A 115,343-nucleotide genomic window follows, 5' to 3' on the forward strand; every position below is an offset into this window, starting at 1 on the left:
TATTTGCTGAAAATGCATCAAATTTATTGACAGGGATTCTACATAGATGTGGAATTGAAAGAACTTTTGAAACAGTGATGAATGTATACGAAAGTCAAGCATTGGATCCACATGTAAATAGAGAAAGGTTTAGAGAAGAATGGTTTGAATGAAAGTTGTAGATTGGAAAAACAGTAACGTAAGAAGGAAAATGAATCTTAACCGATGACGAATGAATTTAAATATACTTTCTGGAAAAGCCGGTCGTCTTCGACGACCGGTGAGAGTGACGGTACCTGAAAAGCAGATTGAAAAAAGGTTTTTAGGGATAGCTGAAAAGGTGAATTACAGCTGTCCTGTCTGGATTAGCAGGGTTCAATTCGTTTCATGTAGTTGTGATTTCGGTTGAATATTCGGCTCTGCAGAAATTCTCTTTGATAAAAATCCTATTAATTTGAACCGGGTGGGCTAAACTGAGTGATCCAAACTGAGTGATCCAAACTGAGTGACCCAAACTGAGTGACCCAAACTGAGTGGACCAATCAGTACTTTTACATCTTTATTTAAGCCTCTTACAGATGATTAAGAGAGGTTTTCTACAAAGCCCAACATATCATTTCTTTTCAATCACTCATTTTCTTAGTGGAAATTTCATATTCTTGCTAGAAATTTGTATAACCTGAATACATTTTTTATAACCTGAATTCATTTCTGGACCATTGTTACTACACTCAAATACCAATTTATTCCTGAAACAGGTATTTTTAAGGGTTTTTTACCGTGGAAAGGCGAAAAAACACCCCTTTAGAAATAAAAGCCGTTTGAAAGCAGCTATACAGAGTTCAAAACAAGTATTTTAATATGAAACAATTTTTATAGAAATTAACCTATATATATTGACAAGTATAATACGCTGAAATCAGGCCTTGCCTGGGGGACAGCAGGCCGGAAATGAATGAGGGGGGAACAAACTCGACATGGCAGAAACTTCGGACCTGTTGATATTCTGGGCTGTGGTTATGGCCCGCTTCTTAATACCGCTTACTATTCCGCGCTACCCTCTCCCGGGTGTGCTGGCTTCCCTGATTCTTGATATGGTCGACCAGACGATATTCCAGCTGTTTACAAACCTGCCCCTGGAAGGTTACCAGGGATATGATAAGGCCCTTGACATTTATTACCTGAGTATCACCTACCTTTCGACGCTCCGCAACTGGTCGAACCTCTACGCCTTTAAGTTGGACCGCTTCCTCTTCTACTACCGGCTGGTAGGCGTAGCTATTTTCGAAATGGTACACCTGCGCTACCTGCTGCTTATTTTCCCCAACACCTTCGAGTACTTCTTCATCTTCTACGAAGCCGTCCGCCTGAAATGGGACCCGAAGGTTTTGACAAAAAGAAAGTTGATCGCTGCAGCAGCCCTTATCTGGGTTTTCGTCAAGATACCCCAGGAATACTGGATCCACGTCGCCCAGCTGGACACCACTGACTGGATCAAAGCCAACCCCTCAAACGCCCTCATCCTGGTTGCCTATGCAGCATTCCTGCTCGGCCTGGCCTGGTGGCTGCTCCGGGACCTGCCTCCTGCCCGGAAGGGCCTGAAATTCGAAGCCCTCCCTGTAGCAGCCGCCCCGGTTGTCCCCCCCATACCAAAAACGGTGAAGGAGCAGCGGGAACGCCTCATAAACAAGCAGGTAATCGAGAAAATCGTGCTGATCTCCCTCCTGACCATAATCTTCGCCCAGATACTTCCGGGCGTTCGGGCAAACAACATCCAGATATCCATTGCCGTGGCTTTCATCATCATAGTAAACACGGCCCTGAGTCACTGGCTGGCCCGGCGCGGAAGGCACTGGAGTTCCATTGTAAGGGAATTTATCGTGATGTCACTGGTAAATACCGGCCTCATCCTCCTCTTAAACTTCCTCAGCCCCAGGTACGAAGGCTCAATCAACCTCGAGAACACGCTCTTCTTCGTCCTGCTCCTGACCCTGATCGTCACCCTCTACGACCGCTACTGGCAGCTCCATGCCAATAACAATGCCAACAGCCATTCTGTCGGAGAGGGAAAAAAGGAGTGAAAAACAGGGGAGATCCGCTGGCATTTTTCACGATACGGAATGCACTTCAACTGCTTGATTATGCCACTTGATTACGCCACTTGATTACGCCACTTGATTACGTCACTTGATTACGCCACTTGATTATCCCGCTTAATTATCCCGCTTAATTATCCCGCTTAATTATCCCGCCTGATTCTCCCGCTCGATTATGTACGACCTTAACAACCAACCGCGGGATCAAAGACAAAATAAAAGAGAACAGTTTTAAATCCGGAGGTATTAAATTATAATGGTGTTGGTTGGTGTTTAATCTAGAAGAGATACATAAAAAGAGTGAAAGTAGTGATCCCTATGAACGCAGAGAATCTGTCTGTCAGTTAAGAAGAGAGTTCAGCTCCTTGCCTGACAAACAAAAAGCATGGGAAGAGCTGATAAAATTCACAGCTGATGAAGACAGTGTTGTGCGGCACTGGGCAGTCCAGGAGCTGGGAAAAACGTTCCAGCAAATCCCGGAAAAACAAAAAGCATGGGAAGACCTGCACAGACTGACCCTTGACGAAGACAGCTTTTTGCGGCATTGGGCAGCAGAAGCTTTGGGAAAAGCGTTCCAGCAAATCCCGGAAAAACAAAAAGCATGGGAAGACCTGCACAGGCTGGCAGCGGATGAATACGGTGTTGTGCGGCTCTGGGCAGCGGAAGCCCTGGGAGAAGCGTTCCAGCAAATCCCGGAAAAACAAAAAGCATGGGAAGACCTTATAAAACTCACGGATGACGAATACAGCGGTGTGCGGTTCTGGGCAGCCCATGCACTTGAAAACGCATTCCAGCAAACCCCGGGAAAACAAAAAGCATGGGAAGACCTCCAGAGACTGACCCTTGACGAAGACGACGAAGTGAGAGGGAAAGCCAGAGAGGCAGTTGAAAAAGAATCACAAATTCCCGTGTAAACGGGAAGGGAAATTGAAGCATTTTTAGCCCTCTTTACAGGAATTATTTTTTTGGATTTAGCTCGCCGTTTGACACCGGTTCCCCTCTGGCCTTGATCTGAAGATCCTGGACGCATGAAACCTGAACAAATATTTCATCTCATACACCTGCAGATCCGTCTCCTCACTTAATTCCCGGATTGTCGCCTGCATGCTTCCTTCTTTCAGTTTACCCGGGAAAACGATAGAAACCTCCTCTCTACTCACGAACACTTTTTTACACCTCAAAACCATCTCCACACCCACGGCAACTTTCTTGCCCCAACCCAATTCCCGAGCACAGGGCAGGAACTTTCATTGTGAAAAAGGTTCAAAGGTGGTCAAAATTTTAATGAAGAAAATTTTCTGAAAAAGTACCTTTCCTGAGATTGTCAGATTAACAATAATCAACTTAAGGACAGGGCAAATAATATCTCTTAGAAGCCAATTGAAAAAAGAATCTATGAATTGATGGAAAGAAAAATACGGGCGAAACAAAATTTAAATATTGAGACAGATATTAATGCTGGCTATGAAAAGAAAGTTTCAAAGAGATCTGGTGTCAGCCTTTGGCTGGTTCCTCATCTGGCTGGTCGTCAAAAGCTATGTGGAAACTTATCACACTTGATTCCCACAGGGGCAGCAGAAAAATCAGGCCTGTCCCATAAACCTTTTTTTACGAATTCAAGAATGTTTCTCGCGAAAGAGTTTCGCGAAAGAGAAAAACCAGCTTCTTTATTTTTCAACTAAAAAAATAACATACTTCACAAACAATTTTTTATATATCAAAACCAGATTTACCTCCATGGATGCCTTCTGGTCCCGCTCCAGTACTCTCGGCGCAAAACAGAAAGCCTTTTCCTGGCGGATAGACACCCGGGGAAATATTTTCATAAAAAGGAAGTTCAGGCACGCCCGCTTCCCAAGAATCGATAAGATTAGCTGCACCCACCTGAACAAACTGGACGGGTTCATGCAGGACCGGGAGTGGAAAGACCTGGCAAATAACGTTGCAAAACTGCACCGGAGAAACGAAAAGGAAGGGATCGGAAATTTCCTTTACAGGCTCAGGCCTGATGTGTCTTATGCCCAGCTCTCAAGTCAGTTGGGGGCTATTTTTTACCGGTCCGGGGTCTGGGAGTGGAATGAACAGAAAAGGGGGATGCAGTTCCAGCTGCTTCCGGGAGACTGGAGGGAAAAAACGGTTGGGTATTACCGGAGTTCGCTTGAGAAAGAACACGGGTCCATTTTAGGGGAAAGATATCCGGAAGCAGGGGAAAAAGGCGAAGGATGCCAGAAAGCTGAACAGACCAGGCTTTCGGCTTTTTTCAGCTCTTGAGTGAAAAAATGACAAAAGGTAAACAGGCAAAAGGTAAACAGGCAAAAGGTAAACGGGCAAAAGGTAAACGGGCAAAAGGTAAGCGGATAAAAGAATAAAAGAATAAAAAAGTTAAAAAGTTTTATTCTTAGAATATATTGCGTTTTCAGTTGCCTTCCAGTTGTTCCTGAGAATTTTCACAGAAGCCGCTGAAATAACGGCCAGGAACCCGTAAAGAAATATCATGAAAATTATGGGAGAGGCGTCCGTGAATCTGGAAGCTGAAACAGTGCCTGCTTGAAGGTCATTTAAGTTAATGACTTCCAGGAGGTTAAGGACCTCTTTGAGCAGCATGGAAATAAAAAGGGCCAGGATTGAGTAAAAAGACAGTATTATTATATTTAGTTTCACACCGTCCCTTATCCTCTTCTTTCCATATAGTTGTTTCTACACTCCGGAATTTCCATGTAAAGGGTCTTAAATTAGCTCTGAAAATCGATGTTCTAATTTGAGAATCACTTCTCAAAGTAAGACTGCCCTATCAAAAATTTCATTTTTTGTATCTATTAAGCATACCAAAAATCAGTCGATTGATGCTGATTTTGAGGTTTCAAAAACATGGAATTACCAACTTACGTAAAACAGAAAAACACAATCAATAGCCGACAATTATATAAAATAAGGCAAGATGATCTTGCCCGTTTTACATTTAGGAGGATGTCTATTGATGTTGTTTTTCATACGCTGAATAGTTACCCAAAAACTAATATTGTGTTGAAATTATAAATATAAACTTATGTCCTTCAATGAAATCGATGATGTTCCATGGAATCCATAGAACCTTATTTCCCCCCAAAAACCACATCTTTTAAGACCTCATGCCGATCTAAGGAGTTAATGAACGTAATTTTGCAGGCCAGGTCGTGAGCTCCCCAACAGATTTTGAATCATAACTTTGTAGCTATGATTGAAACCAGATTAAAGTAGTTTCCACCTTCAGCTTCCATCATTCCTATATCCCTGCGAGCATAGTCGTTATCACACAAAAGCCAATCCTGCCAGGATTCTTTTAAGCAATTTAATTCTTTGCATTCTTTAATACTTACCAAATCAGAGTTTTTCCATAAATTACACCACCAATCAAATGAGTGTAGAGTTAAAGTCATATCATCACACCAGTATGGCACTAATTCTGCTGGAACTCCATTTGTAAATTCCTGCTTCAAGCCCGGAACTGCAACTGCTATTTGCCCTCCTTTTTTTACAAGTGGAGCAAAATACTTTGTCAAATAATCTTTTTCAACCCCGAAATAGTGATAGGCATCTATACTGATAGCAGCATCAAAAAATTCATTTGCAAACGGCAAATCGTGGGCTTCCGCGTGTATTGGTATTATTTTATCTTCCAGTCCCATTGACTTGATTCTCTCATAGTTATCTGTTGCACTTATCCAGAGATCAGTTGCAAAAACCGTAACATCATATTCTTTTGCCAGGAATATTGAGGTCAGCCCTCTCCCACAGCCGAGATCAAGTATTCTCATGCCTTTCTCAAGCTTCAAAGATTCGGACACTTCCTCAAGAACCTTCATTGCGTTTGGTCCCATCATGTTTTCTTTAACAAAATCAAAATCGTATCTGTTACTTTTTGTAAACGTCATCTTGACCACTTTTAGTTAATCTATTCCATATTATTTCATGGAGTTTGTTCCTTAGAATTCTTCTACAGGTTCAGTGTAACCTTTGCCACATATCGTTCTTTTATTTGAATGAATGTATTCGGTCAGCATAGCCCTTAACTTAACAACTTCACTTTCATATGCTTGAACAGTAGTCTTAATATCGTTCGGAAAGATAACCGTTTTACTCTACAATAAACTGAAAAGTAGTGAAAAGATGGATGAAAAATTACTTGCAAAAATCGGATTAAACAGGTATGAGAGTTCGGTTTACCTGACACTTCTAAAACAGGATTCTATGGAAGCAAGCAAATTATCAAATGCATCGAAAGTCCCTATAGGAAAGATCTACGAGGTTCTAAAAGCCCTCAAAAACTATGAGCTTGTCGAAATCCAGCCGTCAAGGCCACAAAGATACCGGGTGGTTGATCCTGAAAGAGCATTTAAACTCATGTACAAAAGAAAAGAGGAAGAAGCACTCAATGAGCTCAAAATGCTTAAAGAAACATTTGATGAAATCGAAAGGGAACTTTGCAACGACAATTCACCACAAAATGTTGAAACTGTCTTCTGGCCTGACAGGTTCCGTAATAATGAACTGAATGAAATGGTGGCTTCGGCTTTTGAGAAAATCGAGCATGAAATATGTGTTGTAATCCATAGTAAGTACAGACCTGGAAGATCGGAACTATATGATTCCGCGGTATCCACCTTCAGCAAAGCTTATTTGAGTTTAGTACAGCGCGGCGTAAAAGTTAAAATGTTGGACCCGGGATCACAATTACTGCCATCTTTTAAAGAGCTTATTGATTTGATAGAAGACCTGTCATTTAAACGCAATATTAAGGACCTGATGGAAATAAGAATTTTAGAAACCGAATACAATTTTGTAATCATTGATTCCAGGATAACCCTGCTCGATATTGAAGACCAGTTCAATACGGGTAGAAACCTCGGTATGACAAGAATATATGATGAATCATATGCAAAGCGATTTAAGGCAAAATTTGATGAACTCTGGGCAAAGGGTGAATTGTTTCTCTGACATTTATTCCATAGGATCCGCTAAACCTTGAAGAAAACCGGGAGTAGATACAGAAAATCGAAGATTTTTTTCTCTTCAGGCTGTTCAGCTGGTCAACTACCCCTCCCTGTCTCCTTCGGAGCCGAGAAAGGGGCTTGAATGTCCCTGAATTCTCTCAGATCATTTCATTCGTTTGGATGGTTGACAAGCACCCCTGGTACTCCACGCTATATATCGGTATCGGCATTTTTCCAACCAATCCGATATTGAGGATTTTCCCGGTTTAATGAAAACATACTTTTTTGGCACCGACACCAGCGAAGGGTCGTGCAATTTAATTGTACGGTCCGGAAGTTTTGCCTGGATCGTCTGAGTATCGGTATCGGGAAAATTTTGAGTAATCCGACATATGACATATTTTATGGCCTGAAAGGTTTGTTCATTTTGCTTCACTTTCCTGAGCAGCCTTTGAACAATCGGCTTTCAGGTCCCTGGGCTCTCACCGGTCGAGCCTGCGAGACCGGTTTTTCCAAAAAAGTTAATGGACAAAGGCGTTTTAGACAAAGAAATTCGAGTTGGATATTGCCAGCTTTGAGCTTTCTGTCCTGGTATTCAAACATGCTCAATTTCAGAAAGATCTATTCAATCGGTACGTCAACATATATTTACAGTTAAAGCCCATGTCAGAAATTTGAGCCATTTCAATTAATCAGTCCCCAGGATCCATTTCCATAGGGGGACATAACTGATCCCTGATTCTTCTTTTTCGAGGTTCTTAGTTAGCAGGACCAGCCCGGAAACCCTGTCCCCGAAATGCTCCTTGAATTCCAGCAGGGCATTGATTTCTCCTGCCCTTATGCGGTCCGTATAGCTGCAGTTTATACCTGTGAGCATCTGATCCCTGCCTTTTATGACAAAATCCACTTCTCTTTTTTGCTTCCAGTAAAAGAATTCCGCTTTTCTTCGCTTCAATTCTATAAATGTAAGGTTTTCCGCAAGCCTCCCTTCATCGGCAGAAAAGGTGAATGCTACTGAATTCCGGAGCCCGTTGTCTATGCAGTAGACTTTCCTGGGCATTTTGATTGAGATCGAATCTTTAACAGAGTAGGAAAAGAAATTCAGCTGGTAGATGAGGTAGGCCTGTTCCAGGTAAAGCAGGTATTCTTTGAGGCTGTTTACGGAGAGTCCCGTAGCGTTTGAAATTTTCGAATAGCTCAGGAGGGTGGAGACGTTCGCCAGGGAATAGTTTGCAAGTTCGATAAGTTTTGCACTTTCCCGGATCTTCCGGCCCACAACTATGTCCCGGAGGAGGATGCTGTTGAAGTATTCGGTTAGCCGAAGGTGGTTGATGTCCGAATCTTCCTCCAGGACAACTTCGGGAAAACCTCCTTTGAAGAGGTATCTGTTGAAATGGTGCAGAACCACATTTTTCTGGACGTCGGGGTCTTTCAGTTCAAAACCCACGAAATCCAGGTACTCCCCAAAGGAGATGGGGAAGATGTGCTGCGTGATCATCCTCCCGGTCAGGAGGGTTGCAAGCCGGTCAGAGAGCATGGTACTGTTCGAACCGGTGAGCACGAATTTGATTTCTTCCCCGTGGAGGTCGTAAAACTTCTTGACCCACTGCTCCCAGCCTTCGATGTTCTGGATTTCATCCAGGAAGATGTATTTTCTCCCTTCAGGTGCATGCAGCTCGATATATTCGGCGAAGATGCGGTCGAGTATCCCTATGCTTTTGTCCTCGAAAGGTTCGTCAAGGTTGAAGTAGAGGATATTTTCAGGTTCCACCCCCTGCCCGACCAGGTAGTCTATCGCCTGGTACATCAAAGTCGATTTCCCGCACCTCCTGACCCCGGTAATGCAGACGACTTCCCTTATGCCCATAAGTTTCAGGATCCTTTCAAGGGTCCGGGGACGGGAGATCCTCTTTTTGGATTCAGGGACTTTGCCCTCTGTCCACCAGGGGTTCCAAATCTTCATGAGCTGCTTCATAAAGAAGTATTTGAGCACCGAATATTTATATCTTTCATTATAATGATGATTTTAGCTGAAAATATTGTTATTATAATGACTATTATTACTTAAAATATCGTCATTGTAATGAAGATTATTTAGGTGAAAGTGGATTTTTGAGGAATCGGAGTAGAGATGAAATGAAAATGCATTATTAAGTCCTGGTGTACTGGAAAAAACCCTGCAGGATGCTCTGCAAGCAAGAGCGAATTTGAAACTCTTCTACCCTCAGGAATTTAAGCAAAAAGGCTTATAGCTGATATTATGAGGTTCAAAATTATCCTTGAGGAAGACGAAGAAACCGGGGGATTCATTGCCAGCTTTCCCGGCTTTCCCGGCTGTTTTTCGCAGGGGGATACAGCTGAAGAAGCTATTGAGAATATTAAAGAAGCAATTCAGGCCTGCCTGGAATCACTTATAGAAGACGGACTGCAGGCCTGCCTGGGAAAGCCCTCCTGCAGAGTGGTCGATGTTATTGCTTGAATGTCCGGAACCTTGATGCATAAGGGTGCATAATGGAGTTTTAAAAAGGTTTACGGGGCACACAAATGCATTTAAGATTTGAGTGGCAAAATGGTAATCAGGTGCTAACTATTGGACGACTCAATGCGGCTTTTGCATGACAGGGCCGAACAAAAAATGGATTACTACGGCAAAATGATTGCAGAAATGGAACAGAAATACGGTATGGACTTTTCCGCTTTTGAAAAAAGAATCCATTCGAGAGTCGGGGAAGAAGATTTCGAAGAGTGGGATGATTTCATACTCTGGAAAAGCTACGTTAAAGCGTCCCGGTACCGGGAACAGTTCCGTTGATTGAAATCTCAACCTGCCGGTAATTATGCCATATCATCATCCACACCCATATTTTTCACCAGCTGGAGAATTGACCATGTACCTTTTCCCTGTCGTGATCGAAAAAGCAAACAACAATTATTCAGCGTATTCCCCTGACCTTCCAGGCTGTGTAGCTACCGGCTCCACCAGGGCTGAGGTAGAGAAAAATATCCATGAAGCTATTGAAATGCATGTGCAGGGACTGCTGGAAGACAATTTACCTATTCCTGAATCAGAATCCTTTGCTGAGTACGTGGCTATTGCTGAAAAACCCTCCACAGGTTCGGAAGCTGTGTAAATTGATAATTTTGATGCTAAATCCTTTTCTTTTTACATCAGACAAAATATATTTCTTCGGTGGGCGGGCGCTTCAATCACTCCCTAACGAACCTCTGTCCAGCTTTGAGATGTTAAAAGCCCGCGCCCCTCCGCATCCTGATCCTCAGCAGTTCCCACCCCCCCATTTTTTCTCTCCCTCCCCTCGCCCGACTCCCTCGGGGCTGCTTTCGGATCAGCAGTACGACCTTTTGCGTGGGGTGTTTTCCAAATTAAAGGGGCATGTCGATCACATAGCAGCTAAAATATATTTCGCCGGTGGGCGGGCGCTTCAATCTAACCCCCGGAAAACCTTTTGTCCAGCTTTGAGATGTTAAAAGCCCGCGCCCCTCCGCATCCCGATCCTCAGCAGTTCCCACCCCGCCCATTTTTTTTCTCTCCCTCTCCTCGCCCGACTCCCTCGGGGCTGCTTTCAGATCAGCAGTACGACCTTTTGCGTGGGGTGTTTCTTAGAAATTGGCGGGGGTTTTGCGATCCCACATCAGTTAAAATATATTTTTCTGCCGGCGGTTGTTTAAATCTTCCACGAACACGTTTGTTAAGAATGAGAAGTAAAATACCCGTGAGCATTTAATTCTTTTTTCGTTTGAGTTTCCCGATTCTTGACGATTTCCTTTCCACCTCTTCCAGATCATTCAATCGTTTTTGTGCTAAATCACCCCATTCAGGATTTGAAGCATTAGCAAAGGCAATCTCTATAGCCTTTGAAATCGTATTAGAAAAGCTGAAAGGAGCATCCATAGGATAACGCTCGGTATAAATTTTCTCCAAGTAAGCAACCCTTAGAAGATCCTCTTCAGTTAATGAGATGGACTTACGAGGAGGGGCATTATCCCGAATCCTTTTTGGATTAATTATTGAATCAGCCATATGTATACTGTGATGCTTTATTATTTATAAGACTTTTAAATCGCTAATTCTAGAAGAGTTAAGACATTCGAAAAGTCAAAAAATATACAATAGATAATAACATTTTTTGCGGGATTCTAAGTTATTTTTTGTTTAGGAGGGCCATTGAAGTTTTTTTGACTCATTTCAGTTCATTTTAAATATATTTATCATGCCGGCGGTCTGCTTAAATCTCCCCCGAATACGTTTGTTAAGATAAAGTTAAGAAAAGTGAAATTAAAAACTCGTGATTTTTACATCTTTATAAGGGGCACGTTTGTCCTTTCTATCCCGTGTCACTAAAATATATTTCTTCGGTGGGCGGGCGCTTCAATCGAACCCCCGGAATCCTCTCGTTCGGACGAGGGAGATTAAAAGCCCGCGCCCCTCCGCATCCCGATCCTCAGCAGTTCCCACCCCCGCCCTTTTTTTTCTCTCCCTCTCCTCGCCCGACTCCCTCGGGGCTGCTTTCAGATCAGCAGTACGACCTTTTGCGTGGGGTGTTTTCTGAATTCCAGGGGCATGTTTTTCTTCCCGACCCCATAGCAGCTAAAATATATTTTGTTGGTGAGCGGGCGCTTCAATCTGACCCCCGGAAACCACTTGTTAATAATTTAGAGATCGAAAGCATGTAGCTGTTTCGAATTACGGTGGAAGTTTCTCAAACTAGTCTTAGTTTTGAACGAAACTGATAAAACGAAATCGTGATCTATTTGGTGTATAATGCCTGAAACAATGCCTGTTCACAATTTCTTAAACTTGTTTTAACGCATAATTGTTTGTTCCCTTATACTCGGTCTTATATATTTGAGTGCCACTAAAAAAATTGTATTTTCCAGTTTGCCCATCTTTTTTATAGGTTGCTTGTATAGTTAACTGTATCACGCTTTTAATATACTTAGTTTGAAGTTTTCGGAAGGTGTTGGGATAACTGTAAATGAGGCAAATAATAGTGATCCGAGGTTCAAAATAAAGCATTTATTGCTTTTATTTTTCCTGGCGGCAATTATTCTTCCTGATTTTGTCATTTCACTTTTAATAGTATTTTTACTTTCACTTGTTATTCTTAATAGAAATTATTTGATATGTTATTCGGGCTATGTATACAAAATTTTAAGATCAGAGAAAGAAAGCATAAGTGAAGAAGTAAAAGAAAATATTGAAAAAACTATTTTAGACTTGTCCAAAAGGTACGAATCATACAAACTAAGAAAGGAAACTTACTTAACTTTTCATGAGAAGGAAAAATTAATCAATACCTGCCAGAGCTGTTTAGACACCTGTTCTATTTATACACATAAAAGTAAAATCTTGGATGAGCCTTCCAAAGACTTTCTTGGAAGGTCAGTGGAGCAATTAACCTGTTTATTGAATGAATTTAAGGCATATGACAATGAGGATTTTATACAGGAAAGAATCCAAAAATACGACTTTTTATTTCAGAAGTCTCCTTTTCCTCTGGACGACTCACAAAAAAGGTCCATAGTAATTGACGATACACATAATTTAGTTGTAGCAGGTGCCGGTTCTGGAAAAACCGAAGTCCTGATTACCAGAGCTGCTTATCTCACGGAAAGAGCCCCCGATGGGGTTGACGCTAAAAAGATACTTATTCTTGCGTTTCAGAATAAAGCAGCTGGAGAGGTTAAAAACAGACTTGGTGAAAGGTTTGGGATTGATGCCATAGAAGTCAGGACTTTTCATTCGTTAGGAAAGAAAATTCTTGAAGATGCCTGCAAAAACTCAGGTAAAGAGATTCCTGAATTAAAATTTTCGGGCTACAATTTTGAAAAAGAATTCTCCAGTTATATTAATTCTCTATTCAATCTTAAAAAAACGGATGGAAATTTCCAGAAGAAAATTTTGGATTACATGAAACTCTACCATGACGATGCGATTGTCAGGAGTAAAGATGATTTCGAAGAAAAAGAAGAATTTTACAAATACATGAAGGGTCTAACGTATACGGCTCTTGATGGAACTAAGGTCAAAAGTGAAGCTGAAAGGGCTATACTGAACTTTTTTCTGAGCCACAACTTAAGCGGAGAAAGGATAAGGATATCTTACGAACATCCTGCGGAGTGGATGGCTTATACCGGTGCCAGCGGCGAGAAAAAAATCCCGAGGCCTGATTTTTTCTTTCCCGATTACGACATCTACCTTGAACACTGGGCAATAGACAGGGATGGCAATGTGCCTGATTGGTTTGAAGGCGAAAACGCATCGGAAGAATACAGAAAAAGCATGGCGATGAAAATCGGGAAGTTCTCGCAACAGGACAAATATTCTCTTGTGGAAACCACATATTATGAATTCAAAGAAACAAATTTTGAGAAAACTTTGACCGAAAGGCTGACAAATGCATTAAAAGCAAAGTATCCCGATAAAGATTTTGAGTTCACTCCTGCTCCATACGAACAGCTTGTCAATAGATTGAGCGCTGAATGCAGAGAATCCGTCAAAGGTCTTTCTTTCAACATTGGCAGATTCATAACAATTGCTAAAACATATAATCTGTCCCCTAAAAAGATCGAGCACAGGCTGTTAACCGAGAGATGGTCTGCAAAACAAAAAATGTTTGCCAGCATCGCTTCAGATATTTATGAAATTTATGAAAATGAGTTAAGAAATGAAAACAAAATTGATTTTTCTGACATGATCAATCTTGCTGTAAAAGAACTGAAAGAAAACACGGAATTATGCAAAGATTCTTTCAACCAGATTTTGATTGATGAATATCAGGACATCAGTGCTCAAAGATACGAACTCATAAGAGAGCTTATGAGGAAAAACGAAGGGTGTAAGCTTTTTTGCGTGGGTGACGATTGGCAGAGCATAATGGGTTTTTCAGGGTCCAATCTCGATTTCTTCGTGAATTTCCATGAATACTTCGATCATCCTGCGAGGACCGACCTTTCTATCAACTATAGAAGCTGCAAGTCTATAGTGGATACTGGTGCTGAAATTATAGTCTACAATAAAGGTTCGCAGATCAAAAAAGAAACCTTTGCTAAAAATAATGATGAACGTCCTATCAGGGTTTACATCTCGGATTATGATCGGCGGTTCCCATACAAGTACCACTCCCAAATAACCAGGCACTGTGTCGATTCAATAAAGTGTTATCTTGATGAAGGCTATGAGGCAAAAGACATTTTGCTTCTATCCAGAATTGGGAAAAATATAATGATGCAGAAGAATTTGAGGGAATACGCCGAAAAGATGAAGGTTCCTCTTTCCTTTGATGGAAATAAAAACCCGAATAAGGTGCCTTTCATGACGGTTCACAGGAGCAAAGGTTTGCAGGCAAAAGTTGTTTTTCTGCTGGATGTGGTGGAAGGCATGTACGGTTTTCCCTGTGAATTGGAAAATCCCGACATTTTTGAACCCGCAACTCACTCAAGCAAGAAAGATAGATATCAGGAAGAAAGAAGACTTTTTTACGTCGCTGTTACGCGGGCTATGAGTGACCTGATTATCTATACGCAAAAAGATTCGGTTAGTAAATTCATAAACGAGATTGAAAACAAAGTTACTATTTGTGAGCTGAAATAATGTAAATAAAATTTTGGCAGCTTTCACTAATCTGTTGATTATTCAAACTATTCTTAATTTTTTGTAAGCGAGTCACTCAAAACTTCCAATTCAGTTTTAATATATTTAGTTGGTGGGCGGACGCTTCAATCACTCTCCGGAATCCTCTCGTTCAGAGGTGAGAGATTAAAAGCCCGCGCCCCTCCGCATCCCGATCCTCAGCAGTTCCTCCCCCCGCCCATTTTTTTCCCTCCCTCCCCTCGTCCGACTCCCTCGGGGCTGCTTTCAGCTCATCAGCAAGACCTTTTGCGTGGGGTGTTTTTCGAATTACAGGGGCACGTTTGTCCTCTCTATCCATTTCAGCTAAAATATATTTCGCCGGTGGGCGGGCGCTTCAATCGAACCCCCGGAATCCTCTCGTTCGGACGAGGGAGATTTAAAGCCCGCGCCCCTCCGCATCCTGATCCTCAGCAGTTCCTCCCCCCGCCCATTTTTTCTCTCCAGCTCCTCGCCCGACTCCCTCGGAGCTGCTTTCAGATCAGCAGTACGACCTTTTGCGTGGGGTGTTTTTCGAATTACAGGGGCACGTTTTTCCTCTCGATCCCCAGTCAGCTAAAATATATTTTTTTGGTCGGCGGGCGCTTCAATCACTCCCGGAAAACCTTTTGTCCAGCTTCGAGATGTTAAAAGCCTGCGCCCCTCCGCATCCCGATCCTCAGCAGTTCCCACCCCCCCATTTTTTCTCTCCCTCCCCTCGCCCGACTCCCTCGGGGCTGCTTTCGGATCAGCAGTACGACCTTTTGCGTGGGGTGTTTTCTGAATTCCAGGGGCATGTTTTGCCTCTCGATCCCATGTCAGCTAAAATATATTTCTTTAGTGGGCGGGCGCTTCAATCTAACCCCCGAAAAACCTTTTGTCCAGACTACGCCAAGAAATCACATTTACTTGTTTTTAAAACGCAAAACAAGATTCTTCAATTCATAAATCTTGTCAGCCACAAGCTTCGGAACATTTGTTTCCATCTCATAAGTAGCAAGCATTGGAATTAGTGGAATAGCAACCTTCAGTTTCTGAGTCGTACTCAAAGGAGAATACAATTCGTAGAGAACTTCATCGATTTTTTCATTCATTTCAGGTATATCGTTTTTGATATCTTCTAGGTTTCTTTGGATCGTATCAAGATATTCCTGTGGATTTTGTAGTTCATCTACAGATTCTGTTAATCTATCAACTGAAACCCTTAGATCTTTAATCTCATTCAAAACTGGAGCTGTTTTTTCAGACACCTGTATGTCTATAATTTGTGGAATAAGGTTATTGAGAAGAGTATACTGCTTAACTATGTCAGGTTCTCCTAGAATCCTATCAATTCGATTGAGGATTGAGCTGTTTTCTTCAATTTTAGGAATGTACGATTTGAGAAGATTAACAAGGCTCTCAATTTGCATTTCTAGATATTCCTGACTCCCAATTTCCCATTTCTGAACTTCCCGACTGACAGCACATGCAATTTCTTCCGTATCAGTACCTTGAGATTCCCGGCACGCGGTCTTTGCTTTCTCCTGGATTTCTTCGAGTAGGGATTTTAGTTTGCGATCGAGGATGGGAAGGCCTTTTTTCAGTACTTGTGTGGCAGAAGGCGCTTTTTCTTCGGTATTTTTCATCAGTTCTGACGCTTGCTCGCAATATTCCCTATAATAATTAAGTTCGCTTTTCTTGGCTTCTAAGTCCATTTTTTCAAGCTTCTGAACTTCCTTTAATGCGTTGGCCAGATTTTGAACAGCTTCAAAGAGTAACCTTTTTTTCTCTGACCCCTTTACAGCATTTTTTGCTTCAGCAAGGTATCTGTCGATTTCGCCCTTAGGCGGCTGCTTTTCGGCACTGATTATCGTATAAAATGAACGGTAGAAAGGTAAGCAAAAGCTCGAAGGGTTGTAATAACCAGCTTCTTTAGTAGCTTTTTCAAAAAAGTTTATTGAATTTTCAAGTTCTCGTATGTATTCTTCTTCGTATCTAGATTGAGAGGCTTTGTAGATGGAAATTCTGCCAAGAGAATGATACGCATTGGCTCTCACATAGTTGCTTTCATCTGAAGTCAATCTGTGTAATTCTTCTAAAGCTTGTTTTTTGTCAGGTACATATTGAAAAGCAGTTCCAATTGCCCATGTTGTAACATTTCGTATCCTGAAATCTTCATCTAAGGTCAATTTATGTAAATCTTCCCACGCCTTTCTTTTATCAGGTATTTGTTGAAAAGCAGTTCCAATTACCTCTGCTGTTTCCCCCCGTACATTATAGTCGATATCTGAAGTCAATCTGTGTAAATCTTCCCATACCTGTTCACTGTTGGGTACGTATTGAAAAGCAGTTCCTATTGCCTTCGTTGCTTGGCGTCGAACATTATAGTTTTCATCCAAGGTCCATCTGTGTATATCATCCAATGCTTCGACTTTATCAGGTAAATGTTGAAAAGCAGTTTCAATTGTCTCCACTGCCTGCTCTCGAACATTCTCGTCTTCATCCGAAATCAATGTGATAAGATCTTCCCACGCTTGTTTTTTGTCAGGCATATATCGAAAAGCAGTCCCAATTGTCCCCGTTGCCTGATCTCGCACATTCTCGTCTTCGTCCGAAGTCAATCTGATTAAATCTTTCCACGCTTGTTTTTTGTCAGGTGCATATTGAAAAGCAGTTCCAACTGCCCACGTTGCCTGCTCTCGCACGTTATATTCTTCGTCCGAAGTCAATGTGATAAGATCTTCCCACGCTTGTTTTTTACAGGGAATGTATTGAAAAGTAGTTCCAATTACCACTGCTGCTTCCCCTCGCACATCATAGTCTTCGTCTGAGACTAAGTCGTGTAAATCTTCCCATGCTTGTTTTTTGCAGGGAATGTATTGAAAAGCAGTCCCAATTGCCGTTGTTGCCTTCCATCTCACATCATAGTCTTCATCTGAGACTAAGTTGTGTAAGTCTTCCCATGCTTGTTTTTTGTAGAGTACATACTGAAAAGCAGTTCCAATTACCTCTGCTGCTTGTTCTCTTACATAATCATCTTCATTTGAAATCAATCCGATTAAATCTTCCCATTCGTTTTTGTCAGGTACATGTTGAAAAGCAGTTTTGAGTGCTCTTATTGAGTGCTCTCTTACATAGTCGTCTTCGTCTGAAGTTAATCTGAATAAATCATTCCATGCCTGTTTTTTATCGGGTACATACTGAAAAACAGTTTCAATTTCCTCTACTACGCGCCATCGTACATCGTAGTCTCCGTCTGCAATCAATTTGATTAAATTCTCCCATGCCTGTTTCTTGTCAGGTACATGTTGAAAAGTAGTTCTAATTGCTCCAACTGCCTGCTCTTTCACATAGCTATCTTCGTCTGAAAGCAATCTGATTATATCTTCCCATGCTTGTTTTTTGTTATTTATATGCTGAAAAACAGTTTCAAGTATTCCGATTGCATGTTCTCTTACGATACTATCTTTATCTGAAATTAATCTGTGTAATTCTTCCCATACTTTTTGCTTCTCAGGAAGATTTCCAAAATTATCTCTCAGTTGCCTCAAAGCCATCATACGTTCACTGAGCTGTTCACTGCGGCATTTTTTATGAATCTCTTCCTGATCTATCAATTTGGTACCCCTTAAACCTTCTAACACTCCAAAATTAATAAACCATTCCTTTTTCCATCTTTCCTTCAAATTGTGATTGTTTTAGAGACATTCAATTACGCTTCATTTCAATTTCTCATCATCCATTAAGGAAAGACCGGTCGTCTTCGACGACCGGTGAGTGCCCCGGCTATCTAAAATAAGACATTGACTAACGGTTTTATGATTCACCTTAAAAACGAAACCGAAAAAGAGGACAAAAAGACCGAAACAAAAAAAGTGGGGCCTGTTCCTTAAGGGAACAGACAAAATAAGACGGATTTATTCCTTATCCATCACTTTCCTGTACATCCTCGCCTGGAACCCGTGATACTTCGCAAACCCTTCCGCATCCTGCTGGTTGATGGTCTGGCTGTCAAAAGAAACCAGGTCCTCAGAATAAAGCGCATTCGGAGAGCTGCGGGCAAGGATAGTAAGTGCGCCTTTGTAGAGCTTCACTTTCACTGTGCCTGTGACCCTTTCCTGGGACTTGTCGATGAAGGCGTTGAGGTCGGCAAAGAGGGGGTCGTCGACCAGGCCTGCGTATGCCATTTCGGACCACTGCTCTTCTACGGTCTTCTTGAACTTGAGTTCGCCGCGGGTGAGGATGAGTTTTTCAAGGTCGGCGTGGGCTGCGAGGAGGACGGTGGCTGCGGGGTGCTCGTAGTTCTCGCGGGCTTTTAAGCCGAGGACGCGGTCTTCGATCATGTCGGAGCGGCCGACGCCGTGGACTCCGGCGATCTCGTTGAGCATCTTGATGAGCATGTAGCCGCCCATTTCTTCGCCGTTTAAGGAGACCGGGACCCCGGAATTGAAGCCGATCTCAAGGATCATGGGCTCTTCGGGGGCTTTTTCTGCGGACTTTGTCCACTCGAAGATCTCTTCGGGGGGGACGAAGGAGGGGTCTTCAAGGCGGCCGCCTTCGATGCTGCGGCTCCAGATGTTTTCGTCAACGCTCCAGGGCTTGGACTTGGTGGCTTCGACGGGGATGCCGTGCTCTTTGGCGTAGTTGATTTCCCACTCGCGGGTCAGGTTCATCTCACGCATGGGGGCGATTACGTCCATGTCGGTCTGGCGGAAGACGGCTTCAAAGCGGAGCTGGTCGTTGCCTTTCCCGGTGCAGCCGTGGGCAAGGGCTACTGCGCCTTCTTTAATGGCTGCTTCGACTACCTTCTTGGCGATCAGCGGGCGGGCAACCGAGGTGCCCATCACGTAGCCTTCGTAGTTCCCGTTGGCTTTGATCAGGGGGAAGATGTAGTCCCTTACGAACTCTTCCTTTGCATCGATCGTGTAGTGCTTGTTGCTGATCTTCTGGGCTTTTGCGTCAGCCTTCCTGATCTCTTCCGCAGGCTGCCCGACATCGACCGAAATTGTGATTACTTCGTCGTACCCGTACTTTTCCTTGAGGATGGGGATGCACACAGAAGTGTCAAGCCCACCGGAATATGCAAGTGCTACTTTCTTTGCCATGATTCTACCCCTAATTAGTTTCGGATTAATTTCTGGTAATTGTCATTTGAAAAACGGTAATGGGTCTGTAATGAGTTTGAAAGTTAAAAATGATTTGCCGGCGGGCGGGTTTTGCCTTACTTTTTGCCTTGATTCCCGCCGTGCCGGCCTGTTATTCTGCTGCTTGTTATTTTGCTGCTTGTTATTTTGCTTTGGCTTGCTTTACTTTGCCTTGCTGTTCTGCCGTTGCCTGACGTTTACTGCTCCATCTCTTTGTGGTAATCGTTGATGGATTTGATGGTCAGTTCCTGGCCGTTCTTCATGGTCTCGATGGCATCGGCTGCAGCGCTTGCTGCCTGGATGGTGGTGATGTAAGGGACCTTGAAATCAACGGCTGCCCTCCTGATCCTGGAGCCGTCCCTGCGGGACTGCTGGCTGGTGGGGGTGTTGATTATCAGGTCGACTTCGTCCCTGCGCATCATGTCGATTACGTTTGGGCTTCCGTCGTGCACCTTCTTTACGGTGTCCATGAAGACTCCGTGGTCGGCAAGGTAGTTGACCGTGCCCCGGGTGCCCATGAGTTCGAGGCCTGCTGCCTGCAGTTTCCTTGCAATCTCTACCAGCTGGGGCTTGTCGGCGTTCCTGATGGAGAGGAAGACTTTGCCGGTCAGGGGGAGGAGGTTGTCTGCAGCAAGTTCTGCCTTATAGTAGGCCCTTCCGAAATCGTAGTCCACACCCATGACCTCGCCCGTGCTCTTCATCTCGGGGCCGAGGACCGGGTCTGCTCCGGGGAGCTTGTCAAAGGGCAGGAGGACTTCCTTGATCGAGACGTGTTTGGGTTTGGGCTCGTCGGTGTAGCCCATGGACTTCAGGCTCTGCCCGGCAATGGCCCTGGCTGCGATCTTTGCAAGGGGGATCCCGACGGCTTTTGAGACGAAGGGGATCGTCCGGCTGGAGCGGGGGTTGGCTTCGAGCACAAAGACCTTCCCGTCCTTTTCGGCCATCTGGATGTTGATGAGCCCTTTCACCTTCAGGCCGAGGGCGATCTTCCGGGTGTATTCCCTGACCTTTTCCAGGACATCTTCCGAGAGGGACTGGGGCGGGATTACACAGGCCGAGTCTCCGGAGTGCACCCCGGCTTCCTCGATGTGTTCCATGATTGCGCCGATCAGCACGTCTTTCTGGTCGCAGACTGCGTCAACGTCTATTTCGCAGGCGCCTTCCAGGAAGTCGTCGATCAGGATCGGGTGTTCGGGAGAGACCCTTACAGCCTCTTTCATGTAGCGTTCCAGGTCGGTCTCGTCATAAACGATTTCCATTGCCCGCCCGCCGAGCACGTAGGAGGGGCGCACAAGCACCGGGAAGCCGATCCTTTTGGCAACCTCGATGGCTTCCTTCTGGGAAGTTGCATACCCGCCTTCGGGCTGGGGGATGCCGAGCTTCTGCATCAGGACGTAGAACTTTTCCCTGTCTTCGGCAAGGTCCATGTCGTCGGGGTCCGTACCCAGAATAACGGTGTCCAGGTCGGTCCTGCGCTGGAGTTCCTTTTTCAGGGGGATTGCCAGGTTCACCGAGGTCTGCCCTCCGAACTGCACCAGGACCCCGTACGGCCTTTCCCTCTCGATTACGTTCATCACGTATTCCAGGGTAAGGGGCTCAAAGAAGAGCTTGTCCGAGGTGTCGAAGTCCGTAGACACGGTCTCGGGGTTGTTGTTGATGATGTGGGTCTCGATTCCCTCTTCCCGGAGCGCCGTAACAGCGTGCACGGTACAGTAGTCGAACTCGATTCCCTGCCCGATCCGGATCGGGCCTGCGCCCAGGATAAGGACTTTCTTCTTATCCGTTGGGTTGGTCTCGCAGGTGTCTTCGTAAGTGGAGTAATAATAGGGAGTTGCTGCCTGGAACTCGGCTGCGCAGGTGTCCACCATCTTGAAGGTTGCAACGATCCCTGCTGCGTGCCTGAGGTCGCTGATTTCCGCCCTGGTCTTCCCGGTAAGTTCCGAGAGGCGCGAGTCCGGAAAACCCATCTTTTTTACTTCGCGGAGGAATTCAGGAGTGAGCTCTTCGTTCCTTATGCGCTTTTCCATGTCCACGATTTTCTTTATCTTGGAAATGAAGAAGGGGTTTATGTTCGAAAGTTCCGAGATTTCCTTTATCGACATGCCCCTTTCAAGAGCGTGGAAAAGGACAAAGAGGCGCTCGCTGGTCGGGGTCTTGAGGAGGGTCTTGATCTCCGGCTCTTCCCAGCGTTTTATCCCGAGCTGGCTGTCGATGTCCAGGGACTTGAAGGCCTTGAGCAGGGACTCTTCAATCGTCCTGCCGATTGCCATGACTTCTCCCGTACTCTTCATGGCAGTGGTCAGGGTCTTGTCCGCGGTCGTGAACTTATCAAAGGGCCACCTGGGGATCTTCGTGATCACGTAGTCGAGAGCCGGCTCAAAAGAAGCCGGGGTATTTTTGGTGACATTGTTTACGATCTCGTCGAGCTTCATTCCGATTGCAATCTTTGCGGTTACGCGGGCAATCGGGTAGCCTGTCGCCTTGGACGCAAGGGCAGAAGACCGCGAAACCCTCGGGTTGACCTCGACGATGCGGTAGTCGCCTTCCTTTAAGGCGTACTGGATATTGCACCCTCCTTCGATCTTGAGGGCGCGGATGATCTTGATTGAGGCACTCCTGAGCATCTGGTGCTCGGCGTCCGTAAGGGTCTGGGACGGGGCAACGACTGCAGATTCCCCGGTGTGCACGCCCATGGGGTCAATGTTTTCCATGTTACAGATCACGATACAGGTATCGCTTGCGTCCCTCATGACCTCGTACTCGACCTCTGCCCACCCGAGCACGCTTTCTTCGATAAGCACCTGGTTGATGCGGCTTCTCCTGAGCCCGCGTTCCGTAATTTCCAGGAGCTCTTCTTTTGTGCGGGCAATTCCGCCGCCTGCTCCTCCCAGGGTGTAAGCCGGGCGGACGATCAGGGGCAGGCCGAGTTCCCCGACCACTTCTTCGGCTTCCTTTAAGGAATTGACTGCCCGGCTCAGGGGCACCTTTTCCCCGATACTGAGCATGGTCTCCTTGAAGAGTTCCCTGTCTTCCGTGTTCTTGATGGCTTCAACGGGGGTGCCCAGGATCTGGACTCCGTATTTCTCAAAGACCCCCATCTCCGCAAGTTCGCTGGTGATGTTAAGCCCGGTCTGCCCGCCGATTCCTGCAATGATCCCGTCGGGGCGCTCTTTTTCGATGATCCTTTCCACGATCCGGGCGTCTAAGGGCTCGATGTAGACCGAGTCCGCCATTTCGGGGTCGGTCATGATCGTAGCCGGGTTTGAGTTTACAAGGACTACTTTGATTCCTTCTTCCTTTAAGGACCTGCAGGCCTGGCTGCCCGAGAAGTCGAATTCCGCAGCCTGTCCGATTGTGATCGGCCCTGAGCCTATGAGCAGGACTTTCTTTATGTCTTCACGTTTCGCCATCAGAGCTCACCTCCGAGGGTCTTTACGACCTTGCCGAAGAAGACCTCCTCCGTGTCCATGGGCCCTGCCTGGGCTTCGGGGTGGAACTGCACGCTGAAGACGTCCAGGTCTTTGTGGGAGACCCCTTCCACGGTCCCGTCGTTTGCGTTGAGGTACTTTACGTAGAGCCCGGTCCCGTCAAGGGAGTCCGCGTCCACTGCAAAACCGTGGTTCTGGGAAGTTATGAACACTTTGTTTTCCACCAGGTCCTTTACGGGCTGGTTTCCTCCCCTGTGCCCGAACTTGAGCTTGTAAGTCCTTGCCCCCATGGCAAGGGATATGATCTGGTGCCCGAAGCAGATCCCGCAGACAGGGACCGTGCCTGCAAAGTGTTTGACCGCATTGATTGCGTCGGTCGCCTTTTCCGGGTCTCCGGGCCCGTTTGAAACAAAAAGCATGTCAGGCTCGTACCCTGCAATTTCCGAGGGTGAAGCCGTTGCAGGGACCACCGTGAGGTCGATCCCCCTCTTATTCAGGTTGTTTAAGATATTGCGCTTGATCCCGAGGTCGATTACCACCGCGTGTTTGGGCTTTCCGCTGCCCTTCCAGGCCCCTGCTGCCCCGGGGATAAAGTAGGGTTCCTTGCAGGTCACAAGGGAGATAAGTTCCTGGTCCGTTATCTGCGGAAAGTTCCTTGCCACTTCTACGGCCTCTTCCCCATCGTCACTCCCCGTAATCAGGGCTGCCCGCATGGTCCCGCGTTCCCGGGTCTTGATGGTAAGCATCCGGGAGTCCACGCCTTCGATCCCTGGCTTTCCTTCATCCTCTAAAAATTTGTGGATAGAACGAGTAGATTTGTAGTGGTAGGGGTTTTTGCAGGCTTCACGGACCACAAGTCCCTCCGCGTGGATATTGTCGGACTGGACGCGCTCCCCGCTTATACCGTAGTTTCCGATAAGGGGATAGGTGAACATCAAAAGCTGACCCTTATACGAAGGGTCGGTTAGTGCTTCCTCATATCCCGTGAATTGAGTGGTAAAAACAAGTTCGCCGCATGCTGTGCCTTCGGCACCAAAACCGGTGCCCTTAATAACTGTTCCGTCTTCTAAACCTAGTACTGCCTTCATCATCTGAACCTGCGAGTAAATGTCATAAGACATGTATAAGTGTTGCGATGCCTTTAAGAGTCTAAGAACTTCTAATTATTTTATGGGTTTTTTAATATATATAATTTTTAATGATAATTTTTAATGAAAAGTTTAAAGAATATTTTAATGAAAATTTCCCTTTTTGTGCATTCCTGCTAAAATCCCTTTTTCCCTGTCTTCTTTTTCTTTCTTCCCCCTTTAATTCTCCCTTCCTTTTCTCCCTTCCTTTTCTCCCTTCTTATTCATCTATCTTAATCAGTCTACCCACTTCCTTTCCTTTTATGCCCTTCACCTCTTTTCCCCTTTCTGGCCCGGGTATTTTTATTTCAAATACATTTTTAATATATTTATTCTGATGTACGGGCACTCAGACTCTTCAGCCTGAGGTACTCCCCTTATCCCGGCCCCCTTACCGTCGGAATTTCTGTGTGTTTCGGGGGCAGGTGGAGGTTCCAAGGATATGCCATTAAGATGTCTCGGATATTTAACAAATCCTACTTTTTTCATAATATCAATTATGTATTTGGAGAAATTATGTGTTAATATTGTGATAATTTTCATATTTTAAGCTTCTTCTACCCGGGCTAATTTATGCTAATTTCTCCGGGCGGAAATTCAGTTAGTATATTAAATTTTCGCAAAAATATTATATATAATTGGCCGACAATAACTTGTATTAAAGAAGTTTGTACTAACAGGAAGTTTGCTCGAATTTTTTTCATGATAATTTTCTTACGTATCATGATAATTTTCTACATAGCCGCTTCGGTCATACCGGGGTATTATTGTGAACAAAAATGTGAAACTAGAAGTACGAAATATAACCAAAATTTTTGGTAAGAACCCCCAGAAAGTGATCTCCCTTCTTAAGGAAGGGAAATCCAAAAGTGAAATTTTTGAAAAAACGAAACAGACCATCGGGCTTAACGGCGTCAATTTCGAAGTCTACGATGGGGAGATTTTCGTCATAATGGGGCTTTCGGGTTCCGGGAAGTCCACTCTTTTACGCTGCTTAAACCGCCTTATCGAGCCAACTGCCGGGGAAATCCTGATTGACGGGCAGGACATCACGCAAATGAGTGCGGAAGAACTGCGGAATACTCGCAGGACCAAACTCGGGATGGTGTTCCAGAACTTTGCCCTGCTCCCCCACAGGACCGTGCTCGAAAATGTGGCGTACGGGCTTGAGATCCAGGGAATCCCGAAGGATGAACGCTATGAAAAAGCCCGGGAAGCCCTCGAGACCGTGGGGCTCAAAGGCTACGAGCAGAGCAAAATAACCCAGCTCAGCGGAGGCATGAAGCAGAGGGTCGGGCTTGCAAGAGCCCTTGCCAACGACCCGGACATCCTGCTCATGGACGAGGCCTTCAGTGCCCTTGACCCCCTGATCAGGAGCGACATGCAGGACGAACTGCTCTCCCTTGAAGACCGGGTGCAAAAGACCATCATTTTCGTTTCCCACGACCTTGACGAAGCTCTCAAACTGGGGGACAGGATAGCCCTTATGAAAGACGGGGAAGTCGTCCAGATAGGGACTCCCGAAGAGATCCTGACCGAGCCTGCCGACTCTTACGTATCCAGGTTCGTTGCAGGGGTCGACAGGTCAAAGATCCTCACCGCCGAATCGGTGATGAAGCGCCCCGAGCCGTTTGTCTCCCTGAGCTCCGGCCCCAGGGTTGCCATGCAGCTTATGAAGGAGCGCGGGATATCCTCTATCTATGTAGTGGAAGGAAAGAACCGGCGCCTGATGGGCATTCTCATGATAAATGACGCCCTTGATGCCATGAAAACAGGAAAAAGCCTGGAAGCCGTGATGATTCCCGTAATCCCCCGCGTGCCTCCTGACATGCCCTTAAACGAAGTAATCCCCCTTATCGCAGACAGCCAGTACCCCCTGGCCGTGGTCAACGACGCCGGAAAACTGCTCGGGATCATCGTCCGCGGCAGTGTGCTCGGAGCACTTGCAATAGCCGGGGAAACCGAAGAAACCGGCGGGCCTGAAGCTCCTGACCTTGAGGAAACCGTGCGCACCGGGAAAAATGAAGGTGAAGCCGGCCCCCCGGACCCGGAAAGCTCCGGCGGCCTCAACGGTATCATTGACAAAGACAGTATCAATAAGGGCATTATTGACAAAGGCCCTATCGATAAAGGCATTATTGATAATGTCATTGGAAGCGGGCCTGCTCCTGAAGTAGAGGCCAGAAGTGTGGCTCCTGCTCCGGAGGTGGGGGCCAGAACTGAGGCTCCTGCCAGGCCTGAACTTAAGGGCGAGCTCGAGGTGAAAACATGGTAATTCCGCGGATTCCTATCGGAAATACCGTTGAATTTGCGGTTGACGGGATCGAAACACATTTCGGGGCGGTCCTGGACCTCGTAAGCGACCAGCTTGATTTTCTCATCTCCGCCTTGAAAGATGCCCTGCTTTTCCTGCCCCCCGAACTCTTTATCGTGGGCATTTCCCTGCTAGCATACTTTGCAGGAAGGCGCAACATAAAGCTTGCAGCCGGGACTGCATTCGGTTTTTTCCTTATCGAGAACATGGGGCTCTGGGAGCTCTCGATAGAGACGCTTGCCCTTGTGCTCTCCTCTGCCTTCATGGCCCTGCTTATCGGGGTCCCCGTAGGGATCCTCTGCGCAAAAAACGCCGTGATTTACCATATTGTAAAACCCTCGCTTGACTTCATGCAGACCATGCCGTCTTTTGTGTACCTGATCCCCGCTTTGATCTTTTTCGGGCTCGGAAACGTCCCTGGCATGATCGCAACGGTTGTCTTTGCCATGCCCCCTGCAATCCGGCTCACCAACCTGGGGGTCAGGCAGGTTCCAAAAGAGTTGACCGAGGTTGCTGACGCCTTCGGCTCCACGGGCTGGCAGAAACTTGCAAAGGTCGAACTGCCTGTGGCTCTTCCCACCATCATGGCCGGGATCAACCAGTGCATCATGCTCTCCCTCTCCATGGTGGTCATCGCAGCCATGATCGGAGCCCGCGGGCTCGGGTACCAGGTCCTTTTCGGGATCCAGAGGATAGACATCGGCCTCGGCTTCGAAGCCGGGCTTGCCATTGTCATAATTGCGGTCGTCCTTGACCGGATCACCCAGCACCTCAGCCCGAAATAAAGGGAAATAAAAGTGGCAAAAAGGGTTCGTGAAGGAAGGAACAGGGAGGAACACCCCCTCCCCCTCCGGAACTGCAATTTTAAGGTTAAACGGTTCAAAAACCACCCTTAAAAAGCCACTTTTCAAACCCTATCACTTTTACAGGGATTCCTCCTTCCCCCGATTTCACCTGTGAAGGAGGTCCATCATTTATTCCAAACCCCTCGTAAAAACCTTCCATATGTAGATAAGGAAATTAAAATTAAAAAAATTAAGAAATTAAAAAATTTAATAACTTAAAAATTAAACTTCAAAAATTAAAATTAAAAAAATTAAAAAAGTCATATCAAATACCGGTTGTGAATATTTTGATCAGGACAAAGAATAATCCGAACATAAAAAAGCTCGGATCAGTTTTAGTTATATGTTTGATGCTCGGGCTTGCCCTGTTTGCGGCAGGCTGTGCTGAGAAAGGAGACGAAGCGGCAGGAGCGGCAGAAGGGGCAGAAGCTGCGCATGCCGGAACAGGGCCTTCGGAATTCGATGAGAAGGTGAAGATCGGCTACGTCCTCTGGGACGGGGAGATTGCAAGCACCAACGTCATGCAGCAGGTGCTTGAAGAAGCTGGCTACGAAGTGGAAATAATTGCTGTCGATGCCGGCCCCCTCTACCAGGGACTCGCTGACGGCCAGTTCGACTTTACCACCTCAGCCTGGCTTCCCTACACCCACAAGAACTACTGGGAAACCTACGGGGAACAGCTCGACTCTGTCCAGACTAACCTGGAAGGATGCAAGATCGGACTCGTTGTGCCTTCCTACGTGGCCATCGACTCCATTGAAGAACTCAATTCCGAAAAGGAGAAGTTTGACGGCAAGATCATCGGGATCGACCCCGGAGCCGGAATCATGCAGGCTTCCGAAACCGCAATTTCCGGGTACGACCTGGACATGGAACTGGTCTCAGGCAGCGGTGCCGCAATGACTGCCACCCTGAAAAAGGCTGTTGATTCCGAAGAATGGGTTGTTGTAACCCTCTGGTCCCCCCACTGGTCTTTCAACCGCTGGGACCTCAAATACCTTGACGACCCCAAAGGCGCCTACGGCGACGCCGATCACGTTGAAACCCTTGCAAGGCTCGGCCTCGAAGAAGAAAAGCCCGAGCTCTACGGCATCCTCACCCGCTTCCAGTGGACCCACGACGACATCCAGGCCGTCATGATGGACATTGAAAACGGCATGACCCCCGAAGAGGCTGCCTCAAAGTGGGTCGAGAACAACCCCGAAAAAGTAAACGAATGGATCGGAGAGGAGTAATTTTCTCTTCTCTTTCCCTCTCTATTTTTTATTCTGATTTTTTAGCTCATCTTGTCTTTTAGCTCATTTTACTTTTAGCTCATCTCATCAAGCTCTTTTATACGACACCAACTCTCAATAATAACAATGTAAATAACAATGTAATATAGTAGCCACCATGCTAACAATGTAATATAATAGCCAGCACAAATAATAGCCAGAGCAAATAAGGCCAGTAAAAGACAATAACCCGGTCATTTTTATGGAAAAACCGTATTTCAGGAAAGATCTGCTCAGCACCCTCGAAGGCAAAACCCCTGCAAGGATACCTGTAGGCACTTTTACAACCGCACCCGTGCTCGACCTTATGGACCTTAGCGGGGCAGCCCGCCCCGAGGCTGACAGCCAGCCCGAAAAGATGGCAGTGCTTGCTTTTTCACAGTATGCCAACGCTTCTTTTGAAACCCTCAGGTACCCCTTTGACACGGTTGTGCTAGGAGAAGCCCTGGGCTGCACGATTGACCCCGGCACGAAAGCCAGGACCCCGGCTGTGCTCAGCGGCCCCCTGGACAGTTCCTCCGTGGTCCCCGAACTGCCTGCAGACCTGCTGGAGAGGGGCAGGATCCCGGCTGTCCTGCAAGCCACGGAAATCCTCAGGGAAAAAGCCGGCTCGAACCTTCCCCTCATCGTGGGCATGGAAGGCCCTGCAGACCTTGCAACCTACCTCTGCGGAGCCACCCGCTTCCTTAAATGGACAATCAAAAGGCCCCATATTATAACGAGGCTGGTAGAACTCTGCACCGACGCCTGTATACTATACGCCCGGGAGTGCCTGAAAAGGGGAGCCGATGTGGTCGTCATAGCCGATGCCGTCTCTTCCCCTGACATGATTTCCCCTGACGCCTTCAGGAGCCTGATAAAGCCCGGGATGGCCAGGATCCCAAAAGCCCTCGGAGGTGGCAAAAGCGTGCTCCACATCTGCGGGGCTGCTGACAGTATAATATATGATATGGCAGAGTGCGGGTTTGACGGGCTCAGCCTTGAGGAAGGCATAAAAGACCTGAAAAGCGCCGTGCATACAGCCCATGAAGCCGGAGCAGCTGTAATCGGAAATGTCTCAACGTCCCGGACTCTCTTTGCCGGGAAGCCGGAAGATGTAAAGAGAGAAGCCTTTGAGTGCCTGCAAATGGGTGTCGATGTGCTTGCTCCGGGCTGCGGGCTTGCGCCGGAAACCCCGCTGAAAAACCTGAAGGCTCTGGTGGAAGCACGGAATGAGTTTTGTGGGAGAAAGTGAGTTTTGCGGGAGAAAGTGAGTTTTGCGGGAGAAAGTAAGTAAAAAATAACCGAAATGTCAAAAATGATAAGTGGTTTCAGGGCCACGTTTGTTCGTTCTGCTTCAGGTCGAACCCCATCTTCTCACCGGGCGCCGAAGGCGGCCGGCTTTTCCCTGAAAAAATCCTGGAAGATGCAGAAATTATTCCCAAAGCATCAGTTTCAAACTTCTCACTTCTCACTTCTCATTCCAGACGATGCTTTCAGTTTTTGACTGTATCAGATGATTGCGTCCGGGCTTTCTGCAGCACTTGAACTCAAAAATCAACCTTTCTTCGGAAGATTCCCCCTCCACCGGCTTAGCGAAGAGCTTCTGCAAGCTTTTCCCCGCTCTCAAAGGCCTTTTCGAGCAATTCTTCATTCTTTGAAACCGCACCCTTCGCAAAGCACCTGGTAGCAAGGAATTTTTCCAGCACCTCATAACCCAGGGCTTCAAGAGGCATTCCGAGGGCTTCGAGCGTAAAGCCCATTTCTTCAAGTTTCTCCTGTTCGCAGACTGTAAACACAAGGGCCTTTCGTCCCTGGTCTCCAAGCTTGCTTGAGTAGGGGCCCGGGCGTTCTTCAGTGAAATTGTAGTAGGGGTAGAGCCTGTCGATGAAGGCTTTCATCGGAGCGGTTACGTTGTAGTTGTAGGTTGGAGAGCCGAGGATCAGGCCCTTAGCTTCCTCTATTTCGGGATAAAGGAGTTCCATCCCGTCGTGGAACCGGATGCAGGTCCCGGCTTTCCTGCAGGCTTCGCAGCCGATGCAGGGCTCGATCGAATATTCCCTTAGAAGGACTTTTTTCGCTTCAGCCCCTGCCGATTCCGCCCCTTTCAAAAAGTTGTCGAGCAGGATATCGGTATTCCCGCCTTTTCGGGGGCTTCCGCTCACTCCTAGAATTTTAACCTCATTCATCTTATTACCCTTCATTGTATCAGGGATTACGGGTTAAATAGGTTCGGGAAATGGCTATGTAGAAATCCTCAACCAGCACAGGTTATTCCGGAGTAAAAAGGAGTCATTGTTCAGACTTCGGCAATAATCACGACATAATTTTTCCCGTATTTCCTTGCACATTCGGGACAGGTGGTATACCACATATACCATTTCTTGATTGCAAGCTCCTGGCTTTTTGCGTAGGCTTCAAAGTCCCTGCACCATTCGCCAGTATTTTCGAAATCCCCCTCATACACTTTGCTCAAAAACTTCCCGCTCAATGTTACGTTTTCGGCGCCCTCAACCTCCCTATCAACAGCCAGGTAGAGGTCCATATTGCTTTCCGAGGTGTGGTCCGACAAACAGAGCCAATCCGGGATTTCCGCACCAGCCCTTGCAACTTTCTCGTTCATCCTGATTATCACCTCCGCAAAGTTCAGAGGCACGTAAAGCTGAGTGGAGACTGTATCCTTGATGAACCTTTTATTGTTCCATTCGAAGACTTTTCCGTCCCAGGGTGTGGGATCAAATCTGGGGCAACATTCCGGACTTTCAATTTCGCTGCTCATATTTTTCACCTGTTAATTAATAACTTCAGATATTATTTCAGGATTTGGTTTCGGTATCTTTCAGTGATCCTGTTCTGGACTCAGAACATTATATATTATAAAACTCCACATATTTATCCGGATAATTTTCTCAGGCTTAAATGGAAATTGATCTGATAGTTCTGGGAAAATCAGCTCTGGAAAGATCGCTTCCGAGAACACTAATTTTGATTCTTCTTACTGTTGTGGATATGAGGCAAAAAAATGGCAAAAATGGCAAAAACGCTTAAAACCCTTGAAAAATCCGCCGAGGAAAGCTCCGGCAAAGGCAGGGTCTTTTTCGAGATGGGCAAGTATGAAGAAGCCCTGCAGGCTTACGGGGAAGCCGCTGAGACCTGGAAAGAAATGGCAGACCTCCTTTTCGAAAATGGCAAAGAGGAGAGCGCAAACAATTTACTTGGAAAAGTCTTTAAAACAGAGTCCTGCCGTGGGATGGCTTTTTTCAAGCTAGGAAACTACGAAGAAGCCCTGGAAGTCGTTGACAAAGCTCTGGATCTGAACCCTGAAAGCCCAACCGAGTGGTCCAACCGGGGTTTTGTGCTCTCGGCCCTTGGCAGGAATGAAGAGGCGCTCGAAGCTTTTGATAAGGCGCTCTCCCTTGACCCCGGGTCCCCGAAAACCATGACCAGCAAAGGCGTGGTCTATTTCAGGATGGGACTTCCTGAAAAGGCCCTTGAGACCTTTGACGAAGCCCTGGCAATGGAGCCCAAAAAAGCTTCGGACTGGGCCTGCAAGCTCCCCAGGTTCAGCTTCTTTTCCCGGAACAAGGCTCCCCTCATGAGGCCCGACAACGCCGAGACCTGGTACTGGAAAGGCCAGGTATTTACCGAGCTCGAAGATAAAGAAAAAGCCCTGGACGCCTACAAACACGCCCTCGAAAGCGACCCCGACCACCTGAACTCCCTCTTCCGGGGCGGAGAACTCCTCTGCGAGATCGGGGAATATAAGGAAGCCTTCAAGTGCTACGTGAGGGCGCTGAAACTCAGCCCGGGGAACGAGGCTGCAAAGGAAGGAAAAGAGCTCTGTGAAGAGAAAATAAACGCGAAGCTTGAGGACGAAAATAAGGGTGAAAAGTGAGACAGAAATTTTACCCGAGTTTCCAGACTAATTGAAATGAGCTTCTAACAATGGAAAATGTAAAAACAGATAGCGGAAGCTATGCTTTAGATCGGAATTGCAACGCAGTTGAAAACTTAAATACCTTTCAGAATCAAACTTGCATTCTTTCCTGTTTCAGTGATGTACAGGTTTCGATTTGATTCCCTGATTTTTATGACCATGTCACCAATTTAGAATTTACTTCGTAAATATCATGCCCAAATTATTTTGTGGCAGTTCCTTAGATTCTAAACTACGTTTCTATAGTCTATAATATATATAAATTTGATAATAATATCTATGACTTTTTGTGATCTCATTTACACATAGGTAGTCAATCATTACCAGGCTGATATTTTGATAATAATCAGCATGTTGTCAAATTCGATGAATAAAGGAGATTCTGGGAGTGTCAATTTGTGAATTTACAGCAAATTAGATACGTTGTCCCTTAACCGATGACGAATGAAAGTCATTTCGGAAAACCGATATCTTACATTTGTCGGGACAGCACTTTTTTTCATAGCATGCCTCGGTTTTTTGCGCGCATTTTCATATGAAAGAATAGGCGTGTTTCCAGGGTACGGGGCAAACCTCCCTGCCCAGCTCTGGATTTCTATAAGGTACCTGGGCGGTGTATCCTTTTTTGTAGCCCCTTTGCTCCTGACCAGTGCTGCACTGGATGGGAAAAGGAATGTAAAAACCGCGGGCAATGACCGGTTTGCCCGGGAAGTTTTTCTTGTATATGCTGTTATTACGGCTGCTCTCCTGCTCTCAATCTTTCATTATGGGAACTTTCCGGCCTGTTACTTAAAAAGCTGTGGGCTCACTCCTTTTAAAATATACAGTGAGTATTTCATCTCTTTCTTATTCATAGGCTCGCTGGTGCTCCTGTACCGAAAAAGAGACAGGTTCGAAAAACATGTTTTCAGGATACTCACAACAGCGATAGCGTTATCAATCCTTGCTGAACTGGCTCTTACCCACTATACATATACTGAGGAGTTTTTCAATTTTATCGGGCACATTTTTAACGTCCTATCTTTTTACCTGATATATATCGCAATCGTGGAAACAGGCTTCGACGAGCCCTGCAGCCTTCTTTTCAGGGAGCTCAAATTCAGGGAAGAAGCTTTGCAGAGAGAAACTACTTTCCTTAAAGATGACCAGGGAAGAATTTACAGGATGCTTGGGGTAGAGAAATGTACACCTGCAGGTGAACCTGCAACTGAGGACCTGCAAACAAAAGCGGAACATTACAGCTCATTGGTGCAGAACATCCAGGGGCTCATTGGCTTCCGGCTTGACGAGAAAGGTGTTCCGACGTTCTTTGACGGGGCTGTAGAAGAGATCACGGGTTACAGTAAAAAAGACTTCATTTCAGGAAAGGTGAAGTGGACCGAAATAGTCGCACCTGAAGACCAGCCCCTCATTTTTACAAACATGAAAAGGGCAGAGTCCACCTCTGGTTCCCCTCTTGAGCTGGAATACAGGATACGGAGAAAAGACGGGGAAATAAGATGGGTCAGGGAAATTATGCAGCCTCTTTCAGGAGATTCCGGAACCCCGGGGAAATTCCAGGGCTTTGTTCATGATATCACCCAGCGTAAAATGGCTGAAGAAACCCTTTCCAGGACAGAGAAAGCCCGCATAAAAGAAATTCATCACAGAATTAAAAATAACCTGCAGGTGATCTCCTCGTTACTCAGCCTCCAGGCGGAAAAGTTCAGTGATAAGGAAACCCTTGAAGCCTTCAGGGAAAGCCAGAACCGTGTAGCTTCCGTGGCTCTGATTCATGAAGAGCTTTACGAGGGAAAGGATATGGAGACCCTTGATTTTGCGTTTTATCTCCGCAGGCTGACCGAAGACCTTCTCAGCTCATATACCGTCGGAGACAGGGAAATTGACCTGAAACTGGACCTTGAGCAGATTTATCTGGGAATGGATACCGCAGTTCCTCTCGGCATCATCGTAAATGAGCTGGTTTCGAATTCCTTAAAGCATGCTTTCCCCGCAGGAAAGAGTGGAGAAATCCGTATAAGCCTTTCAAGAGCGAAAGATTACGAAAGAGAATGTGGAAGCAGCAGTTCCGAAGTAGAACGGGACATCGAAAAGGGTTCAAAGAGCATAGAAAGGGGTGAAAAGGACATCGAAAAGGGTTCAGAGAGAAGATCCTGTGAAAAGGGTGAAATGGGTATGGTAAGGTGTTCTGAGGATGAAAAGGACCTGCAGTTTACGCTGGTTGTAGCCGATAATGGAAGGGGCTTTCCTGAAAATATCGATTTCAGGAATACGGATTCCCTCGGGCTCCAGCTTGTAAGCATTCTTGTAGAACAGATAGATGGGAGCATCAAACTTAACAGGGATGCAGGAACAGAATTCAAAATCAGGTTCAGAAAGGTGGGAAATTGAAAGCAAAGACAAAAACATAATCTAAGTTACGTTGGCGCACCCCGCTGCAAGTAACGGGGTATGTTCAGGCCCTCGCTCTAAATCCCGTAAAAGAAGACAATAGACCTTATACGGTTTAGTTCGAGCAGAAGTTACCAAACAAAAATGGATTTGATAAATCTTATATCATCAAAGGTTCTCGGGGAAGTGTCCATCCCCACAGCAAGCTGCGGGGTATTCGGCTAAAGTAAAGATTACCTCCCCGGTTCAGGGGGGGCGGAAAACATCTCGCATGAATGCTCTTTTTTGTGTCCTTCGGGATCAAGTCCCCGTTCCCGCAGAATATACAAAAAGAGGACCAGGCCAAGCCCGTTTACCAGGAGCATGGAGGGAAGGCTGTTTCGGATAACACTCATTATGTCCTCTAGCGGAGCCGGATAGGCGAGTAGCGGGAAAATTACAAGGAGATGGAGGCATTCGACCAGAGCCCCTAAAAAAATGAGTCTAGGGTAGTTAAGTTTCCGTTTCCAGAATATCGAAAAACCTCCTGCAACAAGCCCTGCAGCAATGGTGGCAACGGCGCAGGGAACAGCAGTCCACCCGCCCTGGCTTAAGCGGTAGATACCTCCGATAAGTCCGGCAAGTCCTCCGATTAGCGGTCCCCCCAGAAGCCCTGCAAGCATGGGCCCGAGATCCCTGAAATTGACCAGGATCCCATCTACCGGGACAGCTCGCATCGTGCCGTAGACAGAGAGCAAGCCGAAGCACATTACAAGCCAGATCCTGCTGCTTGCGGAAAGCTGGCCTTCAACCGCTTCACAGAGGGTTTCCGTACGGCTGAACAGGTACAGAGAAAAAGTAACCACAAGCACCCTTTCAAGCAGGGGGACAGCAACGTTGAGCAGATAGCGGTCATTGGCAATAGCAAGGAATAGGAGTACAGAGACTGCAAGTGGCTTTATAAGTGCCGGACTTTCCGTCTTTCCTGCATTGATTTCACCGGCAGGTTTTAAGTTTCCGGGGTCCGTCGGGTTAAGTTCTTGGATCACATAGAGGAAAAACAAAAGTCCCAGCACGTTTATCACGGTCATCGGCAGGTAGGAACTGCGGGCCACTTCCAGAATATCGGAGAGAGGTGCAGGATATGTAAGAAGCGGGAGCAGTACGAATAAGTGCAGGCTCTCCACCAAGACTCCGAGGAAAAGAAGCCTGGAATAACTTAGTTTTTTTTGCCAGCGCTTCGAAAGCACTCCGGCCAGGATACCTGCAGCTATACTTGCCGCTGCACACGGAAGAGCTGTCCAGCCTCCCTGCATGTAGCGAACAGAACCGCCCATAAACCCGGCAACTGCTCCTGTAAAGGGTCCGCAGAGCAGCCCTGCAAGCATGGGCCCGAGGTCCCGGAAATTTACCAGAATCTCTCCTACCGGGATTGCCTGTAGAGTCCCGTAGACCGAGAGAAAGCCAAAATCCAGAGCCAGGAGGCTCTGCTCCTTGAGGTTCAGGCTGCTTTTGAGAGAGTTTTTTACCACGGCAGTCCCTGAGAGAATGTAGAGGAAAAAAGCCGCAACCACAAAGTGTTCGATTAGCTGGATACCGGTTGTCATGAAGCTTCCCTCTAAAATTAAAAGTGCAAGCATGGATATAAGGGCAGTTAAAGCCTGCAGTGAAACTTTCAGGCCTCCTGTTTCCTGTATGCGTGAGGCGAACCTGTTTTCAAGGAAAAAGCTCTGTTCTTTTATGATATACAGGAAGAGAGCCAGTCCGAACACATTCGTAAGGGTCATTGGGAGCAGGAAACTCCGAATAAGGGCCAGGATGTCTTCCAGGGGTGCGGGATAGACGAGGAGAGGAAAAATCACCAGGAGATGGATAGCTTCCACGAAGACGCCAAGCCCGGTAAGCCTTAGATAATCCAGTTTGCCCTTCCAGCAGATTGCGGCATAGCCTGCCAGGACGCCGGCAAGAATCGTTGCAACCGCACAGGGCAGGGAAGTCCAGCCTCCCAGGGAATAGCGATAGAGTCCTCCTATCAGTCCTGCAAAGCCCCCGAGAACGGGTCCTCCCAGCAGTCCGGCAATCATGGGCCCGAGATCCCTGAAGTTGATAAGCGCCCTGTCAAAGAGAATTGCCTGAGTGGTCCCGTAAATGGAAAGCGTGCCGAAGACCATCACTATCAGGGCCCGGTCAGCCATTGAAAAGCCTCTTTCCAGGGCTGACCTCATATTTTTTGAGCTGCTGAACATATATATGACAAAAGCAACCACAGTAACCCTTTCCATCAAAGGGACCCCGAAAAGCAGGAACTGTTCTTCCTTTAAGAGCGCCACAAAGAGGAATAAAAAGCTGCCTGCAACCATGAGCAAGCGCCATAATTTTGACCCTCTTGCATATGCCGGGAGCTTGAAGTCAAGATAGACTACCATAAAACCGATTAATGCAAACATTATTGATGCGAGGGCAGAAACCCACGTGAGGATGTTTCCAGGCTCTCCGAAGCTGATTATTAAGGCAAGGACAATTACAAGCCCGGAGATTATTCCCCTGTAGAGCGTTGTTTCGTCCCTGAAACTTATCCCCGTTCCTCTAAGGATCGAAGCAATCGCCCGGGCTCTTCCGTCAACTCCGGTAAGGATTAGGGCAACAAAAACAACGTACGAAGTTAAAATGAATACCGGAACTCCGTAAGGCAGTTTATTGAGCGAAAGATAGAGCCCGTTAAAGAAATCCGTACTTGAGCCTGAAGAAAGCCCGATAGTCATGAAGGCAAAAGAAAAAATCCCCGTCAGCCAGAAAGCGAGCCCCTGGCTGATTCTTACGTTCCTGAAATGTGTGGAAAAATAAGCTTCTCCATGCCTTGTCCCTATTTTTTCCTTGAGCCAGGTAGAGTAGAACAGGAGGGAAAGGCTTGAACCGGCAGCCCCCAATAGCCCCATAACCGTAATTAGCTGCTCTTTTTCAAGAATAGGGACAAGCCCCTGGGGCACGTTTACAAAAGGAATTCCCGTCCCGAGTAAGGTGTAAAAAGTTCCTATTATTATCAAGCCTGCAAACAAAGATACAAGTTTTTCAAAAAAAGAGTATGGACATTTATAGAGAAAGAGACCCGCCAGGATCAGAGAAATAATTGCCATCAGTTTTATGGAAAGAAGTCCCGGGAAAAGTTGCACCAGAAAAGTTCCCGCAAAGAAGGCGATGCCTCCGAAGCCTAGCAGTTCAAGTGTGTAGATGCACATAATAAAGATTACTTCCCAATTTTGAGGGCCCGGAATGTGCCTGAAACCCCTGAAAATGTCTTCCCCCTGTGCGAGGGTATAACGGGAAAGTCCTTCTATCAGGCAGTATTTGTAGACCAGAGCCACTCCAATAACCCAGAGCATCCTGTATCTGGATGCTGCCCCGGAAATCAACAGGTCCGGATAACTGTCAACACTCATATGGACGGCAAGAATCATAGAAGGCCCTAAGAAAAACAGCAAGTCTAGCAAAACAGGCGCAAACCGCCCCACTTTACCTTGAAGAATAAATGAGGCAGAGTATGCAGAGCCCGAGGCATTTTTAAGATCCCGGAGGGAGTTGATTCCAGCCACTATAGCACCTGTAATTAAAATATTAAATATATAATAAAAGGTCAAAATAGTAATACTCTTTTAAAACAGTTATGCCCCGGAAATGAACCTGCCAATCCCTGTATGAACATACTAACTCCTGTACATATTAAAAATGAGCCTGCATCCGGAAAGCATAAACTCAAAAGAAGTTTGCCCTCCCGGAATCGCAATTACGCACAAAAACAGATATAATCGATTCCTAAGCCCTTGCAGAACTTGCATAAAATAATGAGGAGCTCAAGGCCGGAAGATTGCAAAATAGGACTCACAAAAAAATAGTTTCAGAATGAAGAATCAACGTAATCGACCGGCCTTTTAAAAACAGCCGCTATCATGCCGTCGTCATCAATCTCGTCTGCAAACTTTATGAGTTCCCAGCCTTCAACCCCCAGGCTGTTAAGGTCTTCTTTTGTCTTGGACCATTCATTGAACCTTACTGCTTTAATGTCATATTCCCAGATAGTCATTTTCCATTATCTCCAGTAAAGTTGGATATTATTTACCATATACTACTGGGAATACCTGTTATATGTATCTTTTTAAAAAATGGATTTGCGATTAAATCAAGTAAATTTGATCTTGCTTGCTTTTGGTCCATTAACTTCAGGGTCTATTTTCAGGGTAGTGAGCCTGAGGGAGGGGCAAGCGATTGAATATTAAGGGACTGCCCATTTTTTTCCTCTCAATCCTTTTCCCTCCTGACGCACTTCCCTATTAATCTCTTATCTTCTGTTAAGCTTCCCCTGCTCCCCTCTGCTTCTTTACAATTCACACCTGCTTCTTTGCAAACACCATCCTTGACCCACATTTCATATCCAGGGTCCTGAAGACTTCAAGCCCGTAATCCCCCAGCATCTCGATATATTCGTTGAAAGGTACGCTGTTTTCAAAGCTGTAGCCTGAGCCGCCCTTTTTCGTGTCTTCAAAAGTCCAGAGGTTCCAGTCCAGGTTGAGGAGGGGATTTGATTCCGTATTTTCTTCCGAGAACTGCCGGGTTACGAAAACCCCTCCCTCGTTCAGGGCTGAAGCGATTTTCGGGATAAGTTTGGGAACCTTGCCGCCCGGGTTAGAGGATGAGAAGATAAGGTCGTACTCTGTCCCGAGTTCATCCTTAAAGAAGTCCCCTGGAACTACATCCACATTGGAAGCCCCGTATTTTTCGATGTACTGCTTCGTCTTTACGGTTACCGGAGGAAGGTCGAATACAAAAGCTTCAAGCTGCTCGTTCATTTTTGCAAAAGCAATGGCGTAGAGCCCGTGCCCTCCTCCCATGTCCAGGAGTTTCCGGACCTTTCCGAGATCAACATTTTCCATGACCGTCCTGACGGTTTCCTGGAGCAATCCACAACGTGCGTTTTCAGCCATGCAGCTGATAATCCCCCAGAAAAAAGGACCTTTATCGACAACTTCGGGTCCTTTCCTCATAAGCTCGGGCAAACGGGCCCAGCGTGCAACGTTCCTGGACATTTCGGAAAGGTATTGCTGCTGGGAAAACGGAGTTTCTTTCAGGAGATATGTAGTGCTAAGTTCCGAATTCACATACCAGGGGGAAACCGTGTTTTTTTCAGCTCTGTCTTCACCCTCGTATTCCCTACTCTCTTTCTCAACCTCAGCTATCTCCTCAAACCTGTCCAGAAGCCCGAGGCTGACGAGAGCTTCACAGAAATGGGGAACTAACACAGGGTCGCATCCCAGTTTTTCGGCAAGCTCCCCTGCCTGAAGAGGGGTTTTCAGAGCTTCAAACACCTCAAGTTCAAGAGCCGTAACGATCAGTCGGTACTCTTTAAGTCCCCTGATCGAGTCGTCCATGATCTTGAAGAAACGGTCTGCACCCACAGACGGGGTTTCCATTAGTTCGTTCTTTACTTTCATGTTCAATCTCCTTTTACGCTTTCTTTTCGTCCTTGCCTTGAATGTAATTGCAAGCACGTAACTGCTAAATATGAAAGAATCAATTGGAAATCAATCGGAAACCGATGGAAACCAATTGGAAATTAATCGGAAATCAATTGGAAATTAATCGGAAATTAATCGGAAATCAATTGGAAATCAATTGGAAATTAATCGGAAATCATAGAAACCATAAGAAAGTCACCTGAAATCGATTATTTTTCCTCCCTCCAGAACCGCAATCTCATCGCTCATCCATTCAACGACTTCCATGTCATGCGAGATAAACAGGAAACTGATCCCGTAGTCTTCCTGGAGGTTTTTTAGCAGGGAGAGGATCTGAGCCTGTACAAGGGGGTCAAGCATGGAGGTGGGCTCGTCCGCTACAATGAATTTTGGCCTCAGCCCCAGGATCCGGGCAATGACCACCCTCTGGAGCTGCCCTCCGCTGAGTTCTCCCGGGTAGCGAAAAAGCAGTTCCTCGTTAAGGGAAACTGCATCAATCAGTTCCAGAATCTTACTTTCTTCGGCTTCTTTCCCGCACAGCCCGTGAATCCTTAAGGGCTCGGCAATGCAATCGTAAATCTTCATCTTCGGGTTCAGGGAAGATTCGGGATGCTGGAAAATAATCTGCATTTCGGTCCCGAGCCTTTTAAGTTCCCTGCCCTTCATCCCGGAAATGTCCCTGCCTTCGAAAAAGACCTTTCCCGCCGTGGGCTCCATCAGCCTCAGGACCGTCCTGCCTAGTGTGGATTTGCCGCAGCCGCTTTTCCCGACAAGCCCCAGGGTTTTGCCTTTTTCAAGCTCAAAGCTTACACCGTCAACAGCCCGATTCACCTGCCTGCGGAAGAGCCCGGAATTGTAATACTTTTTCAGGTTCTCGACTTTTAAGAGCGGCATCGTGTCTTCCCTCCCTTTTCGTCCCCGGTCTTTTTTTCATAGAGCAGGCACCTGACCTGTCTCCCTCCCTCAAGTTCCAGGAGTCTGGGCCGGGTTTTCGGGCAGGCTTCCATCCGGAATTCACAGCGGGGGTGGTACCTGCAGCCCGGGGGAGGAGAAACAAAACTCGGGCTCTGCCCGGGAACGGAACGAAGCCCCTTTCCGGGCAGGGATTCCAGGAGGGCTCGGGTGTAGGGGTGTTTCGGGCTGGAAAATATTTCCCCTGCTTCTCCGGTTTCCACGATTTCCCCGGCATACATGACTGCAGCCCTGTCCGCAATTCTCTCCGCAACTTCCAGGTCATGGGTGATCAGGAGCATGGAAGACCCTTCCTGCCGGACAAGCCCGGAAATCAGGTCTGCAATCTGCTGCTTCGTCTGCGGGTCGAGCCCTTTGGTGGGCTCATCGGCAATCAGGAGCCCGGGACGCAGGGCAAGCCCCATGGCAACCATAACCCTCTGGAGCATGCCCCCGCTAAACTGGTGCGGGTATTCGGATTTTCTCGAGGGGTCGATTCCCACGAGTACGAGCATCTCTCCGGCTTTCTTTTTGGCTTCCTTTTTTCCGCAGTTTTCATGGCAGCGGTAGATTTCGGCGATCTGGTCACCTATGGAAAGCACGGGGTTCAGGGAAAGGGAAGGGTTCTGGAGCAGGATCCCGATTTCTTTGCCCCTCACGAGCCTCATTTCCTTTTCGGGGAGTGCAAGCAAATCCCGTCCCAGGAAAAGGATTTTGCCTTCGATCTTCACGTTCCTCGAAAGCAGCCTCAGAAGAGCTTTCCCAAAAGTAGTTTTCCCGCATCCCGTTTCTCCTATGAGGGCAAGGATTTCTCTCTCTTTCACCACCAGGGAAATGCCCTCATTGGCTTTCACAGGGCCCCAGGTGGTCCTGAAGGAGACTTCCAGGTCCTCTACCAAAAGCAGGCTCATCCAGCCATCACCTCCCGGTCTGTCCCCTTATCAAGGCAGTCCCTGAGCCCGTCTCCGGCGAAATTGAAGGCCAGGACCGTGAGCATGATCATCAAGCCCGGGAAAAAGGTCAGGTGGGGAGCACTGCGGAGATAGGGAATGCCTGCCTTCAGCATGGAGCCCCATTCCGGCGTGGGCGGCTGGATCCCTAGCCCCAGGAAACTGAGGGCTGCCGCAAAGATGATTACGTGGGCAATTTCGAGGGTTCCGAGCACTACCACACTTTCCATGCAGTTGGGAAGGATATGCCTGCGCATGATATAGAAGTTCGAAGCCCGAAGCGCCCTTGCAGCTTCCACGAAAGCCCTTTTTTTCAGGGACAGGACCTGCCCCCGGACAAGCCTCGTGTAGACCGGCCACTGGGTAAGAGAAAGGGCAATTACGACATTGGAAAAACCGGAACCAAGTAGCCCCGCAATGACGAGGGCAAGAATAATGTTCGGAAACGCAAGGACTATGTCCACGCCCCGCATTACGATTTCGTCAAACAGGCCTCCCCTGTACCCGGAAAGCACCCCTAGCAGCGTACCTGCAATTGAGGTTGCAGCAACCACGAGAACTCCGATCCCGAGGGAAACCCTTGTGCCGTAGACTACCCTTGAAAAAATGCAGCGCCCCAGGTCGTCTGTCCCGAAAGGATATTCGGAAGAGGAATTCTCAAGCCTCCTGTCAAGCTTTTGCTCGAGAGGATTGTGGGGGGAGATAAAGGGGGCAAAGAGCGCAAGGAAAGAGAGCAGGATGATGAGCAGGACTCCCAGCACTGCAAGCCTGTTTTTCCGGAATTGCCGAATATTAAGTCTTTTTCCTGTCATACTTATGCACCTCCACCCACTTCAGTCATGTTGCCCGTTTCAGTCATGTTTGTCATACCTTATCCGCGGGTCGAGCACCGCATAGAGGATATCCACTGCCAGGTTTGAAAGCGAAAACAACACGGCAATAAAGAGCACACAGCCCTGGACCATGGCAAAGTCCCGTGAAAAGATGGAATCCACAAGCAGCTTTCCAAGCCCCGGCCAGGCAAATATTGTCTCCACGATCACGGTTCCGCCCAGGAGATAGCCCAGCTGCATCCCGGCAAAGGTGAGGACCGGAAGGAGCGCATTTTTGAGGGCGTGCCTGATGAGGATCGTCCGCTCATCAAGCCCTTTGGCCCTGGCTGCAACAATGTATTCCTGTTTCAGCACTTCCAGCATGCTGGAGCGGGTAAGCCTGGTCGTCACCGCAGCCATGGAAGTGCCAAGGGTCAGGGCGGGCAGGACCAGGTTTTCCAGGCTCCCGTAGCCGTAACTCGGGAGCAGGCGGAGGATCAGGGCAAAAAGCCAGATAAAAAGAAGCCCGAGCCAGAAATTGGGGATAGAAACCCCGAGCAGGGAAGTGAAAACACAGGCATTGTCCAGCAGGGTATTTTGCTTAAGGGAGCTCAGGGTCCCTGCAGGAATGGCGATCAGAAGGGAGAGAAACAGGCTTGCCAGGGCAAGTTCGGCAGTCGCAGGCAGGCGCAGCAGGATCTCTTCAAGGATATCGTCAGAGCTTATAAGCGACCTCCCAAAGTCCAGGTGCAGCACATGCTCAAGCCAGTTCAGGTACTGGATATAGACCGAGGAGTTGAGGCCTTCCGTTTCCCTTACGGCTTCGATCTGTTCGGCGCTCAGGTCCTGCCCGTACCTGGCAATAGCAATGACCTCGGCAGGGTCCCCGGGAGCAAGGTACATCGCAGAGAAGGTGATGAGCGTCACCCCGAAGATCACTATAGAAATCAGGAGCAGGCGTTTTGCTATGTAGTTCCACATTTTTCTCGGTCCGGTTTTCCTCAGATACGAATAGAAGCAAACGAGCCTAAAATAAAATGAAAGTGGAAAGAGTGAGGACTTTCACCCCTTTCCACAGCGATTCGTTTCTTTTCGAAATTATTCATTTTTCGAAATTATTCATTTTCCAGGTACACTCCCTCAAGGTTCAACCAGGGGTCCTCGGAGGTGATGGTGTATCCTTTCACATAGGAGTTGGCTGCTACGATTTTTTCTTCGTGGACCAGGTAGAATGCCGGGACTTCTTCGATCACGAAGTCCTGCAGGGCATAGTAAAGTTCCCTCTGCTTATCCTCATCCAGGGTCATGTCAGCTGCGTTTACGAGCTCATCGTAGGTCGCATTCTGGTAGTGGGAACGCGGTGCCGTGGAATGGTGCACGAAGAAATGCCTCGGATAGGGGCCCCAGACAAAGTACCCGCTGCGGATGATTATGTCAAAGTCCCCGGAGTTTTCGAGCTGTGTAATGGCCCCTCCTTCCAGAAGTTTGATTTCCGTATCAATTCCAACTTCTGCGAGTTCACCCTGGATTGCCTGGGCCATAGGGTTGTGCCTGGATGCCCATTCCCCCTTGCTGACCAGGAGAGTCACATGCAGGGTTTCTCCGTCCTTATCCACTATGCCGTCCCCGTCAGAATCCTCCCAGCCGGCTTCCGAAAGCATGGCTCTTGCCATCTCAGGGTCCCGGGAATAGGTCTCAAGGTCGGGGTTGGAGTACATCATGACCGGGGAGTAAGCCCTTCCATTTGCGGCTTTCCCGACACCTTCAAGCACCTCGCTGGTAATTATCTCCGTATCTACGGCATATGCAACGCTCTGCCTGACCGATTTATCATTGAAAGGAGCTTTTTCGCAGTTAAACTGCAGGAAATCGGTGAAAGTAGTAAGTTTCCTGTATACCTCTATACCATCTTCACTTTCGAGCCTTGAAACGTCATATTCGGGGACTTTGAGGATCATGTCCACTTCCCCGGTCTCGAGCGCTATAACCCTGGTGGAAGCCTCAGGAATCACCTTGAAAGTCACCTTTTCGAGTTCTGGTCTTTCGCCCCAGTACTCCTCGTTGCGCGAAAGTACGATTTCCTGGTCCTTGACCCGGCTTTCAAACTTGAAAGGACCGGTCCCGACCGGGCTTACAAAGTTTCCTTCAGAATCAACAGAAGTCGGGCTCATTATAGGCCAGGCTACATGGGTCAGGTAGAAAGGCAGAGGCGTGGGTTTTGCCAGCACGAACTTTACGGTATGGGCGTCAAGGGCTTCCACGCTTACTATGGGCCTCAGCACCGCCTGCCTTACATAGGCCTGCTCGGTGTAGGAAAAGACAACCGATTCAGCGTCAAAAGGCGTTCCGTCATGGAAGCTTACCCCTTCCCGGAGGTGGAAAATCCAGGTTTTTCCGTCGTCAGGGGTTTCCCAGGACTCCGCAAGCCCCGGGACAATATTCAGGTCCGGGTCAAGCCTGACCAGCGTCTCATAGATCTGGGACCAGACAAAACGCCCGTCTCCGTCCGGAAACTTGTCAAGATACCAGTTGTTGACATCCGTACTGATTCCTACAGTTAGTTCCTGGGAAGAGACTTCGGAATCCGCACCTTTAGCGGTTCCTTCCTCATCTCCACCGATGCAGGCACTGGCACTGATCACGGCGAACAGCATGAAAGTGAGCAAAACGAACTTTAACTTCCTATTCATGGTACATCCTCTTTTTTGTGAAGTTGGTGCAGGGGGATTTTTAAGGGAGATTTTTTAGTAAAGAAATGGAATCCCCGATCCCACTTCCTGATAACTCTTCTATGAATCCCTGATTCGGATACGGTAAGGACCTGGAGCTTTCATTCTCCTGCCGGGATTCGGAACATTCCAGCCAATCAGGTACTTATGGGCTCACGATTAATGTATTTTTTAAAGTTCCAAAATTGCAATATATTTAATATTGACAAATAGTAATTTTTAGAATTATTGTAATACTCAATATGATAAAAGAGTTTTCTTATAATAAGATATGTAAACGGCGTTAATCTAAAGTGTTACTCAAAATGAGGAATGTAAAAAGATCCGTAAAAGTGAAAGATCGTCTGGAAAGCAATTTTCAGGGGCAATTCCCTCTTCGTTTCGTAGAGTTCGGAGGAAATTCAATCCCTCATAAATTTCAATTTACTTTTCAGGTACCGCCGCTCTCACCAACTGCTTTGCAGCTTCGGTTTTCCATAAAATGTGTAGGGGATGGCTATACAAGTCATCTCCATAACTATTATGGTCATCTGAATAACTACTAAGATCAACATAATAACTATAAAGGTCATCACGATGACTAAATGCTTTATTGGAATGCCCGAGAGGCGCCGCCAGGCAAGCTGGCGGAGAATTCCTATCTCAATTAGAATGAAAAAAAGTTTCCGGGGTAAAGTGAAGCACTTCCTGGGCTAGCTGGCGGGGGAATCTCTCTTCTTCACATTGTTTGGATTTAAAGGCCCTGGATGTTTCCAGCCTCAATCCCGCTGACTCAGGCAATTTCAGGCTGTTTTAAAGGCACAACATACGGGACCCCGGAATGTGTGCTTATGCAAGCCTTGAACTCGTAGACCTCTGCGATATTCTCGAGGTGAGCGCCGATCCGGGGTCCTCACACAATTTCAGGCCCCGGTTCCCGAAACGAGGAAATCGGCAATTGACTCTATTTCGGGCAGCATGACCTCGAGTTCTTCTCCCGAAAGTCCCGCTTTGAAAACCTCCGCATCCATAGGGACTGCAGCCAGGACCCTTGCCTCGCCTATGGATTCAATCATCACCTGTTTTCCGATTATGTCCACCCTGTTCAGGACAAAATAGCACGGCTTTCCGGCTTTTTCAGCCAGTTCCCCAATTTTCCCTGAAAGCCGGATAGACTCGTAGGACGGGTCAAGCACCATCAATATGAGGTCGCACCCTTCCTCAACCCCTCTTCCGAAGTGCTCGATGCCTGCTTCGGTGTCCACAAGTACCAGGTCTTCAGATGTGGTTTCTATGTTTTTCAACAGGTGTTTGGCCAGCGCACCCATAGGACAGGCACAGCCTTCCCCGAAATCATGGATTTTTCCCACGGCCATCAGTTTTATCTTCCCGTTTTCCTCGGTGTAAGCCTCAGGGATGTCGAATATTTTCCATTTGTCCCCAAAAACCTCCGGGGATTCTCCTTTCTGAAATGCCTGCCTCATTTTTTCTCCCAGGGCCTTTTTTCCTCCCAGGTAATTCATGAAGTCTTCAGGCTTCTCCACTCCGAGCTGCCGGTGCAGCCCGAAGTTCGACTCATCACTGTCCACTACAAGCACATTGTACCCCTTTCTTGCCATTTCCTTTGCAAGCAGGGCCGTAAGCGTGCTCTTGCCGCTTCCGCCTTTTCCGCATACAAGAACTTTCATTTTTGTACCTCTTTTCGGGACTTTGTTTTTTCAATAAGCAAAGGAATCTTCCATTATGCACATTTTATTAAATTAAATAAACACAAATTAAAATTTTATATTACTTAATTAGCATATATTATTAATATTTCTAACATTTTTATGCACAAATAAGAGAAAATATTCAACATTGATAAAACTTTCGAAATCTATCATTTCTTAAAAATAACAACTACAAAAATTGAGGCTTCTTGATACAGGGCAGTTATTGAAGCGTAAAATCAATAAAATCGAAAGCAATGAACTCGAGAGTAATGAACCCGAAAGCAATTAAATAAATCGAATATATGAAATCGCAAATCAATAAAATCGCAAACAATAAATCGTAAATCAAAAAAATCGAACATAATGAAATCGTAAACAATAAATCGTAAATCAAAAAAATCGAATCTATGAAATCGCAAATCAATAAAAAAACGATAACAGAAAAACAAGATAAATATCAACTTTAAATAACCGGATTGGAAACTCCATCCCGGAAAAACCGGGTCTGGAATTCCCTCCGTTTAAGGGAAACAACTTCTGTCAGCTGAGATGCCTGGATATTACAGGCAGCTGCGCTTTTCGGAACCTGTTGAAAGCCAGGTCCGGATCTGACATTAATTTTCCTGAACAGGTTCTGAAGAAACCGCTGCTTCCGGAGCTGCAGGCATTTCGGGGGCTGCTTCAAGTCCCGGGGTTTCAGGCCCTTCAGGCCCTTCAGCGGGAACCGGGGCGTTTTCGTCCTTTGAGGGCTTTGCTTTCAGGATTTTCATCTGGGGGAAGAGGATTACTTCTTTTATGGAGTTGCTGTTCGTGGCAAGCATGACCAGCCGGTCGATGCCGATCCCCACCCCGCCTGTCGGAGGCATCCCGTAGCCCAGGGCGTTGATGTAGTCGTAGTCGATCATCTGGGCTTCGACGTCGCCCATACGGCGCTTTTCGTCCTGTTTCTGGAAGCGGTCCATCTGGTCGAGGGGGTCGTTGAGTTCGGAGAACCCGTTTGCGATTTCCGCACCTGCGATGAAGAGTTCGAAACGTTCGGTATAGCCGGGCTTGCTGCGGTGCGACTTTGCCAGGGGGGAGTTTTCCAGGGGGAAGTCGTGGATGAAGGTCGGGTTGATGAGCTTTTTCTCTGCAAAGTGTTCAAAGAAGAGCACCAGGTAGTTTCCGACGGTGACGGCTTTTTCGAAGTCTTCCATCTTCTCCTTTTCCGCAATCCGCCTGAGTTCTTCAAGGGGGGTCTGCAGGACGTCGATTCCACTGTAGATTTTTACGGCTTCTTCCATTGTGAGGCGCTGCCAGGGGCTTGCAAAGTTTATTGTTTGCTCCCCGAACGGGACTTCAGCCTTTCCGCAGGTCTCCCGGATTATGTGGGATATGATGCCTTCCGTCAGGTCCATCATGTCGTTGTAGTCGCTGTAGGCCTCGTAGATCTCGACCATTGTGAACTCAGGGTTGTGGAAGGTGTCGATGTCTTCGTTCCTGAAATTCTTTGCAATCTCAAAGACCTTTTCAAACCCGCCGACCACAAGCCGCTTTAAGTAGAGTTCCGGGGCAATTCTCAGGTAGAGCTTCTGTTCCAGGAAATTGTGGTAGGTCGTAAAAGGCCGGGCGTTTGCCCCTCCGTAGACCGGCTGGAGGACCGGGGTTTCGAATTCCATGAACTCCTTTTCGGAAAGGAAGCCTCTCAGGAGGGAAAGGATCCTGCTCCTCTTCCTGAAGATGTCCTTTACCCCGTCGTCCATGATAAGGTCAAGGTACCTCTGCCTGTACCTGGTCTCGACATCCTTTAAGCCGTGGAACTTTTCGGGCATGGAGCAGATGGACTTTGAGAGGACTGTAAACCCGTTCATCCAGATGGTTATTTCCCCAAGCTTCGTCCGAAAAACGTTCCCTTCCACGCCGATAATATCACCGGTGTCGATATGTTTGCTGAACAGGTCAAACTCTTCGGTGCCAATATCGTTTTTCCTGACATACACCTGGATTTTGCCGCTGGCATCCGCAATATCGACGAACATCGTCTTTCCGTGGGACCTTATTGCATGGACCCTGCCGGAAGTTATGACCTTATCCTCACTCTTTTCATGCTCGATTTCCGCATGTTTTTCCTTGATTGCGGCAATTGTATCGGTGCGTTCGAATTTCTGGGGGAAAACCGTTACGCCCAGAGCTTGCAATTCGTTCAGCTTATTCATCTTGACTTCGTCAAGATTCAGATTGGGAACGTTCTCCATTTTTAAGTCTCCTGATTGTGAAAATTATGAATTTTAGTTCTATTCGATTTAGATTTAAACCGTTTTGCTGATAAACCGTTTTGTTGATATAATGTTTTGCTGGGTTGCCTGGAAGCTCAAATTATTGATTCCTTTCTTAAACGGAATCGGATGTGAATTAAGTGGAGCTACTTGAATGACGGCTACTTGAATGATGACTGCTTGAATAATAGACAGTAAAAGAGGAAATAATTTTTCAGAATCTTTCCTTCAGTTCACATGAGCTTGAATTTGCACTAATTTCTCTGGCTTCTTATCAAGCCTATTAAATAGGCTTCAGCGCCAGTGCATCTAATAATGCTCTTCGTATATAAAGTTACATAAAAAATCAGGTGGCCCTCGATTAATCTGCTGATGTTATTTCGAAGCCTTCTGATGGCATCTTCCTATTCTGTTTTCCCACCGAAAATGTGGTTACAACCTTCCTACCAGCCAGGAAAAAAACAAGAACCACCTGAATACATGGAAAAACCTGAATTATATGGAGAAATACTCCGCCTGGCGTGAGAAGTGCTTCCCTTGCCCCTATAAACCGTTATTCGTCGCGGGCGATGCAGGGTTCCCCCGCCAGCTTGCCTGGCGGCGCCTCTTCCAAAAAGAAGTTAAAAATAAGATTGGTAAATGTATTTTTTAGATTGTGACTGCTAGCGCACTAATTTCAAATTGAATCCTTATATTTTTTGCAGAACTTTTCTTTTCAGTCATCTGGATACTCTTTTTGAGATACTCTTTTTGGTAGTCCCGATACGTCTTTAAGTCACTCCGATGACTTTTCTATTAATCACAATATACTTTACACACATCTGGATACTCTTTTTCTTATCCATATATATTCTACACTTATGGAAAAGGCCGGCCTCCTTCGTCGGCCGGTGAGAGTGCCGGTACCTGAAAATCTTATCGAAAAAGGTTTAGTTTCATTTCTATTTACCGGATACTCCAGCCGTTTAATGTCGGTTTTTAGTGCATCGGGCCAGACCGGAAATTCCAGGGATTTCAAGAGATTTCAGGAGATTTCAGGAGATTTCAGGGGCTTATTTCTTCCCGGCATATTCCCCTACGATAGGAATGGCTTCTCCGCATTTCGGACAGGTCTTTTCAGGGCTTATGTTATATTCCTGGACTTCGAAAAACCCTCTTGCAATCAAAAGGCTCCCACATTCCGGACAGTAAGTATTCTCATGGGGGTGGCCCGGCACATTGCCCACATACACGAAGCGCATCCCTTCCTCAATTGCAATCGAGCGCGCGTCGTCGAGGGTTTTTACGGGGGTAGGAGGCAGGTCCTTCATCTCGTAGTGGGGGTGGAAGCGGTTGAAGTGAAGAGGGGTGTCTCTCCCCAGGTTTTCGTAGACCCATTTGGAAAGTTCCCTGAGCTCGTCGGGAGAGTCGTTGTGGGTGGGGATGACCAGGTTTACGACCTCCACATGGATCCCGAGCTCTTTTGCAAGCCGGGCTGCTTCGAGGACCGGAGCCAGTTTTGCACTGCAAACATCCCGGTAGAATGCTTCGGAAAAACCCTTGATGTCCACGCTGAAGGCGTCCAGGTAAGGTGCAATCCGCTTCAGGGCTTCAGGGGTGATGTACCCGTTTGTCACGTAGCTTGTCCCGAGCCCCTCTTCCTTTGCAAGTTTTGCCCCGTCATAGGTGTACTCGTACCAGATGGTGGGCTCGTTATAGGTCCAGGAGACTGACTGGCAGCCAGCCATCTTTGCCTGCAGGATAAGCTGGCGGGGGCTCAGGGTTGCCAGGTAGACGTCTTCCGGGACTGCCCGGGAAAGCCTCCAGTTCTGGCAGTGCCTGCACCTGAAGTTGCAGCCTATGGTCCCGACGGAGTACGCGCTGGAACCCGGATAATAATGGTAAAGGGGTTTCTTTTCGATATGAGCCACAGCTTCACTTGCGACTTCCCCGTAGACCAGGGAGAAAAGGGATCCTTCACAGTTTTCCCTGACCCTGCAGATCCCCCGCTTTCCGGGGGCGATTTTGCAGCGGTGGGCACAGAGGCTGCAGCGGACTTTGTTTTCGGCAAGCTTTTCATAAAACATGGCTTCGTGAATCATTATACGGAACCCCCTGTTCCTTACTATGGGATTATGGAAATGGATGTGACAGTATTGTGTCCTGTGCAATTGTTTCCTGCAGGGTAATAAGCCTGTAGTCTCATATACAATATTGCCTGCAGTCTTCTCTTCCTGCAGTCTTCTCTTCCTGCAGAGATCCCTGTTTCTGCATCCGGAGTAGATTCTTTCTGTTTTTACAGTTTCCGGAAATGCCAAAATTGTGCAACTCTTAAATTCAACTCTGAAATGTACAGTTTGAAAGTATAAAAGACTTTGAAATATACAGCTTGAAAGGGGGAAGACATGAAGCCAAAAATTAATTCTACAAGTTTTGGTTCGATTACGGTTAAGGGGAAAACCTTCGAGTATGACATTCTCATCCGCCTGGACGGCCAGGTCGAAAAACGCAGGAAAAAGCTCTCAAAAAAACTTTACGGGACCTCCCATAAAGTCTCGCTTGCCGAAGCAAAGCACATTTATGAAACAGGGGCCAGAAGGTTAATCCTGGGAACCGGCCAGACCGGGTATGTGGAACTTTCAAAGAAAGCCAGGGAGTATTTCGAAAAAAAGGAATGCAAGGTCAAACTCCTGCCAACCCCGAAAGCGATCAAGCTCTGGAACAGGAGCAAGGGGAAAAACATCGCAATGTTCCACGTGACCTGCTGAAACCCGGATTCTGAAAAAACGTTAGGGAAATTGAAATATTGAAGGGGAGAGGCCCGGAAGGCACCCCATTCAAATCTCAATCAGTTCATAATCCCTGCTGCCAAGCCCGAGCTTTTCCCCGTATGCAAGCTGGTGTGTCCCGTCGACCTTTGGCCAGGCCCCTTTGAATTTGTCAGCCCCTGCCTCGTGGTTGCACTGAAGGAAAGAGCCTGCGAGCCCTTTTTGCCTGTTTACCAGGTCGTAGCTTGCCTGGTCGAGGGCTATGGGGTCAATTGATGCAAGGATCCCTATGTCAGGCACGATGGGTGCGTCACTCCAGGGCACGCAGTCGCAGTCCGGGGTGATTTTGAGCAGGAAATTGATGTAGCCTACCCTTCCTTCTTTTCCTTTTACTGCACCGTATGCGTATTCGGTAAGGCACTCCAGGAATTCCGGGATATCGGTTTCCCAGTTCAGGTCAATAGCGTCCTCGGGGCAAACTTCCATGCACTGCCCGCAGCTGATGCATATGCCCGGATCAAGCTTTGATGAATCTCCCTCTATTGAAGCGGCTCCTACAGGGCAGATTTCCACGCATTTCCCGCAGGCAATGCATTTTGCTTCGACCACATGCGGGCTTGTCGGGTAGTGCTGGTCCTTCTTTCCGGCTGCTGGCGCACAGCCCATGGCCAGGTTCTTGATTGCTCCCCCAAAGCCTGCTACGATGTGCCCCTTGAAGTGGGACATCACGACCATGGAATCGGCGGCAGCGATGTCGGACCCGATTTTTACGGACTTGAAGTGCTTCTGCCGGATCTCGACTTCTGCAATGTTCTGGCTCCTCAGCCCGTCGGAAATGATAAGAGGAGCCCGGACCACTGAATAGTCGAAACCGTGTTCGATAGCTGTTGTCAGGTGGTCAACCGCATTGTGCCGGCTCCCGGAGTAGAGGGTGTTCGTGTCCGTAACGAAAGGCTTTGCCCCTGCGGCCCGGATTTTATCCACTACCTGCCGGACAAAGACAGGGTTGATGTACCCATCGTTTCCGTATTCCCCAAAATGGACCTTGATTGCCGTGAGGTCGTCTACCCCTAAAAGTTCTACAAAACCTGCAGCATCAAAAAGCCGCTGGATCTTACTTATTTTGTTATCCCGGGGGTTTTGCGCCCTCAGGTTTGCGAAATAGACTTTGCTTGCCGTATGAGTCCCTCCTGATACAGAATTTGAGTTAGATTTGAGTTAGATTTGAGTTAGATTTGAGTTAGATTTGAGTTAGATTTGAGTTAGATTTGAGTTAGATTTGAGTTAGATTTGAGTTAGATTTGAGTTTACCTTAATTAATGCATTATTAAGGTGTAAAACCTACTGTTATCAAGTAAGGGTTTTTCATTTTTAGGCGTTGCGGGGTTATAGAAGGAAAGAGGGTTATAGAAAGAAATATTCAGGTCCCAGCCTGTGTTGAGGCGGCTGAGCCTTGAGCCTGTGGTAGGTTTTTCGAGGCTGATAAAAAATTGGGTGGGGCAGCGAGTGCCCGCGGATTCTTATGGTTTTGATATCAGGGCTCTTCAAGCGGGGAAACCCATTCCGGGTCTTCCTCTGCCAGTTTTGCGCCGATTTCCTCAACTTTTTTACGGTATTCTTTTGCAGTTTCGGAGTTCCCCGTTTCTTCAAGGAGATTTGCGTAGTTGCTGAAGAGCATAAAATTTCTTTTCAGGGGAACAAGGTCTTCGGGGTTGGATTCTGTCAGGCTTTCGTTAAGGGCCAGGGCTTTTTCAAAGCACTCTTTTCCTTTTTCCTGCTTATCAGTAACCGAATACCCTATCCCGAGATTATTCAGCACTCCAAGCATCTGCTGGAGGTGCATGGGGTTTTCAGGGTCTCTCTCATACAGGATTTTAAGGCTTCTGTATGCATATTCATATTCCGGGATTGTTTCTTCCAGTTTATCGGCATCCCTGTATATGTCCCCGATTTGTTCGGCAAAACTGGCAAGCATTTCCTGAAGTCCCAGGTTCATCGGGTAGGCTTCATATAATTTTTCAACGGTTCGGAGGGCAAGTTCATAGTATTTTCTTGCAACGCTTGAGTCCTTCTTTTCGGACTCCAGTTTTTCAAGGAGGGACATTCCTAAAAAGAATGCCTTGCCTGATGTAAGGATTATGATTTCCGGGTCCTCAAAATGTTCGGCAATTATTTGTTCAAATATTTCAAGAGCTTGCATGTGGTAGGCGCCGGCTTTTTCCTCATTCCCAAGTTCGGAATGCAGCACTGCAAGTTCAAAGTATGTAGTTTCCATATCCAGCTCATGTTCATGTTCATGTTCATGTTCATGTTCATGTTCATGTTCATGTTCATGTTCATGTTCATGTTCATGGTCCGCATGGCAGCTTTCCGGAGGCATCAGTTCAAGGAGCTGTTTCTGGACTTCCAGGACCCTTTCATATGCCCGGATTGCTTTTTCGAATTCCCGATTCTTTTTGAACAGCAGGCCCAGACCGGTCAGTGATTCGAGCAGCCCCTCATGGAAAAACTCGCTATCCGGAGCCGATTCGAAGGCTTCTTCAAATACGGGGAGAGCCCTTTCGTGGTACTGCGCTGCAGTTTCAGGCTCCTCTTCCGCATAGAGCTTTCCGATCTGGTTCCAGGTATCAGCCTTATTAGCTTCTAACATGAGCTTATCGGCATCCTTGGGGTGAAGGTTTTCGTAGATTTCGATTTCCTTCTCATAATAAGCCCTTGCCTTTTCTATTTCTTCCTCTACCGCAAAAAGGTCTCCAAGGTCCCGGTAGATATCGGAAAGTTTCAGGGGATATTCAGGGTTTTCAGGTTCTTTTTGCAGCAGGTTTTCATAGACCTGCAGTTCGTCCTTATAACAGGTTTCTGCACTTTCAGGGTCTCCTATCTCAGAAAACAGCTCTGCAAGTTCATCTAAAGAATTGGCAAGGTTTTTATCGGTTCCGAGCAGGTCCGGGTATTTATCCATCAGTCCCCGGAAAGTTTCCCTTGCCTTCGTATAGTAGTCCCTGGATTTTTCGGTCTCCTCAGTGTCTGAAAATATTAAGCCCGAATCTTTGTACATATCTGCAAGGGCCAGAGAAAACGGAATGTTTTTGGAAATCGGAATGTTTTCAGAAGCTTCAATATTTTCAGGTTCTTCTTCGATCTCGCTTTCAAGCAGTCCCAATGCTTCTTTATAGCACTCCTCCGCCTTTTCGAGATTTTCCAGGTCCGAATACATATCGGCAAGATAACGGTATGTGTAACTCAGGTAAACTTTGGCTTCGGAATTTTCAGGTTCTTTGGCGAGGACTTTCCCGTAGATCTCCACTGCCCGGTCATAAACGTGCTTTGCCTCTTCCAAATACCCCTCTTCCTCACAGATCCGTCCAAAATTCATAAGCGAATCATCAAGGCTGCTGAGGTGTTCGGACATTTCGGTTTCGCTTTTGAGCAATTTCTCAATGAGATCGAATTTTTTTTCGAAAAGTGGAATTGAGTCTTCGATTAATTCCCCGGCTTCAAAACAGAGCCCTATGTGTTCGATCGTTTCCAGGAACTCTTCCAGGTACCCTGGATTTTCGGGATCGGATTCCAATAACTTCTCAAAGCCCAGGACCGCTTTTTCAAAAAGCTCTTCCATCGGATAGATGTAGTCTTTTGCTTTATCGGGGTCTTCGAGCTTCGAAAGGATATCTCCGATGCTTCCGATCGTGTCTCCTATAAAGGACCGGTACTCTTCCTTTTCCGGTTCTTTTGAAAACATCTCCCAGCTAATTTCCAGTGCCTTTCCGAAAAATGCAAGTGACTCTTCGAGTTCGTCAATTCTGTATTTTGCAAAACCTTTAAAAAAAAGGAGATGGTATGAAATCTCAGGGTCCTTTACTTCTTCTGCGATCTTTTCGGCCTTATCAAGGTTTTCAAAGGCCTTTTTATACCTCTCGTTCTCTATATCGTCGGCTGCTTTCTTCAATAAGCGAAAAGCTGAATCTCGTAACTTCCTTGACATAGGAATAGATAGGCTTTTTCACATGATATAAGTGTGTCTCCCGGAAGACTCAGTTTTAATTTGTTCTACTAATGTTTCTTGCAATGTTTATTACCTTCTGTTTTCTTTCTCAACTATCTCCTCTTCTTCCAGGAAGTGATCTATTAACTTACGTGAGATGCTGATTTTCCCCGGCAGGACCGGAAGCTCTTCTACCGAAAACCATTTTGCGTCCTCGATTTCAAACCCGTCGGGCCGGATTTCTTCCGAATCATATTCCGCAGTAAACCCTATCATGAGGGAATTGGGAAACGGCCAGGCCTGTGTCCCGAAATAGGTAATATTTTTCACCCTGAGCCCTACTTCTTCCCAGACTTCCCGGGCAACCGCAGCTTCAGCCGACTCCCCGGGCTCCACGAACCCGGCAATCAGGCTGTACATCCCGGGCGGGAAATTCGGGGACCTGGCAAGTAAAACCTCGTGGCCCTTTCTGATGAGCACGATCACAGCCGGCGAAATCCTGGGATAGAAAAGCTCCCTGCAGTTCGGGCACTCCTTTCCCCTCTCTCCGGGCTTTTGCAGGGTCTTTGCCCCGCAGCGGCTGCAAAACTGGTTGGTCCGGTCCCATTCCATGATCTGGACTGCCTTGTTAACAAGCTCAAAACACCCTTCACTTATCTCCGAATAAGCTCGCCGGAGGTCCAGGAATTCCATCCCTTCGGGAGCAGGAGTGTCTCCGGAAAGTTCCACAGAGTAGCAGTGCACTCCCTCAAGCGTACCCAGGTACTGCTCCCTGACCGCCGGCACCCCGAGTTCCCCGAAGTCCAGCATTTTCGGGACAGCTCCCGGGTTCTTGTGCACCTTCAGGAGAATCTCGCGGCCCCGGAACGCGAACCAGAGGGCTTTTTCGGTCCTGTCGGTGGGGGGTTCGATGCCTACGATGAATTTCGGGTGTACGGGATTTTCCCGGTTTGTGGGGGTCATGGTGCTAATCTCTTTGGTTTTATTGTATATTATGGTTTTAGGGGTATTTTTATCTCACTATTATTTTATTTTTCATAGGGGTGTCTGAATGAAGTTCTCTGTCTGCAGACAAGCTTTAAATCTCGATGAAGTTGAAGTATAAGGGTCCGAACCTAAAATCTAAATGCCAAAATCAAGCTATACTGCTAAGGTTGAAAGCTAAGGTTAAAAGTTAAGGTTAAAAGGTAATGTTGAAAGCTAATGTTGAAAGCCAAAGCTGAAAGATAAAAGTAAAAATCAAGACAAACCCGGCCCTGATAGGAAAAACCTGGAAAAATGAGATTTCTTCAGTTCTTCCTTAATGCAAAGCCGGAGATTCATTTGATTTTTCTTCTCTGTGAAATGAACAGTATGCCGATTATTGCCGCAACAGGCATAACCATTGAAGGGAATTCCGGGATGCTGGTTCCGGTACCCGTGCCGTCAGTATCCGATCCGGTAAGCTAGCCGGCAACTTTGCCGCTGCAATCCACTTCGCCGGTTTTATCCCCTTTTTTAATCAAAATTGTGGAAGGGGGCTCACTACCTTTTTTAAATGAAACATGGGCAGCGATGCCGTAACCATCAGGGTTTTCAGGACTTCCCACATTGTTTTGCAGTTTGATTTCTATGGGACCGGTGGTCTTATATTTATGATTTTTCTGGTAAATTGATGTTGTGAAAATCCCAAAATTAGCTACATTGTAAGGCTTTAAAGAACTAAACTCCCATTTATTCCTTGCAACCGATTTATCGCTTACTTTTTGAACCGGATTATCCGGGTTAAAGATCCAGATCTGCTTCAAGTCCACATTTGAAATGTTGCCCTCATTTTTGGGCTCAATTACCTCAACACGTATAATGTTACCTTCATAATCGACTTTTACTGTAATATTTACACCGTAACTGTAGTCATCATTTACTTCAGTCAGATAAAAGGTCGTTGCACCCGCAGTGCCCATCGCTATAAGCATAAACACAAGGATTCCAATACCGCAGATAGCTTTCATTCCCACAAGCTCCACACTGAGGAATAAATAGACATGTTTTGTATATAATCAATAGAAGATAAAGCTAATTATTTTAGTCAGTATTTCTTAAATTAGGCCGCTCATGTTGTGCATAAGTCTATTAGAAGCTCAAAAGTTCAAATAATTATTTTTTAATGTTTTTCTTCCTAACATACAATAAAAATTAATATACTTAGCTCCTAACCACTACCTATGAATTCGACCCAGTTGCTTCCTTCTGCCTTCCTGGGGATAGTGGGGACGATGTACACATTACTCGTTGCCGTTTCAGTTTCTTTTGTCCAATATTTTGGCAGGAATACGGTGGGAATGAAAAAAGTAATTACCCATTTTACGGTGCTAACTGTTGTTGTTTTTATAGCTCTGGCCTACAACAGCTACATCCTGTATATTGTCATAGGGGGAGAACCGCTAAGCCGACTCCACATACTGGCAAAACTTTTCCCTTCAAAAAATTACCTGTTCTGGGCATGGGCCTTTTCCGTTCTGGCGGTGGGGTATATTTTCGCGTTTTCGGGCTGGCTTTCGTATCTGGTGTTTCTCAGGGTCCGCTCATTAAGGGCCGGGGAGATCGAAGCCTGGAAAGAAGGAAATGCCCGGGAAATCAGGGCGCTTCGGGAAAAGATAAGGCCGGAATTAGCCGGGCTTGAGATGAAAAACGCCGTACTGAAACAATTAAAAGAGGAATTCCTGGTCGAATTCTGGAAAAGCCGTGCCGAAATCAGGGAAAAAGCCCAGCTCATTATAGACCAGGAGATCATGAGAACATCCGGCTTCATAAGCCCCGGAATCAAGAAAATGCTTGACCCCGAAACTGACTTTTCAGGCCCGGACAAAAACCCGTTTGAGGAATACATCTTCCATTCGGAAAGAGTGGAAAAACTGGAGGACCTGCCCGCAGACATGCTCAAAAGCATCGGGGAATACAGGGCCTGCCTGGAAACCATCAATGAAAAGTACGAGGACTTTATGCTTCTGTACGGTGAGGTAAGCCGGGAAAAAGTAAGCATTTTTGAAAAGCAGCAGGAATTAGAGGCTGAGATTAGAGTGCTTGAAGAAGAAAACGAAGGGCTTGACGACCAGTTAAAAGAGCTTGAAAGTGTATCTCCGGTCCCCTTTATAAGAGAAGAAGTCAGCCAGCTTTTAAAGAAAAGTCTCTTTATGCGGCCGTTTATGCGGCCGGGGAATAACAGGAGTGCGCTGGAAAATTCACAGGGTGAAATCTGACCGGAAAAAAGAATCACCGGCTTTTTCCCCTTACCACCATCAGCTCCTCAAATGAAACCTTTGTCCTCCCAACAATATCAACCTCAAACCCCAGTCCCTCCATCTTCTTCCTGACCGCCTCAAACCCGGTAATCGAAGAGATCAGCACGAGAATTTCCCCCTCCTGCCTGAGGTAAGCCCTCACCTGATCTAAAAACCGGTCCAGGGTCTCCCTCCCGCTCTCCCCGCCGTCAAAGGCATAATTAAGCCAGCCAGGCAGCTTTTCTTCCCCGGAAGTGGGGAGGTAGGGCGGGTTGAAGAGAATAAGGTCAAAAAGAGACCCTGTAGCCCCTGATTTTATTCCCCTGAAAAGATCTGTGCGGATGACCTCGACCCCGTTAGCTTTTGCACAGAGGGCGGCGTGGGGGTTGATCTCGGTTGCAAGCACCCGGACGCCGGGGATATTTGCTTTGAGTACGGCGGATACAAAGCCGGACCCAGTCCCTACTTCGAGGACCCGTATGCCGGGCTTTGCCACTCCCAGGGCGGCGTCGGCGAGCAAAAAAGAATCTTCTGCGGGTTCGTAGACAAGGTCCGTGGCCCCGAGTTTTACCCGGGCTTTTTTGTACTCAATTTCAACCATGCTTTATCGGATTCGGACTTATAAGTCCTGGCTTTACCTTATCAGACTTAGTGGTTCAAGTTTAGTAATCTTGTTCAAGCTTCGGAATCTTGTTCAGGTTTCGGGATCTGGTTCAGGCTTCGGAATCTTGTTTTGAGCCCCGGGATCCGGATTTCAGGTCTACGATCATATTTGCGACTTCGGCAAGCTGCTCGGGGGTCAGGTTTTCGGCCCGTTTGCCCATGAAGTCTTCCGGGAGCTGGTTTACGACTTCTTTGACTTCGGGGATCCCGAGCATATAATTGGTGTTAAGGATGGCATTTCGCAGCTTTTTCCGGCGCTGGCTGAAGACGCCGGCCACGAAATCCATGAAAAAAGCCTCGTCTTTGACTTCGAAGGGAGCGGGGCGGGGGACCAGTTTGATTACGGCGGAGTCGACTTCGGGAGCTGGCTGGAAGGCGCCTTTAGGGACTTTCATGAGGATGGAGGCGTCTGCAAAGTAGTAGGTATCCACCGTGAGGCGGGAGTAGTCCTTGCAGTCAGGAGGAGAGACCATGCGCTTTGCAAACTCGTACTGGTACATGAGGATGCCGAGGCTGAACCTGTGGCGCAGGAGCTTGAAGGTGATTTCCGAGGAGATGGAGTAGGGGAGGTTCGAGACGACCTTGTCGAATTCGGGGAAGTCCAGTTTCAGGGCATCTCCTGCGATGATCTCGATGTTTTCTACGGCATCGAAGCGGTCGTGGAGGACGTGGACCAGGGCAGGGTCAAGTTCGATTGCTATGACCTTTTTTGCTTTCCTTGCAAGCCTTTCGGTCAGGTTCCCTATCCCGGCTCCGATTTCAAGGACGGTTTCTTCGGGGTTCAGGTCGGCGGCGGCCACGATCCGGTCGAGGTAACTGGTCTCGACCAGGAAATGCTGGTCAAAGGTGCCTCCTTTTATGCGGTATTTATTGAGAATAGAGCGGACCAAGACTGAAAACTCCTGATGGGTAAAACAAATAAAAAAATTGAAAATAGAAGGTACTTTAAAGGCGGTTCTGAATTCTCTCTTCAGGCCGGCCTCTGGCGGCGTGCGGGGGTAGTAAAGAGCCGGTACTTGATAAAGTCGTCCTTGAGCTCTTCTTCTATCCTGTGGGATATGACTTTTGCCGGGTCGTGGAGGCTCGGGATCCTTTCGTGGATGTCCTGGAAGCTCTTAAAGTCCCCTTTCTTGCGCTCATCGATGATGGACCACATGAGCTTTTTCCCGATCCCGGGAAGGAGTTCCAGCATGTGCAGGCGGGTGGTGATGGAATGGGCTTCATTGAAGAATTTTACGAAGCGGTCTTCCTGGTGGCGGACGCAGGCTTCAAGGATAAAGGGAAGTTCGAGGTTTGCCCCGTGGGTAAGGTCAGAGTGGCCTATCCGCTGCTTTACGTGGTCTATTACATCCCTGTCTCCCTGGCCTATGTAGACCCTGGACTGAATTTCCGGGACCACTCCGTTTTTGGGGGCCAGCTCCATAAGGGTGAATTTCTTGTCTCCCACAGCCTGGACAAGGGGCTTTTTCTGGTGTATCGACTTGACATCAACGGACTTCCCGTAAGGAAGGTAATCGAGCACCCATACGTATTCCTCTCTGTCCTGAGGACTCTCCGAGGCTTTTCCGGATGAGCGCGGGGCTCGTTCTGATTGCGGTCTGCCTGTCGGACGTCTGACAGAAGGAGTTTTTTCAGCAGCATATCTGCTGCCAGTTTGCGGTCTACCGGATTGTAACTTATCTTCTTTCATCAGCACCCATCCTATCAATAAATATGAAACCCCATAGAGATGTTTTATGAATTTAAGGGATACCCTACTCGGGACGCCCTGCTCAACCAGACCTTCCCTTCAAGATCTTCCCTTCAGGTCCGGGACCTATCCCCGATTACCAGGCCTATTTGATTACCCCGGATGTTTCATTCCTGACGCTATCGGAACCTGCCTGGATTTACGGATATTCCCTTATCCATTCCCTATCCGGGGTTTTTCCTTCCCTTTCGAATTTCCAAAGGTCAGGATACTCCCTGAAACTTTAATATTTTCCTGAGTCTCAGGAACTGCCCTCATGAATAACAAGATAGAAACTGATATATAGCTTATTCCATTGCATCTTACAAAAACTGAGTTATAGCTTTATTCTACAGCTTTATTCCACTGCCTTTTCCAAAACAGAGCTATAACTTATTTTTGCACTTTATTCCATTGCCTCGGCGACATACTCGAGGATCTGGTCCATTTCTTCATTTTCCAGGGTGTACTTTTCTTTTGCATAAATTGCCCTGAGTTCGTCCCGGGACTGGGGCAGGATATCCGCAATCCGGATTGCAATCTGGGGCTTCATTTTCTCAAGTTCGAGCAGCTTGTTGATCAGTTCCCTGGCCTTCTCTCCGCTGACTTTGGCAAACAGTTCCGCGTGGTGCAGGGCTTTTCGGAACTCATATGCCACTTCCATATCTCTTTCTCTGCGCTCTTCAGCGATCCTGGTCAGTATTTCCTTGACTTCAGCCAACGTCAATAACTCTTCGTTCAGGACTTCCTTAACTATCATTGGAATACACTCTTTTGGAATTAAAAATTTTCAGGTAGCTACCGTTAGTACAGAGCAATCCACCCGGTCCTTTGCTTCAATATCCCTTTCGATCTTTTTGCCTTCAATTCTTCCTGGCTGCCAGGTTTTCTGCCAATTTCTCCTCAGGTCAGCGGGTTCCCGGATTCAAGAGCCTCATCCCGACCCCTTGCTCTGCACAAACCTGTCTTTCGTCCATAAGCCAGGCTTATCCCGAATAAGGTTATCCAGAGATAACTCTGCTATATGTTCCGCAAACGATATATAATTATAGATGTTCCCGTGCCGGAATGAGCGATCAAGTTTTCAAAAGCAGTTTTGGCAAATCCCTCTCTTAACTCCCCGTGTTAGCCCTGAAGTTTTTTCAAGGGACCTGGGTTATTTAAGCATAACCTTGATTCTTATATCTACATTATATGGCAAGTTCCTCAGGCACGCTTACCTGAACTCTCCAGTAAGAATCCGGACTTCCGGAAAATGGGTGCAGGCGGATATTTCCGGGGATAAAAGCGAGTTAGGTTGTATGAACCTAACTGCCTGCAAAGGAAATTAATTGTATTTCTGGGGTTTCAGGTGCTGTGGAAGGGAAATAACTTCCTTCTTCGCATTGCCGCTGCGGACTTCGAGAATGTATGAGCGCCCGCGCTGCCCGAGAACCTTCCCGGTAGAACCCTGGAACTTCGGGTTTGGCATGCCTCTCTGGATGCTCGGGTCGATGTCGATGTGGACCATCTGACCTTCTTCGAATTCCTGGATTGCCTTGCTTACAGGGGAAATCCCTCTCTCACGAACCGTCTTCTTTAATTTGTACCTTGTGCAACGTTTCTCACCGTGGGAATTTGTCATCGCATGTTCCTCCGTTAGAATGCTCGATTAAATATTTTCTCTCTAATAATTCTTTTTAATGATTGAGTGTTGATTCTCTGATAAGACGTATTCTCTCTAATAAGATGTATTGTATTTAAACAAGACGTTCGGCCAGCTAATCTATTTCAGATATCTACGTTGACCACGTCAAGTTCTTCTACCAGTGCAGGGACTCCTAATAGCCCTGTAAGGCTCGGGTTTGTCCTGCCCTCGTCTCCGGAAACCAGCTCCTTCACATAGAGCCCGCCTTCGCAGTGTACAGTGATTATGGCATATCCGGCTTCGGCAAGTTCCACAAGTTCCGTGTCATGCACGTATCTCTTCCGGACCAGGTCGGCCCGCCTGTGCACCACACGCCTGGGGGTTTGCTGGGATATCTCTGCGCCACTCAAAGTTTCAAGGCAGGATATAAGCTTTTCCTCTGAAACAGGCTCCTTAAATGTAACTTTAAGCTTATAAGTTTTATCCGCCTTCGAGCTTTTCAGGGTCTCTACCATACCCTTTGCAACGAAGCGCAGGTCCCTTACCTCGACTTTCCCGGAAGCTTTCTCGTTGATCTCCTGCATGAGTTTTTCAAGATCAGCAGAGCGTTTTTTCGGGAATTTTGCTTCTACTACAAAGGGCCTTCCGCTTCCAACCATAAGGGCATCGATGTCTTCCCTGCCCGAACCATGGAAAGCAGTGTCACCTGCCTCGAACGCCTCTACAACAGGCTCTTTTATAAGCTCGTCCACGGATTCGGGGTACTGCTTGCCTGTGAAGTTACAGCTTTCGCAGCCCCTCCCGCGGCACTTCCGGCAGGGCCAGCGGGTCTGGGGGATGCCCCTTACCAGCTTGCGGTAGCGCCCGTAGACGTAGACCGAGCGGACCTGGAGTTCCATCGTGCTTTTCGCAAGGTCAAGGGTGATAACGATGTCCGGGTTTTCGAAATCCACATCCTTTTCAACCTTTTCTGCGACAAGTTTTCCGACTTCCCGGTTAAGTTCGGTCTTCAGCTGCTCGGCATAGGCAGTCCCTGCCTCAGCCCAGAGGATCTCTTCGTTTTCGCTCAGAAGCCCGCTCATCTTCGTGCCCACAAGGAAGGTAGAATACTCAAGCCCTTTAAGCTGCCGGGCCGCTTCTTCAGCCAATCCGTCCAGCTTTTTGAACTGGTCAAGGCAGACCCAGCACTGCTCGTCCTCCCCTCCGATCCCGAGCACCTTTCGGGCATAGGCGCTGCAGGGGGCAAGTTCTTTTAAGAGGGAGTCGTCCTTTTCACTTTTGTAGATGCGGTCCCCTTCCAGGGCAAGGGCAAGCTTCAGGGCCTGTCCCCGTTCCCTGTTGCTCAGGCCTGTGGACAGTTTTGCAAACTGCCGGCCGAGGCAATGGTCGCAGACCGGGCCTTCCTGAAGTATCTTTTTTGAAAGTTCAAGTACATCCATTTGCTTTCACATTCTGTAAGCTCGTTGTTCGGGAAATAGACCTGAGGGATGAATGGTGAGTGATAAAGGGTAAATCCCCAATTGTCTAAGGTTTCTATCCTGATAGATTTCTATCCTGATAGGTTTCTATCCTGATAGATTTCTATCCTGATAGGTTTCTATCCTATAGGTTTCTATCCTGATAGAGGGAAATGGAATATAACTTTTTGGATTAAACTGCAGCTGGAGTCGGCAGTCTGCCGAAACCGGCCTCAGTCCTCAACGGAAGGCGTGCCTGCCTCAGCTTCTAAGCCCTCTCCTGCTTCAGCCTCAACCCGGTCCAGCTCGTTGTGGATAAGGGTTATGCAGTGGTTGGAATGCAGGGAAATTGGGCCCACGGAGATGATTTCCGCCCCTGCCTCCAGAAGCTCTTTTTCCTCTTCTTCGGTAACGCCTGTGTGGTCGCCCAGGATGAAGACCGGGTCTTTTATTTCCCTGGCAATTTCCCTTATGTCTTTTCCGTCTTCCCGGAGGTAAAGGAGAGTACGCCCTTCAAACTGTTTCAGGAGGGTCTTTAAGTCTCCCCTGCGGACCCAGACTCCCGGAGTGGACCGGATGTCTTTTTCGCCCGCCTCTTTCTGGAGGGCTTTCTGGATTAACGACCCGCTGCTCCTCTCATCGGGGTTCAGGTACCTGAGGTACATGCCCTCAAACCGCACTATTTTCGCCGGGTCCGGCTCGCCGAGTAAAAGCAGGTGCACATTCACATCCCTGCGCATCCCGAAAGACAGAAAAAGGGAGGCACTCACGCAGCGGCAGAGGATGTCCATTCTTCCCGCAGAACCTGGAAGGTCGTTTAAGGAAAAATCGCCGCTCGTCATTGCCTTATGCCCTATGATAACGATATCGCGCATGGGACTCTATAATTACGTAAGGGATATAAAACATGTGTGCATGTTCACAGGCATCCACATATTATAAAATACACAAGAGATTACAGGCAACGATCACAGGTTATTAACTAAAGGTAATTACATTACAGCTTAACATAAAGGTAATTAAATTACGGCTTAAACTAAAAGCAGTAATATTACAGCTTAAACTAAAAGCAGTTAAATTACATCTAAACCAGGTGCATTAGAATTGCATCTAAACTAAAAACAATCGAGATCATAAGGACTGATTCGGATGAAGATACTCGCCATTTCCGACCCCCACGGGGATTACTCGAAAATAAAGAAGATTATGGAAAGAGCCGGAGACTTCGACCTTGCAGTGGTAGTCGGCGACCTGACCCATTTCGGGCCTGACGAAAAGGTCGAGGAACTTATGGAAATGTTTGATAAACCCGTGCTGGCAATTCCCGGCAACTGTGACCAGAAAAGCATCCTGAAGGCCCTTGACGCTTCAAAAGCCACCAACCTTCACGGGAAAGCCGAGCAGATCGGAAAAATCCGTTTCATAGGACTGGGCGGCTCAAATCCCACTCCTTTCAACACACCTTTCGAGATTCCGGAAGAGGAGATTGAGGGCGCCCTGGAAGGAATGGTCTGCTCTGCCGAAAATGAAGGGGAATGCGGGACCATAGTGCTTCTTACCCACGCTCCTCCCCACGGTGCAAGGGACGAACTTCCTTTCGGGCATGTGGGCAGCACTGCCATCCAGAAGTTTCTGGACAGGGTGGACCTGATCGTTTGCGGGCACATCCACGAAGCCAGGGGCATGGAGAAAGTCGGAAAGACCACTGTCGTGAACCCCGGTGAAGCCTGTAAAGGGTCCTGCGCCCTGATCACAATCGAAGAATCTGAAGACGGAAAACCAATAGAAGTCGAACTTGTGGAGGTCTGAACCCTCCAACTAACTTTTTTTCACATCCAAACCATCTTACCTGGTTTCATCCTTCTACATTGTTCCACCTTTCTAAATTGTTCCACCTTTCTAAATTGTTCCACCCTTCTACATTGTTCCACCCTTCTACATTGTTCCAGACCTTTTTATCCGGTTTTGCCTGAACGGAATACTTAAAATAAATTAAAACCGAATTCTACACATTGAATTTTTAAATGCAGAAAGCTCTGAGGTTGAGTTACGGACGTAATCCAGGAATTCGGTTTTGACCCTGTATTCCTTGATTTCCTGAAAAAGCTGGGCATCGCCTTTCTGATAGGGATCCTGGTCGGGATAGAAAGGGAGCACAGGAGCCAGGAACATGACATCTTTGCAGGCGTAAGGACCTACAGCATAACCTGCATCACAGGGATGGTAACAGCCCTGCTGGCAGCCTCCACGGGGTCCGGGATAGTGTACGTAGCCGCGCTCTTCTTTGCGGCGGTCTGTTCTATCATCACCTACGCCAAGATCTTTCTCTTCAAGCGGATAGGGGTAACCAGCCCGATTACCCTCTTTTTTATTTTCATAATGGGGGTCCTTGTGGGGTATGATTACGGCCTGTTTGCAATCGTCTCTTCTATTGTTGTGACCTTCCTGCTGATCCAGAAAAAAACCCTCCATGAGTTTGCGGGAAGCCTGAACAGGGAAGAGCTTTTCAATGCCATGCAGTTCCTGGCCGTGGCCTTCATCCTCTATCCCGTGATGCCCGGGAAAAAGTTTTTCGGGCTTGTCAACCTCAAGTCCGCAATCCTCATTGTTGTTCTGGTTTCCCTTATCAGTTTCCTGAGTTACGTGCTCCTGAAAAGGTACGGGACAAAACGCGGGCTCTCTTATTCAGGCTTTTTAGGCGGGTTTGTGAACAGCGAGGCCACCACGGGAGCCCTTGCCGGGATATCAAAGAAATCCCCTGAAATGGCAGACCCGGTCCTGATCGGGATTTTGCTCTGCAACACTTCGATGCTGGTCAGGAACCTTGTGGTGGCATTGATAGTTGACCCGAGCGGAAAGACGACCCTTTTGATGCTCCCACCGCAGATTGTTATCATCCTGCTCTCCGGAATTATCGTGCTCAAGCGCAACAGGAGACTCTGTGCTATCGGGAAAGAGACCCTGGAAATCCAGTCTCCCTTCTCCCTGGGCCCGGCGTTTAAGTTCGGCACCGCCTTCACCCTCATCCTCATCATAGGAAACGCTGCCTATGACTTTGCAGGCACAATCGGGATCTACGCCACCGCCCTCGGGGCCTTCGTAAGCAGTTCGGGGGTCATCGTGTCCGTAACCCTCCTTGCGGTAAACGGAAACATCTCCTACGCAACCGCAGCAGAAACGGCCGTGCTCGCAAGCCTCATCAGCACGGTAAACAAGATTCTCCTCTCTAAAATTTCCGGCTCCGCAGAACTTTTCTCCCTGGCAAAGAACATTTTCGGGCTTATCACCCTCACAGGGGCTGCAGCCCTTTTGTTGTGGAGCCGCATGGGAGGGGTGTGAGGGGCTTTTTGGAATTCACTCTTTTTTATTATTTTTATATACTTGGCCCGGAATATACATAAATATAAATGAGGGGATAAAATATATTTATATGTACATTGGGCCATAAAATAAGATAACCCTTTGAAACATAAATCAGCTAATCGGATCAGCTGATCGAATGCGATATTGAATCAACTAATCGGATCGGCTGATTGAATGAGCTAATCTAATGAGATCATTGAATCAGCTCATTGAAACACAATTGCTGCAAAAATCCGGAAACGAAAAATTGATGCAGCAAAATACCCGAAAATAATGTGACTTAGATATGAATTTCAGGATTGTATGTGCATAATCCCGGAATTTCTTAATTGTTAAAGTGGGGATGTATTAAGATGAAAACAAAGATCATTGTTCTGCTTCTTGTCTTGAGCGCCGTGCTACTCTCGGGGTGTGTGGGAGAAGAACAGCCAGCTCCGGAACCTGAAGAAAACGTAACAGAGGAAGAAACGGTAACGCCTGAAGAAACGGTTACAGAGGAAGAAACAGTAACAGAGGAAGAAACGGAAATACCGGAAGAAACTGTAACAGAGGAAGAAACGGAAACACCTGAAGAAAACGTAACAGAGGAAGAAGCGGAGACTCCCGCTCCTATACGGACAACTCCCTATACAATAAGGCTGGAAAACTACAGGGCAACGCCTTCAAGCCTTGATATCAAACAGGGAGAAATCGTTGCCTGGATAAATTTCCAGGACAGGATATTTACTCTGGTTAGTGAAGAAGGGCTCTTTGAGAACACAAACCTGGTCTACAGGCGCTCCTTTGCCTATACGTTTAACGAAACCGGCACCTATACTTTCACTGTAATCGGGCAGCCCAAGATGACCGTTACAATTGATGTAACAGAGCCCTGAACTAAACTTGTTCATAAAATAAATCCTGAATCCGAAATCACCTGAGTCTAAAAATACTAAGTCTTCCTGCCTGTGATTTCAAAAAGCAGGCAGACGAAGATATATACGAAGGTAGATGCAAAATGCAGGCCGGAAAAGAAAACAGGCCTTTTCCGGAAAATCTTTTTTTATGTCTTATTTGCTGTCTGATTAATCGGGTTCTGAATATTATGAAGAGAACCTGAATACCATATAGATACTTCCGTTTTTCCCTTACACGTTTTTAAGTCCGGGCATTATAATGTGCCCCCCCAGCTTTTTTCTGTATAATACTTCCATTAATCCTAAAGCATTTTTGCAATCCAATTTATATCGGAAAACCCCGCCAGCTTGCCTGGCGGCGCCTCTCCAAAAAAACGACGTAGAATCTATTCAAAAAACGACGTAAGATGACGAATTCCGGTTGTAAGGACCAGAATTCAGGATTTCAGGCCATGATTATTCTTTTTATCGTCCAGACCCTGCATCCCTGTTATTTCTTGATTTCATCCCAAATATTTTCACGGAAATGTTATTATTTATAAAGGACTTATATTAAAAAGGAGTGGAAAAAGAAAGTGCAGAGGGGGATGATTAGAACAAATAAATTCTCCCTTATTCCGGCCCTGGCTTTAGCATCGGGGCCATTATTCATGTCAGCATTCCTTTCCGGCTATCTTGCTCCTGAAGAGGAAGCGCAGCAAAATGGAAACCTTGCTGAATACCCGGAAGATACAGATGTTCGTAAGGTGCAGATTTTCGGAAGATACAGGAGTCCCGGAAGAAACACCTCACTTTCGCATTAAATGAGGGTGGGACCTGTAATTTCCTCCTGGAAAGGTATCCGGAAATGCAGATGACCATCACTATAAAATAAGATATCAATGAATAGCATTCCAGATGATCTGCAAGATTATAACGGAAGGCACAACAAAGGTTTCGGTCCCGGTCCCTCCCCGGGACGCGGCCTTCCCTCCCTCGGCAGCCCCTGTATTCTACAACCCGGAAATGGAGCTCAACCGCGATATTAATGTCGCAGCTACGGCAGTTTTCGTGGAAAGGTTACTCGGGAAGAAGGACCTCCAGAGAGAAGAAGTCCGCTACCTGGACGCCTTCTCAGCTTCAGGAATCCGCGGGCTCCGGGTTGCAGGGGAGGTAGGAGTCCGTGCGACTTTAAACGACTGGAGCCCGGAAGCAGTCGAGCTTATACAGGAGAACATCAAACTCAACGGGCTGGAAGGAAGGGCAGAGGCTACCCGGAAAAATGCAAACGTGCTGCTCCACGAGCAAAAATTCCATATCGTGGACATCGACCCCTTCGGGACTCCCTCACCTTTCCTGGATGCGGCCTCGATGTCGGCCTACAACCTGCTCTCCGTCACGGCAACCGATACGGCTCCCCTCTGCGGGGCGCACCTGAATTCGGGGATAAGGAAGTATGCGGCTGTGCCCCTGAATAAGGAGTACCACAGTGAAATGGGGATGAGGGTCCTGCTCGGGGCCTGTGCGCGGGAACTTGCAAAACACGAGAAAGGAATGGTCCCGCTGCTCTCCCATGCCACCAGGCACTATGTCCGCAGCTACCTGGAAATCCGCCACGGGGCCCAGCAGACTGACAGGACCCTTAAATCCATGGGCTTCTTTGTCCACTGCCCGAAATGCGGCTTTCGGGCGCCGGTCTACGGGCTTGCCCCGCATATTGCCCGGGAATGCCCTGCCTGCGGGGGAATAACCCAGGTCGCAGGCCCACTCTGGCTCGGCCCCCTTCGGGAAACCGGGTTCTGTGACGAGGTGCTTGCAGAACTTGAAAGTCGCCCCCTGAACACAAAAGAAAAAGCACAGAAGCTAGTCACCTTCTGCAGGGACGAACTCGATATCCCCATGTTCTACGACCAGCACGTGATCTGCAAGGAACTGGGGGCATCGGCTACGGGAATCGAGATCCTGATAGAGGCCCTCAGGGCCCGGGGGTATGAAGCCTCAAGAACCCATTTCAGCGGGACCTCGTTCAAGACCGATGCGCCACTAGCTGAAATTAAGGAGATTATCCGGACCCTGTAAGAAAAGCGGCTTCAGGGGAATGGATAATTCCAGGGAATGTTAATTCCAGGAACTTCGAATCCCCGTGATTTAGGTCCCCTTGATTGTGATCCCCATGATTGAGGTCCCCGTGGCTATCAATCTGCATGCCCGGTTGAAAGACCTGGTTGAAAAGCCTGGTTGAAAAGCTTTAAAGACAGAAACTGTATAAATATCATGCAAAAATTATTGAATAATGAAAAATACTTCAGACCTGTCAGATCCTCAAGTAATCCGCAAAAAAGCGTTCCAATGTGATATCATGTCCGATGAAGATGCAGAGAAGTTGTTTTTGCAGGAAAAACCCACCCTCGCGCTGCTATTTATAGGCTCGAAGGAAAAGACCTATGCCTCCGTGATTTCGAAGGAGATAGACTCCACTTTTGCCCACACCACGAGAATCCTCTCGAAAATGGAACAGTGCGGACTCATCAGATTCACATTCGAAGGGCGGATCAAATTTGTCGAACTTACGGAATACGGAAGGAAAGTGGAAGCTGCCCTGAAAGAGTTCCGGGACATAATCGGGGATGAAAAAGAGGCTCTGAAAGAAGAGGAACCCGGGAGGAGCGGAGAAGGGGAATTTTCGGAACTCAGGGAAAACCCCGATGAAGGGGAAGGATCCGAACCCGAAAAAGAGCTTGACCCGGTAAACTCCGAACTCCTGGATAAAATCCGGAACTTCAGGAGCAGGATCGAGCACATCCACAGGGAAGCAGTCGGGCAGGGAGAGAGCCGGGATACGATTTCCCGGAAACTCGGCCCCTACAGCCGGGACATCAAAAAGCTCCGGAACCAGGTGGATACGGCAGAAAGCCCTATTGACGAAACAGTTAATGAAGCCCTGGAAGAAAGTGCAGGGCTCCTTGAATCATACCTCAAAGGCTGATCCTTATCAGGACAGTCCTTATCTTATACATTGAAGCGCTGATATTTGTAAAGCGGCAGGAAGAACATGAAAAAAGTTGTAACACTCCAGCACGTATACGGAAAAAACAAGGAAAAAACCATCGGTTCAATTAAAACCCTGGTTGAGAACGAGTTAAAAGACCTTGATGTGAAGCTTGAAATTTCGGTTACTCCGGAAAACTGGGCCGAGTTTTCCCTTGAGGGGGACGACGAGGAGGTCTCGGCAAACTTTCTGGTTTCCAGGTACGGGACCCCGGCAGCAAGAGCCGAACCCGGGAAAGTTTACATAGGTTTTCTCCAGACCTTCGAAGAGGGAGCCTTCCTGGTCAATATCGGGGTCCCGGTGCGGGTCGAAGCCGGGGAACTGGTAGCCCTGGGCCCGGGAAAGCCAAAACAGCTTGCAGCCAGGTTCGGGCTGGTCCCTCACCTGCCGGTTGAAATCGAGGTCTTTGTGGCAAACGGAAAGCAAAAAGCCCGCTTTACCAAAAAGCAGCTTGACCTCTGGTGGAGCTGGAAAAAAGCGGCTACCGACAGGGTTATCGTGAACGGCGCAACCCGCTCGGAAATCAAAAGCGCAATCAAAAAGACCGGGCACGGAAGGGATATTTACGAAGTCGAGCGCCTGGGGATCCTGGAGCATGCAATTATCTGCCGGGAAAAGACTGACGGGCCGGGAATCGTGGCGGCAATCGGGCCGCGCATGAAATCGGAAATGGGAGTCGTAATCGGAGATTCAAAGTAAGAACGGTTTCCAGCCAGGCTTTAAGAACAGTTTTCATCCAGGCAGGTTTCGGTTGGGAAAGTTCCGGCCGAAAAAACCTGGAATCCCTTAATATTTTCCTTTTGGATTTTTTACGCAGCAGCCGGCCAGGAGAGAAAAGTTTCCGGAAAACTCCGGCTGCCTACATCAAAAAACCAGGATGTTATGCTGAATTTCTGAAAAAATAGTTTACAGTGTAATCTCAAAAAGGCAGTGCCCGTGTCCGGTCCCGTAGCATTCCGTTTCCCGGACCCTGTACTCCTGTCCCAGCTTTTCTCTGAGAATCCCTTCGATCAGGCCTTCATTGAAAGCACAGAAGGGTTTTCCGATCACGGGCAGAGATTCGGCCTTGAAGGGGTTTTCGACCCGGAATGAAACAGGTTCTGTCCCGGAGACTGAAACGCGGCATTTCCAGTGTGATTCCAGAAAAACGCCTATCTCTTTCAGGAGTTCTTCAGGGGCCCTGGCTTCGAATGTCGGGGCGAGGCGTCTTCCTACGTCGTTTCCTATCATCTTCACAACCGGTGCGTTGTCTATTCCGTAGGCTTCAAAACCGAAACGAAGGGTGTGGAAAAGGGCTTCCATGAAGTAGGACCTGTCCACCATCCCGTTTCCGGCAACCTTTTCAAGCAGGCTGTTGTAGTGCTCAAAAACGGGTTTCTGGGAGCAGCCCATGTAGTAAGACGTAAGGGAATATATTTTCCGGCGCCTGTCCTCCGGGTCGACTCTTTCTTCCACAAGCTCGCAGGACCTGAGGTTATTAAGGTGTACAGAAACCGTGGACTTGGCCTTTGAGGTGTATTTCACGATTTCATCAAAGGACCTCGGTTCTTCCCTTAGCAGGTCGAGGATCTGGAGCTTTACGGGACTGTCCACGGCAACAAGACCTGAATCAGTATAAAAAAATTCTGTTTTATTTTCGGGCCTTCCCATAATATCTTTAGATAAGTTAGATTATTCAATATATAAAACGTTCGCAAAACCACGAATAATCGCGCTTAATATATAATTTAAAAGATATTCTATTACCCGGTCCTGATTCCTGAAGGCTCCTTTTTTCCGGGAGATAGCATGAAGAGATAGAATAAAATATGACCCGCTACAAAACTGTTAGGCAGGAAAAAGGCGCCTGAAGTGGCAGAAAATTACCTTTAATCAATAAGATACGAATATTGTTCAGATACTGTTCAGATACTGTTCGTGTTCAGGTACTGTTCAGGTACTGTTCAGGTACTGTTCGGACACTTTTCGGGTACTGTTCAGGTACTGTTCGTGTTCGGATACTGTTCGGACACTTTTCGGGTACTATTTAAGAAATTGATTTTAGAAATCGATTTAAGAAATTGATTTTAGAAATTGATTTTAAAATCAAAGGGGTGAAAGCATGGGGTTGCTGAAACGCATGGAAACGGTGTTCAAATCGAAGATGAACAAAGTTGTCAACAGAATGGAAGACCCGCGGGAAACGCTAGATTACTCTTATGAAAAGCAGCTGGAACTGCTCCAGAACGTGAAGAGGGGCGTAGCAGAGGTTGCAAGCTCGAAAAAGCGCCTCCAGCTCCAGCGGGCAAAACTGCTGCAGAGCACGGACAAACTTGAAAAACAGGCAAAAGATGCGCTTGCGGCAGATAGGGAAGACCTGGCAAGGCTTGCCCTTGAACGAAAAGCCGCTCTTATGCAGCAGGTTGAGGGCATTGACGGGGAGATTGCCGAACTTGAAAAGCAGGAAGAAAAGCTGATAGCTTCGGAAAAGCGCCTCTCCACCAAAGTCGAGATCTTCAGGACCCGGAAGGAGTCCATCAAGGCCCAGTATTCCGCAGCTGAAGCCCAGGTCAGGATCAACGAGTCCGTAACCGGGATCAGCGAGGAGATGGCCGACGTGGGCCTTGCCCTGGAAAGGGCCGAAAACAAGACCGATGAGATGAAAGCCCGTGCCGAGGCCATTGATGAGCTGATGGAAGCCGGAACCCTCGAAGACCTCACGGGCAGCAGGGACGAAATCGAACGGGAACTTGCAAAAATCAGCACCCAGAGCAGTGTCGAATCCGAACTTACAAGGCTGAAGGCAGAATCCGGCAAGGAACCTGAGGAGGCGGGAAAATGATTATCAGGATCATAGGCGAAGGGCAGTTCCGGGTGCGTGGGGCCCTCTGCGATGAACTGAACCAGATTGACAACCGGATCGTGGGCCTTGTTGCGGAAGGAAAAGCCGAAGAATTCCGAAAGGAGCTTGTGAAGCTGATTGCCTCCATCCGGGAAAATGGAGAACCGTTAAAAGCGGAAGAAATAGTTGAGTCCGATATCATAGTGCCCCCGGAAGACCTGAGCCTTGAAGAGGCAAGAGACGTATTTACGGGATCCGGGATTTTTGAGGATTGAACAGTTGCAGCCTCAGGGAAGCCTCATTGATCCGGATATGAATATTAGCTATCAGCTGAATACTGGTGAAAATTAGCTATCAGCTGAATACCAATGAAAATTAGCTGAAAATTAGCAGGCCTTCCGGGCCTGCATTCACCGCACAACCATTACCGGAACTTTTGAATGCCTGAGGACATTCTCTGCAACGCTCCCGATAAGGAACCGTTTGATCCCTGTCAGGCCCTGTGTACCCATTACTATCAGGTCAATATCACTTTTCTCTGCATATTCAAGGATTTCTTCAGCCGGGCTGCCTTTTAGCACTACGGGCTCCACCTTAACTCCGGCATCTTTTCCAAGTTTTTCTACATGGCCGGTTGCAGCTTCTCCCCTATCGGCCAGGTATTTTTCAAATGCTTCGGTCCAGCCCATAACCGTCCGTGCAGTTGCTGCATGCTCGGTAGAAATAATATACAGGGCGTACACATCAGCTCCGGTTGCCTTTGCAATATTTATTCCGTAAGAAACTGCATTCCTGGCATTTTCCGAACCGTCGGTTGCAATAAGGATTTTTTTGAAAAGATTTCCCTGTGTCGTATCAACTCCCCCTAAGTCCTATAATATAAAATATGCCTTATTACTATTAAAATTTCATCCCGAATTGGATTGTAAATCGGCTTCGGCTTATTTTAGCAGCCTGTCTACCCGTGTCCCTGGCAGCCTCCACCCCCCATCTGCTTTTCAGTTTGTTCCCCTGGCCTGACCCTGAATTTGATAGTAAACTTCGTGCCTTCATTTCTCTCTAGCCCGAGGCTTCCCTCAATCTGGGCTACAAGGGCATTTACGAGTTGCAAGCCAAGAGTACCCGGGTTTTTGAAATCTATTTCTTCCGGAAAACCTACCCCGGAATCCTCATAAATCAGTGTAAATTCTTCTTCAGGGAGAGGGCCTTTCCGGGAACTTTCGAAGATAGAAGCCGGTTTTGAGGTCCCGTTTTCGTTTGTTTTGGCCCGGGACAGTGCTATATGAATTTTCCCTCCGGTCCCTGCCGGAAATGCGTATTTCAGGGAGTTTGTGAAGAGTTCGTTAATTATGATGCCCAGGGAAATTGCCGTGTCGACCCCGAGAAAAACCCTGCCCACCTCCAGGTTCACCCGGACATTCGAACTCCCCAGCCTGTATGATTTGAGCAGGTCTGCTATCAATTTACGGATATAAGAGGAAAAATCAAGGAAATCAAGGTCCCCGGATTCGTATAGTTCCTCGTGGATGAGAGACATTGACACTATCCGGTTTTCACTGTCTAAAAAGGCTTCTGCAACCTTCTTATCCGTGAACTTTTCCGCCTGCAGGTCCAGCAGGGAAGAGACAATCTGCAGGTTATTCTTGATCCTGTGGTTGATCTCCTTTTTCCGGAGCTGCTCAGCCTTTGCCAGGGCTTCTTCTGCAACTTTCCTCTCGGTAATGTCAATGACCACGCCCTGGAAATACGTGGCCCTGCCTTCCGAATCCCGCTGGATGAAGGTCCTCTCGTCAACCCAGCGCATTTTTCCGTCCCTGGTGAAGATCCGGTATTCCATCTTGAAACTTTCATACCCGGCTTCAATGCAGTAGTCGAGCCCTTCCCTGACCCTGTCTATATCTTCCCTGTGAACGATGTCCCCGTAAAGGACTTTTCCCGAAGTGAAGTCTTCTACCGCATACCCGAACTGTGACACGTTTTCGGAAACGAAATCCGCAGGCCAGTTTTCCTCATTCCGCCATAAAAAGACCACTGCAGGGCTGTTGTTGATTATGGTCCAGAGCACTTTCTGCACTTCAAGGACTATTTTAAGGGCTTCTTCGCTTTCCCTGGGCCCGCTGAGCTCCGGCATTACCCCTAAAAGTCCTGCATTTTCCCTTGAAATGTCCCCACATTTCTTTTTATAAATCGCCGTAAGCCCTTCGGGAATCACATCTTCCAGCTCAAGCATGGAATGCCTCAAGGCGTTTCTCTTCGAAAAGGACTCCGTCTGCCCCTCAAAGAGTTCTTCATTGCCCTGAAGAACCCATTTCCTGTCCTTAAAATAGATTGGAGCGGGAATGGTATCAAGCAGGGTCTCAAGAAAACGTACCCTGTTTTGAAGTCTCTGGTTGATCTTACCGCATTCAAGGATTTTCGTGACCAGATCCAGGACAGACCTGAGAAAATATACCTCTTCAGGGGCAAAATCTCTGGGTTCCAGGCTTTGAAGCGTCATAAGCAGACGGGAGCTGTCCTGGGTTTCTACGGGAATGCAGATCCCGCCTTCAAACTCCCGTGATGGGCAGGTTTCATCTACCTCCGCACTCAGGTCTGGCTCTCTTCCGGAAGGAAGGTCGTAAGAGGGAAAAAAACCAGCTTGAGGATATTTCAAAATTTTACAGGACTCTACTTCAAGGGTTGAAGTAACCATTGCTGCGGCATTATCCAGCAGTTCCCGGATGCCTGCGGATGAGAGGGAGAGCTCCCCGTATCTGGAAAGTACTTCGTGCTGTTTGTCTTTCACATGCAGCTTTTCTTCTTCCTGTTTTCCTGAACTGGTCTCAAGCCCGTGGATGTGTACGTATTCTTCCCCCAGGGGGGTAAACATGAGTGAGTATTTCCTTTCCTCCTCATCTACCTCAAAGTTCAGGGTGCTCTTTTCCATGAGCGCCTTCCGGACAAAACAGATAATTCTTGAAGGAAGTTTTTTTCCCGTGCAGGTCCCCCAGACCTCCATCAAAGGAACCCCTGCTTCGTTTGCGTAGAGCACAGTCCCATCTTTCCCAACCCTGAGGACGGGGGCGGGACTCGTTGAGAGGAGCTGCTTCATCCAGGTAAGCTCGTTTTCTTCGTCCTTAACTGAAGCCCTTTTTGTCCTGAAAACACCCTCTTTATGCAAAGTTATTCTTCCTGTGTATAATATCGGGGTTTCTGTATTAAAAATATTGCATTAAATATAAAGTTTCAATCCCTGTGAAACTGTTGGAAGTTTGAGGAGAACTTTGTGAAACTGTTGGATATTAGGGTAAATATTTGTGAAGCTGTTGGATTTTAGGGTAAATATTTGTGAAGCTGTTGGGTGCCCCTAAAAAGAGGTAGATCCTTAAAAGAGGTAGATCCTTAAAAGAGGTAGATCCTTAAAAGAGGTAGATCCTTAAAAGAGGTAGATCCTTAAAAGAGGTAGATCCTTAAAAGAGGTAGATCCTTAATAAAAAACGGATGTTTGCCGGTCAAAAACCTGAAAATCTGCCCTAATGTAGAATAATTTTTTATGGGTTCTCTTCCATCTGTAATTGAAAAAAAATATTTTGAATACATCCAGGTGGGATATAACTTGTCAAAAAAACAAATTATGCTTATTTTGTTCCTCACAACCGTACTCCTGGCTTCCGGCTGTCTCAGCGACGGCGGGACAAAATTCCAGATTTCCGGTAACGACACCGAAATTGCAGTAGACCTCCCCGGGACCGCGGAGGGAGAATGGTGCCCCGTAGGCTCTCATATCCAGGTCAAGAACCCTGCCACCGGCAAGACCCTTGACATGAATATAGTCGGTACCGAAGAGTTCGAAGGCAAAACCCTCTGCAAAGCCCTGCTTGAAACCGGAAGTGAAGAAGGCACTTCGAAGTTCGAATACATGTGGTCCGAAGACAAGAACACAACCGTATGGACAAAATATGATACCGGGGGAAACGTGTCCGTGAAATACATCTCCAGGGACGGAAAGACCACGATTATTGACGGAGAGGGAAGGACACTGGAGTTTTGAGAATCAGGACCAAGGCCTGTGAAACCGGGCAAAGGCTATGAAATATTTCAATATCCGGGAGTTTTTCTGCCCGGGCCCTATCCGTTTGTCGCGATGGGTCCCGTGCAGGTCCTTCCGTACCGGTCGTAAGTTTTCATAGTATTCTGATTTTCATAGTATTCTGATTTTCATAGTATTCTGATATCTTCAAGCCGGATGTGAAGCCCTGAGGGTTTCTGGAAGATCCTGTTCACCAGGGCCGTATGGGCAAGGCCGATCATGCAGTTGGCAGGCAGGAAGTACTGGCGGGTCCCAAGGACAGGGGGGGCTTTTATGGCACTGGCAATTCCTTCGAAAGCGTGGACATGATAAGCCTGGACATCATGAGCCTCTTCTTTTCTGGCGGCGAGGGGGCCTACGGTATGGCATTCGATCACACCTGTGACCGGGTTTGCGCTCAGGACCCTCAAGGCATGGTAGACAGGACACCCGGGACCCGCAGGCCTTCCGGTCACAAGGTCTCCTTTTTTAATTCCCCATTTTTCCACAAGGTCTGCCCTGAACGGCACTATGAATTTGCGTGCCGACGGCTCACCTGGCAACGGGAGGAGGACGAAGTCATATTCTTTCCCGACCACATCGGTTCCGGAGTAAGCTGGACTTTTCAGCGGGATTACGACCTTCTCCCGTCCCGCAATATTTTCCGGAGCCGCAAAATTCTCCCGGCTCACAAGATTTTCTTTATTGATATTGTGGAACGGGCAGAGGCCTATCTCTGTTAATCCGGCTCTCAGGCGGGAAGCAAAGTCCGAACAGGTCTGAGAACCGCAAGCCCCGCAGTTTTTGCCCGGAGGGGTCCATTCAATCACCCTCAATCACCTCTGTATACGGGCTCCTGCATATCCAGCGGCCGGAGGACCCCAAAGTGGTTTTTCCACCCGATTTCTTTTTTACCGATGCATATCGTGCATACGCCGAGCGGAGGAGACCCCCTGAGCATGACAGGTTCTGCCCCTGCCTCCGGCTGCCCGGAAACCCGTCTCATCAGGTACCTCAAGCCGGTCCCCTGAATTGCGTTCGTCTCCACGATGTCAATACCGGGGACAACTTTCCGGATGCTCTCCCTGAAGACTTCCTTTTCTGCCTGCGACACAAGGTCGGTCTTGGTAACAACCGCCACATCCGCAAGGGCGAGCAAAGGTGCCATCTTGAAAGGGGAATTTGTCCCTGAGATCGAGCTGATAACCGCAATCCCGAGAGAGCCCGTTGTATATGGGGTACACCTGAGGCAGAGGCCTGCACTTTCAATTATCAGGACGTTCCTTGAAAGGTCCTCAGCCCAGCGCAATGCATCCTCAAGGACCAGAATTCCCATGTGGTCGGGGCAGAGGTCTCCTGAATATACCTTTTTGGCCGGGATTCCGAACTCTTCTGCAAGTTCCTCGTCTTCAGTTGCATGCACAACATCAATTTTCAGGAAAGCAGGAAGTGCCCCTTCCGGGAGGTTTCTTATAATCTGGCGTATCACAGCGGTTTTCCCTCCGCTTGGAGGGCCTGCGACTATGAGAAGCTTCATTTGTAGCTCACCCCCCGTTCAACTGCAGCCATCGAAACTCCTGAGGAACCGGAGGACAGAGAGTCTGAGGACAGAGAGTCTGAGGACAGAGAGTCTGAGGACAGAGAACCCGAGGAAAAAGCAGCTCCGTCTCTGAGCAGCTCCCTGATCCGGTGGAGCCTGGCTTCGATTCCTGCAAGGTCTTCAATAAGGTGCTGTTCGTCTCCCATAGGTTCAATCACGGAAGAGACGCCTCCGTGCCTCATCACTATGCGCCTGCCGGCCGTAAGGGCAAGGTATGGGTCGTGTGTTACGAGGATAACAGCCTTATCTCCTCCCTGAAGCGACCGGATGACCCTGTCTTTGAAGATCCCGGCATTTTCGATCTCGTCGAGGAGCAGGATAGGGGTATCGCCGATTACCAGTGCATCTGCAATCATGAGAGACCGGGTCTGGCCCCCGGAGAGGCCGCTCATCCGGGTTTTAGGGGAAATCTCTTCTCCGGTAAATGTATTTGCAAGCTCTATTGTTTCATCAACCAAATCCTCCCTTCCAGGCTTCCGTGCCCTTATGTGCATCAGGAGGAAGGCTTCGACCGAGAGGTCTGCCAGGCAGCGTGTGTTCTGGGTAATAAGGGCAATCGGTTTGAAAGCCGGTTCCCGTATGAAGGCCTCGGGAGGTTCCTCGCCATCAATGAGAATCCTTCTCCCGGTTACGGTATCTCCCTGTGCAAGAGTTTCAATATCATTGATTAAGGCTGATTTTCCCGAACCTGTCGGGCCTACTATTGACAGGGTATCCCCTGGCCTGATCTCGATCCTGTCAAATCCTTCAGTTTCTCCTAACCTGTTTTTTCCGGACTGGATGGTAAGAGTGAATTGGTGTGTCATGTACTCAGAAGTTCGGGCACGAATATTATAAATATTTTCCTAAAAAAGAATAACTTTATCCTTTTAAGCAAAAAATGTGAAATATATTTTCCTTAAATGGCTAATTTTACTAATATTTTGGTAAATATGCTTAGTTTGAACTATCCGGGAATGTCCCTGGAGAATTTTTCGAACTGAATTTCTGCAGTTTCATCCTTCTGTAAAAATGCGGGCGTTTTTACAAATTGAGCCGTCTGTAGAACGGCCCTTTTATTCACAATTGTGAATATGGGTTATAATATTAAAACTTGTGGTCTAACGATGCCTTTACGCATCTACGGGAAAAAATTTAAGGTATAATTAATTTCCCGATAATGGAAAAAAAGAATTTATAAAAGAATACATTTTCAAATAATATAATATGAAAAATTAAAGAAAAGAGTCAGGATTTACGCCGTCTTATTCCCCAGGATGATCTCTATAAATTCCTTTGTTTCCCTTTTTACATCATCACTGCATACTATTGCAGAAATTGCAACCAGGCTGTCAGCCCCGCTTTCAACTACAATCCTGCAGTTTTCCCTGTTTATTCCGCCGATAGCGACTACGGGAATTTTTATGGCACTTTTAACTTCCCTTATCATATCAGGCCCGATTCCATTTCCAGCATCCTTTTTGGTAGACGTATTGAATATGGGTCCGAGCCCGACATAATCAGCCCCGTTTTTTTCGGCTTCAATAGCCTCATCCCTGTTATGGACGGTAAGCCCAATTATCTTCCCGGCCCCGAGAAGTCTTCTTGCGGTATCAATTGGCATGTCATCCTGGCCGATATGCACCCCGTCGGCACCAACCGCTAAAGCAACATCGATTCTGTCGTTCACCAGAAATATTGCATTTTCCCTGCATATGCTCCTGATTTCGGATGCTTCGTTTATCATTTCTTTTGTGCTTTTGTTTTTCTCCCGGTACTGGATAATCCTGCAGCCTGATTCAACTGCCGCTTTTACATCGGATAAAGTACCTTTCTTTGAGAGTTCGGAATCCGTCACAAGGTAAAAGTCAATCTCTTCTAACAGGAGTTTCTGGTTCATTGCTGGCATGTTTATCAGAGTCGAAATTTTGTGGAAGGTCAGGTTTATTCCAGGTTAGCATTCTTCAAAGTTCATCTTATTTTTTACCATTTCATCCGTGAGGTTGAATACCTCATCATACAAATTCACCTTAAAGCTCCCGGGACCGTTTGCCTTTTCGGCTGCAAGTTCCCCGGCAACTCCAAAGCAGCAAAGGGCATCTCTGGCAGCACCGCAGTAATCGGGATTGACCGCAGCAAAGGAACCGATTATCGAGGCAGCCACGCACCCGGTCCCGACAATTGACCCCATCAGCTCATGCCCGTTCTTTACGATAAATGTCTTTTCTCCGTCACTTACTATGTCTTCTTTTCCTGTCATCACGACAGTGCAGGCCTTTGCTTTTGCAAGCCCTTTTGCAACCTGCCTGGGGTCGGCATCGATTGAAGTTGCTTCAACTCCTTTCGTCTCAGCGTTTTCGCCTGCCAGTTTTGCGATTTCGGAATAGTTGCCCTTGATGACATCGATGCGGACGGAGTCAAGGATTTTTGCAGCCATCTCGTCCCTGAACTTCGTAGCCCCGACCCCCACTGCATCGAGCACAACCGGGATTCCCTTCTCGTTTGCAGCAGCAGCAGAGAGAAGCATAGAATCGATGATTTCAACTGTCAGGGTCCCGATATTGAGCACGAGAGCAGACGAGATCCCGGTCATGTCGGCACATTCTTCAGGGGCATGAGCCATCACGGGGAGGGCTCCTATTGCCCTTGTCATGTTTGCGCAGTCGTAAATGGTTACCCAGTTGGTGATGTGGTGGACCAGGGGTTTTGTTTCCCTTATTGTTTTTAGCGGGTTTTGCATAAGTATTCCTCGATGTTCCTCAATGTTCCTCGATATTCCTCGGTAAGCCGGAAGCATTCGTCCGTTATGAACCTCATAAACAGTTATTTAAATATTATTATAGGGCATGTCCAGAGGCAGATAATATCAACATGATAAATATAAAATATAAATTATATAAACTTCTTCCTCGTACCGGTTAAGCTTCTCAGCTTTACAAAACCATAACTTTACAAAACCGGAGATGTAAGTTGCAAAGGAATTCGATACGAAAAATCTTTTGCTTTTCTATAGTGGTCTTCAGATTTCCTTTCCGGTAATCCTTTTTATTCTTCACTTCGCTGATCCCCGGGCTCTCACCGGGTGCCGAAGGCAGCCGGCCTTTTCCAGATGTAAAAGAAAAGACAAAAAACCGAATAGAATGACCCCGCCAGTTCAGGGTTTCAGGCTACAATAACCCAAAATCAGTTTTAATTTTAAAGAATTTTTAACGTTAAGGAGCAGACTTAGCCTGTGCCTGACCTGCTTCATATGAAGGCACTGGAAGGAAAAGAACGATTTAAGATAGAGAAATCTATCCTTAAATTTGAGAATATTGTGAAAAAGAGCAAAGGTTAAAAAGATTAGCGAGTATACCTGAACAGAAAATCTTGAAAGAATAAAAATCGAAGCCAATCGAAACCCTCATTATAATACAATGAAAACAGACGTCAGGCTAAAAATGATTGAAAATAACGTTAACCTTACCACAATAGACGAGCAGCATCCGAAGCTGCAAGCCGGGATTACAGAGGAATAAAAATGATAAACGGTGAACTGAAAAACAAAATCGACCGCATCTGGGACGTTTTCTGGTCAAGCGGCATCTCCAACCCCCTTGAAGTTATCGAGCAAATTACTTACCTTCTATTTTTACGGCGGCTGGACGAACTCCACACGCTGGAAGAAAACAGATCAGCCCGCCTCAAACGCCCCATGGAGCGCCGCATTTTCCCCGAAGGCGAGGACCAGAAAGGCCTCCCTTACGAATCGATGCGCTGGTCACGCTTCAAGAACTCCTCTCCGGCTGAGATGTATACAATAGTGGGCGAGCACGTCTTCCCCTTCCTCCGCACCCTCGGCGGGGACAATTCCACCTATGCCCACCACATGAAAGACGCCCGCTTCACCATCCCCACGCCTGCCCTGCTGTCCAGAGTCGTAGACATGCTCGACGACGTGCCCATGGAAGACCGCGATACCAAAGGCGACCTCTATGAATACATGCTCGGCAAGATCGCAACAGCCGGGCAGAACGGCCAGTTCCGTACCCCGCGCCACATCATCCAGCTTATGGTTGAGCTGACTGCCCCCCAGCCAACCGACATAATCTGCGACCCCGCATGCGGCACAGCCGGCTTTCTCGTAGCTGCCGGCGAAAACCTGCGTAAGCACCACCCCCAGCTCCTCCACGACGCAAAGTTAAAACAGCACTTCCACCACGGTATGTTCCACGGCTTCGACTTCGACAACACCATGCTCCGCATCGGCAGCATGAACATGCTCCTGCACGGCGTGGAAAACCCCGACATCCGCTACCGCGACTCCCTTGCCCAGGACTATGCCAGCGACGAAGAAGCTTACACGCTCGTCCTTGCAAATCCGCCCTTTGCCGGCAGCCTGGACTATGAGAGCACTTCCAAAGAACTCCAGAAGGTCGTCAAGACCAAAAAGACCGAACTGCTTTTCGTAGCCCTTTTCATGCGCCTGCTCAAACCCGGCGGCCGGGCAGCCGTAATCGTCCCCGACGGCGTGCTCTTCGGCTCCAGCAAAGCCCACAAGGAACTTCGCCGCATGCTTGTTGAAGAGCAGAAGCTTGATGCGATTGTTTCACTTCCGAGCGGCGTTTTCAAGCCCTATGCCGGCGTTTCGACTGCCATCCTCCTTTTCACCAAAACCAACTCCGGAGGCACAGACAATGTCTGGTTCTACGACATGAAAGCTGACGGCTGGAGCCTTGACGATAAGCGCAATCCTCTCCTGAGCGAGGACAAACTGGGCCCTGTTCCCTCAACCGAACTTTCCGGGGACGAGCACGCCAGAAACAACCTTCCCGATGTCCTTGCCCGCTGGCAGGAACGCAATAACAGCGAACTCAAACGTGCCAGAACCGAGAAGAGCTTCTGCGTGCCAAAAGCCGACATCGCAATCCAGGGCTACGACCTTTCCCTCAACCGCTACAAGGAAGTTGTGCATGAGGAAGTGGAATACAGAGCCCCGAAAGAGATACTTGAAAGCCTCGCAAAGCTGGAAGCCGAGATTCAGCAGGGGATGAAAGAACTGGAAGGGATGCTGAAGTGAAAGCTAAGTGGCCAACAGTGCGTCTTGATGAGTGTTGTGAGATTGTTTCTGGTGCAACACCTAGAACTTCGAATGATGAGTACTGGGATGGTGACATCTACTGGGCTACACCAAAGGATTTGAGTGATCTTGATGGTGCATATATTTCAGATACGCCTCGAAAGTTAACCCGCTCTGGATTGGAGAGCTGTGCAGCGGCGATTCTTCCAGCAGGTTCTGTGTTATTCAGTTCCCGAGCTCCCATAGGTCATGTAGCAATAAACACAATACCAATGGCAACAAACCAAGGTTTCAAAAGTTTCGTTCCAAAAACCGACAAAATTCATGCAAAATTTTTGTATTATTGGCTCCGCACTAAGCGGTCTTATCTGGAAAGTCTCGGAAATGGTGCAACTTTCAAAGAAGTCTCAAAATCTGTAATTTCACGTGTTAAAATTGCTCTCCCTCCTTTAGAGGAACAAAGAAGAATTGCAGATATTCTGGACCGTGCGGAGGCTCTCCGGGCCAAACGTCGAGCAGCCCTTGCCCAGCTCGATGAGCTCACAGAAGCCGTTTTTATCGAGATGTTCGGTGATCCTGTAGCTAATCCCAAAGGATGGCAATGTGTTCTACTTGGTAAGTACACTACAAAAATTGGTAGTGGAGCTACACCAACAGGTGGAGAATCCGCGTACAAAAAATCTGGAATCTCATTAATTCGCAGCCTAAACGTTCGAGATGGAGAATTTACATATAAAGATCTTGCATTCATAGACGAACAACAAGCCAGAAAACTCGCGAATGTACAGGTTGAAGAAAACGATGTTCTTTTGAATATTACTGGAGCCTCAGTTGCTCGTGTATGTAGAGTTCCTAAAACAATTTTGCCAGCACGAGTAAATCAGCACGTCTCTATAATTAGACCGAACTCCAATCTAAATTTTATATTCCTTGAGCAATTGCTGCTATCACCTAGTATGAAAAGAAAACTACTGAGAATCAGCGGGGCTGGTGCAACACGAGAAGCAATCACCAAAGCACAACTTGAAGAGTTTGAAGTGATTCTTCCTCCACTCATTCTCCAAAAAGAATTTGCTCACAGAATTGCTACTATGGAAAAGCTAAAAGCTGTGCACAAAGCCTCTTTAGCAGAACTGGATGAGCTTTTTGCGTCTCTCCAGCACCGCGCTTTCAGGGGGGAACTGTAAGATGGACACCGCTGCCCATAAACTCAGCTCCAACGGAGGAGATCTATGACCAACTTTGCCTTTCTCGAAGCCGAATGGCCTTCTTTGTATGAGGCAGCCGAAAAAGTCTCAAATGCAGTTTATCCTGACCCTCGTACTGCCTGTTTTTACGCTCGCAGGGCGCTGGAGCTGGCTGTGCAGTGGATGTATAAGCACGACTCTGCACTGCTCCTGCCGTATCAGGACAATTTGAGTGCTCTTATCCATGAGCCTACATTCAAGGAAGTTGCGGGAGAGGCAATTTTCAACAAGGCACGGGTCATTACCCGGCTTGGAAACCAGGCCGTGCACAGCAACCGTGCCATCCTGGAATACGATTCAGTGACAGCCGTGCGTGAACTTTTCCATATAAGCTACTGGCTGGCACGCACCTATGCCAGGGAAGGGAAGCCTGAACCGGGACTGGGCTTTAACCCTGAAGACCTGCCAAAAACAACTGTCCCGAAGCAGACGATAGAGCAGCTCCAGAAGCTGGAAACAAACCTGCGGGAAAAGGACGAAAAACTTTCCGGGCTGCTTGCCGACAAATCCGCACTGGACGAAGAACTCAAACGCCTGCGGGCTGAGGTTGCGAAAGCAAAGAAAGCGGCAGCAGCACAGCCGGATACCCACGATTATTCCGAAGCTCAGACCAGGGACTACTTTATCGACCTGCTGCTCAAGGAGGCTGGCTGGGCGCTGGACCAGCCCCGCGACCGGGAGTTTGAAGTCTCAGGCATGCCGAACGGAAGCGGGGTCGGTTTTGTAGATTACGTGCTCTGGGGCGACGACGGGAAGCCCCTTGCCCTCGTGGAAGCAAAACGTACCAGGCGCGATCCTCGGATTGGCCAGCAGCAGGCAAAACTCTACGCCGACTGCCTGGAAAAACAGTTCGGGCAGAGGCCGGTGATCTTCTACTCAAACGGGTACGAAAACTGGATATGGGATGATGCCAGCTATCCTCCGAGGCAGGTGCAGGGCTTCTACAAAAAAGCTGAACTGGAACTGCTTATCCAGCGGCGCAGGAGCCGGCGGTCCCTCTGCAAAGCCGAGATTGATTCCTCCATTGTCGAACGCTACTATCAGACCCGTGCCATCCGCCGCATCGGGGAAGCTTTTGAACAGGACAATGACCGGAAAGCCCTGGTAGTAATGGCAACAGGCGCAGGCAAGACCCGAACTGTAATTGCACTCTGCGATCTGCTTATGCGCTGCAACTGGGTCAAAAGGGTGCTGTTCCTTGCCGACCGGGTGGCGCTTGTCAACCAGGCGGTAAATGCCTTCAAGCTTCACCTGCCCGATTCCTCACCTGTAAACCTTGTCACGGAAAAGGATACAGAGGGGCGCGTGTTCGTTTCGACCTATCCGACAATGATGAAACAGATAGAAGAGATGAACAACGGGCAGCGCCGCTTTGGAGTCGGGCACTTCGACCTCGTGATCATCGACGAGGCACACCGATCGGTTTTCAAGAAATACAAAGCTATTTTCGACTACTTCGATTCCCTGCTTGTGGGCCTTACGGCAACGCCAAAAAATGAAATCGAGCGCAATACCTACAGCCTCTTTGACCTCGAAAACGGCGTTCCCACCGATGCCTACCATCTGGATGAAGCCGTAAAAGACGGTTTTCTGGTCCCGGCAAAAGCGGTTTCGGTGCCGCTGAAATTCCAGCGCCAGGGGATCAATTACGACGAGCTTTCCGACGAAGATAAAGAGCAGTGGGACGCGCTGGAGTGGGACGAGGACGGGGAAATCCCTGACCGGGTAGAAGCCGAAGCCGTGAACAGGTGGCTGTTTAACAAGGATACCGTGGACAAAGTGCTGGCGCACCTGATGACCCGGGGGCTGAAAGTCGCCGGAGGCGACCGCCTGGGCAAGACCATCCTCTTTGCCAAAAACCAGGCTCATGCTGAATATATTGCCGAACGGTTCAATGCCAATTATCCGCATTACAAGGGTGAGTTTGCCCGTGCTATCACTTTCAAGATCGAGTACGCCCAGAGCCTGATAGACAATTTCTCAACCAGGGAAAAAGCCCCGCATATTGCCCTCTCGGTGGACATGCTCGACACCGGGATCGACGTACCGGAGGTCGTGAACCTGGTGTTCTTCAAACTTGTCCGTTCCAAAACAAAGTTCTGGCAGATGGTGGGACGCGGAACCAGGCTCTGTCCGGACCTTTTCGAACCTGGAAAAGACAAACAGTTCTTTTATCTTTTCGATTACTGCCAGAACCTGGAGTTCTTCAGCCAGGATCCGGAAACCACCGACGGCACAATTGGGGAGTCTCTGGGCACACGCCTGTTCAAGTCCCGGCTTGATTTAATTTCCGAGCTGGACAGCAGGCTTGAGAATTATATCGACTGCGAAGTCGGCGTGGAGACCCGGGAAATATATGGTGAGCCAAAAACGGAAGCCGAAGTCCGCTGCTCGGTTGCCAGAATGCTGCACAGTGAAATTGCCTCGATGAACGTGGAAAACTTCGTCGTCAGGCCAAAGAGAAAGCTGGTAGAGAAATATTCCAGTCCCGATGCCTGGGTGAAGCTCTCCCGCGAAGAACTCTCTGAGCTTTCCTATGAAGTAGCCGGCCTGCCCTCGGAACTGGAACCTGAAGCGGAAGAAGCTAAGCGTTTTGACCACCTGGTACTGAACCTGCAGCTGGCTTTACTGCGTGCGGAACCCGCCTTTGAGCGCCTGTGCAGGCAGGTGAGGGAAATTGCAGGCCTGCTGGAAGAGAAATCAGCCATCCCGATGGTAAGGGACCAGATGGCTCTGATTCTGGATGTGCAGACCGATGAATGGTGGGAGAATGTGACAACTCCCATGCTGGAAACGCTTCGACGGCGCCTGCGCGACCTGGTAAAGCTGATCGAAAAGCGCCACCGGAAGCCCATTTACACCGACTTCGAGGACGTTATGGGCGGCGAAACCGATGTGGAGCTGCCGGGCTTTGTTTCAGCCGGAGATTTCGAGAAATTCCGTGCCAAGACCCGGGCTTTCCTCCTTGAACACCAGGACCTTCCAGTCATTCATAAGCTCAGGATGAACATAGCTCTAACTGCGGATGACCTTGAAGAATTGGAGCAGATACTCTCTAAAAGCGGCCTGGGCGGACCTGAAGAAATCGCCCGCGCCAGAGAGGAATCGCACGGGCTTGGCCTTTTCGTGCGTTCAATGGTGGGGCTGGATAGGGAAGCTGCAAAGCAGGCGCTTTCCATATTCCTTTTAGGCAAGACTCTTAACGCAAACCAGATCGAATTCATAAACCATATCATAAACCATCTTACCGAACACGGCGCAATAGATGCTGCCCTGCTTTACGAATCCCCCTTCACAGACCTTACGCCGCTGGGCCCTGACGGGCTCTTTACCTCCACTCAGGTGGATGAGTTGATAGCGGCTCTGGAGCACATTACGGCAACAGCACTGGCATCATCGGGTTCGCAAGAAACTATAGCTTGAGGGTCGTTGAAATGTTTAAAATTGAAGTATGGAAGTGAAGTGATGTTACAGCCTCAAAACCAAAACAAAAAATATGAACATTTGTTTTCAGATATAGATCAGGGATATCTAAAGATCCCCAAATTCCAGAGAGATTTTGTTTGGAGTCAAGCTAAAACAGCCAGGTTAATTGACAGTATCATCAAAGGTTTTCCAATTGGAACTTTTATATTCTGGAAAACTCGTGAGGAATTACGCCATGTAAGAAACCTGGGAAATATCGATCTTCCAGAAACACCAAAAGGTGATGCTGTTTCATATGTTTTGGATGGGCAGCAACGTATTACTTCACTATATGCTCTAAGGAAAGGTCTGAAAATCACAACAAATGATAAAAAAGATGTTGACTACAAAGATATCTATGTCAACCTTGGATTTGAGCCGGATTCTGATGAAGAAGTTGTTTCCGTAGAAAAACCTGAAGAGTATTCTTCAATTTCTGTTTACGATCTTTTAAATTCAAGTCTCGTAAACTTAATGAAAAAATACAATGACTATGAACTGGAAAAGATCGAAAAATACCAGAAACGTCTTACTAATTACGATTTTTCAACTATAGTAATCTCTGATTACCCTATCGATATTGCCTGTGAAATATTTACCCGCATCAATACCAGCGGACAGGAACTAACTCTTTTTGAAATCATGGTTGCAAAAACCTATGATCAGGAACTTAATTTTGACCTTGCCAGAGAATATTCCAATCTTATTTGCAATGAAGCAGGCGAAAAAGATCTTAAAGATGCCGGATTTGATACGATACCTTCCTCTACGGTTCTTCAATGTGTATCGGCACATCTCTGCCAGCAGGTCAGGCGGAAAGACATTTTAAAACTAAACAAGCGTGAATTCATAGATAGTTGGTATACTGTGAAAGAAGGAATATTTTCTGCAGTTGACTATGTAAGGACTCAACTGCGAATTCCCGTATCCAAACTATTACCTTACAATGCTTTACTGGTCCCGCTTTCATATTTCTTTATCAGAAATGGAGGAGAAAGCCCAACAAACCTTCAAAACAAGCTTCTTACTCAATATTTCTGGTGGGCATCTCTTTCAAATCGTTTTTCCTCGGGAGCCGAGGGAAAAATTGACACTGATTTAAAAAAGATGGATGATATCCTAAACAAACAACCCCCCAGTTATCGCGGAGAAGAATTAGACCTGACAATTGATAAGTTGAGATGGTACTGGTTCAGCACCGGGGATGCTTTTTGTAAAGCGATCTTATGTCTTTACGCTTATTTCGAGCCAAAATCTTTCAGATCCAACAGTATTGTAAAAATCGATAACTCATGGCTGAAAGTTTCAACAAGCAAAAATTATCACCATTTCTTCCCAAAAAGTTACGTGAAAAAACAAGGTATCGAGGAGTGGAAAGGGAATTCAATTCTGAATGTAACCATAGTAGACGATTACCTGAATAAGAGTGAAATTGGGTCCAAAGCTCCTGGATATTACATGAAGAAATTTGAAGAAAGTAATCCTGAACTTCAAAACACCATGAAAACACATCTTATTGATGATATGGAACTTTATGGGGTATGGGGGAACGATTACGAGACATTTATAGAAAAACGCGGAGAAAGGATCCTTGAGGAAATCAATAAAAGAATTGAGCCAATTTAATGATAAGATAATTTCAAGAGGAAGACGATCATCCTTCAAATGAGATGATGATAACCGAAGATTCCTGTAGAAGGAAATTGTCGCTGAACTGCGGTGACAATTCGTTGAGCAAATTGTCTACTCACTGCTTAGACAATTGAGCCTGAAAAATTAAGCAGATCATCTGCTAGAAAGTCCCCCCTAAATTGTGCAGCGGCTTGCTGCACAATCTACCTCATTCTGCCTGAAACCTGATAGAAACTACCTGTAAGAATGTTTTAACATAACAAAATGAAAAGAGTTATAAAGTATACCGATAACTCTTAAAATAATGGGTGGAAGAAAAAGTTATTCTGCTAATGCTTTATTGGGAAGTGGAAGAGCTACAAATCAGAGAGTAGAAAAACTTCAGTCCACACTAAAAGAAGAAGATAACGAAAAAGCTGTGTTACAACTTCTTCAAGTCTTAGCTAGCTCAGATCCAGCCCTAAGTACTATTTTGTTAACAGCTAAAATTCTAACTTTAGCCTATAAGATCTACACTGAAGTTGAAAGCGAATATAAAGAAAGTGGTGATTATGCCACTGCAGTACCCAATGCAATTTTGAAAGTTGCGGGAGATTCAATAGGAAATAAAAAACAGATAATCATTGAAAACGGAGTGAAAATTTGTTGGAATAAAGTAAAAGAAGAAAATGATATAGATGTAAAAAATTCGGAGGTTGATGAAGTTGTGACTTCAGTAGCCACCGAGACAATTTTGGAGATTCTTCAATGACCACATTAAGTTTTGAAGATTTTATGATAAAAGCATATTCTAACAGCATTTATAAGATACTAAAAGCGACAATTGAATCTAAGGAAGTAAAAGGAGCTTATCTTGAAAAAGAATCTCAAGATAGAGATGATATAGATTCTTTACTTAAAGTTGAATCAAATGAAGTTGCTAAGGATTTTGTTGAAGTTTTAAAATCCAAAGGATTTCCGCAAAAAGAGATTTCTGAGGGCGAACAGAAAAAATTACTTAAGGAAATAATCGATGAACATGTCAACAAGAAGTGAAAATCTCGCCTATTTTGAATTCTATACAGCAGATGGTAAAGTAACTTCCATTAAAACCCATCAGTTTAATGAAACTTTTCTCTATGAACTTGATCCTTCTTGTAGAACCAGTAAATTTGACCTTTATAACATTGCAATTGCCTTTTTTGAACTTGAAAGACAACTGATCTTGAAGAAGAAAGTAGTAAAAATTGTCATACCAATCACCAGTAGTACATTTAATAGAATAGACCAGAAAAATGTGTTAAAAATATTAAAAAGTATTTCGTTATTTATATTTAACAAAAATATAATTTTTGAACTTAATCCTTGCTTGAATGTGAATTACCAATCAAATATGATTGAAACTGACCAAAAGTATGATTCTATCTGCCTTTTTTCAGGAGGAGCCGATAGTTTTGTAGGAGTTTTGAACGCAAAGAAAAGAAAGGATAAGGTCCTTTCGTTGTTTATATGGCATAAGAGCTCAAAGAAGCTTTGCTCTTATATAAAAACGCTAAAGACTGAATTACTAGATCAAGAGAAGATATCTTTCGAAAAAGTAAATGTTCCAGATCAGATAAAATATGGATATTCACAATCAAGAGGTTTATTGTATCTAATATGTGGTGGAATATATGCCAGCATGTATAAATCAAATAATCTTATTTTGAGTGAATGCGGAGTTACTATTTATCAACCACGTTTCGGCGAGCTTGATAAAACTACATATACATCTCACCCAGAAATACAAGCATATAGCAGGGAATTGATTAAAGAATTTCTTGGTTTAGAAATCAATATTGAAACTCCTTTTGAAAACAACACAAAATCCGAAATGTTTGCGATGGCAAGTCGAAAAGAACTCTTAAAAAACACACATTCTTGCATAACCTCGATGTATGGTAAAAACATCGGAACTTGCTATGGTTGTATGATTCGGAGAATAGGCTTTATAGTTGCCGATATTGAAGATTGTGATTATTTACATGATATTTTTACACTTGAAGATGATTCGTTTTTAGAGTATGCTAGGACTTATGGGGAAAGAAGAGTTAACGATTTTCTGGAACTCATGAAGTTCTCATTTGATGTTTTGGTCAACTACCAAAAAATGGATTACAGAAAAAAAGAAAAAATAGAAACTTATGGAAAATACGATCTTTTCAGGCGCTTTTCTCTAGACACTTTTGCTGCAATTTATATCCTTTATGAGGAAAAAAATGTCACTCTAAACCCAAGAATTAAAAATGCCTATCTGGATGCTATCAAGTATATAAGTAAAAAAGAAATTGAAGACAGAATAAGTTATGTAAGAAATCTGAAGTGAAGAATTTAATTCACCTTTGATCTCATATTCGTTGTACTGTTCTACTGTAAGTTTAGGGATGAAGATGTGAAACTGAGATAATTGAGAACCTGAAGCTGGTCCTGCGGGGGTAAAGGCTTAGGGAGATCCTACTTTTGAAGAAATAGAAGTAAAAGGCTAAGTATGTGTGGGGTTGAGATACCTCTTTAGCTATCCGTCAGCTGAGAAAAAATCTTATTGTTGTTTTGGAAATTACGTTTTTCCAAATCTCTTTTTCTACATTTTTTTGGAGAGGCGCCGCCAGGCAAGCTGGCGGGGGCATTTATCTCGATCGGATTCAAAAACGTTCTCGTGGTAAGGAAATCTCCCTCAATTAAGCCGGGGGCATAAACATTTTACAAAAGAGAAAAATACAACGCGAATGAAACGATTGGGTTTTTTACATTTTGGAAAAGTTCGGAAATTTACCCGGCCCCAAACTTTTGTCCCCTCATTCTTTTGCTTTCTCGTTTTTTTGCTTTCCTGTCTTTTTACTGCCTTTTTCCTTTTCTTCTTTTTTTTCTGCTTCCTTTTCTGTTTTTACTTCCTTTTCTGTTTTTACTTCCTTTTCTGCTTCTGCTTCCTTTTCTACTTCTTTTTCTTCTGCTTTCTTCTCCGGGCCACAGCTGCTGGCACAGCTGCTTTCAATCCCTCTTGCACTCGTGCAGATTTCACAGGCCCTTGCCACAAAGTCGTCCACTTTATTGTCGATCAGGTCCTGGGCAAGTTTTTCGATCAATTCCTTCGTCTCGCCCTGGAATTCGATCCTGTACCCTCTTTTTCCCGAAATATACTGGGAAACTGCCGACGGTGCAATCCCGAGCAACTTTGCAGAAGTTGCCTGCGACTGGCCTCTATTTACAAGTTCGATTGCAAGACTGGCCCTTATTGCGGGGACCAGATCCCACACAATCTTTTGACACGGAGTTTCCATGATTATCATCACTTTTTGAGGTATTACAATTGTGACTTACTTATATCGTTTGTGCATATATATTTTTTTATAAGATTTAAAAATAATAATAAGTTCAGGCCCGGAACATCGGGGCCCGATCCAGCCACAGGTTGTGGCATATCTGATTGGGATGATATGGGGATCTGTTAAGAAGATATTCATATAAAATTTTTTTATGCATCTCTGGCTGCTCGAGAGAAGTTGCGGGATTAAATTTATATAGTCACAATTGTTATGTTTATTCACAATTGTGAAGGTGACGCAGTGACAATTGAAAACAAGCTCATTTACATGGACAACTCTGCTACGACCCCTGTAAGAAAAGAAGTTGTTGAAGAAATGCTCCCCTACATGACAGAGAATTTCGGAAACCCTTCTTCTATCTATGAGATCGGAAAAATCTCCGGACGCGCTGTCGAAAAAGCAAGAAAGCAGGTTGCAGATGCCATAGGTGCCGAAGAGAATGAGGTCTTTTTTACATCAGGAGGCACCGAATCCGATAACTGGGCATTGAAAGGGATAGCCTTTGCAAACAGGGACAGAGGAAAGCACATAATCACCTCCTCCATCGAGCACCACGCCGTCCTGCACGCCTCTGCCTGGCTGGAGGGGCAGGGGTTTGAGATTACCTACCTCCCGGTCGATAAATACGGCATGATTTCAATTGAGGAACTGAAGAATGCAATCAGAGACGACACCATCCTCATCTCCGTAATGCTTGCAAACAATGAGATCGGGACCATTCAGCCCGTTGAAGAGATCGGAAAAATCGCACGGGAGAAAAGGATCTATTTCCACACCGATGCTGTCCAGGCAATCGGGCACGTTCCCATAGACGTCAAAAAAATGAAGCTTGACCTCCTGTCCCTTTCAGGCCACAAGTTTGAAGGGCCAAAGGGCTGCGGGGCGCTCTACATCAGGAAAGGGACAAAAATCGAAACCCTCCTTCACGGCGGGGCCCAGGAAAGAAAGCACAGGGCCGGGACCGAGAACGTCCCCGGGATCGTGGGGCTCGGGAAAGCCATCGAGCTTGCAGCAGGTGAACTTGAGGAGACGAATAAACACCTCCTGCAACTGAGATCCCGCCTGGTTGAAGGCCTCCTGAAGGTCCCAAAAACCCACCTTAACGGGCACCCCACCCGGAGGCTTGCAAACAACGTGAATGTCACGTTCGAATACATAGAGGGGGAATCCCTCCTGCTCCTGTTGAATGCAACCGGGATTTTTGCATCCACGGGAAGTGCGTGTAACTCGTCTTCGCTCGAACCCTCACATGTGCTTACAGCCTGCGGAGTCCCGCATGAGATCGTGCACGGTTCCCTGAGGCTGAGTCTCGGGAGGCTGAATACGGAAAAAGATGTTGACCGGGTGCTTGAAGCCCTGCCTGAAATAGTGCAGCGGCTCAGGAATATGTCGCCGCTGACCCCTCAGGAATACAGGACCCTGTGATGAATAAGAGGGAAGCCTGAAGGTGAAGACTGAATACAAGATGAAGGCTTTGAAACAACCTGAATATTGAAAAGCAGCACTGGAGGAAAAATCGATGGACTACAGCAAAAAGGTGATGGACCATTTCATGAACCCCCGAAACATGGGGACCCTTGAAAACTGTGATGGGATAGGAGAGGTCGGAAACGCAAAGTGCGGGGATATTATGAAGATATACCTCAGGGTCGAAGAAAATAATCTCAGGGTCGAAGATGGCAGGATCGTGGACGTGAAGTTCCAGACCTTCGGGTGCGGGGCTGCAGTTGCATCGAGCAGCATGGCAACCGAGCTTATCAAAGGAAAAACCCTGAAAGAAGCCTGGGACCTTTCAAACAAAGCCGTTGCAGAAGCCCTGGACGGGCTCCCCCCAATAAAAATGCACTGTTCAATGCTCGCAGAAGAAGCCATCCATGAGGCAATTAACGACTATCTCCTGAAAAAGGGGCTTGAGCCCTGGGAAGACTGATCCCTTAACAGGAAAACATGGACAGGAATGAGAGAATTATGGAAATTATGGAAAACGGGTTAATTGCAGAAGAAATAAAAAGACTCAAAAAAGAAAGGAACGCAATAATCCTTTCACATTTTTACACCCGCAGGGAAGTCCAGGAAGTTGCGGATTTTGTTGGGGACTCCCTTTCCCTCTGCAGGGCGGCAGTGGACTCAAAAGCTGAGGTCATAGTTTTTGCAGGCGTCCATTTCATGGCAGAATCAGCTTCAATCCTTTGCCCTGAAAAACGCGTCCTTTTGCCCGTCCCGGACGCGGGATGCCCGATGGCAGACATGGTCACCGCAAAAGCCCTCCGGGAAGAAAAAGAAAAACACCCCGATGCCGCAGTCGTCTGCTATGTGAACAGTTCGGCTGCCGTAAAAGCGGAATCGGATATCTGCTGCACCTCTGCAAATGCGGTAAATGTGGTAAATTCAATCGAAAATAGGGAGATTATCTTTGTCCCGGACCAGAACCTGGGCGCGTTTGTGTCCCTTCACACAGATAAAAAAATACACCTCTGGCCGGGGTTCTGCCACGTCCACCACAACATCGATGAAGAAGAGATAAAAAAGCTGCAGGATATGCACCCTGATGCGGAATTTCTTGCACACCCCGAATGCAGGCCCGAAGTCCTGCGCCTTGCAGACCACATCCTCAGCACCACCGGGATAATGAAAGAGGTGGAAAGGTCAGGTGCCGGAGAATTCATAATCGGGACTGAAAAAGAGCTTTATGCGAAACTGAAACGGAAATACCCGGATAAAAAATTCTATCCCGCCTCCGGGAAGGCTGTTTGCTATAATATGAAAAAAATCACCCTGGAATCAATCCTTAACAGCCTCCGGAATATGGAATATGAAGTCCGTGTTTCCGGGCAAGTAAGGGAAAAAGCGAAGAAAGCGCTTGACAGGATGCTTGAAATCAGCGGGAATTGAATCGAGGGAATTGAATCGAGGGAATTGAAACTTAAGAATGAGGAAAAACCATGGACAATGAAAGTATGTCCCCGGAAATGACGGCTGAATTAAAAGCGCTCTTACTTGCAACAGGTTCGGTTAATATTGACCCCTCCCTGCTTCCGAAGGGCCGGGCTTCGACTGCGGGCCCCGGGGCGGGCATGAGATCGGTATTTTTTAATTCCGGGGGAAAAAGGGTAAAACTCTCCATGAACAGCAGCTCCCCTTTTTCCATAGTTGAGGCTGAAAGGGAAAGCGGGAGGGTACTTCTCAGAAAGGACGGAAAAACACTTGCTGTCGGCACAATAGAACCGGCTCCTGCCCACTGCCCGAAGCAGGCTTTTGTCACCCTGTCCGAAAAATGCATTTTCGACTGCAAATACTGCCCGGTTCCCAAAATGCAGGGGCAGGTCAAAACGGATGCTGAGGTTTTGCAGGTAATTGATGAAGTGTACGAAAGAGGCGAACTGCAGGCAATCTCTATAACCTCAGGCATTGAAGAGTCCATGGAAGGCGAAGTCCTGCGCGTCCTCAGACTCCTGCCCTCCCTCAAAAAGTACGATGTTCCTGTGGGGGTCTCGGTCTATCCCACTGAAAAGTGCTCGGAACGCTTAAAAGCAGCCGGGGTTTCGGAAGTCAAGTACAATGTGGAGAGCATGGACCCCGAAATCTTCAAACTGGCCTGCGGAGAACTTTCACTGGACTATGTCCTGGATAAACTTGAAGAGGCTGTGGGGATTTTCGGGAAAAACCGGGTCTTCAGCAATTTTATCATAGGGCTAGGGGAGTCCGATGAATGTGTCGAAAAAGGAGTTGAAAAACTGGCATCAATGGGCGTGATCCCCGTCCTCCGCCCGGCAAACCCGCACCCCCTCCGGGCAGGAGATTTCACTTTCAACCGGCCTGACCAGCAGCGCCTCCTCAAACTCGCCAGCATGGAAAAGCATATCCTTTTAAAATATGGGCTGCGCCCGGACCTTGCACGGACCATGTGCTTAAAATGCACAGGCTGCGACCTTGTTCCTTTTGTAGACATCTGAGCTTTTAACTAAATTTCACATAATTTTTTGAGTCCCGAGTTTCGAACGTGTTTCCACAGTCCCTGAGGATTGTTCAGTCCCTGAGGATTGTTCAGTCCCTGAAGATTGCCGGGCCACCTGCACTGCTCCGGTGGACGGATAATTATTTATATGAAAATCACAATTGTGATTTATGTCATCACAATTGTGAATTCGGCGCACGAGATCGTAACAATTGTGAACATCTTGAATATTATCAAAAGCTGTCAGAATGGCAGAGTGGCTATGCTTCCGGCTGCAACCCGGAATTATGTGAGTTCGATTCTCACTTCTGACTTTAAAACGTAAACAATGCAACAAAAGTGTCAGAATGGCAGAGTGGCTATGCATCCGGCTGCAGACCGGAAGATGTGAGTTCGATTCTCACTTCTGACTCTATTGAAACCGGAGAAAAAGAGGTAAAAATACAGAATGGTGCAGGATATCAGGATACAGAAGACCTTTGAAGCGTTATTTGCCCTTGAGGATATAAGGGAGATTTTCAGGGAAGCTTTGCCCACGGGCCTGGATGAAACCGAAGACCGGGAATTTATGAAAAAGGTGTCAGAGCTCAAGGAAATCATAAGCGAGCTTGAAAGCGGGAAAGGAAATGTTAAAGTTTCCCGGCTTGCAGGAAACCTTCCGATCCGGGACAAAGAGGAGTCCTTCATCAATATCCAGCCAATCCAGGCAGCCGGAAGGCTTACGGTTGAGGCAAGGAAAGCTCTGATCGCATACGGGGACGGCTATTCTACCTGCGATTCATGCAAGAAGCCTTTCAGGCTGGATAAGATCACAAAACCCGGCATTGCGGACTTCCATACCGAACTTGCGGAATTCCTGAATATGGATGAAGCCAGGGTGGTCCCCGGGGCAAGAAGGGGATTTCAGGCTGTTGCCTCCTCACTGGTTGAGAAAGGGGATATTGCAATCGTTTCCGCACTTTCCCATTATACGGAATTCCTTTCGGTGGAAAACGCAGGCGGCATTGTAAAAGAGGTCCCCCTTAACGAAAACAATGTAATTACGGCCGAAGCAACCGCAGAGAAGATCGAAGCCGTAATAAGGGAGACCGGAAAGGTCCCCAAAATCGTGATGATGGACCACTTCGATTACCTGTTTGCAAACGAGCACGAGATAAAGGAAATCGCAAAGGTATCCCACCAGTACGACATTCCCCTCCTCTACAACGGGGCCTATACTGTAGGGGTAATGCCTGTTGACGGAAAAGCCCTCGGGGCGGACTTTGTTGTAGGTTCGGGCCACAAGAGCATGGCTTCGGTTGCACCCTCAGGGGTCCTTGCAACAACCGAAGAATGGGCTCCTGTTGTTTTCAGGACCACGCAGATGAAAGGCGACCTTACGGCCCGCAAGTTTGGCATAAAAGAGGTCGAGATGCTGGGCTGCACCCTGATGGGAGGAACGCTCTTCTCAATGATGGCGTCTTTTCCCGCAGTGCAGGAACGGGTAAAACACTGGGACGAAGAGGTTAACAAGTCCAATTACCTGGTCGATAAAATCCTTTCGATTTCGGGGAGCAGGGTACTATCCGAATACCCGAGAAAACACGCCCTCACGAAAATCGATACCACTGACAGCTTTGATACGGTTGCGAAAACCCACCCCAAAAGGGGTTATTACCTGCATGACGAACTTTCAAAAAGAGGCATTACCGGCGTATTTCCCGGAGCCACAAAGGCCTGGAAACTGAGCACTTACGGGCTTTCCTGGCCGAAGGTAAGGTACCTGGCCGATTCATTTGCCGAGATCGCAGAAAAATACGGGCTGGAGGTCAGAGAAAATGGAGAATGAACCTGAAAAACAAAATGTAGAGACACAAAATGTAGAGACACAAAATGTAGACGGAAACCAGACCGGAGATGGAAACCAGACCGGAAATGGAAATCAAACCGGAAATGGAAACCAGACCGGAAATGGAAATCAAACCGGAAGGAAAAGTTTAAGGAAAAAAACCCTCGAAAACCCCGGAATTTCCACCCTTGCGGTACATGCCGGAGCAAAACCGGACCCTGCTACGGGGGCAAGGTCCGTTCCGATTTACCAGACCGCAGCGTATGTATTTAACGACACGGAGCATGCGGCTGACCTTTTCGGGCTCAGGAAAGAAGGCAATATATATACCCGCCTGATGAACCCCACAACCGATGTCTTTGAGAAAAGGATCACTGCCCTTGAAAGGGGTATAGGCGCCCTTGCAACGGCTTCGGGGATGGCTGCAATCACAACAGCCCTGCTCACCTTTACGAGGCCAGGGGACGAAATCGTTTCAGGGGACAAACTCTATGGGGGAACTTACGAGCTGTTCAACTACACTTTCCCCAAACTCGGAAGGACGGTAAAATTTGTTGATTCCAGAAGGCCGGAAGAATTTGAAAATGCAATTTCGGAGAATACAAAGGCCCTCTATGTGGAATCAATCGGAAACCCGGGGCTTGATGTGGCTGACCTCGAAAAACTTGCGGGGATTGCCCACGGGGCGGGAATCCCCCTTGTTGTGGACAACACAGTCGCTCCTTTAATCTCAAAGCCGTTCGAACACGGGGTGGATATAGTCGTATATTCCGCAACAAAATTCATAGGCGGGCACGGGACTTCCATCGGAGGAGTCATTGTGGACTCCGGAAACTTTGACTGGAGCCCTGAGAAGTTCCCCGAAATCTGCGAGCCTGACCCCGGGTACCACGGCCTGGAATATAAGGAAGCCTTCGGAAAGGCAGCCTTCATTGCAAAGGCAAGGGTGCAGTTCATGAGGGATACCGGCGCCTGCATTTCCCCGTTCAACTCCTTCCTGCTGGCCCTGGGGCTTGAGACCCTCCCGCTCAGGATAAAAAAACACTGTGACAACGCCCTCGAAGTTGCAAAATACCTGGAACAGCACCCGAAGGTTTCCTGGGTCTCCTACCCGGGGCTTGAGTCCCACGGGAGCCATGCCCTTGCAAAGAAATACCTGCCAGCCGGTTCCGGAGCAATAATCGGGTTCGGGATCAAGGGCGGAGCCGCTGAGTGCAGGAAGTTTATTGAAAACCTTGAGGTCTTTTCCCACCTTGCAAACATAGGGGACGCAAAAAGCCTGGTGATCCACCCGGCTTCAACAACCCACGAACAGCTCTCAAAAGAAGAACAGCTTGCCTGCGGAGTAACCGAGGACTTTATCCGGCTTTCCATCGGGATCGAGGACGAAAAAGACCTGATCTTCGATATCGAACAGGCCCTTTCAGAGGTATGAGCATGTCAGGTTCGGCCCATAGTCCTGCTATTAAAAGCATTTTCTCGGAAAAAAATGGCCGGAATCCCGGGATGAATCTCGGGATAGTCAGCTCAATGAACTATGAAATCCCCGGCACCTTCAGGCTCGAGAGCGGAAAAACCCTTTCCGGCGTCAGGATAGAGTACGAGATGTACGGGAAAATGAACGCGGACAAAAGCAACGTTATCCTGGTCTGCCACGCCCTTACGGGAAACGCCCATGCTGCGGGCTGGCACGAAGGGGATAAGAAGCCCGGCTGGTGGGACAGTGTAATCGGCCCCAATAAGGCCTTTGACACTGAAAAATACTGCGTTATCTGTTCAAACATACTCGGGGGCTGTAAGGGCTCAACAGGCCCTTCCTCGATAAACCCGGAAACCGGAAAAACATACGGCATCTCCTTTCCCGTGATCACCATAGGGGACATGGTAAATGCCCAGAAAAAGCTGGTCGAACACCTCGGGATAAAACAGCTTTTTGCAGTTGCAGGCGGCTCCATGGGCGGGATGCAGGTGCTCCAGTGGACGGTCAGCTATCCCGGAATGGTAAAAAAAGCAATAGCGATAGCGACCACTGCCTGCACCACTCCCCAGCAGATAGCATTCGGGGCTATCGGCAGGAAAGCCATAACGGATGACCCCAGATGGAACGGAGGGGATTATTACGGAAAAGAAATCCCGTCCCAGGGGCTTTCCCTTGCCCGGATGATAGGGCATATTACATACCTCAGCGACGTTTCGATGCAAAAGAAGTTCGGAAGGGTCCAGCAGGACAAGAACGGCAGGGATAAGAACGGCAGGGATAAGAACGGCAGGGATAAGAACGGCAGGGATAAGAACGGAGGGAATCCTTCTCCAGAGGATCTTTCTCCAGAGGACCTTTCTCAGAATGATCTTTCTCCCAATTTTCAGGTTGAGAGTTACCTGAATTACCAGGGAGATAATTTTACGAAGCGTTTTGATGCCAATTCATACCTGTATATCACAAAAGCCGTTGATTTCTTTGACCTTTCAAAGAACGGGTCCCTTATTGAGGGTTTTTCCGGGGTTACTGCAAAGTATCTGGTGATCTCCGTAAGCTCGGACTGGCTCTACCCTCCTTACCAGTCCCAGGATATCGCATCGTCTCTGATTGCAAACGGGGTCGATGCAAGATACGAGGAAATCAGGTCCCAGTACGGGCACGACGCTTTCCTGCTCGAAGAGGGCCAGCTGAACTACCTGATCAGGGGCTTTCTCTCCCATATTCTCGTCCAGGACATCATGAACCGGGACTTTTGTCCCGTTTCCAGAAACGAGACAATAGAACATGCTTCAAAGCTGATGGTAAAAAAACGTGTGAACCACCTGCCGGTCGTATCGGAAGCCGGGAGGCTTGAAGGCATCGTCACCTCCTGGGATATTACAAAAGCCGTTGCCTGCAAGATAACGGAGTTGAGAGAAATAATCACTGGAGACGTCAGATACGTATTCGAAGATGAGAAAATCGAAACCGCGTCCTCAATAATGGAAAAGTACTCAATTTCCGCCCTTCCCGTCATAGACTCCGATTCCCGGGTAATAGGCATGGTTACAAGCGAGAGCATAAGCGCCCTTATCGGCAGGTTCAGTTAAGATTCAGCTAAGATTCGACTAAGATTCAACTAATTTCGATTTACGGGAGGTGCCGGAAATTAGGATAGTTTTTGTCCATGTGGATTATGCGCGATACTGTGCCAGAAAAAGAGCAAAAGCAGCAGAACCCATCAATATAAAAAGCGATTCGATGGAAGAAGGAGTCGTCCTTTACTGCTGCGTGGAGAAAAACGATGAGGACAGCCCGGCAAGTGTCATTGAAAATTCTACCGGGGAGATCATCAGGCGCCTTGAAATGATAAAGGCAAAAAGGGTCATGATATACCCTTATGCCCACCTTGCAAACGACCTGAGCAGCCCTGAAACTGCAATCGAAATACTAACCGGCCTTGAAAATTCCCTGAAAGATAGGGGCCTTGAAGTAAAAAGAGCTCCCTTCGGCTGGTACAAGGAACTGGAAACAAAAAGCAAAGGGCACCCCCTATCCGACCTTTCAATCACCGTCTGCCCCGTCGTCTGTCCTACCACTGCCTGTCCTACCACCGCCTGTCCGGAAAATGAACAGGAATGTGGAATGCTCTGCCCGTTTTGCCATAAGCAAATCGAAAAAAAGGATGCAGTTTCGTCAATTCTGTGAGTAATTTCCTGTAAGTTTTTTCTTTAACTTTTTTGTTTACTTCTTTTTCTTTAACCTCTTTTTGTTTGTATAAGTTGGAGTGGGAAAGGTTCGGAAATTAACGCCATTCTGCAATAAAAATTTTGTATTTTTATATTTTGATTTTTGATTTTTGATTTTTATATATTTGTTTTCGATACCTTTTCAACTACATTTATATATTTAACTTGAAGTTTGAGCCGATGGTCAGGTTGGTTTCGGGAAAAAATTAAAAACATAAGCTGCAAAAGAATTCAACATGAAAATCCACGTCCTCCAGCACTCCGCCCTAAACACCCTCGGCACCATCGAAGAATACGCCGAAAGCAAAAACCACCCCCTTGAGTCGACCCGCTTTTACGAAACAAAAAACCCGCCAGCCCTCAACACCTTCGACCTCCTCGTAATCATGGGCGGGCCCATGGGGATCTACGACTACGCCGAAAACCCCTGGCTGAAAGACGAAAAAGCCTTCATCAAGCAGGCCATCGGAGCGGGAAAGCCCTTGCTCGGGATCTGCCTGGGGGCGCAGCTGCTCGCCGACGTCCTCGGGGCCAGCGTCTATGAAAACGGGCACAGGGAAATGGGCTGGTTCCCTATAAGAGCAGCCCGGAAGGATGAACAGAAGCCTGAATTCCTGGAAGGGCTGCCGGAAGAGATCACAGTCTTTCACTGGCATTCCCGGACTTTTGATTTGCCGGCGGGGGCCGTGCACCTTTATGAAAGTGAGGGGTGCAGGAACCAGGCTTTCATATATGATGGAAGGGTTGTTGCGATGCAGTTCCACCCTGAAGTTCACGAAGAGAGGGTTGAATCTATGATCAGGCGGTTCGGAGACGAGATGGGAGAAGGACCGTATATTCTGAAAAAGGAGAAGATGCTCGGGCAGGAGGAGTATCTGGCCGGGACGAAGAGGTTTATTTTTTCGGTTCTGGATAAGTTTGAAAAACTGGTCAGGCGTGAAAATAAGGAATAAATTCCAGACTTTTGTTTTCCTTCTGTTTTCCCTCTTGTTTTCCTTCTGTTTTCCCTCTTGTTTTCCTTCTGTTTTCTCTCTTGTTTTCCTTTTAGTTTTTGACTTTTTGGGATATGCCGTATGCGTAACAAAACGTAAAAGTTTTATAATGTAGGGATGGAACTTATCTCAAAATATCAGGTTTTGAGGGACTTATGAATGGAATAATGGCAGGTATGGCTTTCGTACTTGTTTTTCTTTTATTGGTGGTCCTGGCAGCCCCGGCTTCTGGAAAGGTAATAACGGTTGACTTTGGCGGGAACGGAGACTTTTCAACCATATCGGAAGCTGTATCTTATGCTCTGGATGGGGATAAGGTAGTTGTTTATCCCGGAACCTATGAGGATAACGTTAGGGTTACAAAGTCCCTGAACATTGCCGCAAAAAATGAATACTCAAAATACCTTGCTCTAGAAGATGCAGCCATAATCAGGGAGAGCAAAAATGATCCTCTTTTTCATGTCACTGCAGATGAAGTGCGCCTCAGCGGCTTTGTGCTCATAGTCAGCTCCAGTGAAAATACCGGGATATTCCTTGAGGGGGCAAATAACTGTACCATTACCGACAACACAATCTCAGCATACGGGTCGGATGTAAATTGCATAAATCTTGAAAACTCATCGTATAACCTGATAGCATACAATAACCTGGACCCTGAAAGTATAGAGGAAAACCCCGATACATCCGAAAGCAGTACATTGCTTTTGAACTCTACTCATAACCTTCTCCATGAAAACCGGAACATAAAGAACAATGTAATATTGTATCGCTCCTCCCACAACACGATAACAAATAGTGAAAATTACAAAAGCTACATACATCTTGATCTCTCGGACAATAACACGTTAAAAGAAAACCTTGTCCAGAGGAGCAAGTGGAACGGGATATGGCTCACCCGTTCGAACAACAATACACTGATCGGCAATTCTGTAAAGTCCGGTAGCCTGGAGCCTATAGGTCCCTTAGACCCTGAAGAAAAAACTCCGGGAAATTTAGCCGGGATACAGCTTTCACATTCAAATAATAATGTTCTCCGGGATAACAGCGTCCTTTCTAACTGGCAGGACGGGATAGGGCTTGCACATTCGGACCGCAACGAACTCTACAATAACATGGTGGAGTACAACTTCGGGTTGGGAATAGTAATACATGACTCCCGTGGAAATACTGTTGAAGGCAACAGTTTAAAAGGGGCTGAAAAGACTGGAGCCGGTATCGACCTGGAGAATTTACAGGAAAACAAAATTTCCAATAACACCATATCGAATTTCAAGTATGGAGTCCTGTTTGAAAAACCTGCAAACCCATTCGATAAAAGCCTGGCAGAAAATAACTATTTCTCGGATAACCGGAAGGACTTAAAAGTAATTCCCCTCGACCTTGCCCTGGCCTTGCTGCTTGCAGGATTGCTGGGAGGGGCATTTGCGTACAGGATATACGGAAGAAAGCTTTCCCCTCAAAGAATTAAGATGCTGCTGGTCCTCATCTCAGGGTTCTTTTTTTCGTATCTCACAGGACTCCTGCTGGACTATTGGCATTCGGGATGTGAGCTGGTAATTTTTAGCATAACGACAGTAATTTTCCTGGCTTTCACCTCAATTATCGGGATTTCCTTATTCATATCTGCAACGAAAGACGTAATGAAAAAATGGTATTTCGAAATCCCCCTCGTTGTGAGTCTCATAGTGATTGTTCTATCGGTCCTGAGTCCTTATTTCCTGCCAGACATCTCTCATCCCTCCTATGCATTGAGGCTTCTTGCAGCGATTATTCCTGGAATGACAGTCCCCTTCTCCCTTTTATTTTTCTTCATGTTTCCTGCAGATATAAGAAAGAAAATGAATAAAGTGATTTCTGTTTTAACTATCCTTACTGTTTTTACTCTTATCTGCTCTCTCTTTTCAGGGGTTCACCTTTTGCTTTACTCGGATGAGAATATTTTTACGGTGGGGCTGGGAATAATCTGGCTCCTGTTAATGCCTCTTACAGGAATTTGCTACTGGGCAGCTGCCCTTAATTCAGGTGTTATTTCGGAATTCTCCAGGGAGCTGGAACAGCAAGGGCAGGAAATTGGATGAAAAGATTCGGGGGGACTTTCGAACTAAATTAAATAAGAAAGCATATTGTTCCTGAAGAAACAGAATCTCTTCTCTTTAAACAGAGCATCTTTCCTTTAATTTCAATGTTTTTTTCTTTTAAACAGGAAGAGGGCCAGGAGTAAGGAGGCTGAGATTACTGCAGTTACTGAAACAAAGCCTTCAAACCCCGGGATTCTGGCAGCCATATCCTCCACCGTTTCTTCTATGCTTTCTGAAGGTTGAGAAGGAGATCCTGAATTTCCTGGTCTCTCATTTACATCCAGGGTAAGGGTGTTGCGCTGGGAATAGGTTTTGTCTTTTTCGAAAGAGTAGAAGACATCGGCTTCAATGTCGTGTTTTCCTTCTTCATTGCCGACCATTTCTAAGGATATGGTCCTGACGTCGCTTCCGGGCTCAAGCGTGTATTCGGCCTGGTACATCCCCCCGCCGCTTGATGCAAAATAGGAGCCTGCAACCGAAACTCCGCTCGGGGGCTTGATTACGAGCTGGACGTTCATTTCTTTGCCGCCCACGGGGTTCATTACTCCAAGATCGAAAACCGCTGTCTCCCCGACAGAGATCTCTTTTTTAGTGCACTGGAAGGCTACGGAAGGGCCCCTGTTGGAAATCTCCAGCGGGATTTCCTTTATATTTTTATGCCCGTTTTCATCGAGGTCGCAGGCTTCGATTTTGATGAGGTGCTCCCCTGCAGATAAGGGGCCCACGGTGCTCGAGAAGGCTCCCTCCTCATGGAAACTGTCTATTAAAGAGCCGTCAATTTTTACAAGGACGTCCTTGATCCCGCTTTCGTCGCTCACCCGGTAGTTAAGTTCCAGCTGCTCCCCGTCTTCATATATGGAATCACCGTCTCCGATTTCGGAAATCCCGGTTATTTCTATTGTAGGCGCCCGGGGGTCTTCCTGTTTCAGGGTAAGGGTGTAAAAGCCTTCCCCGGTCCCGACGTGGATGAGCCCTTCTGCAGGGTAGTAATTTTCTTTCTCAGCCCTGACCATTACGTCACTTTCCTGGAACAGCCGGATTTTCAGGGTTCCTTCGACATCCGTAGAACCCGCAAGCTCATCATCCACATAAATTTCAGCTTCACTCACAGGGAGGCCGGAAGAGTCCTCTACGCTTAAAGTCAGGGGGACTTTCAGGCACACGAGTTTTATTTCCTCTTCTGCCGTTTCCTCATACCCGTTTTCCACCTGCCGGACAGCCTCAAAATACTCGGGGTGCTTTATGTTTATGAGGTGGGTCTCCCCCTGGGCCGCCTCCGTGCGGACAATGCCCTCAGGGCCGGTAGTTCCTGCAAGCGTATTGTCCAGGTAAATTTCGGCCCCTTCAACTGGGCCGCCGGTACCTTCATCCGTGATTGATACTTCCAGTTCGCCGTAACTTTTGGTCTTCTCGACCTTAACTGTCCCGGAAAGCTCGTTGTTTGTTTCGGAGCTTTCCTCGATGCATGAGGAATACCCGTCCCTGTCCATCATGTCGATATAAGCCGTAACCGTATGGTCCCCACCCTCCGCTTCCCTGTCAAGGGTCCAGGGGCATTCGTAGACAGCGGACTCGCCTGCCGGGAGATTATCAACGTATTTATACCCGAGCCGGGAGCCGTCGACGTACAAACAGATGTAAAAATTATTTCCTGCACTGAGGCCTCCCCTGTTGCCGTACTTTACGGAAAAAGTTACTTCTTCGCCCGTTTTCGGGCTAGCAGGGTCCCATGTGATTTCTTCGATTGCCAGGTCCGGTTTCTGGCCTGCTACCCGGAACGTGCTCAAAAGTTCGTTGTTAGTCTCAACACTTTCCTCAACGCATGCCGCATTCCCGGCTTTATCTTTCATGTCAATATATGCGCTTACCGTATGGTCGCCGTCCATGGTGTCCCTGTCCGCAGTCCAGGAGCATTCATAAACCGCAGACTCTCCGGGCCGGAGGTCGGAGACCCACTCCGAAGCAATCCTTGACTCGTCGACATAGAGGCAGATGTAAAAATCTGTTCCAGGACTCAGGGTGCCCTGGTTGGCATACTTTACGGAAAGGGTCACCCGGTCTTCGGTTTTCGGGTTTTCGGGGTCCCAGCTAATGTCCCGGATTACCAGGTCCGGCTTTCCCTCGCTTACCTGAAAGGTTTTTGAAAGTATGTTGTTTGTTTCGGAACTCTCTGCAATCTGCTCCATGTCCCCGGCTTTATCTCCCATGTCAATACAGGCTGAAACCTCATGGTCCCCGCCCAGCACACTCCGGTCAACAGTCCAGGCACACTCGTAAACGGCAGACTCACCCGCCTGAAGGGCATCGACCCATCCATAGGCGATTTGCGAATCATCGACATATAGACAGATGCAGAAATCCTGTCCCGAACTCCCGGTCCCCCTGTTGGCATACTCGACCGAAAAAACGACTTCGTCTTCCGTTTTCGGGGCATCCGGGCTCCAGCTTATTTCTTCAACGATTAGGTCAGGCTCTTCCGTGCCGGACTCTTCTACATCAGTCTCTTCTACATCAGTCTCTTCTACATCAGTCTCTTCTACATCAGTCTCTTCTACATCAGTCTCTTCTACATCAGTCTCTTCTACATCAGTCTCTTCTACATCAGTCTCTTCTACATCGGTTTCTTCTACATCAGTCTCTTCTACGTCAGTTTCTTCTACATCAGATTCTTCGGAGTTGCTTTCTTCTATTTCCGATTCATCCATGCCGTTTTTTTCTATTTCCGACTCTTCTGTGTTTGTTTCTTCTACTTCATATTCTTCCATGCCGGTTTCTTCTATTTCCGGCTCTTCTATTTCCGTTTCTTCGATTTCAGCCACATAAAAGAATTCTGAGAATTCGTTGTTCCATTCATCACTTTCAGGTACCAGTTCCCCCGGATCGATCACTGCAGCAGCGGAGTGTTCCCCTCCTCCAAAATCGTTTTCAATGTGAATGAAAAAATCAGCGCTTTCGCTTTCTCCCGGGTCCAGGGGAAACACTTCCGTCTCTCCGGCCAACTCTCCATCGATAAAAAAGAGGATTACAAAACTTTCATTCGTGCCTGAAGTCCCGATGTTTGCATATTCCACGGTAAAAATTACGTCATCTCCAGCCTGGGGTTCCGGGATGTCCGGGTAGATCTTTTCAACGCCCAGATCGGCCATTTCTTCGGCATCTGCAGGCGAAATAAAAAGAACAAAAAGAGTGAACACCACAAAAAATATGCTAAACATTATTCCGGTGTGATCTCTTCCGGTATGATCTCTTATGGTGTGATCTCTGTTTAATGCGGACTGCTATTTGTTTAATGTGCACTGCTCGAACGGCAGCGGGTTGAACGGCAGCAGGTTGAACGGCAGTAACGACCCCCCCAGGAACAGTAAATCTGTCAATAAAACTTGTCAATAGAAATAGGGTTTCTTTTTCATCGCTTTTCCGTAGCATCAGGACTTTCTTTTGATCCTCACCGAGACAACCGCTGCAAGAGCCAGAAGCCCGCACAAAACCCCGAACCCGGGAGTTGTTTCCACCTCGGCGCTCACTCCACTGCCGGTTGAATCCCTATCATTATTGCTGTCTTCTCCCTCCGAATCAGGGACTTTCGTATCTTCGGAAGCTTCCGTTACGGTAAAGGGATGGGTAAGCGATATCGGGTAATAGCTGTCCTTATTGTTTTCAGGGTAGTACAGCCCGCTCAGGTGAAGGGTGAAAGTGCCCACCTGGTCCGCTTTAACATTTATGTAGACGGTCCTTGCTTCCCCCGGAGGCACCGTAAACATCCCGTGGACCGTTCCCGCAGCAGCCGCCTGCCCGAAGCCTTCCCCGTTCACATGGATGCCTGCAGGCACGCTGATCCTCATATCGACGCTCAGGTTAACCTCATTCACGGTCGGGTTATCCATGTACATCTCAATGAGCCCGTCTTTCCCCGACTCAATCACATCATTTACCGGCCTGAGTTTGACAACCGGCCCGACCCTGAATTTCGGCTCGCTTACAGTTTTTGAGTCAACAGTGTCGTCAGAGTTGTCAGAGTTTTCAGAGTCGTCAGAGTCATCAGAAGTGGAATCATCCTCGTCGCTGTCGTCGCATAATTCAGAACTTTCTGTCTCAGATAAATCTGCTGAATTATCCCCGGTTCCTGCAACAGGAACTACAAGGACCGGAACTATAATTCCCACCAGACAAAAAACGATTAGAATAAACCTGTTCATATTCTCCCCAATAAGGAAGTAGTATTTTAGGTTATATACCTTTCGAAATCATATCTCTAAATTCGGCATCGGGAGAAATATATTTTATTAGATTCTATTTTATATCTATTATATATGTTCAATTTTATTTTACAGAAGGCACAGGTTTTTAAATTCTTCTTTACTGCCGTTTCGGTTATAAATTAGTTTTTCAATAATTTCTTGTGATGGCAGGGTTGTGGCTCTGCAGTTCCATCCGGAAGTGCATGAAGAAAGGGTCTAGTCAATGATCAGGCGGCTCGGATGTGAGGTGGGGGACGGGCAGTTTATCCCGAAAAAAGAGGAGATGCCCGGGCAGGGGAATATCTGGCCCGGACGAAGAAATTTATGTTTTCGATTTCGAGCAAATTCAAGAAAATGGTTTAAGATAGAAAATTAAAACCCGGAGGCCCATAAGAGTTAGGAAACCTGCTGTCAGTGCCGGTGTATCCGGGGGTCTTCGATTGTCTTTATTTTTACGGGCATATCGGCGGCATTTATATGCTCTTCTTTTTCTGCCCTGACAGACCTGTGCCCGCAGTGCTCGCACTGGCAGTAGCGGGTTATGATGAGGTCCGAGGTGGATGATGAGGTCTTCAATTCTTTTATGTCAGGGTCTTTGAATTCGGTATGGAGGGTGTTTTTCCGGCAGTGCCTGCAGGGGGACCTGAATGGGTCTGTGTTTCTATTTCCTTTCCTGGACTCGATGTTTTCCTGGCTTTCTGAACTGTCCTCGCAGCCGCAGTACCTGCATTTCCAGTGCCTGATTACGGTGACATAGTAGTAATCGGGAGTGCTTACTTCTTTTATGTCCGGCTTTTCCCTTTCTTCACAGGCAAACTCTTTTCCGCATTCGCTGCACCTTGCGGCTTTTACGTAATCGGTGCTTAAGAGCAGTTCGTGGCCGCAGGCTGTGAATGAGGAAAACAGGATTATGACTGCCAGGGACGCATGCAACCTGCCTTCAAGGGAGGGCTCGAACAGGAAAAAGATCTTCTCAATTGAGAGGAGTGATATAACCGCAAGCATGAGACAGAGCATGCCGCTAAGTTCCACGGCATTTCCCCCTAGAAGGCTGATCAACGGAACTCTTTTTAATAGGGTCCGTTTTCGGATTTCTCCTTTGTACAGAAGGGTGTAGCTTTCATCGGTACATTCGGAGGCATACTCATCCGTACATTCGGCATCATGCCCGGCATCATGTCCGGCATCATTCCTGGCAGCATACTCGGCACCATGCCCTCCAGTATTCTCAGCAGCATACCTGGTAGCATACTCAGCAGCATTCCAGGCATTGGATTTTTCATTATTTTTTGAAGTATGTCCGGCAACCTGTTCAAAAGTATAAGGATCAGTAGGTTCGGAAGTATATTCCTTGCCTGCAGCCAGAGAGCTTCCAGCTCTCTTTTTCTGCTCTTCCTATTCCCGGGTGATGGTACTTCCAGAAAACGTATTCAAAGCCTCCGGACCCTCATTTTTCCAGTCAAACTAAGTGACACTAAGTGACAGGGATTCAGCTTTTTTCCGTTTTCGAAATGAAAAGAAAAAGTCCCGGCCAGGCGGCCGAACTATATAAAATATGTTGTCTCCAAAGGATATAAACTGCACGAAATTATTCGATGTCCAGCTTCAAATGCAGACTTCAGGAGGATCTATTCAAAGAAATTAGTGGACTATTCAAAAGGTCCTACTTTTTTCAGCAGCCCTGGAATTGACAAACCTGGTTTTCTCCTCAGCCTCTGCCTTCCCGCCCCTGAGGAATTCAAATTCCCTTGAAAGCATAACCAGTACCACCAGCAGCATGATGTACTCCGTGGCCGGCGATGCAGACCAGACCCCGTCCAGGCCGAAGAATAGAGGCAGGATGAACAGCAGGGGAAAGAGGAACAGGAAGATCTTTCCAAGATGGATGAAGAGGGCTGCCCTGACCCGGTTTATTGACTGGTAATAGATGGCTGTGAGCAGTACGGTACCTTCGGCAAGCAGGGAGAACATGAAAATATTCATCCCCTGCACTGTGATTTTCAGAAGTTCGGGGTCGTTCCGGTTGAAGATCTGCACCACATTCCCGGGAAACAGGCAGATTAACAGAAATCCGAAAGCCCCTATGAGGATACAGGAGAGCATTGTCAGTTTCAGGGTCTTTGAAACCCTTCCATAGCATCGGGCCCCGTAATTGAAACCTATGATCGGCTGTACCCCCAGAGCTATTCCTTCAAAAAGCATGTAGAAGATCGAAAACACATACCCTATGATGCCGTAGGCTGAAACCGCAAGCTCGGAGCCGTATCTTAACAGCATGTAATTGTGTACGAAAAGCACAAGAGCCAGTGAAAACTGCATCACAAAAGACGGGAGACCGGCTTTAAGGATCTGCAGAAAGACGGCGGTTTTGAATTTCATGGCTTTCATCCCCTCCCTGCCATTTCCGGCAAAGCCGGAACTAGTAAGGAAGGGGGTATTCTCGCCTTAAGAGATAAACTCTCATGCTTCAGGTTTATTGCATTTGTTATACTATTAAAATAACGGTTAGTTCATCAATATACTTTTAATTCATGCACATATTTTTAGATTTATGTATGAGGGTTATAGTCAAACAAATATATACTCTATAAAAAGAATTTAACATTGTTCAGGACGCAATGAATTCAAAA

General features: G+C 47.2%; 92 protein-coding genes and 2 pseudogenes. 45 read left to right on the forward strand and 49 right to left on the reverse strand.

All coding sequences use genetic code 11. The features are described 5' to 3' along the window. From FTO70_RS06370 to FTO70_RS06380, 3 genes and pseudogenes are all read left to right on the forward strand, one after another. Positions 1-152: pseudogene (locus tag FTO70_RS06370) on the forward strand (IS4 family transposase); the annotation flags it as partial. A gap of 804 nt (positions 153-956) precedes the next feature. Then, entirely contained in the window at positions 957-2,060 is a 1,104-nt protein-coding gene (locus FTO70_RS06375) for a hypothetical protein (RefSeq protein ID WP_255334910.1), read from the forward strand. Between the two features lie 284 nt (positions 2,061-2,344). Next, positions 2,345-2,989: a HEAT repeat domain-containing protein gene (locus FTO70_RS06380; protein WP_255334911.1), complete on the forward strand. Its 645-nt coding sequence runs from the start codon at positions 2,345-2,347 to the stop codon at positions 2,987-2,989. A 57-nt stretch (positions 2,990-3,046) separates the two neighbouring features. Here the strand turns inward: FTO70_RS06380 and FTO70_RS06385 are convergent, their stop codons facing one another. Continuing rightward, the gene (locus tag FTO70_RS06385) at positions 3,047-3,274 is read right to left on the reverse strand and encodes a hypothetical protein (protein WP_255334912.1); all 228 of its coding nucleotides are present in this window, start codon (positions 3,272-3,274) and stop codon (positions 3,047-3,049) included. A 204-nt stretch (positions 3,275-3,478) separates the two neighbouring features. Between FTO70_RS06385 and FTO70_RS06390 the strand changes: the two genes are divergently transcribed. Both FTO70_RS06390 and FTO70_RS06395 read left to right on the forward strand, forming a co-directional pair. Beyond that, complete coding sequence (locus FTO70_RS06390; RefSeq protein WP_255334913.1) at positions 3,479-3,757, forward strand: hypothetical protein; 279 nt, start codon at positions 3,479-3,481, stop codon at positions 3,755-3,757. A 55-nt stretch (positions 3,758-3,812) separates the two neighbouring features. Next, positions 3,813-4,346 carry a hypothetical protein gene (locus FTO70_RS06395; protein ID WP_255334914.1) on the forward strand — a complete coding sequence of 178 codons (534 nt, stop codon included), beginning with the start codon at positions 3,813-3,815 and terminating at the stop codon, positions 4,344-4,346. Positions 4,347-4,457: 111 nt separating this feature from the next. Here the strand turns inward: FTO70_RS06395 and FTO70_RS06400 are convergent, their stop codons facing one another. Together FTO70_RS06400 and FTO70_RS06405 are read right to left on the reverse strand one after the other, a co-directional pair. After that, entirely contained in the window at positions 4,458-4,679 is a 222-nt protein-coding gene (locus FTO70_RS06400; protein WP_255334915.1) for a hypothetical protein, read from the reverse strand. Between the two features lie 593 nt (positions 4,680-5,272). After that, positions 5,273-5,986 (reverse strand): cyclopropane-fatty-acyl-phospholipid synthase family protein, encoded by a 714-nt coding sequence (locus FTO70_RS06405; RefSeq protein WP_255334916.1) that lies wholly within the window; start codon positions 5,984-5,986, stop codon positions 5,273-5,275. Positions 5,987-6,221: 235 nt separating this feature from the next. Here FTO70_RS06405 and FTO70_RS06410 point away from each other — a divergent pair, with 235 nt between their 5' ends. Next, the gene (locus tag FTO70_RS06410; RefSeq protein WP_255334917.1) at positions 6,222-7,049 is read left to right on the forward strand and encodes a TrmB family transcriptional regulator; all 828 of its coding nucleotides are present in this window, start codon (positions 6,222-6,224) and stop codon (positions 7,047-7,049) included. Positions 7,050-7,733: 684 nt separating this feature from the next. Here FTO70_RS06410 and FTO70_RS06415 read toward each other — a convergent pair. Then, the gene (locus tag FTO70_RS06415; protein WP_255334918.1) at positions 7,734-9,020 is read right to left on the reverse strand and encodes an ATP-binding protein; all 1,287 of its coding nucleotides are present in this window, start codon (positions 9,018-9,020) and stop codon (positions 7,734-7,736) included. Between the two features lie 285 nt (positions 9,021-9,305). Here FTO70_RS06415 and FTO70_RS06420 point away from each other — a divergent pair, with 285 nt between their 5' ends. From FTO70_RS06420 to FTO70_RS06430, 3 genes are all read left to right on the forward strand, one after another. Further along, complete coding sequence (locus tag FTO70_RS06420; protein WP_255334919.1) at positions 9,306-9,524, forward strand: type II toxin-antitoxin system HicB family antitoxin; 219 nt, start codon at positions 9,306-9,308, stop codon at positions 9,522-9,524. Between the two features lie 111 nt (positions 9,525-9,635). Further along, entirely contained in the window at positions 9,636-9,857 is a 222-nt protein-coding gene (locus FTO70_RS06425) for a hypothetical protein (RefSeq protein ID WP_255334920.1), read from the forward strand. 76 nt (positions 9,858-9,933) lie between these two features. Beyond that, a complete protein-coding gene (locus FTO70_RS06430) occupies positions 9,934-10,176 on the forward strand; it encodes a type II toxin-antitoxin system HicB family antitoxin (protein ID WP_255334921.1) in 243 nt (80 codons plus the stop codon). A gap of 250 nt (positions 10,177-10,426) precedes the next feature. On the opposite strand, the gene FTO70_RS06435 is transcribed toward FTO70_RS06430, so the two are convergent. Further along, complete coding sequence (locus FTO70_RS06435; protein ID WP_255334922.1) at positions 10,427-10,582, reverse strand: hypothetical protein; 156 nt, start codon at positions 10,580-10,582, stop codon at positions 10,427-10,429. A gap of 202 nt (positions 10,583-10,784) precedes the next feature. Continuing rightward, positions 10,785-11,084, reverse strand: a complete 300-nt coding sequence (locus FTO70_RS06440) for a hypothetical protein (protein WP_255334923.1) — start codon at positions 11,082-11,084, stop codon at positions 10,785-10,787. 921 nt (positions 11,085-12,005) lie between these two features. Here FTO70_RS06440 and FTO70_RS06445 point away from each other — a divergent pair. Further along, a complete protein-coding gene (locus tag FTO70_RS06445; RefSeq protein WP_255334924.1) occupies positions 12,006-14,657 on the forward strand; it encodes a UvrD-helicase domain-containing protein in 2,652 nt (883 codons plus the stop codon). Positions 14,658-15,577: 920 nt separating this feature from the next. Here FTO70_RS06445 and FTO70_RS06450 read toward each other — a convergent pair. From FTO70_RS06450 to FTO70_RS06470, 5 genes are all read right to left on the reverse strand, one after another. Then, the gene (locus FTO70_RS06450; protein WP_255334925.1) at positions 15,578-18,271 is read right to left on the reverse strand and encodes a HEAT repeat domain-containing protein; all 2,694 of its coding nucleotides are present in this window, start codon (positions 18,269-18,271) and stop codon (positions 15,578-15,580) included. Positions 18,272-18,571: 300 nt separating this feature from the next. After that, a complete protein-coding gene (locus tag FTO70_RS06455; protein WP_255334926.1) occupies positions 18,572-19,759 on the reverse strand; it encodes an argininosuccinate synthase in 1,188 nt (395 codons plus the stop codon). 236 nt (positions 19,760-19,995) lie between these two features. Further along, complete coding sequence (gene carB, locus FTO70_RS06460; protein WP_255334927.1) at positions 19,996-23,208, reverse strand: carbamoyl-phosphate synthase large subunit; 3,213 nt, start codon at positions 23,206-23,208, stop codon at positions 19,996-19,998. Further along, positions 23,208-24,314, reverse strand: coding sequence for a glutamine-hydrolyzing carbamoyl-phosphate synthase small subunit (gene carA / locus FTO70_RS06465; RefSeq protein ID WP_255334928.1), 1,107 nt, complete (start codon positions 24,312-24,314; stop codon positions 23,208-23,210). Before carA ends, carB begins: the two co-directional genes overlap by 1 nt. Positions 24,315-24,656: 342 nt before the next feature. Next, the gene (locus FTO70_RS06470; protein WP_255334929.1) at positions 24,657-24,896 is read right to left on the reverse strand and encodes a hypothetical protein; all 240 of its coding nucleotides are present in this window, start codon (positions 24,894-24,896) and stop codon (positions 24,657-24,659) included. A gap of 292 nt (positions 24,897-25,188) precedes the next feature. On the opposite strand from FTO70_RS06470, the gene FTO70_RS06475 reads away from it, so the two are divergent. From FTO70_RS06475 to mtaA, 4 genes are all read left to right on the forward strand, one after another. Further along, positions 25,189-26,628, forward strand: a complete 1,440-nt coding sequence (locus FTO70_RS06475) for a glycine betaine/L-proline ABC transporter ATP-binding protein (RefSeq protein WP_255334930.1) — start codon at positions 25,189-25,191, stop codon at positions 26,626-26,628. Beyond that, entirely contained in the window at positions 26,622-27,452 is an 831-nt protein-coding gene (locus FTO70_RS06480; protein WP_255334931.1) for a proline/glycine betaine ABC transporter permease, read from the forward strand. The genes FTO70_RS06475 and FTO70_RS06480 overlap by 7 nt, the downstream gene beginning before the upstream one ends. Positions 27,453-27,862: 410 nt before the next feature. After that, positions 27,863-28,747 carry a glycine betaine ABC transporter substrate-binding protein gene (locus FTO70_RS06485; RefSeq protein ID WP_255334932.1) on the forward strand — a complete coding sequence of 295 codons (885 nt, stop codon included), beginning with the start codon at positions 27,863-27,865 and terminating at the stop codon, positions 28,745-28,747. A 241-nt stretch (positions 28,748-28,988) separates the two neighbouring features. After that, complete coding sequence (gene mtaA, locus FTO70_RS06490) at positions 28,989-30,020, forward strand: methylcobamide:CoM methyltransferase MtaA (RefSeq protein WP_255334933.1); 1,032 nt, start codon at positions 28,989-28,991, stop codon at positions 30,018-30,020. Between the two features lie 337 nt (positions 30,021-30,357). Here mtaA and FTO70_RS06495 read toward each other — a convergent pair whose 3' ends face one another. Together FTO70_RS06495 and FTO70_RS06500 are read right to left on the reverse strand one after the other, a co-directional pair. Further along, positions 30,358-30,954, reverse strand: a complete 597-nt coding sequence (locus FTO70_RS06495) for a flavodoxin family protein (protein ID WP_255334934.1) — start codon at positions 30,952-30,954, stop codon at positions 30,358-30,360. 110 nt (positions 30,955-31,064) lie between these two features. Next, a complete protein-coding gene (locus tag FTO70_RS06500) occupies positions 31,065-31,544 on the reverse strand; it encodes a hydrolase (protein WP_255334935.1) in 480 nt (159 codons plus the stop codon). A 243-nt stretch (positions 31,545-31,787) separates the two neighbouring features. Here FTO70_RS06500 and FTO70_RS06505 point away from each other — a divergent pair, with 243 nt between their 5' ends. Further along, complete coding sequence (locus tag FTO70_RS06505) at positions 31,788-32,660, forward strand: tetratricopeptide repeat protein (RefSeq protein WP_255334936.1); 873 nt, start codon at positions 31,788-31,790, stop codon at positions 32,658-32,660. Positions 32,661-33,146: 486 nt separating this feature from the next. Continuing rightward, entirely contained in the window at positions 33,147-35,093 is a 1,947-nt protein-coding gene (locus FTO70_RS06510; RefSeq protein ID WP_255334937.1) for an MASE3 domain-containing protein, read from the forward strand. A gap of 233 nt (positions 35,094-35,326) precedes the next feature. On the opposite strand, the gene FTO70_RS06515 is transcribed toward FTO70_RS06510, so the two are convergent. The 11 genes and pseudogenes from FTO70_RS06515 to amrS all read right to left on the reverse strand — a co-directional run bounded on the left by FTO70_RS06515 (position 35,327) and on the right by amrS (position 52,048). Next, positions 35,327-38,527 carry an Nramp family divalent metal transporter gene (locus tag FTO70_RS06515; RefSeq protein WP_255334938.1) on the reverse strand — a complete coding sequence of 1,067 codons (3,201 nt, stop codon included), beginning with the start codon at positions 38,525-38,527 and terminating at the stop codon, positions 35,327-35,329. A 437-nt stretch (positions 38,528-38,964) separates the two neighbouring features. Then, positions 38,965-39,150 (reverse strand): hypothetical protein, encoded by a 186-nt coding sequence (locus tag FTO70_RS06520; RefSeq protein ID WP_255334939.1) that lies wholly within the window; start codon positions 39,148-39,150, stop codon positions 38,965-38,967. 301 nt (positions 39,151-39,451) lie between these two features. After that, positions 39,452-40,555: an acetylserotonin O-methyltransferase gene (locus FTO70_RS06525; protein WP_255334940.1), complete on the reverse strand. Its 1,104-nt coding sequence runs from the start codon at positions 40,553-40,555 to the stop codon at positions 39,452-39,454. A 219-nt stretch (positions 40,556-40,774) separates the two neighbouring features. Then, positions 40,775-41,473, reverse strand: coding sequence for a dipeptide/oligopeptide/nickel ABC transporter ATP-binding protein (locus FTO70_RS06530; RefSeq protein WP_255334941.1), 699 nt, complete (start codon positions 41,471-41,473; stop codon positions 40,775-40,777). Further along, positions 41,461-42,441, reverse strand: a complete 981-nt coding sequence (locus FTO70_RS06535; RefSeq protein WP_255334942.1) for an ABC transporter ATP-binding protein — start codon at positions 42,439-42,441, stop codon at positions 41,461-41,463. Before FTO70_RS06535 ends, FTO70_RS06530 begins: the two co-directional genes overlap by 13 nt. Then, complete coding sequence (gene nikC / locus FTO70_RS06540) at positions 42,438-43,292, reverse strand: nickel ABC transporter permease subunit NikC (protein WP_255334943.1); 855 nt, start codon at positions 43,290-43,292, stop codon at positions 42,438-42,440. The genes FTO70_RS06535 and nikC overlap by 4 nt, the downstream gene beginning before the upstream one ends. Positions 43,293-43,331: 39 nt before the next feature. Continuing rightward, a complete protein-coding gene (gene nikB, locus FTO70_RS06545; RefSeq protein ID WP_255334944.1) occupies positions 43,332-44,273 on the reverse strand; it encodes a nickel ABC transporter permease in 942 nt (313 codons plus the stop codon). Between the two features lie 134 nt (positions 44,274-44,407). Further along, positions 44,408-45,982 carry an ABC transporter substrate-binding protein gene (locus tag FTO70_RS06550; RefSeq protein WP_255334945.1) on the reverse strand — a complete coding sequence of 525 codons (1,575 nt, stop codon included), beginning with the start codon at positions 45,980-45,982 and terminating at the stop codon, positions 44,408-44,410. 941 nt (positions 45,983-46,923) lie between these two features. Then, positions 46,924-47,697 (reverse strand): annotated as a pseudogene (locus FTO70_RS06555) (P-loop NTPase); the annotation flags it as partial. Between the two features lie 629 nt (positions 47,698-48,326). After that, entirely contained in the window at positions 48,327-49,946 is a 1,620-nt protein-coding gene (lysS, locus tag FTO70_RS06560; protein WP_255334946.1) for a lysine--tRNA ligase, read from the reverse strand. Between the two features lie 1,073 nt (positions 49,947-51,019). Then, the gene (gene amrS / locus FTO70_RS06565) at positions 51,020-52,048 is read right to left on the reverse strand and encodes an AmmeMemoRadiSam system radical SAM enzyme (protein WP_255334947.1); all 1,029 of its coding nucleotides are present in this window, start codon (positions 52,046-52,048) and stop codon (positions 51,020-51,022) included. A gap of 303 nt (positions 52,049-52,351) precedes the next feature. Here amrS and FTO70_RS06570 point away from each other — a divergent pair, with 303 nt between their 5' ends. Further along, positions 52,352-52,714, forward strand: a complete 363-nt coding sequence (locus FTO70_RS06570; RefSeq protein WP_255334948.1) for an Mth938-like domain-containing protein — start codon at positions 52,352-52,354, stop codon at positions 52,712-52,714. A gap of 69 nt (positions 52,715-52,783) precedes the next feature. Here the strand turns inward: FTO70_RS06570 and FTO70_RS06575 are convergent, their stop codons facing one another. The 5 genes from FTO70_RS06575 to FTO70_RS06590 form a co-directional block, all read right to left on the reverse strand. Next, positions 52,784-53,866, reverse strand: a complete 1,083-nt coding sequence (locus tag FTO70_RS06575; RefSeq protein ID WP_255335029.1) for a DUF362 domain-containing protein — start codon at positions 53,864-53,866, stop codon at positions 52,784-52,786. Between the two features lie 382 nt (positions 53,867-54,248). Next, positions 54,249-56,699: a hypothetical protein gene (locus FTO70_RS06580; protein ID WP_255334949.1), complete on the reverse strand. Its 2,451-nt coding sequence runs from the start codon at positions 56,697-56,699 to the stop codon at positions 54,249-54,251. 90 nt (positions 56,700-56,789) lie between these two features. Next, positions 56,790-57,662, reverse strand: a complete 873-nt coding sequence (gene nudC / locus FTO70_RS06585) for an NAD(+) diphosphatase (RefSeq protein WP_255334950.1) — start codon at positions 57,660-57,662, stop codon at positions 56,790-56,792. A 356-nt stretch (positions 57,663-58,018) separates the two neighbouring features. Next, complete coding sequence (locus tag FTO70_RS18025; RefSeq protein WP_369694343.1) at positions 58,019-58,078, reverse strand: hypothetical protein; 60 nt, start codon at positions 58,076-58,078, stop codon at positions 58,019-58,021. A gap of 66 nt (positions 58,079-58,144) precedes the next feature. Beyond that, complete coding sequence (locus FTO70_RS06590) at positions 58,145-58,705, reverse strand: hypothetical protein (RefSeq protein ID WP_255334951.1); 561 nt, start codon at positions 58,703-58,705, stop codon at positions 58,145-58,147. 198 nt (positions 58,706-58,903) lie between these two features. Between FTO70_RS06590 and FTO70_RS06595 the strand changes: the two genes are divergently transcribed. Further along, positions 58,904-59,938: a hypothetical protein gene (locus FTO70_RS06595; RefSeq protein ID WP_255334952.1), complete on the forward strand. Its 1,035-nt coding sequence runs from the start codon at positions 58,904-58,906 to the stop codon at positions 59,936-59,938. 13 nt (positions 59,939-59,951) lie between these two features. Here the strand turns inward: FTO70_RS06595 and FTO70_RS06600 are convergent, their stop codons facing one another. The 7 genes from FTO70_RS06600 to trmY all read right to left on the reverse strand — a co-directional run bounded on the left by FTO70_RS06600 (position 59,952) and on the right by trmY (position 66,310). Beyond that, positions 59,952-60,560, reverse strand: coding sequence for a HemK2/MTQ2 family protein methyltransferase (locus FTO70_RS06600; protein ID WP_255334953.1), 609 nt, complete (start codon positions 60,558-60,560; stop codon positions 59,952-59,954). Positions 60,561-60,672: 112 nt separating this feature from the next. Further along, positions 60,673-61,512 (reverse strand): 16S rRNA (adenine(1518)-N(6)/adenine(1519)-N(6))-dimethyltransferase RsmA, encoded by an 840-nt coding sequence (gene rsmA / locus FTO70_RS06605; protein WP_255334954.1) that lies wholly within the window; start codon positions 61,510-61,512, stop codon positions 60,673-60,675. Between the two features lie 80 nt (positions 61,513-61,592). Then, complete coding sequence (locus FTO70_RS06610; protein ID WP_255334955.1) at positions 61,593-62,312, reverse strand: DUF655 domain-containing protein; 720 nt, start codon at positions 62,310-62,312, stop codon at positions 61,593-61,595. A 445-nt stretch (positions 62,313-62,757) separates the two neighbouring features. Continuing rightward, positions 62,758-63,111: an RNA polymerase Rpb4 family protein gene (locus FTO70_RS06615; RefSeq protein ID WP_255334956.1), complete on the reverse strand. Its 354-nt coding sequence runs from the start codon at positions 63,109-63,111 to the stop codon at positions 62,758-62,760. Positions 63,112-63,678: 567 nt separating this feature from the next. Next, positions 63,679-63,975, reverse strand: coding sequence for a 50S ribosomal protein L21e (locus tag FTO70_RS06620; protein WP_255334957.1), 297 nt, complete (start codon positions 63,973-63,975; stop codon positions 63,679-63,681). Positions 63,976-64,121: 146 nt separating this feature from the next. Then, positions 64,122-65,417, reverse strand: coding sequence for a tRNA pseudouridine(54/55) synthase Pus10 (locus tag FTO70_RS06625; RefSeq protein ID WP_255334958.1), 1,296 nt, complete (start codon positions 65,415-65,417; stop codon positions 64,122-64,124). A gap of 251 nt (positions 65,418-65,668) precedes the next feature. After that, positions 65,669-66,310, reverse strand: a complete 642-nt coding sequence (gene trmY / locus FTO70_RS06630; protein ID WP_255334959.1) for a tRNA (pseudouridine(54)-N(1))-methyltransferase TrmY — start codon at positions 66,308-66,310, stop codon at positions 65,669-65,671. Between the two features lie 274 nt (positions 66,311-66,584). On the opposite strand from trmY, the gene FTO70_RS06635 reads away from it, so the two are divergent. From FTO70_RS06635 to FTO70_RS06665, 7 genes are all read left to right on the forward strand, one after another. Beyond that, positions 66,585-67,244 (forward strand): metallophosphoesterase, encoded by a 660-nt coding sequence (locus FTO70_RS06635; protein ID WP_255334960.1) that lies wholly within the window; start codon positions 66,585-66,587, stop codon positions 67,242-67,244. 303 nt (positions 67,245-67,547) lie between these two features. Next, entirely contained in the window at positions 67,548-68,774 is a 1,227-nt protein-coding gene (locus tag FTO70_RS06640; protein WP_255335030.1) for an MgtC/SapB family protein, read from the forward strand. Between the two features lie 377 nt (positions 68,775-69,151). Continuing rightward, entirely contained in the window at positions 69,152-69,673 is a 522-nt protein-coding gene (locus FTO70_RS06645; RefSeq protein ID WP_255334961.1) for a hypothetical protein, read from the forward strand. 596 nt (positions 69,674-70,269) lie between these two features. Further along, on the forward strand, positions 70,270-70,497 hold the full coding sequence (locus FTO70_RS06650; RefSeq protein ID WP_255334962.1) for a hypothetical protein: 228 nt from the start codon (positions 70,270-70,272) through the stop codon (positions 70,495-70,497). 94 nt (positions 70,498-70,591) lie between these two features. After that, entirely contained in the window at positions 70,592-71,752 is a 1,161-nt protein-coding gene (locus tag FTO70_RS06655) for a tRNA (guanine(10)-N(2))-dimethyltransferase (RefSeq protein ID WP_255334963.1), read from the forward strand. Positions 71,753-71,966: 214 nt separating this feature from the next. Beyond that, positions 71,967-72,659 (forward strand): MarR family winged helix-turn-helix transcriptional regulator, encoded by a 693-nt coding sequence (locus tag FTO70_RS06660; protein ID WP_255334964.1) that lies wholly within the window; start codon positions 71,967-71,969, stop codon positions 72,657-72,659. A 66-nt stretch (positions 72,660-72,725) separates the two neighbouring features. Then, positions 72,726-73,421 (forward strand): DUF2110 family protein, encoded by a 696-nt coding sequence (locus tag FTO70_RS06665; protein WP_255334965.1) that lies wholly within the window; start codon positions 72,726-72,728, stop codon positions 73,419-73,421. Between the two features lie 207 nt (positions 73,422-73,628). Here FTO70_RS06665 and FTO70_RS06670 read toward each other — a convergent pair whose 3' ends face one another. Then, positions 73,629-74,315, reverse strand: a complete 687-nt coding sequence (locus tag FTO70_RS06670) for a V4R domain-containing protein (RefSeq protein WP_255334966.1) — start codon at positions 74,313-74,315, stop codon at positions 73,629-73,631. 508 nt (positions 74,316-74,823) lie between these two features. Here FTO70_RS06670 and FTO70_RS06675 point away from each other — a divergent pair. Then, complete coding sequence (locus FTO70_RS06675; protein WP_255334967.1) at positions 74,824-75,543, forward strand: PspA/IM30 family protein; 720 nt, start codon at positions 74,824-74,826, stop codon at positions 75,541-75,543. Then, positions 75,540-75,818, forward strand: a complete 279-nt coding sequence (locus FTO70_RS06680; RefSeq protein WP_255334968.1) for a hypothetical protein — start codon at positions 75,540-75,542, stop codon at positions 75,816-75,818. The genes FTO70_RS06675 and FTO70_RS06680 overlap by 4 nt, the downstream gene beginning before the upstream one ends. 135 nt (positions 75,819-75,953) lie before the next feature. Here the strand turns inward: FTO70_RS06680 and FTO70_RS06685 are convergent, their stop codons facing one another. Together FTO70_RS06685 and FTO70_RS06690 are read right to left on the reverse strand one after the other, a co-directional pair. Beyond that, positions 75,954-76,370, reverse strand: a complete 417-nt coding sequence (locus tag FTO70_RS06685; protein ID WP_255335031.1) for a universal stress protein — start codon at positions 76,368-76,370, stop codon at positions 75,954-75,956. A gap of 131 nt (positions 76,371-76,501) precedes the next feature. Then, on the reverse strand, positions 76,502-78,703 hold the full coding sequence (locus FTO70_RS06690; protein WP_255334969.1) for a histidine kinase dimerization/phosphoacceptor domain -containing protein: 2,202 nt from the start codon (positions 78,701-78,703) through the stop codon (positions 76,502-76,504). A 435-nt stretch (positions 78,704-79,138) separates the two neighbouring features. Here FTO70_RS06690 and FTO70_RS06695 point away from each other — a divergent pair, with 435 nt between their 5' ends. Further along, entirely contained in the window at positions 79,139-79,573 is a 435-nt protein-coding gene (locus FTO70_RS06695) for a hypothetical protein (RefSeq protein ID WP_255334970.1), read from the forward strand. Positions 79,574-79,740: 167 nt separating this feature from the next. Here FTO70_RS06695 and FTO70_RS06700 read toward each other — a convergent pair whose 3' ends face one another. The 5 genes from FTO70_RS06700 to thiM all read right to left on the reverse strand — a co-directional run bounded on the left by FTO70_RS06700 (position 79,741) and on the right by thiM (position 83,910). Beyond that, positions 79,741-80,421 (reverse strand): (Fe-S)-binding protein, encoded by a 681-nt coding sequence (locus tag FTO70_RS06700; RefSeq protein ID WP_255334971.1) that lies wholly within the window; start codon positions 80,419-80,421, stop codon positions 79,741-79,743. 2 nt (positions 80,422-80,423) lie between these two features. Continuing rightward, positions 80,424-81,128, reverse strand: coding sequence for a GTP-binding protein (locus FTO70_RS06705; RefSeq protein WP_255334972.1), 705 nt, complete (start codon positions 81,126-81,128; stop codon positions 80,424-80,426). After that, positions 81,125-81,997: an ATP-binding cassette domain-containing protein gene (locus tag FTO70_RS06710; protein WP_255334973.1), complete on the reverse strand. Its 873-nt coding sequence runs from the start codon at positions 81,995-81,997 to the stop codon at positions 81,125-81,127. The genes FTO70_RS06705 and FTO70_RS06710 overlap by 4 nt, the downstream gene beginning before the upstream one ends. 428 nt (positions 81,998-82,425) lie before the next feature. Further along, the gene (thiE, locus tag FTO70_RS06715; protein ID WP_255335032.1) at positions 82,426-83,070 is read right to left on the reverse strand and encodes a thiamine phosphate synthase; all 645 of its coding nucleotides are present in this window, start codon (positions 83,068-83,070) and stop codon (positions 82,426-82,428) included. A gap of 54 nt (positions 83,071-83,124) precedes the next feature. Further along, positions 83,125-83,910, reverse strand: a complete 786-nt coding sequence (gene thiM, locus FTO70_RS06720; RefSeq protein WP_255334974.1) for a hydroxyethylthiazole kinase — start codon at positions 83,908-83,910, stop codon at positions 83,125-83,127. A gap of 780 nt (positions 83,911-84,690) precedes the next feature. Between thiM and FTO70_RS06725 the strand changes: the two genes are divergently transcribed. The 7 genes from FTO70_RS06725 to FTO70_RS06755 all read left to right on the forward strand — a co-directional run bounded on the left by FTO70_RS06725 (position 84,691) and on the right by FTO70_RS06755 (position 94,917). Continuing rightward, positions 84,691-86,229 (forward strand): class I SAM-dependent DNA methyltransferase, encoded by a 1,539-nt coding sequence (locus FTO70_RS06725; RefSeq protein ID WP_255334975.1) that lies wholly within the window; start codon positions 84,691-84,693, stop codon positions 86,227-86,229. Next, a complete protein-coding gene (locus FTO70_RS18030; RefSeq protein ID WP_255334976.1) occupies positions 86,226-87,416 on the forward strand; it encodes a restriction endonuclease subunit S in 1,191 nt (396 codons plus the stop codon). The genes FTO70_RS06725 and FTO70_RS18030 overlap by 4 nt, the downstream gene beginning before the upstream one ends. A gap of 45 nt (positions 87,417-87,461) precedes the next feature. Beyond that, on the forward strand, positions 87,462-90,899 hold the full coding sequence (locus tag FTO70_RS06735) for a DEAD/DEAH box helicase family protein (protein WP_255334977.1): 3,438 nt from the start codon (positions 87,462-87,464) through the stop codon (positions 90,897-90,899). 21 nt (positions 90,900-90,920) lie between these two features. Continuing rightward, positions 90,921-92,567: a DUF262 domain-containing protein gene (locus tag FTO70_RS06740; protein ID WP_255334978.1), complete on the forward strand. Its 1,647-nt coding sequence runs from the start codon at positions 90,921-90,923 to the stop codon at positions 92,565-92,567. A 310-nt stretch (positions 92,568-92,877) separates the two neighbouring features. After that, positions 92,878-93,324: a hypothetical protein gene (locus tag FTO70_RS06745; RefSeq protein WP_255334979.1), complete on the forward strand. Its 447-nt coding sequence runs from the start codon at positions 92,878-92,880 to the stop codon at positions 93,322-93,324. Beyond that, positions 93,321-93,608, forward strand: a complete 288-nt coding sequence (locus tag FTO70_RS06750) for a hypothetical protein (RefSeq protein WP_255334980.1) — start codon at positions 93,321-93,323, stop codon at positions 93,606-93,608. Before FTO70_RS06745 ends, FTO70_RS06750 begins: the two co-directional genes overlap by 4 nt. Then, a complete protein-coding gene (locus FTO70_RS06755; protein WP_255334981.1) occupies positions 93,586-94,917 on the forward strand; it encodes a 7-cyano-7-deazaguanine synthase in 1,332 nt (443 codons plus the stop codon). The genes FTO70_RS06750 and FTO70_RS06755 overlap by 23 nt, the downstream gene beginning before the upstream one ends. A gap of 469 nt (positions 94,918-95,386) precedes the next feature. On the opposite strand, the gene FTO70_RS06760 is transcribed toward FTO70_RS06755, so the two are convergent. Beyond that, on the reverse strand, positions 95,387-95,878 hold the full coding sequence (locus FTO70_RS06760) for a transcriptional regulator (RefSeq protein WP_255334982.1): 492 nt from the start codon (positions 95,876-95,878) through the stop codon (positions 95,387-95,389). Between the two features lie 246 nt (positions 95,879-96,124). On the opposite strand from FTO70_RS06760, the gene nifS reads away from it, so the two are divergent. The 10 genes from nifS (at position 96,125) to FTO70_RS06810 (ending at position 108,475) form a co-directional block, all read left to right on the forward strand. Further along, on the forward strand, positions 96,125-97,339 hold the full coding sequence (nifS, locus tag FTO70_RS06765) for a cysteine desulfurase NifS (RefSeq protein WP_255334983.1): 1,215 nt from the start codon (positions 96,125-96,127) through the stop codon (positions 97,337-97,339). A 94-nt stretch (positions 97,340-97,433) separates the two neighbouring features. Continuing rightward, entirely contained in the window at positions 97,434-97,844 is a 411-nt protein-coding gene (nifU, locus tag FTO70_RS06770; RefSeq protein ID WP_255334984.1) for a Fe-S cluster assembly scaffold protein NifU, read from the forward strand. Between the two features lie 17 nt (positions 97,845-97,861). Beyond that, entirely contained in the window at positions 97,862-98,806 is a 945-nt protein-coding gene (gene nadA, locus FTO70_RS06775; RefSeq protein WP_304364423.1) for a quinolinate synthase NadA, read from the forward strand. 50 nt (positions 98,807-98,856) lie between these two features. Further along, complete coding sequence (locus FTO70_RS06780) at positions 98,857-99,867, forward strand: radical SAM protein (RefSeq protein ID WP_255334985.1); 1,011 nt, start codon at positions 98,857-98,859, stop codon at positions 99,865-99,867. A gap of 450 nt (positions 99,868-100,317) precedes the next feature. After that, positions 100,318-101,697, forward strand: a complete 1,380-nt coding sequence (gene pscS / locus FTO70_RS06785) for an O-phospho-L-seryl-tRNA:Cys-tRNA synthase (RefSeq protein WP_255334986.1) — start codon at positions 100,318-100,320, stop codon at positions 101,695-101,697. Further along, entirely contained in the window at positions 101,687-103,132 is a 1,446-nt protein-coding gene (locus tag FTO70_RS06790; protein ID WP_255334987.1) for an O-acetylhomoserine aminocarboxypropyltransferase/cysteine synthase family protein, read from the forward strand. The genes pscS and FTO70_RS06790 overlap by 11 nt, the downstream gene beginning before the upstream one ends. A 71-nt stretch (positions 103,133-103,203) precedes the next feature. After that, entirely contained in the window at positions 103,204-104,766 is a 1,563-nt protein-coding gene (locus tag FTO70_RS06795; RefSeq protein ID WP_255334988.1) for a homoserine O-acetyltransferase, read from the forward strand. A 49-nt stretch (positions 104,767-104,815) separates the two neighbouring features. Then, positions 104,816-105,364: a threonyl-tRNA synthetase editing domain-containing protein gene (locus FTO70_RS06800; RefSeq protein ID WP_255334989.1), complete on the forward strand. Its 549-nt coding sequence runs from the start codon at positions 104,816-104,818 to the stop codon at positions 105,362-105,364. A 277-nt stretch (positions 105,365-105,641) separates the two neighbouring features. Continuing rightward, positions 105,642-106,358, forward strand: coding sequence for a type 1 glutamine amidotransferase (locus FTO70_RS06805; RefSeq protein ID WP_255334990.1), 717 nt, complete (start codon positions 105,642-105,644; stop codon positions 106,356-106,358). Positions 106,359-106,552: 194 nt separating this feature from the next. Then, the gene (locus tag FTO70_RS06810; RefSeq protein ID WP_255334991.1) at positions 106,553-108,475 is read left to right on the forward strand and encodes a NosD domain-containing protein; all 1,923 of its coding nucleotides are present in this window, start codon (positions 106,553-106,555) and stop codon (positions 108,473-108,475) included. 101 nt (positions 108,476-108,576) lie between these two features. Here the strand turns inward: FTO70_RS06810 and FTO70_RS06815 are convergent, their stop codons facing one another. From FTO70_RS06815 to FTO70_RS06830, 4 genes are all read right to left on the reverse strand, one after another. Then, the gene (locus tag FTO70_RS06815) at positions 108,577-111,690 is read right to left on the reverse strand and encodes a CARDB domain-containing protein (protein ID WP_255334992.1); all 3,114 of its coding nucleotides are present in this window, start codon (positions 111,688-111,690) and stop codon (positions 108,577-108,579) included. A 210-nt stretch (positions 111,691-111,900) separates the two neighbouring features. Continuing rightward, positions 111,901-112,671 (reverse strand): hypothetical protein, encoded by a 771-nt coding sequence (locus FTO70_RS06820; RefSeq protein WP_255334993.1) that lies wholly within the window; start codon positions 112,669-112,671, stop codon positions 111,901-111,903. Between the two features lie 453 nt (positions 112,672-113,124). Further along, positions 113,125-113,772 (reverse strand): hypothetical protein, encoded by a 648-nt coding sequence (locus FTO70_RS06825; protein WP_255334994.1) that lies wholly within the window; start codon positions 113,770-113,772, stop codon positions 113,125-113,127. A 594-nt stretch (positions 113,773-114,366) separates the two neighbouring features. Further along, on the reverse strand, positions 114,367-115,092 hold the full coding sequence (locus tag FTO70_RS06830) for an MATE family efflux transporter (protein WP_255334995.1): 726 nt from the start codon (positions 115,090-115,092) through the stop codon (positions 114,367-114,369). Positions 115,093-115,343: the final 251 nt, after the last annotated feature.

Origin of the sequence: Methanosarcina sp. KYL-1 (assembly GCF_024372725.1) — an archaeon.
GTDB lineage: Archaea > Halobacteriota > Methanosarcinia > Methanosarcinales > Methanosarcinaceae > Methanosarcina.

Excerpts from the sequence above, each read along its gene's own strand:
- FTO70_RS06515 (WP_255334938.1), bottom strand. The coding sequence starts at position 38,527 with ATGATTCTTGCCGTCCATATGAGTGTTGACAGTTATCCGGACCTGTTG.
- FTO70_RS06435 (WP_255334922.1), bottom strand. The coding sequence starts at position 10,582 with ATGGGCGGGGTGGGAACTGCTGAGGATCGGGATGCGGAGGGGCGCGGG.
- FTO70_RS06510 (WP_255334937.1), top strand. The coding sequence starts at position 33,147 with ATGAAAGTCATTTCGGAAAACCGATATCTTACATTTGTCGGGACAGCA.
- FTO70_RS06755 (WP_255334981.1), top strand. The coding sequence starts at position 93,586 with ATGAACATGTCAACAAGAAGTGAAAATCTCGCCTATTTTGAATTCTAT.
- FTO70_RS06500 (WP_255334935.1), bottom strand. The coding sequence starts at position 31,544 with ATGAGCAGCGAAATTGAAAGTCCGGAATGTTGCCCCAGATTTGATCCC.
- FTO70_RS06750 (WP_255334980.1), top strand. The coding sequence starts at position 93,321 with ATGACCACATTAAGTTTTGAAGATTTTATGATAAAAGCATATTCTAAC.
- FTO70_RS06805 (WP_255334990.1), top strand. The coding sequence starts at position 105,642 with ATGAAAATCCACGTCCTCCAGCACTCCGCCCTAAACACCCTCGGCACC.
- FTO70_RS06530 (WP_255334941.1), bottom strand. The coding sequence starts at position 41,473 with ATGCCGCTCTTAAAAGTCGAGAACCTGAAAAAGTATTACAATTCCGGG.
- FTO70_RS06395 (WP_255334914.1), top strand. The coding sequence starts at position 3,813 with ATGGATGCCTTCTGGTCCCGCTCCAGTACTCTCGGCGCAAAACAGAAA.
- thiM (WP_255334974.1), bottom strand. The coding sequence starts at position 83,910 with ATGCAAAACCCGCTAAAAACAATAAGGGAAACAAAACCCCTGGTCCAC.
- FTO70_RS06535 (WP_255334942.1), bottom strand. The coding sequence starts at position 42,441 with ATGAGCCTGCTTTTGGTAGAGGACCTGGAAGTCTCCTTCAGGACCACC.
- FTO70_RS06635 (WP_255334960.1), top strand. The coding sequence starts at position 66,585 with ATGAAGATACTCGCCATTTCCGACCCCCACGGGGATTACTCGAAAATA.
- FTO70_RS06570 (WP_255334948.1), top strand. The coding sequence starts at position 52,352 with ATGAAGCCAAAAATTAATTCTACAAGTTTTGGTTCGATTACGGTTAAG.
- FTO70_RS06525 (WP_255334940.1), bottom strand. The coding sequence starts at position 40,555 with ATGAAAGTAAAGAACGAACTAATGGAAACCCCGTCTGTGGGTGCAGAC.
- FTO70_RS06625 (WP_255334958.1), bottom strand. The coding sequence starts at position 65,417 with ATGGATGTACTTGAACTTTCAAAAAAGATACTTCAGGAAGGCCCGGTC.
- FTO70_RS06485 (WP_255334932.1), top strand. The coding sequence starts at position 27,863 with ATGCTCGGGCTTGCCCTGTTTGCGGCAGGCTGTGCTGAGAAAGGAGAC.
- lysS (WP_255334946.1), bottom strand. The coding sequence starts at position 49,946 with ATGGAGAACGTTCCCAATCTGAATCTTGACGAAGTCAAGATGAATAAG.
- mtaA (WP_255334933.1), top strand. The coding sequence starts at position 28,989 with ATGGAAAAACCGTATTTCAGGAAAGATCTGCTCAGCACCCTCGAAGGC.
- FTO70_RS06680 (WP_255334968.1), top strand. The coding sequence starts at position 75,540 with ATGATTATCAGGATCATAGGCGAAGGGCAGTTCCGGGTGCGTGGGGCC.
- FTO70_RS06600 (WP_255334953.1), bottom strand. The coding sequence starts at position 60,560 with ATGGTTGAAATTGAGTACAAAAAAGCCCGGGTAAAACTCGGGGCCACG.
- pscS (WP_255334986.1), top strand. The coding sequence starts at position 100,318 with ATGGTGCAGGATATCAGGATACAGAAGACCTTTGAAGCGTTATTTGCC.
- nadA (WP_304364423.1), top strand. The coding sequence starts at position 97,862 with ATGGACAGGAATGAGAGAATTATGGAAATTATGGAAAACGGGTTAATT.
- FTO70_RS06480 (WP_255334931.1), top strand. The coding sequence starts at position 26,622 with ATGGTAATTCCGCGGATTCCTATCGGAAATACCGTTGAATTTGCGGTT.
- FTO70_RS06405 (WP_255334916.1), bottom strand. The coding sequence starts at position 5,986 with ATGACGTTTACAAAAAGTAACAGATACGATTTTGATTTTGTTAAAGAA.
- FTO70_RS06415 (WP_255334918.1), bottom strand. The coding sequence starts at position 9,020 with ATGAAGCAGCTCATGAAGATTTGGAACCCCTGGTGGACAGAGGGCAAA.
- FTO70_RS06595 (WP_255334952.1), top strand. The coding sequence starts at position 58,904 with ATGAATTCGACCCAGTTGCTTCCTTCTGCCTTCCTGGGGATAGTGGGG.
- FTO70_RS06795 (WP_255334988.1), top strand. The coding sequence starts at position 103,204 with ATGAATCTCGGGATAGTCAGCTCAATGAACTATGAAATCCCCGGCACC.
- nikC (WP_255334943.1), bottom strand. The coding sequence starts at position 43,292 with ATGACAGGAAAAAGACTTAATATTCGGCAATTCCGGAAAAACAGGCTT.
- FTO70_RS06440 (WP_255334923.1), bottom strand. The coding sequence starts at position 11,084 with ATGGCTGATTCAATAATTAATCCAAAAAGGATTCGGGATAATGCCCCT.
- FTO70_RS06520 (WP_255334939.1), bottom strand. The coding sequence starts at position 39,150 with ATGACTATCTGGGAATATGACATTAAAGCAGTAAGGTTCAATGAATGG.
- FTO70_RS06505 (WP_255334936.1), top strand. The coding sequence starts at position 31,788 with ATGGCAAAAATGGCAAAAACGCTTAAAACCCTTGAAAAATCCGCCGAG.
- FTO70_RS06410 (WP_255334917.1), top strand. The coding sequence starts at position 6,222 with ATGGATGAAAAATTACTTGCAAAAATCGGATTAAACAGGTATGAGAGT.
- FTO70_RS06550 (WP_255334945.1), bottom strand. The coding sequence starts at position 45,982 with ATGAATAGGAAGTTAAAGTTCGTTTTGCTCACTTTCATGCTGTTCGCC.
- FTO70_RS06580 (WP_255334949.1), bottom strand. The coding sequence starts at position 56,699 with ATGTCAAGGAAGTTACGAGATTCAGCTTTTCGCTTATTGAAGAAAGCA.
- FTO70_RS06645 (WP_255334961.1), top strand. The coding sequence starts at position 69,152 with ATGAAAACAAAGATCATTGTTCTGCTTCTTGTCTTGAGCGCCGTGCTA.
- FTO70_RS06780 (WP_255334985.1), top strand. The coding sequence starts at position 98,857 with ATGGACAATGAAAGTATGTCCCCGGAAATGACGGCTGAATTAAAAGCG.
- thiE (WP_255335032.1), bottom strand. The coding sequence starts at position 83,070 with ATGAACCAGAAACTCCTGTTAGAAGAGATTGACTTTTACCTTGTGACG.
- nifU (WP_255334984.1), top strand. The coding sequence starts at position 97,434 with ATGGACTACAGCAAAAAGGTGATGGACCATTTCATGAACCCCCGAAAC.
- FTO70_RS06455 (WP_255334926.1), bottom strand. The coding sequence starts at position 19,759 with ATGGCAAAGAAAGTAGCACTTGCATATTCCGGTGGGCTTGACACTTCT.
- FTO70_RS06430 (WP_255334921.1), top strand. The coding sequence starts at position 9,934 with ATGTACCTTTTCCCTGTCGTGATCGAAAAAGCAAACAACAATTATTCA.
- FTO70_RS06815 (WP_255334992.1), bottom strand. The coding sequence starts at position 111,690 with ATGTTTAGCATATTTTTTGTGGTGTTCACTCTTTTTGTTCTTTTTATT.
- FTO70_RS06705 (WP_255334972.1), bottom strand. The coding sequence starts at position 81,128 with ATGAAGCTTCTCATAGTCGCAGGCCCTCCAAGCGGAGGGAAAACCGCT.
- nikB (WP_255334944.1), bottom strand. The coding sequence starts at position 44,273 with ATGTGGAACTACATAGCAAAACGCCTGCTCCTGATTTCTATAGTGATC.
- FTO70_RS06470 (WP_255334929.1), bottom strand. The coding sequence starts at position 24,896 with ATGAAAATTATCACAATATTAACACATAATTTCTCCAAATACATAATT.
- FTO70_RS06745 (WP_255334979.1), top strand. The coding sequence starts at position 92,878 with ATGGGTGGAAGAAAAAGTTATTCTGCTAATGCTTTATTGGGAAGTGGA.
- nudC (WP_255334950.1), bottom strand. The coding sequence starts at position 57,662 with ATGACCCCCACAAACCGGGAAAATCCCGTACACCCGAAATTCATCGTA.
- FTO70_RS06615 (WP_255334956.1), bottom strand. The coding sequence starts at position 63,111 with ATGATAGTTAAGGAAGTCCTGAACGAAGAGTTATTGACGTTGGCTGAA.
- FTO70_RS06375 (WP_255334910.1), top strand. The coding sequence starts at position 957 with ATGGCAGAAACTTCGGACCTGTTGATATTCTGGGCTGTGGTTATGGCC.
- FTO70_RS06400 (WP_255334915.1), bottom strand. The coding sequence starts at position 4,679 with ATGCTGCTCAAAGAGGTCCTTAACCTCCTGGAAGTCATTAACTTAAAT.
- carA (WP_255334928.1), bottom strand. The coding sequence starts at position 24,314 with ATGAAGGCAGTACTAGGTTTAGAAGACGGAACAGTTATTAAGGGCACC.
- FTO70_RS06420 (WP_255334919.1), top strand. The coding sequence starts at position 9,306 with ATGAGGTTCAAAATTATCCTTGAGGAAGACGAAGAAACCGGGGGATTC.
- FTO70_RS06830 (WP_255334995.1), bottom strand. The coding sequence starts at position 115,092 with ATGAAATTCAAAACCGCCGTCTTTCTGCAGATCCTTAAAGCCGGTCTC.
- FTO70_RS06790 (WP_255334987.1), top strand. The coding sequence starts at position 101,687 with ATGGAGAATGAACCTGAAAAACAAAATGTAGAGACACAAAATGTAGAG.
- carB (WP_255334927.1), bottom strand. The coding sequence starts at position 23,208 with ATGGCGAAACGTGAAGACATAAAGAAAGTCCTGCTCATAGGCTCAGGG.
- FTO70_RS06620 (WP_255334957.1), bottom strand. The coding sequence starts at position 63,975 with ATGACAAATTCCCACGGTGAGAAACGTTGCACAAGGTACAAATTAAAG.
- FTO70_RS06735 (WP_255334977.1), top strand. The coding sequence starts at position 87,462 with ATGACCAACTTTGCCTTTCTCGAAGCCGAATGGCCTTCTTTGTATGAG.
- FTO70_RS06760 (WP_255334982.1), bottom strand. The coding sequence starts at position 95,878 with ATGATAATCATGGAAACTCCGTGTCAAAAGATTGTGTGGGATCTGGTC.
- trmY (WP_255334959.1), bottom strand. The coding sequence starts at position 66,310 with ATGCGCGATATCGTTATCATAGGGCATAAGGCAATGACGAGCGGCGAT.
- FTO70_RS06390 (WP_255334913.1), top strand. The coding sequence starts at position 3,479 with ATGGAAAGAAAAATACGGGCGAAACAAAATTTAAATATTGAGACAGAT.
- FTO70_RS06820 (WP_255334993.1), bottom strand. The coding sequence starts at position 112,671 with ATGAACAGGTTTATTCTAATCGTTTTTTGTCTGGTGGGAATTATAGTT.
- FTO70_RS06710 (WP_255334973.1), bottom strand. The coding sequence starts at position 81,997 with ATGACACACCAATTCACTCTTACCATCCAGTCCGGAAAAAACAGGTTA.
- FTO70_RS06495 (WP_255334934.1), bottom strand. The coding sequence starts at position 30,954 with ATGAATGAGGTTAAAATTCTAGGAGTGAGCGGAAGCCCCCGAAAAGGC.
- amrS (WP_255334947.1), bottom strand. The coding sequence starts at position 52,048 with ATGATTCACGAAGCCATGTTTTATGAAAAGCTTGCCGAAAACAAAGTC.
- FTO70_RS06655 (WP_255334963.1), top strand. The coding sequence starts at position 70,592 with ATGATCTGCAAGATTATAACGGAAGGCACAACAAAGGTTTCGGTCCCG.
- FTO70_RS06810 (WP_255334991.1), top strand. The coding sequence starts at position 106,553 with ATGAATGGAATAATGGCAGGTATGGCTTTCGTACTTGTTTTTCTTTTA.
- FTO70_RS06610 (WP_255334955.1), bottom strand. The coding sequence starts at position 62,312 with ATGAAAGAAGATAAGTTACAATCCGGTAGACCGCAAACTGGCAGCAGA.
- nifS (WP_255334983.1), top strand. The coding sequence starts at position 96,125 with ATGTTTATTCACAATTGTGAAGGTGACGCAGTGACAATTGAAAACAAG.
- FTO70_RS06725 (WP_255334975.1), top strand. The coding sequence starts at position 84,691 with ATGATAAACGGTGAACTGAAAAACAAAATCGACCGCATCTGGGACGTT.
- FTO70_RS06665 (WP_255334965.1), top strand. The coding sequence starts at position 72,726 with ATGAAAAAAGTTGTAACACTCCAGCACGTATACGGAAAAAACAAGGAA.
- FTO70_RS06675 (WP_255334967.1), top strand. The coding sequence starts at position 74,824 with ATGGGGTTGCTGAAACGCATGGAAACGGTGTTCAAATCGAAGATGAAC.
- FTO70_RS06660 (WP_255334964.1), top strand. The coding sequence starts at position 71,967 with ATGAAAAATACTTCAGACCTGTCAGATCCTCAAGTAATCCGCAAAAAA.